Origin of the sequence: Marinobacter algicola DG893 (assembly GCF_000170835.1) — a bacterium.
Classification (GTDB): Bacteria; Pseudomonadota; Gammaproteobacteria; order Pseudomonadales; family Oleiphilaceae; genus Marinobacter; species Marinobacter algicola.
The window spans coordinates 230686-345792 of the sequence record NZ_ABCP01000001.1 but is presented as its reverse complement, the minus strand read 5'-3'; the positions used below and the strand labels follow the sequence as shown (position 1 = coordinate 345792).

The window sequence follows — 115107 nt, the reverse complement described above, 5'->3', positions numbered from 1 at the left end:
AGAACGCGGCCGGCGGTCGGATTGTGACCGCACCGACCAACGGTGCCGCCGGTATTATCCCTGCGGTGCTGCATTATTACTGGGAGTTCTGCCCCCAGGCTGACGAAGACGGCATTGTCCGCTTTATGCTGACAGCCGCGGCGATTGGCGTATTGTTCAAGGAAAATGCGTCCATTTCAGGGGCGGAAGTGGGCTGCCAGGGCGAAGTGGGATCGGCCTGTGCGATGGCCGCTGCCGGGCTGGCTGCAGCGACGGGTGGCTCACCGGAACAGGTTGAGAACGCGGCCGAAATCGGTATGGAACACCATTTGGGGATGACCTGTGACCCCATTGGTGGGTTGGTGCAGATTCCCTGTATTGAGCGCAATGCCATGGCATCGGTAAAAGCCATCGACGCGGCCATCATGGCCTTGCGGGGAGACGGCAAGCATTTTGTGTCCCTCGACAAGGTGCTGCACACCATGCGCGAAACCGGCCGCGATATGCTGGACAAGTATAAGGAAACCTCAAGAGGCGGGCTGGCGGTCAACATCATCGAGTGCTGACCGCCAGTGTTGGCTGAGCGATGGCGTTCAGGATTTGACCCGCTCGTTGTCCGGATCAAACAGCGCCCGGTAGCCGACGGCTTCGATACGGATGGGGTAGTGCTCCTGGAAGTATTCCAGGGTCAGTTCCCGGCCCTCCTGGGCATACTCCACGGGAATGTACCCCAGCAGGATGATCTTGCCCACCGACGGCCCCCACACCACGCTGGTGTTGTAGGAGCGGCGGCCGCGACTGTCCACCAGCACTTCTCCGGTTTGCGGATCGAGGATCGGCCACTGGCCAACCGGGTAGCGCAATACCCCGTTGGCGTCCCGATGTTCCGTCAGGGTCATGGTGCACAGGTACGCGGCCTGTTGTGACCAGCTTCGTTGTTCCAGGTAGGCAGCCTTGCCGTGGAAGTCGGCCTCCTTGACCTTGGGCCGCTGGAGCCCGGCTTCGTATAGGTTGTACTCTGTTTCGAGGTCTACGTTCTGCAGGCGCAGGCTCTTCTCCAGGCGGCGGGTATTTGCATAGGTCTCGATGCCAACCGGCGTAACGCCAGCTTCATACAGCAGGTCCCAGATCCGCAGGCCATAGCTGAACGGGAAATAGAGCTCCCAGCCCTGTTCGCCCACATAGGATATCCGGAATGCCCACACCGGTACGCCCTGGATATTCAGTTCCCGGGCGGTGGCAAATGGGAAATTCTCTGCCGACAGTTCGTCCGGGTTGGTGACGAACTGCGCCAGCGTTTCCCGCGCCTTCGGTCCCCAGAGCCCCAGGGTGGCCAGGTCATCGGTGCGGTCCTGCAGGCGGATATTATCCAGGCCTTTCTCCCGGGCTATGCGCTTGATCCAGCAATGATCCCGATGGCCGGTATCGCCGCCGCAGACCACCCGGTAATCGTTGTCGCCCCGCCGGATAATGGTCAGGTCGGAGCGAATGCCGCCACGGGCATCAAGGAAATGGGTGTAGACACCCTTGCCGTGGGGAATGGTGCCGCCGACCTTGGCGACGGACAGATACTCCAGCAGAGTTTCGGCGTCGTCACCGGAGATGTCGAAAATAGCGAAGTGAGACAGATTGATCATGCCCACCGATTCGCTCATTTCCAGTTGCTCGGCGTTGGACACTTCCCAGAAATGCCGGGCGTCCCATTCATGTTCCCGTACCGGAATGCGGTCGCGGTATTTCGACAGCAAAGTGGACTCGTTGGCGGCGTAGCCGTGGGCACGCTCCCAACCGGCGGCTTCCATGAAGTAGGCACCCAGCTCTACCTCTCGCAGATAGAAGGGGCTGGTTCGCATCCTGCGACCGGTCATGTAGGGCTCGCGGGGATGAACCGCCGGGGTGTAGATCTTCTTAGCGGTTTCATAGCAGCGGTTGTAAACGTAGTCCGCGGTTTTCTGCAGCGGATAGTGGCGGGCTATGTCGATGCTATGGGGGTCCATTTCCGGAGAGCCATGGGTCATCCAGTCCGCCAGAACTTTGCCCGCACCGGGGCCATCCTTGACCCAGACTGCTTCACAGAACCAGAGGTTACGCACTTCCGGGGATTCCCCCATCAGTGATCCACCGTCGGGTGTCACCGACAGCAGGCCGTTGAAAGAGTGCTTTTCCTCCCAACCCAATTCGCCGAGGATCGGCGTCATTTCGATGGCTTTTTCGTAGGCGTCCATAACCTGATCCAGCGTCAGGTCCCGCATGGAGGGCGACATCCGTGCCTCGCCGGGCTCGGCAATAGCGCCGGGGTAGACCAGCCTGGGGTCTTCTGCTTCGTAGTAGCCCCATTCAATGCGCCCGCCTTCGGTGGTGGTGGGGTCGCCCGTGTCACGCACGTAGGCGGAGTTGCCCTGGTCGCGGAACAAGGGGTAGACAATCTGCTTGCCGGTGCCGGCCAGTTCCTCGTAGGGGCCGAAGAACAGCAGCGGGTGTTCCAGTGGCATCAGCGGCAGGGGCGAGTTGGCGGTATTGGCCATCAGAGGCCCCCAGATGCCCATGGACAGCACCACGTACTCGGTTTCGATGTAGCCCTTGTGGGTTTCAACGCCCCGTACCTGGCCGTCCTGCACATCAATGCGGATGGCCGGTGTGTAGGCAAAGGCCTGCAACTTCCCGGTAGCGACCGCCTCCTCAACCAGATCACCTGCAACACTCTGGGAGCGTGGCACCACCAGCCCGGCGTCCGGGTCCCACATAGCGCCCTGGATACAGTCTTCGTTCAGCAGGGGAAACAGTTCTTTGGCCTGTTTCGGTGAAATCATGCTGACGTTGGTGCCGAAGGCCTTGCCGGAACCGACCTTGCGGCGGAGTTCGTCCATGCGCTCGTCGTCATCAATGCGAGCCACTTCCATGCCGCCGCATTTCACATAGTTGCCGCGCTTTTCATAGAACGCCTGGCTGTACTTGGTGGTATAGATATTCAGCTTGTCGTGTGAGGTGGTGAAGCAGAAGTCCGAGGCATGGGAGGTAGAGCCGATGTCCGAGGGAATGGCGGACTTTTCCAGCCCGACGATGTCATCCCAGCCCTGTTCGATCAGGTGGTGGGCGACCGATGAGCCAACGATACCGCCCTGGCCAATGATGACGACTTTTGCACGTTTCGGTAGTTGTGCCATCTCGATCCCCCTTTAACCCACAATGGCAGCCGCGTGAGCGGCCTTGATTCAATGTGGCCCGGATCGGTCATGGGTGGTAAATCCAATACGACACGAAGTCGTCCAAAAACGGCAGGGATGTTCGAGTAGCGTTCAGACCAGTTCGCAGGCCTCCGTAATCACCCGGTTCCGGCCAGCGGCCTTGGCGCGGTAGAGCATGGCGTCGGCCCGGCTGATGGCATCCTCGATGCCCTGTCCAGGCAGGTACTCGGCAATACCGACGGTGGCGGTCACGGAGACACCCGCGATGGGTGCCCTTTCAATGGCGCGGCGGCAGCGTTGTGCGGCGTGGCGGGCGCTGCGAAGGTCCACGCCCGGTGTGGCGACGAGGAATTCGTCTCCGCCCCAGCGAGCGGCGAGGTCCACTTCACGAACGGTTTTGGAAAGGATAGCGGCAAATTCGCGAATCACCGCATCACCAACTTCGTGGCCGTAGTCATCGTTGATGCTCTTGAATTCGTCAATATCAATCAGAATGATGGTCAGAGGGCGCTGGTATCGGTCTGCCTGGGCGGCTTCGGCAGACAGGAAACGGTCAGCACCCCGGCGGTTTGCCAGGCCGCATAGCGGATCTGTGTTCGCCCAGTGGTGCAGGGTCTCGGCTCGCGCAAAGGCACTCCAGGAGCGTTCACGCAGCAGCGTTCCGGCGCTGGTAAGCACCAACAGAACGGTGAGGAACAGGTGGATGCGCAGCAGGTATACCCAGTTTTGACAGTGATCACCTGCTGCCAGGAAGCATTGAGAGACTTCCTGAGTGGTCAGCGCGCCCGAAAACAGCAAGGTCGCGAAACCTGTCACCATGCCGCCCCGAAAACCAAGCGCAATAAAACCGCCAACGATCATGATACCCACTGCCCAGTAGTGCCCGCCCGTGAGCAAAAGAAGGTGTTCGCCGAGCGGGTCGCCAACCGCAAAATGCCACGCGAGGCGGCTGAGTATCATCGTCCCGACCACGGCGACGAGCGTGATTTCCATGGTTCGGAGCTGCAAGGATCGGCGCCAGAATGCAAAGCCAAGAGCGGTGATAATGACGGAGAAAACAGGGTAGGCGATGGTAATGAACGAGTCGCTTTGTTCCCGGAAAGCCCAACTGAGCATCATGATAGCCACGGTCAGGGCCAGTACGACAAAATAGGTGCGCCGCCGGTAGGCTTCAAGGCGATTAAGTTCTATTTTGACGGCTTGGAGATGATTTCCGGGTGCTGGGTCCATAGCGTTTGTAATTCCATTTATTGCGGACGCGTTTGGGGCGTCCACGTAGCCACAGAAAATTGTAGGTATTTGCTACAGATATTATCTTGCATTCCGTGTGTGAGTCCACGTTTGCCAATCGATGTTGTCTGGCGGGATCATGGAAGCCTGGCATTTTGTTAGAGAAGACAGTCGTCATGGGCAACGTTTATCAGATTCTCGCCGATACCGTCCTGACCATTCATGTGCTGGTGGTGGCCTTCGTTCTGTTCGGGTTGGTCCTGGTGCTGGCAGGTAACGGCCTGGGGTGGCGCTGGGTGAACAATGTGTGGTTCCGACTGGCTCACCTGGGCGCGATTGCCGTCGTGGTTGCAGAGGCCTGGCTTGGCATTGTCTGCCCGTTGACCACACTGGAAATATGGCTAAGGTCAAAGGCTGGCGTTGATGGCTACGCCGGCAGCTTTGTCGAGCATTGGCTGCAGCAGATTCTCTATTACGATGCTCCTGCATGGGTGTTTATTGCCGCCTATACGGTATTTGGGCTTCTGGTCGTCGCTACCTGGTGGTGGTTTCCGCCTCGCTCGCGCAGATAGGCGCCATTCTCTCTTTTTCCAAGGAGATTTTTATCGTGGAGCTATCGTCTCCCGAAAGCTGGACCCTACTTCAGGGTAGTCTCGTGTTTTGTGTGTGTGCCGCTATTATCGCACTGGCTGGCACGCGTATCACACGGATTGTGGATCAACTCGCTGACCGCACTGGAATAGGTGAGGCCGCGGCGGGTGCGGTGCTTCTGGGGGCGTCGACGTCCCTCGGCGGATCAGTGCTGTCGGTGACTGCAGCGTGGCATGGTAACGCGGAACTGGCCGTGAGCAACGCTTTGGGTGGCATTGCTGTCCAGACGTTTTTCCTCGCGGTGGCGGACATGGTTTATCGTCGCGCCAATCTCGAGCATGCGGCCGCGTCGGTCCCGAACATGATGCAGAACGGCTTGCTGATCTGCCTGCTGGCATTGATCCTGTTCGCGCCCCACCTGCCGGACGTGACGTTCTTCGGTGTTCATCCGGTCACGCCGGCTCTGCTGGGTGCTTACATCTTCGGAATTTACCTGGTGAGGGACGCATCGGAATCGCCCATGTGGCGGCCATCAATAACCAGGGAAACATGGGAAGACGAGCCGGATGATGTAACCGCCATGCCGCCGCTGCTACGGCTTTGGACTGAATTCCTGGCGCTGATGCTGGTACTCGGCATTGCAGGTTGGATGCTGGAGCCAGCGGCGACGGTGATTGCTGACAGGGCTAACCTGAGTCAGACGATTGTTGGCGTGATGTTGACGGCGATCAGTACGTCGATTCCTGAGCTGGTGACGTCCATAGCCGCGGTTCGCCGAGGCGCGCTGACCTTGGCCGTAAGCGGTATTATTGGCGGCAACGCGTTCGACACGCTGTTTACTGCAGCCTCCGATATCGCCTACCGGGACGGGTCGATCTACCATGCCATGCCGGAGGATTCGGTATTCTGGGCGGCGCTCACCCTCTTGATGTCCGGCGTGCTGATGATGGGATTGATTCGCCGTGAGCGCCACGGTATAGGTCAGATAGGTACAGAAAGCGTGGGTATCATGGTTCTCTATCTGCTGGGCGTGGTGCTGCTACTGACGGGCTAATCAAACCGTCTTGCCTGGCTGAAACGATCCCGCCAGTAGTATCCGTTGAGGGACGAGTGGGTAACGCCGATGGAGGTCGAGGAATGAATGAAGCTGTCGCCACCCATGTAGATGCCGGCATGCTGGTCCTTGCCTTTGATACGGAAGAACACCAGGTCGCCGGCCCGCAGTTGGTCACGCCCGACTACGTCACCGGATGCCAGCATCTGGGAGGTTGTACGGGGTAGCTGGCGGCCGAGAGCTTCATCGAAGGCAGTGGCGATGAAACCAGAGCAATCGAAGCCATTGGCTGACGTGCCGCCATAGCGATAGGGCGTGCCTTCGTAACGCTCGAATACCTGCCATAACCGATCCGCTGTTGCCGCATCCTCCGGTGTGGCGCTGTGAGAGGATTGCCAGGTGGTGACACTCGCTGGAGGCAGGCTCTGATTGCTGGCGCAGCCCACCAGACCGAGGGCCATCAGGATTGCGAGCATCGGAAGCATTGGGCGCCGATTCATGGAAAAACCTCTGATCGTTCTACATGGGCCTACTCTAAAAGGCCTGATGTCGGTTTGTCAGGTTAAAGTTTGCTTCGATTTGTTTTCTGCAGAGGCCACTTGACGGCTCAAGGACATTTCGCGAACTATGCCTTTAGGCTTCCAGCTTCCGAGGTTTCTATGAGTCCTCCCTTTTCGGACACGACACAGCGCCTGTACGTAAGAAACGCCACCCTTGGCGATATACCGGGAATCATTACCCTGAGTCGTCGTGTGTACGCGGGTACAGGGATGTACGGCTACACCGCTGGCCCCCTGACCGGGCAGATCAACACCTTCCCGGAAGGCCAGTTTGTCGCCATGTTGGGTGACCGTGTGGTGGGGTATTGCGCCACGTTTCGCATTGGGGAAGACGTTGCGCTGGCGCCTCACGACTGGACAGAAATCACCGGCAACGGTTATGCCTCGCGCCATGACCCGGAAGGGGAGTGGCTGTATGGCATGGAGGTGTGTGTAGACCCCGACTGCCGTGGCTACCGCATTGGTGAGCGTCTGTACAACGAACGTAAAACGCTTTGCCAGGCGCTGGCGTTGCAGGGAGTCGTGTTCGCGGGAAGATTACCGACGCTGGCCAAGCGCCTGAAGAAGTTTGAATCGGTGGAAGAGTACGTGGAGGCGGTGAAATCGAAAAAGCAACGGGACCCGGTGCTGTCGTTCCAGTTACACAACGGTTTTGAAATCCACGGCATTATTCCGCATTACCTGGATGCTGACCACGCGTCCCTGGGCTACGGTATTCACCTGACCTGGCGGAATCCCAAGGTGGCCCGCAACGGCGATAACGGCAAACGCAAGCGATACGGTCGGCGAGTGCCGGACACCGTTCGGATCGGCACCGTACAGTACCAGCAGCGCCGGGTGGCATCGTTTGAGGAGTTCAGCGACATTGTCCGCTACTTTGTGGATGTGGTGTCCACCTACAAAGGTGATTTCGTCGTGTTCCCAGAGTTGTTCACGCTGCAGTTGCTGTCCATTGAAAGCCGTGACGGCACCCCTGCGGAAGCCATCGAAGCGGTGACGGAGTACGCCGAACCCTTCCGCAACCTGATGCGGGACCTGGCCCTGAGGCACAACATCAACATTGTTGGTGGCTCCACGCCGGTCAAGGAAGAGGACGGCCGGGTTCGCAATGTTGCCTATGTCTTCCTGAGGGACGGTCAGGTGTTCTCGCAGCCCAAGATTCACCCCACGCCGAACGAAGCCTATTGGTGGAATATCACCGGTGGCAGCCGTGTTACTGCCATTGAAACCGACTGCGGGCCCATAGGTGTGCTGGTTTGCTACGACGCGGAGTTTCCCGAGCTGACGCGTCACCTGGTGGACCAGGGCATCCAGATCCTGTTCGTGCCTTTCTGTACCGATGAGCGCCAGAGCTATCTGAGGGTACGGTATTGCTGTCAGGCCCGTGCTGTGGAAAACCAGCTGTTCGTGATCATGTCTGGCAATGTCGGCAACCTGCCCAAAGTGCCCAACATGGAGTTGCAGTACGGCCAGAGTTGCATCCTGACACCCTGTGATTTTCCCTTTGCCCGTGATGGCATCGCTGCGGATACCACGCCGAATGTGGAGACCGTCGCCTTTGCCGATCTACGGCCCGAAACACTGCTTACCGCCCGCAACAGCGGCACCGTGAAGAACCTCAAGGATCGCCGCCACGACCTGTACACGGTGAACTGGCGCGGACACTAACTCATTGATGGCTGCTTTCATGACATTACGCCGATGCCTGCTGTTGCTTCTGAGCCTGATTGTCATGTTGTCGATGGCGGGTGGCTTGTATGCCCTTGTCGCGTGGGAGACCTGGCGGAAGGCAAACGGCATCAGCAACCTTGAATGGCAATGGGGTGACGTCTCGCTGGCGGGCCTGCGGCTGGACCGTTTGTCTGCGACCCAGAACCGGGAAGGGCAGCGCTATCACATGGTGGGGAAACAACTGTCGCAGGCCTGGAGCTGGCACTGGTATGGCCCCATGCCCGAGGCCATTGTGATCGATCAACTGGCACTGACTCTGCCGCAAGGTGTCCATGCCGAGGGTGATCTGACCATCTCAAGTCCTCTGGAACCCGATAAACGGCAGCTCACCACCAACGACATGAAGATCGAAGGGCGCTTGCCCGAACGGAGCATTGCTGGCTGGACCATGAGTGAAGGCCGGATAAACCTGACGGTCAGCGGTAAAGCCAGCGAGCGGTCTGCAACACTGACTCTCGGCGAACAAAGCCGTGTCGAGTTCGACGATATTGCCGCGCCCGGCGAGGATTCCCGGTTAGATGACCTGGTGTTCAACCTGGCCGGTGTGACTCTGCTCGGGGACTATCAGCTGGCCCCCATGGCACTGGACCGGCTTGCGGTCGAGGGTCCGTTTGAGGCGGCCGTCGCCACCATTCACAACGCCCAGTTGATTCCCCAGCCCTGGCGTTTCGATGGGCAACTGGACGGCACCCTTACCGAACTGAAGATCGACGGAAGGCTATCGTCGGACGCCGGCGCCATTGCCGATACGCACATGAACTATCCGTTCGAGGGCGTACCGGCGCTTGAGGTGAGCATGAATGCTGAGGGCACGAGTGGCGGTCGCGCGCTGGCGGATACGTTCACCGCCTGGCCAGCGGCGATGGAGGTGAGTGACGGTCGCGTAGAGGCGGCCCTGAGTGCGCGCTTTCCATTCCAGGGCATCCGCGTTCAGGGGGACATTGATTTCGATAACGTTGGTGGATTGTACGCCCGGACGGCCTGGACCGGTCTCGACGGCAGGGTGAATCTGAGCCTGGACAATGACGACGTAAATGTTCGGACATCCGATCTGACACTGGATACCCTCAATCCAGGCATCGCCTTGCGCGATGTGCGGGTTGCCGGCTTCTATCGCGCGCGCCGGAGTCAGGTTGCCAACGGTACCCTGGTTCTGGACCGGGCCTCATCCGAGCTTCTGGGCGGCGAGGTTCGGGTTACACCTGGAGAATGGCAACTCGCTGACATGCCGCTGCGGGTTCCCCTTGAACTCAGCGGCATTGAGCTGGCGCAGCTGATGCAGGTATACCCCGCCGAGGGGTTGGCGGGCAGCGGTTTGCTTCAGGGTGCTATTCCGGTGCGGATTGGTCCGGAGGGTGTGAGCATCGATTCCGGGCAGGTCCAGGCGGTGGCCCCTGGCGGAACGCTGAAACTGCCTGCCGATCGATTGAAGGGGATGGCCCAGGGTAACCAGGCGATGACATTGGTGGTCCAGGCCATGGAAAACTTTCACTACTCGGTTCTTAATAGCACGATAGACTACGCTCAGGATGGTACCCTCACGCTGGGATTGCGGTTGGAAGGCAGCAGCCCTGAGGTAAGGGATGGTCATCCCATTGTCCTCAACATCAATCTGGAAGAGGACATTCCGGCGTTACTGACCAGCCTGCAACTGAGTGGCCGGGTCAATGACGCCGTGACAGAAAAAGTGCGCAACCTGATACGGGAGCGGGAAGCGCAACGCCAATCCACCGGGGCGGGAAACAATCAGGAGTAAGGCATATGGTCGCATTTGGGCCGGGCGGTTTGTCCGGAAAACGTGGTTACACGCTGGTGCTGCTCGCACTGGCCCTGGGTATGGCAGCCTGCACGCCTACGGTCAGGATGGAGGCGCCCAAAGAGCCCATCACCGTGAACCTGAACGTCAAGATCCAGCATGAAATCTACGTGAAGGTGGATGAAGAGGTGGATGAACTCTTCGGCGAGAAGGGGTTGTTCTGATGGTCAATTCTGAATCCAGGGAGTCACTCATGAAACGGTTTTCCAAACTCGGTGCGTTTATCCTCGTACTTTGCCTCGCCATACCGGCTGCGGCCATGGGGCTGCAGGAGGCCAAAAGCCAGCTGGATACCGCCAAACAGCAAGGACTGGTAGGGGAAACCCCAACGGGGTATCTGGACGTGGTCAAGGCAAGCGGAAACGCCCAGGGAATTGTCGACGCCATCAACCAGGCTCGTCGGGCTGAATACGCCCGCATTGCGGAGAAACACGATATTCCCGTCACCCAGGTGGAAACGGTGGCCGGCCAGAAAGCACTGGAAAAAACACCATCGGGGCAGTACATCCTGAAGGATGGCCAGTGGGTTAAAAAATAGATGGGCCGATTCCAGGAAATCGGTACAGCGACGATTCCCGGCAACGGGACCCGGTTGCGACTGCTGCAACGCAATGATGAGTTCTCTATCAAGATTGCCGGTACTACCGGCGAGCTGATGAACAGCCGCTTGCATGGCTCGGAGGATGCGCTGGCCACGCTCGCCTGCGAGCGCATAGTTGGCGTGCCTGGGCCCCGGGTATTGATCGGTGGGCTGGGCATGGGGTTCACGCTGGCAGCGGCGTTGTCGGCTCTGGCAGAGGACGCCAGGGTAACCGTGGCGGAGCTGGTGCCGGAGGTCGAGGAATGGAACCGGGGGCCGTTGGGCGCAGCCGCTGGATATCCACTGAACGATGCTCGCGCCAGTGTTCACGTGGGCGATGTGGCAGAGTTGCTGAGAGAAGGCGACGGCAACTGGGATGCCATCCTGCTGGATGTGGACAACGGCCCGGAAGGACTCACCCGCAAGGAGAATAACTGGATCTACTCTCCGGACGGTATCGCAGCCGCCCAGAAGTCCCTGAGCCCCGACGGCATACTGGCCTATTGGTCCGCCGGCCCGGAGCACGCATTCACCGAAAGACTGCGCCGCGCAGGCTTTTCCGTAGAGCCGGTGACGGTCAGGGCTCTGCGCCCGGGCAAGGGCGCGCGCCACGTAATCTGGCTAGCCTGGTAGAGCGAGCCCTCAGAGCGTCTTATTGCCGGATGGTCATTCGAAATACAGGTATGTGTGTTGTATGTTCATGGATAGGGGGGCAATGCCTCACAGCAAAAGCCCCATCCATTCGCTGCAAGGCTCAGGAGGTATTGTCATGAAACCCTCAATGAGTTTGACCGGTGAGCACGAAGGCCACAAAGTGGCTGCCGTTTTCGAGACAGCGTCGGACGCCAACGGAACGGCAAAAGCATTGTGCAACGAGACATGCCTGACCAATGATCAGGTATCCGTGCTGAGCCCCGCCGACCGCCGCCAGGGAAAAGAACTCGAACCTGAGGACCAGGGCATCTGGCAGACACTTGTTCGTTCCCATGTGGGCCTGAGTGTCGGCGGTGCTGTATCGGGTTTTATCGTCTATATGATACTGAATGCCCTTGGCATTGGTTTTATCTCGCAGAATACGGTGGTCTCGGGGTCCGCGCTCACCGCGCTTGGTTTGATGCTCGGGCTATTGGTTGCGGGGGGCATCACTATCCGCCCGGACCACACACCCTATCTGATGAAGGCACAGTCCGCTTTGCGCAAGGGCCAGTATGTATTGGCCGTTCACGCGGAAAACACGCAGCAACTTCAGCAAGCGAAGTCGCTTCTGCGCGCCCGGAATGTTAAAACAGTGCAAACTCTATGATGTAGCTGACCGGGAATCTGTTTATGGAAGATCTGAAGCGCTCGCGGGTAACCATTGTTGCCGTCAGCGCCGTTGTGCTGTTTTTTCTCACCAACTATCTGGCGCGCTTCCTGTTCGGGCTGACAGGCGTGGTGGTTTCCGTGGTGATCGCGGCACTGATTGCGGCCTACATCGGCTGGTCAGTGGTCCGGGTATTGAAACGGGTGCCGACTGGTGAAGAGCGCGGGCGCGTGCTGTGGGCCTACGGCGGCTTTCTCGGCGCGTTGTTCGTTGCCTGGGGTGCCTATGTGGGCCTGTCTGCCGGGCTGGATTCCTCGGGAGTACTGTTCCTGCTTAGCCATTACCTGCCGTACCCGGCGCTGGCTCACCTGATGTTGTCAGATCGTGTGGCAAGTCGGTTTGTGGAGAAAGTAGGTTAGTCGTCGCCGGCCTCGGCATCCCTCAGGCGTTCCAGGCGTTCGCGCTCTTCCTCTTTCGCGGCATCAATAACCGCCATCAGTTCGTCCACATCCGCGCTTTCCGTGTCGTGCTCGAAACACCCGGTCAGCCGGCTGTCGGGGTGCAGGTCGCCGGACTCATAGAGCGCCCAGATTTCCTTGCCATAATCCGTGTTCAACAGTTCAGGGGCGAAGCGTCCAAAATAGCGGCGCATGTTGTCCACGTCCCGTTCCAGCATTCTTTCGGCGCTGTTGTTGCCAGAAGCATTAACCGCCTGCGGCAGGTCGATGATGACTGGGCCCGTGGCATCGACCAGTACATTGAACTCTGACAGATCGCCATGGATCAGGCCGGCACTGAGCATGCGCACCACGTCAGCAATGACTTTGCTGTGATAATCCCGGGCCTGCTCCGGCGTGAGTGTGACATCGTCCAACCGGGGCGCGGCTTTGCCGTCTTCGTCGGCAATCATCTCCATCAACAACACGCCATCCACGAATCCGAACGGTTCCGGTACGCGCACGTCGGCACCTGCCAGACGATAAAGGGCGTCCACCTCGGCATTGAGCCAGGCGTCTTCCTGTTCCTTTTGGCCGTAGCGGGTTTTCTTGCCCATGGCGCGGGCGCGACGGCTGTTACGAACCTTGCGGCCTTCCTGGTATTGGACGGCCTGTTTGAAGCTGCGTTTCTGAGCTTCCTTATACACCTTGGCACAGCGAACACTGTCACCGCAGCGCACCACGAACACCTGGGCCTCCTTGCCGCTCATCAACTGGTAGAGAACTTCGTCCACCATGCCGTCATCGACAAGGGGCTGTAATCGTTTGGGTATCTTCATAGATCCTTTCGGTCGGCTGGTTGGGCCTGGCGGGTCATCGTATGTCGACCGGCGTGTATGGGGGGCATCTTACCTGAAATTGGTAAAAGACCCCTCATATTCGCGGATTTAGTGCGCGGCTTCGCTGGGGGGCTTCTGGTCCATGTTCCTGGCGAGGATCTTGTCAGCATCCAGGGAGGCGATGGGCACCCGGGTATCGCGGGGAATATCGCCGCTGAGCTGCAGGGCGAGGTACCGCATGGCACACACCCTTAGAAACGAGGTGAAGTTGCCCAGATCGTGCCCGGCGTCAATGGATTCGTGATAAAGCCTGGTGATCATCTGGGGCAGGTTCATGCCGTCCCGGGCCGCGATTTCTGTGAGTGCGTTCCAGAACGCGTTCTCCATGCGAATACTGGTGACCATGCCGTCGATGCGCAGGGAATGGGTGCGGCTGATCCAGAGTTCGGAATCCGCGTGGACGAAGAGTTTACACATGGTGTGATCCTCGTGAATCCGGGGCTGCATTGGCAGCCCCGTTTCCGTCACTTGTCCAGCAGTTTGAAAAACTGTGCCAGCCACTGCGGATGCGCTGGCCATGCCGGTGCTGTCACCAGATTACCATCGGTGACTGCAGCGTCAACGTCGATGGCGGCGAAGCGGCCTCCAGCCAGTTCCACTTCCGGTTGGCACGCCGGGTAGGCCGAGCATTCACGGCCTTCGAGCACGCCGGCCGCGGCCAGCAGCTGCGCGCCGTGACAAATGGCAGCCACCGGTTTTTCGGTTTCAAAGAAGTGGCGGACCAGTTTCTTGACGTCGTCGTTCAGGCGTAGGTATTCCGGGGCGCGACCACCGGGTACGACAAGCGCGTCATAATCCGCGGGGTTGAGTCCGGCGAAATCGGCGTTCAGGGCGAAACGATGGCCCGGCTTTTCGGTGTAGGTCTGGTCGCCTTCGAAGTCGTGGATGGCCGTGGCCACGGTGTCTCCTGACTTTTTGTCAGGGCAGACCGCGTGCACCGTGTGGCCAACGGCCTGAAGTGTCTGAAAGGGCACCATGGTTTCGTAGTCCTCGGTGAAATCACCGGTGATCATCAGTATTTTTTTACCGCTCATACCCGTCTCCTTGTGCTTGTTGGTGGTAGCCTGACTACAGTATCAGCGGGCGAATCGCAGCGGGTATTAGGGGAATACTACAGTGTTATGTTATAACACAATGTTGTGCTGACCTTTCCATTCAACGACACGGGCGATCTATGACGTCACCAATACCCACCAATCTTGTGCTCGGCTTTCTGGGCGTGGGAAAAACCACCGCCATACTGGACCTGCTGAAGAAAAAGCCGGAAGGAGAAGTTTGGGCGGTTCTGGTGAATGAATTTGGCGAAGTGGGTATTGATGGCGCCTTGCTAGAAACCGAAGGCACTTTCGTGCGGGAGGTGCCAGGAGGCTGCATGTGTTGCGTGGCCGGATTACCGATGCAAATCGGACTCAACCAGTTGATTCACAAAGCCCAGCCAGACCGATTGCTGATTGAACCAACGGGCCTTGGGCATCCCTCCCAGATTATTGAAACCCTGACGGGCGAGCATTATCAGGATGTGCTTCAACTGGGCCCTGTGCTTTGCCTGGTCGACCCTAGAAGGCTTGAGGAGCAGAAAGTTCTGGAAAACGTACAGTTCCAGGATCAGGTGGCGGCCGCTGATATTGTTGTCGCCAATAAAACGGACCTTTGCACACCGGAGCAGGTCGCCCGGTTTGATCATTGGGTGGCCGAGCTGCAGCCGGAAAAGACGGCCGTTTTCCACACCCGGCAAGGCCGGCTGGACATTGGCTGGCTCGATGGGGAGACTGCGCTCTCCGAGGTCAGTACGCCCCACGCGCACCATCACCATGACTCTTCGGAAGCTGCGCCGATTCCCGATATCCAGGACGAACCGTGGCAGCGGGTCAGCAACCGGGGGCAGGGGCATTTCAGCGTGGGATGGCGTGTCCATCCAGACACGGTCTTTTCAGAAACCGCTCTGCTGGCATTGTCGCTCGATAGCCGTTTTGTACGGTTCAAGGCAGTGGCTCGAACCAGTGATGGCTGGCGGACGATCAATATGGCGGACGGCGCGCTGTCGGTGTCCGAGTGCGAGCCACGAGAACTGTCCCGTATCGAGGTCATTAGCGAGCAAAGCCTGGACGTTGACGAGCTGGATGGCAGCTTGCGTGAATCCATCGAAAAAACGGAACCGTCATGCTGAAAATTTCCAATGCGGTGGAACTGGGGGACTGGGAGATCGAGCTCACCCAGATCCGGGCCCAGGGCGCCGGTGGCCAGAACGTCAACAAAGTGGCCTCCGCCGTTCACCTGCGCTTCGATGTCCTCAATTCCAGCTTGCCACCGTTTTATAAAGAACGGCTGATGCGGCTGTCCGACCAGCGCATCAGCAAGGAAGGTGTCGTTGTCATCAAGGCTCAGAAATTTCGCACCCTGGAGCTGAACAAAGAAGATGCCCTTGAGCGCCTGAAAGCACTGATTCAGGAAGCGGTAAAGCAGCAGAAAGCCCGCCGGCCGACACGCCCCACCAAGGGATCGCAGCGCCGGCGCGTGGACAAAAAGACCCAGAAAGGTAAAACCAAGGCACTGCGGGGTAAGGTTTCTCTCTAGCCCTGCCCATTGACTACTCGTCCACAACCGTTTCAAATCCGCCATAAATGAGGCGCTTCCCGTCGAAGGGCATGGGATTTACATCCGCCTGGATACGGGGGTCCTCCATGACTTTCGGCATGCCCTTGTTCCGTGCCTCGCGGGAGGGCCAGACAATCCATGAGAACACAACCGTCTCGTCCGGCTTGCACTTCACGGCCATGGGGAACGATGTGACTTCGCCCTCGGGTACATCGTCACCCCAGCATTCCACCAGTTTCAGGGCGCCGTGATCCTTGAACACCACGGCCGCATCGCTGGCGTGTTTGATGTATTGCTCTTTGTTGGCGGTGGGGACCGCCGCTACAAATCCGTCGACATACGTCATGTTGAATCTCCTGGTATCAGTCCTTGGGAGGAAGTTCGCGCGCGGGCCTGACTTCAATGCTGCCAAAGCGCGCAGGGGGGATACGGCTCGCGAGTTGCAGAGCCTCGTTCAGGTCGTTGGCATCCAGCAGGTAGAAGCCCGCCAGTTGTTCCTTGGTTTCGGCAAACGGGCCGTCTGAAATCAGCACCTCGTCGTCCCTGACTCTCACCGTTGTAGCCGTGTCGATAGGCTGCAGAGGTTGGCCTGTTACAAACTTGCCCTGACTGGTGAGCTTCTCCACGCCGGCAATACACTCCTGGTTGAGGTCATGCCACTCCTGTTCAGTCATGTTGTTGATGATGCTTTCCTGGTAGTACACCAGAGCCACGTACTTCATGTGAATCTCCCTTTTTGCGTGTGGTTATCTGTATGTCGTCCGGAGGGTGGATGAATCGACAGCCCGGGGAAAATTTTTTATCACGCGCCGTCGAGAGCCGTCAGCCGCCGGCTCAGGTAGCGTTGTTCCGGCCCCTGCTGTGTGAGGGTCAATGCTCTCTGATAAGCCGTGCGGGCGCCTGCGAGATCGCCCGAACGGCGAAAGAGATCGGCACGGGCGGCGTGATAGAGGTAGTAACTCTGAATGGCTTTGTGGCCGGCCAACTGGTCGAGCAGCTTCAGGCCTTCCTCCGGTGTGTCTCGCATGGCCACAGCCACAGCGTGGTTCAGGGCAATAACCGGTGAAGGCTGACGTTGATAGAGAGCCTGGTATAGCCTGGCGATACGGGCCCAGTCGGTATCCAATGCGGTGGCGGCCTTGGCGTGGGTAGCCGCGATGGAAGCCTGGAGGGTGTAGGGTGCTGCTGGTGTCAGTTCCAGGGCTCGATCGAGCCAGGTCAGCCCGGAGCGAATCTGCTCCTGATCCCAAAGGGACCGGTTCTGGTCCTCCAGGGTTACCAGTTCGCCATTCGCATCCTGTCGAGCATGCCGCCGTGAATCTTGCAGGAGCAACAGCGCCAACAGGCCGAAGACTTCCCCATCCGGCAGCAGTTCGGCCAGTAGCCTGGCCAGACGGATGGCCTCGCCGGCGAGACTGATGTTGACGATGGTGTTGCCTTCGCTGGAGGAATACCCCTCGTTGAAAATCAGGTAGACGACTTTCAGGACGCTCTGCAGGCGCTGAGGGAGCTCCTTTCGTTCCGGAACTTCGTAGGGAATATTTGCTTCGCGTATCTTGCGCTTGGCACGGACAATTCGTTGCGCTGTGGTGGTGGGTTTCTGCAACAGGGCGCTGGCGACCTGCTCGGTGGTCAGGCTGCATATCTCGCGCAACGTCAGTGCCAGTTGCGCCTCAATGGCAAGGCTTGGGTGGCAACAGGTGAAAATCAGCCGCAGAAGGTCGTCATCAATTTGGTCGGTGTTTGGCTCCGGGGTGTAGAGCTCGTTCTCGGCGACGTGGGAAAGGTTATCCCTGGCGGTCTGTCGCCGGCGAATGTGGTCAATGCCGCGTCGATGGCCGGTTTTGATCAGCCAGGCCGCAGGATTATCGGGAATGCCCTGTCCAGGCCACTGTTTCACGGCAGCGGCGAAGGCCTCCTGCATGGACTCCTCGGCCAGGTCAAAGTCGCCAAGCAGACGAATAAGTGTGGCCTGCACTCGACGTGACTCGGTTTGGTAAATCGTGTCGATACGGCTGGCTATGGTCATGGTCGCTACACCTGGTCCCTTGCGGCGATTTTCTGATTGTTTTGATAACAATAATCATTGTTTTATCGTGTAATCAAGTGAATGCGATGCAACAAATGGAGAGGGCTATGACTGAATCAGAAGATCGGCTTCGCGTGTTTTATGATGGCGCCTGTCCAAGCTGTGTGAGGGATCGCAAACTCTATGAACGGCTGGCGGGCAAAACCGGAGACGCTGTTGAGTGGGTCGATATCACCGGCCGCGACGACGAGTTGAAACAGCTGGGTATTGACCCGGTTGCAGCGCTTCAGGAACTGCATGTTGAAGATGGCCGGGGTAACATTCATCGGGAACTGGATGCCTACATTTTGCTGATGTCGCGGGTGTGGCTGCTGAAGCCACTGGCCTGGCTGGTTGGCTTGCCGGTGATTCGCCCTGCACTCGCAAAGCTTTATCACCGCTGGGTGGGTGAGCGGCTGGAGAGAACCGGTCGACTGCCAAAATAACCCCGCGGGAATCGACGAATGTCGTGAAGCAGGCTAGGGTTTAATCAAGACATTCCTGGAAGTGACTGGAGCCAGCCAATGCAAATAGCGTATCGCGCCCGAGATCTGGCCGAAGCACATATCGTCGCCGGCCTCCTGCAGTCCAGAGGTATAGAGTGTCATGTTGGCGGTCATTATCTGCAAGGCGCCATGGGTGAGATCGGTGCCGCAGGATTTACCAATGTCCATGTCGAGGATGAAGATTACGTTCTGGCTCGTACCCTAGTCTCTGAATACGAATCGGCAAATGCCCCCGAGAGTGCTTCTGCCCATGGAGAGGATCGGGCCAACCGTTACGCCACCTGGTTTCTGTTATTTCTGGCGGTCGTGATGGTGGTGCTCTTTGGCGCTTTGTGACGATTGGCCAAGGGTAGGGGGGGCTCCCCGGGCATGCGCCCGGAGAGTGATTCCAAGTGTCAGTGCCCGTAAACCCGCATGGAGGTGTTACGGATAGCAAGGTCATCCAATCCCACCGATCCGATGGACGTGCCTCCCACCAGCACCTGGCCGATGGACATATCGGCTTCAAAGGTGTTGATATCGATAGCCAGGCTGTCGGTGCCCGCGGCATTGGCATCCTTGTAGATGTCCATATCCACCAGTGTGAACAGTGGCAACAGTGAGGGGTTGTCGGGGTCGTAACCAGCGCCGGTAATCCGCATGTCACGAATCCCCACTGCCATAAAGGGCACATCCAGTTCCAGCTCGTCGATGGCAAACCGGGTGGTCAGGTTGAGGGTGTCCGTGTCGGTATCCACGGTCGCCTGGGCCTGGAGTATAAGACCTTCCGCAGAGAAGTTGTCCGCCAGCAACGTGCTTTCGCCGCCATTGCCCCGTAGCTCCCAGGCGCCGGTGCGCACGGCAAAGTCCACAGGGCGCGCGGTGATCGGGAATACATTGATAATGGCATCGCCATCGTCAGCGACATCCAGTTCAATCTTGATGTTGTCGATCAGATCCGTGCTGCTGGTGCCGAAAATGGCATCGCGCCCGGAGGTGAATTCCTCGAACATGTCGATGCGATCCGCACCGCCAATGAAGATGTCGCTGATACCCAGCGTGCCTTCATCGGTGTAGGTGAACTCGTCCATGGTGACCTGGGTTTCGAGTTCAATGGTAACGCCGGCCTGGCCGGTAATCTGGCCCATGTCGGCGTCGTGCAGTGGTTTGAGTTCGGCGTACCCGCTCAGGGGCAGGCCCGCGATGGCTAACACTAACGCTGATTGCTTCAGGCTTTTCATTGTTATCATCCTTCCTGGTGTTGTTATGGTGGTTTGCCGGCATCCGAAGGTGCGGCTACCGGCAAACCGGGAGGCCTCTGGGAGCCTCCCTTACTTCCCTCAGAGGTTCGGGGTCAATGTCAGATCAATGCCATTGTCCGGCCCAGCGAGGAACTGGTTGAGAACGTCGGTCAGCGGACCACAGTTCTGCAGGGGTGGCAGTGTGTAGTTGCCAGTTACGTCACCGCCCTCGGACAGCGAGAAGTTGGTGCCTTCCACCGAGGCCAGCTCGATGTTGACCGGATCCGCCGTGCGGCAGTCCTTGCCACCACCCACCGGAATCTTCAGGCCGAACAGGCGTACGGTTACCTTTGGTACCTCCACGTACAGCGAGGAATTGGCCGTGAGGTTGCCATTGATCAGCGTGCCGGTGGTGATGTCCGCTTGCTCGAATGTCACTTTTGCATTGGCGGTCAGACTCTTGAACAGCAGGGGAATCTTGAACTGACCCTGGGTGGGATCAAGCGCAAGGTCTGCTTCGAACATGCCCGTTGCGAGTTCAAGCTGGGTGGCGATGCTGCCAGACAGCGGCAGTGAGCTGCCGGAGGCGTTGATGTCGGTTTGCCCTTCCAGGTCCAGGAGTACTTCAAGCACGTCGTTGCTGCCATCGTTGCCCTGACCACTCAGGGCCACAGTTACGTCTGGCATTTCCGGGTCGTCAGAGGCAATGTTGAGTGTCGCACTGCGCCCACCGGCGGCCGAAGGCATGAAGCTGATTTCAACGGTACAGCTTCCATCCTGTGCCACCGTTGTACAGTCGTTGGTCTGGGTGAAATCGCTGCTGTTGGTGCCGGCGATCTCGATGGCGTTGATCGTCAGCGATGCGGTGCCTTCGTTGGCAATAGTGATCTGTGCGGTGGCTGTTTCACCCAGCATCACGGAACCAAAGCTGACGTCAGCGGGCGTAACGCTGATTTCTGGCACGGGCGCGAGCACGCTGTTGCCCGTTAGCGGCACGTCGACCACAGGGTTTTCGGCGTCGCCGGACTCAATGCTCAGAGTAGCGCTCTGGTCACCCTCGCCGTCGGGGATATAGGTGACATTCACGTCGCAGCTCTCACCGGCAGCAACGGTGGTACAGCTGTTGGTCTGGGTGAACGCTGCTGCATCCGCTCCGCCAAGGCTGATGTTGTTGATACCAAGTTCGGCCTGGCCTGTGTTGGAGATGGTAACCACCTCTTCCGCAGTCGTGCCGGCCTGTACGTTGCCGAAGTCGATATTTTCCGGGCTGACGGCGATACGAGGTTCAAACTGCTCGTCGGGAACCACCTGAACGGTCTGCAGAATGTTGTCCTGGCCGGCATTCTGAACGCACTCGGAGGTGAATTCGCCGATGGGCGCAGGCGCAATATCGCCGTTCTCAACACGGGCGATCATGTCGAGTGTAAGGCCGCCGATGCTAATGACCGCCTCACCAACATCATCCTCGGTGAAAGTGATGGCCGGGGAGGTGCCTTGAGCCGGAACGGTAAATTCGCCGGTCTCATCGGGAATGGGCGACTGGGGAATGGTCAGCGGTACCGTCAGATCAATCTCACGGCTCGGCGTGACAACAATGGTTTCATTGGTAGCGGTGCCTTCAATGGTGGCGGAACCCACCAGCTTGAGGCCCAACCTCGAATCTTCATTCACCGTTGTCAGGGCGTCCACCGTGAATTCTGGTGTGGGCTGCCCTACCGTTGCCTGGCTGGGTACATCAGCACTGATCTGCGCTCGAATGGGCTGTTCGCCAATCAACGGGAACGGGCAGGTGAATTCCAGTTCCAGTGACACCGGTTCGGCAAAGGCATTGCCGCCACCGGTCATCAGCGCCGCGGCTGCTATCGCAGTACCGAGCGTGCGGACGCTTGTGTTGGGATTCCTGAGTTTCATGAGTTCGTCCTCTAGGGTTTCAATCTTTGTTGTATGGGTATGCAGAAATCACCGATGAGGACTGCTGTATCGGTCTTGCAATGTGTCCCTTTATGACTGCGTGGGGGGTTCTATCCTCACGCAGTGCCATTAGGCCGTTGCCGAGAGGTTCGGGTCATTGCTAAGGCCGGCAAGGTTTTTGTTCAAAGCGGAGAGAGCGCCGGGGAAATTCCGTTTTCGTGACGCCCTTCAAAAACTGACTCTTATCAGGGGAATGGGTATTCGAATAAATGGCTATTTTCGGTCGCGGGCCTGGCGGCGAACATCGCCGGGCGTCTGGCCCGTCCAGGAGCGGTAGGCTTTGGTGAAGCCGGCCTGATCGCTGAACCCCAGCTTTTCGGCAATAGAGTCGAGTGGGATAGCTGTGTCAGTGAGATACAACGTGGCAAAGTTCTGGCGTATCTCGTTTCTGAGCGTCCTGAATGAGGTGCCTGCGGTCGACAGATGCTGTCGCAGGGTGCGGGGGCTCATGTCGAGCCGACGGGCAAGATTGTCCATGGCGCAGGGGCGGCCTGGCTGGCTCATGATCATTTCCCGCACCTGCATGACGGTTTCATCGGCCTGTTCCGACGGCTCACGCTCTCGCGAGCGGGCGTTGGCCAGGATGAATTCCAGGCCGGTATCGTCGTTGCGAATGGGGCGGCCGGACAAAGGCATGGTGACCTGGTTCGCGGGGGCGTTGAAGCGAAACTCACAGTCGGTAGCGATGCTGCGCCACTGCTCCGGCTCCAGTGAGGAGTCGAAATCGAACTCGAAACAGAAGTGCTTGCACACCTGGGAGGAAATCCGATGGATGCTGCCCATATAGATTTTGGTGAGGCAGGGGCGCAGGTCACCAAGACCCCAATTGTCGATCAGTTGTATCCGGAAGGTGGAACCGGTTGAGCTGAGGTCCATGTCCATCAGCGGCAGGCCTACGCGCAAGTACTGTACAATCATGCTGATCAGTCGGCGGGGGTTTTCCTGGCCGAGCACGGCGAAGCCAAGTAGTCCATGAGCCGGAAGGTCCAGTTGCTGGCCGAACTGGAAGGCGGCCCGCTCATCACCCATCAGCCACTCCGCCTTACCCAACAGTTGCCGGACCTGCCCCATGGAGAGGCTCGCATCGGGATCGTCCAGCATGTCGCTGGAGATGTCGGTATCTCCAAGGATGGCGTGGCGCCGAACGCCCTTGCGCTCCATAAACCGAATAAACTGTCGGGCGTAGCGCGCCGAGATCAGCGGCACTTCGAGTGCCATCGGGCTGGACGTTTCCACCGTTCGTTCCATGAGAGGTAGCCTTGTTTAAGAGGAACTGCCGCGTTCAGCGCACAGTTGTTTACTCTGTCTTGGCCCAGTATAGGCAGGGTTGTCCGGGTTGATTTTGCTCACCGGTCACGGTTCTGGTGTGATGGCCGGAAATGACAATGAAACATTCGTTAGATTTTGCAGGAGATCTCCCATTGAAAGTGCCCTGTCCGGTGTGTGAAACACGCTCACTGGTGCCGTTTCAGACCATCAAAGACATACCGTACTATCGTTGTGAAACCTGTGAGGCGACGGTCATGGACTCGTCTTGCTGGTTGGACGAGCGCCGGGAACGGGAGATTTACAACCTCCACGACAATCATCCGGAAGATGAGGGCTACCGACAGTTTCTTTCGAAGCTGACCAGCCCGTTACTCGAGCGACTGGAGACGGGTGTGCGCGGCCTGGATTTTGGCTGTGGCCCCGGCCCGGCGCTGGCCGGGATGCTGCGGGAAGCAGGGATGGACATGGTGCTCTATGATCCCTTCTTTCATCCGGACACGTCTGTTCTGGAACACCAGTATGATTTCGTATCCTGCACGGAGGTGGTGGAACACCTTCATCGCCCGGCGGATACGTTTCGTCAGTTGAACAGGCTGATGAAACCGGGTGGCTGGTTGGGCGTGATGACCTGCTTCCAGACAGACGACCGACGATTTGCCAGCTGGCATTACCGGCGGGACCCAACCCACGTTGTGTTTTATCGGGAGTTCACCATGGCCTGGTTGGCCCGGAGGCATGGGTGGCACCTGGAGATTCCGGCCAAGGACGTCGCGTTGTTCCAGAAGATTCAGTGAATCGGGGTGGGGCAGTCCAATACAGGACACTCGACGGGACGGGGTCGATCGCTGTCGTTCTGGATGTTTCCGTCGAAACGCTCTGGATCAATGGCACTGGCACAGCTGGCTGCTTTTCTGGATGCTGTGGCGCAGCCTTGGGTAGCCAGTGCGTGGGCAAGGTTGTTCCAGCCGGCGGCCAGGTTCGGGAATTTGGTGGTCAGTCTCAGGAAATGTTGCGCGGCCAGGTCCACCTGGCCCTGTTGCCAGGCAATATTTCCCTGTCCTATGATGGCCGCTGGTTGGTCCGGCCAGGCCTGTTCGGCCGTTCGATAGGCTTTAGTGGCGGCGATGGTCCTGCCGGTGGTTTCCAGGTCGTTGGCGGATGTCAGAAAGCGAAGAGGCTGCGCTGTCGCCGGCAGTTGGTCGGGTGGCAGGATGACCGTGGCCCAGTTGTCTGCACGGTTCCATGTGGCCATGAACACCTTCAGTGCCTGCTCGTGCCGCTCCTGGGTACCGGTATGAAGAATGATGGTGCGGTCGTCGGCGTCGTAACCGATCACCACGGCGAAATGCCATTGTGGCCACCAGTCGAATCGCAAGTTCTGCATCACCAGCACCGGGTGGCCAGAGGCTATCTCCTCCAACAAGCTCTTGAGCGAACCGTCCAGCGGGTAGACTAGTAAGCCATGGGATCGGGCGGCAGACACCATTTCAATTTTCAGGCTGCCCTGGCGTGCCGGCAGGTATACCAGTTCCTTCAGGACGGTGGGGTTGGTGTTCAGCCCCTGGCTGTTGAGCATCATGGCGAGGGACGCGGGGCCGCACTGGTACAGCTCCTGAGCATGGAACGGAACATGATCCAGCACTTTCCGCTGATCAGCACCGGCCGTTTTCAGGGCGGGGGTATCGGGCCATTGAGCTCGGCTGGCGCAGCCCGCCAGAATCGCTGCCAGTAAAAGACTGACAACGACTCGCAGCAGGTGCAACTGGGTAGGACTGATCACGGAGCTATTGCGCTACCGGATACAGTTGATGAACGGGAAGATATTGGTCGCGCACAGCATGTCGGTGATGATGAACACCAGAAGGAACAGAACAATGATCCCGACAACGCCCTCACCAACGGGAGCCTCTGCCAGTTGTTGCTCAAAGGATGACAATTCCTCCGGCGTCAGGTTCTGGATGCGCTGTTCAACCTGTTCCTGACTGACGCCCATTTCTGCCAGCTTTTCCTTTACTTCATCCCGCTCAAGCATGTTGAGCAGTGACTGGCGGTCCAGGTCGGTGCGTTGCTCGGTCAGCAGCTCATCGGTTCCAACCATTCCCGCTGAGGCGGAGGATGCCCAAACGGAGCCGAAAGCCATCATGATGGCCATGACAAACGATACGTACCGCAGATGGTTTCTCAGGGTTTGCATTACACTCTCCTGTTATTTTCGTTCAAGAAGCGGTCTTTCCGGTTGCTGCCTGCGATATAGCCGACTGCTACACCCGACATTCAAGCTGACCTAATAGTAGCACGCGTTTTCGGGGTTTCAGGTTCCTTATGGCGAAGGACGCCTAAAATGTGGACAGTCCCGTGGCCTCCATCAATCTGTATTGCCAATACCGTATCCTGGATTCATCGGCCCAGGCATTGTAGGGCAGGCTCATTACCGGTGTTTCACCCGGGCCGTGCTCCCATTGCTCACTGAAGAAGCCAGTCGCTTTGCGCACGATCTCAGAGTGTACGTCGGAGCGCACGAGCACGCTGGTTTCAAGGTTCAGGTCGTCGAGGTTGCGGCGGGTGAAATTGGCCGAGCCGAGCAGCAGTTGAGCGTTGCCTTGGGTGTCGCGCCTGATCAGTAATTTACTGTGGCACTGTTCACCTTCGGTGTTACACCAACGTACCGTGATGCCGGCGCCATTGAGCTCCATGGCCGCCTGTCGGTTCGGTATGCCGCTTTTTTCCATGCCGAAGGCATCGTTGTTGGCGTCCAGTAGTATCCGAACTTCGACACCGCGATCGTGGGCTTTTTTCAGTTCCTTCAGCAACGTTCGGTGTGACAGGTAGAACATGGCGAGGTCCAGTCTATCGCCCTTCTTTGCAGTGCTAATGAGGTCGCTGGCGGTTGTCCGTATGGCCGATTCTGTGACGACCTGGATGGTACCGACCGAGCCGATGCCGGCCGCGGCTTGAGGCAAGCTGCTGATCATTTCGTCCACCACCTCGGTGTCTGCACCGGACATGGCCAGGACGGCACGCTCACTGAGCAGCAAATCGGCCACGGCTGGCCCTCCGAATCGCAGGCCTATGTTGCTGTGCCGGCTGCTCCCATCGTGTGGATTGGCAGAGGTCACCAGGGCGTGAAAGCCTTCAGCGTTGTCGGTGATCAATACTTTCCGGTGATTGGCCTTGAAGTTGGGGAGTGCCAGGTAGCTGCGCAGGGTAACCGGCTGCTCACCGAGTGCGTTCGGTAGCCAGCCACCGGTCGCCGAGTTGCCCATCCACTGACAACAGAAGCGCCACAAGCCGGACCAGGTGGGGTTGCTGTCACGAAGGCGCTCCAATCTGGTTTCTATTACCGGAATGCCTGCCTGCCTGAGTTGCTTGAAATAGGGCGAAACCGTACCGCCGTACACAGTGTTTATGGGGTCGGAAATAACGACAACACGCAGATCCGGGTTCGTCTTCTTTTGCTTGAGCAAGGCGTCGGTCAGTTCCTGTGCCAATGGCCGCTGCCGGCTGCCTTCCTCGCGGGTGCCGTTGAAGAGAAACATGTCCACCAGAACGAAACGGCGGGCTCCCGAAATCATATTGAGGGCCTCGTCGAAAATTTCCTGGTCCAGCCGTGGTTCCTCGTTGCCGAAATGCAGGGTTCTGTCGGTGAGTAGCCTGGCATCGGTCAAAGGATGGGCCTTGCCCTCGTAACCTATCCCGGGTGGCAGGGGCTTCAATGTGTGGTAAAAACCGGTTGTTATGACGGTCAGAATAACCAAACCGATCAGTAACTTCACTGTCATCGTCGTACTTCCTGACGGAAAGGGTCCAAAGACGAAACTATACTGCACCGGAACCTGTGTCGTCCTTACACCCTTGTCATCCTGGGGTAATAATGGTCGCGACGTGATCCTGGTCCCAGGTAAACAAACACTTACAAAAAACGTCCTTCTTGAACTATCGCTGCCGGCGTTCACTTTCTAAACTTGCTGGATCAATCATTTACGATAACGATTCCTGTGAATTCACTGGCTTTTATTGGTTCCCGTCTGTTCAGTCTGCGCCTGCTCATTGTTGTGCTGGCATTGGCTTGTGTGTTTGTGGGTGACGCGTTGCCACTGCTTGGGTGGTTGGATCGGGTGCTGTTCAGCGCTCTTGGCAACCCTGAAGGTATTGGGGATGCGGTTCGGGTTGTGGACATGACACCGGACGCCTTCGCAACGGCGCTGCAGGCGCGGGGTCTCGTGGAGCCTGAGTGGTCTGCGCTGACGATTCGCGCCGGGTTGATGGCGTCGACACTTATCCTGGTGCTCGCCGTTCCAAGAATGGGCGGTGCGGTCGCGCTGCCGGTGCTGTTGCTGATTGCCGGGGCGCTGGTGGTTCTGCAAGCGGCGTTCATGTTCTATCAGAGCGCCTGGTTGCCATTGGGGGAAGTGGTCACCCTGCTGTTGGTTGGTTACGTCATCATGCTGTTCTGGTTGCAACCGAGGCGGGATATTGTCGCATTGTCGGAGAATGTCCGCGTAGCCCGCACCCGTCTTGGTCGCCTTTTGCTGCAACAGGGGCAGTCCGATGAGGCGCTGGAGGTGTTGGCTGAATGCCCACCCACCGAAGACACCCTGGCACTGCAATACGACATAGCCATTCAGCAGGAGCGCAAACGGCAGTACGACCGCGCTTCAGCCACCTACCAGCAGATTCTTCAGCAGAAGCGAAAGTACCGGGACGCGGGAAAACGCCTGGCGGCACTCGGTAGCCTGACCACCGAGGCGACCGTTGTTTCTCCCGGTGGTTTTGACAATACGCGAACTCTGGTCATGCCCGAACAGAGCGTCAGCCGTCCCACCCTGGGCCGCTACGAAATCGAGCGTGAGATAGGGCGTGGTGCCATGGGTGTGGTCTATCTCGGAAAGGACCCCAAGATAGCCCGTACCGTGGCGATCAAGACCCTCAGTTACCAGGCTTTTGAGGACAACGAGCTGAGGGACCTGAAATCACGTTTCTTTCGGGAAGCCGAGGCGGCGGGCCGCCTCAGCCATCCGGCAATTGTCACTGTGTATGATGTCGGGGAAGAGGCCGACCTTGCGTTTATCGCCATGGATTACGCCAAGGGCAGGCCGCTCAGTGAGTTTGGCAAGCCGGGGCGGTTGCTGCCGCTGACGAAGGTGCTGGATATCATCGCCCGGGTGGCGGATGCCCTCGATTACGCGCATCGCCAGAAGATCATCCATCGCGATATCAAGCCGGGTAACATCATTTTCAATCCGGACAACGGTGAGATCAAGATTACTGATTTCGGCATAGCCAAGATCTCGGACGATTCCCGGACACGCACCGGCAGTGTCATGGGAAGCCCACTGTATATGTCACCGGAGCAGCTCAAGGGGCAGAAAGTGACTGGCGCCACCGATACCTACAGTCTGGGAATCACGCTGTACAAACTGGTGTGCGGGGAGACACCCTATCAGGGTGACACCCTGGCCAACCTGACCTACCAGATTCTGAACAAGCGCCCGCGGAGTGTCCGCGAGTTCAACCCGGAACTCCCCAGCGGTGTTGTCCGTCTAATTAACAAAGCCATACAACGGGAGCCTGACAAGCGCTTCCTGAGTGCCGCTACCATGGCAGAAGCGTTGCGAAGACAGGCGAGCCGTGAGGCAAGGGAGGAAGCATCCTGATGAACCCCCAGGTGGCTGGCATAACGGATGTAGGTGCGTTGCGTAAAGCCAATCAGGACGCTATTGATTGGCGGGTCAGTGAGGATAATCGGCAGGTGCTGCTTGTGGTTGCCGATGGCATGGGCGGTTACCACGGCGGGGAAGTGGCCAGCCGCATAGCCGTGGATACGGTGATGGAAGTGCTGGTGCCCTGGTTGTCGCCGGATGAGGGAATGCCGGAGGAGCCGGACGACGCCATACAGTTTGCGATCAACCTGGCCAGCGAGCGAATTGCCGATCGAAGGGCTACCGATGCGGACCTCGCCAAAATGGGGACCACGCTGGTCATGGCCTGGGTGATTGACGGTGAGGCTCACGTTGCCCACCTGGGGGATTCCCGCTGCTATCTCGTTCAAGGGCAAGAGCTCGCATGCCAGACCCGCGACGACACCGTGGTACAGAACATGCTGGATGATGGCAGCATCCGCCCTGATGACGTGCCCCACGTACCTTTCCGTAATGTGCTGACACGGGCGCTTGGCGCCTCCGCGGCCATTGCCAGCTTTCGCCGTGTACGGATGGTGGCTGGAGATTCCCTGTTGTTATGTTCCGATGGCCTTACGGGCGCTTTGCCGGAGGACCAATGGCTGTCGCTGATGTCTGCGTGTGAAACGCCCGACGATAAGGTCCGGGCGTTGGTGGATGCGAGCCTGGATAACGAGGCGGCCGACAATGTATCCGTTGTACTGTTGATTCTTAATTAATGGAGGAGGCCTGTATGGCGTCACTTTCCCAACTGGTGGACAACGTTGTGGTGACCACTTTTGAGCTGGATCAGCCGGAGATTCATGTCGGCAGGCGTGGCGATAACGATATCCGCATCGACGAGATTTCAGTCAGCGGCCATCATGCGTTGATCGAGGCAGTGCCCAATGCCTATCTGGAAGGTACGGTGGACTATTACATCACCGACCAGAACAGCACCAACGGGACGTTTGTGAACGAACTGCGGATTGACCGACGCCAGCGCCTGAACAGTAACGACCTGGTTCGCATTGGCTGGAACGAATTCCGCTTCATTGACGAAGAGGAAAATGCGCTGGAGAAAACTGCCTACATACTGGACTAGTGGTCTGTAGGGTCTTTCGGCTGGCCGTTCAGAACCAGTTGGGAGAACCGACCGAGCAGGGACGTGGCATTCGGCGCGTCGAGCACGTTCTCGATCAATGCCTTGGCATCCAGCCCTTCCTTTTCCAAGTCGGGTGCCTGCACCTTGAGATAGGCGCGCATCACCTCTGCTGAGAATTCCGGGTGGAACTGTATACCCCAGGCACAGCGCCCCACACGAAAGGCCTGGTGCGGTTCGAAATCGTTTCGGCCCAGGAGAACGGCGTTCTCCGGTAGCCGGAGAACGGACTGCCGATGCGTCAATTGCGCCGGGAATGTTTGGGGCAATCCCTCAAACAAAGGATCATCCATTGCAGCGTCAAGCAACTCTACCTGATGGGTGCCGGTTTCCCGGCCACGTGGATGGTAGCCAGCTTCACCACCCAGAGCGTGGGCCAGCAGCTGATGGCCATAACAGACACCCAGAACTGGCACCTCCTCCGCCACAGCCTCAGCCAGCCACGCGCCAGTGTTCTCACTCCAGGGCGCCCGGTCGCTGACCATGGCCGGTGATCCCGTCACCACGATCCCGTCCCAATCCCCGGGTTTGCCCGGCAGATCGTCAACCGTGACATCGACCACGTGAAGGTCGAGCTCCGGAGCCAGCCTGGCCAAAAACCAGCTATCGAAATCCCCAAATGACTCCAGAAGGGACGGGTAGGTATTACCTGTTTTGAGTATGACGACCCTGGCCAAGGTGTTGCTCCCGTCAGTCTGCGATAACTGCGTTGTGGTAGACGTTCTGGACATCGTCGAGGTCGTTCAGCATGTCCATGAACTTCTCGAACAGCTCGATGTCGTCGCCTTCGACAGTGGTGGTGGTCTGGGGCAGGAACTGGATCTCGTCCACTTCAAACTCCAGGCCTTCAAACGCTTCCTGCAGTGCCTGTCGCGCCTTGGCGTATTCGGTGTGGGGCGCGAATACAGTAATCATACCCTCTTCGTGCTCAATGTCGGTGACATCCACATCCGCCATCATCAGTGCTTCCAGGGCCGCTTCCTCGTCGTCGCCCTTGAAACCCAGAATGGCGCAGTGATCGAACATATGGCTGACGCTGCCCTGGGTGCCGATCTTGCATTTGGTTTTGGTGAACGCCAGGCGCACGTCACCGAAGGTACGGTTAGGATTGTCGGTCAGGCAATCCACGATGGCCATGCAGTTGCCAGGGCCGAAACCTTCATAGCGGGCAGGGGAAAAATCCTCACCAGCGCCACCTCGAGCTTTCTCGATGGCCTTCTCAATGACGTGCGCGGGTACCTGATCTTTCTTGGCACGGTCGATCAGGCCACGCAGGCTGAGGTTGGCATCCGGGTCCGGGCCGCCGGACTTGGCGCATACATAGATTTCGCGGCCGTACTTGCTGTAGACCTTGGTTTTGGCGGCGGCCGTTTTGGCCATGGAGTCTTTGCGATTCTGATAGGCTCTGCCCATTACGCTGCCTCAATTTCATTTTTAAAAGTGCGGATTTTACTCGACTAGACAGGCTGGCGACAGCCTTATTTGCAAGCTCGCCAATGGTCCGGCCATGGTACCAAAGTGCCAGGATTCCAGAACTTTTCGGTCAGGTACTGTCGAGGGGCTGCGTGTTAGGGTCGAGACACTGTCAATGTTACCGAACGCGGAGATTGCCATGAGATCAGCCCGAACATCGCTCATTGCTGCCGTGAGTCTGCTGCTTTTCACCGGAGCGCCGACGGTCGGAAACAGCGCCGAGCCGGATCAGCAGATGGACGTGGCCCGCGAAATGATCAAGGTTCTGGAAGCCTATGCCGTCTACAAAATGGGACAGTACGACTTGGCGTTCGAGCGCTATCAGGCACTTGCCGAAGCGGGCAGTCAGCAGGGTATGTACAATCTGGCCAATATGTACGCTGCCGGGCAAGGTACGGCACAGAGCAACTCTAAGGCGTTCAAGTGGTATCTGAGGGCAGCGGAAGCTGGCGACAAGCTTAGCATGTACGAAGTGGCAAAGGCCTACGAAGCGGGTACAGGGACCCAGGCAGACCCACAACTTGCCAGCCATTGGCGGGAGCGCGCTGCAACCGCAGATTGATCGTTACTTCCCTGCCAAATACTCCCCATCAATGCATTCTATTGCTGTTCAGGCCAACTTGGGCACCCGGCGAATGCCCTTGCGGATGCCCTGGTCGAGCGCGGAGCTGACCAGTTTGCCGGTAAAGGGCACGATGTCGTCAAAGGAAATGGTGTACTGGACGCGAGTTCTACCGTTGGCGGCATCGTCGAAGCGGATACGGCCGAGATGGTTGCGGATGGGACTCATGCTGGAAATCGTGTATTCAATGAGTACCCCGGGCTCGAAGGTAATGACGGTCTCTTCGAGGCCGATGGGGCCGATGCCGATCTTGCGGATGGAGCCAAGGCCGTTGGGGTCAGCCTGGTCGCTGTCGCGAATGCGCTTCACCGGTGCTCCCAGCAACTTCCCGAAGCGCTCATGATCCGCAAACACTGCAAACACCCGATTGCGCGGCACATCAAAGGTTTCATCAATTTCAATCTTGTAGTTCGCCATGTATGAACTCTTCAGAGACTGTTTTCAACAGGGTATCCGGTTATGTGTTACAAAAAAAGTGACGTGCTGGCAATGACCAGGCGTTGGCCCAAAAGGGCTGAATGGTAGCCGAGCGACAGGTACACTGAGGCTCGTGGTTATCAGGTATCATACCCCCAAATACAGCCCGACAAGGTGCATGGACTCGCATGGATAACGATAACGAACAACCCGCACGCTCAGATCTCGCGACACCACTGAATGGCCTCTTTGCCCTCGGGATACTCTATACCCTCTATGTCGCCCACCAGATCGTGTTGCCCATTGTCCTGGCGGTTTTGACCAGCCTGTTGCTGTTTCCCCTTGTTAAAAAAGCCTATGACAAAGCCGGGATTCCAAGGGCGCTCAGTTCCTTGGTGTTGATGATTGTGGTGATCGCTGGTCTGGCGGGGGTCGGGGCCGCCGTTGCAACTCCGGCCCTGGAGTGGGCGCAGCAGGCACCGCAGGGAATCTCCCGACTGCTCATGGGTGAGAGCGGCATTAAAAACCAGATTGACAAGGTCAACGAATCGGCAAAGAAAGTGGAAGAGTCCATGGACGAACTGTCCAAGGACGAGAAGACCACAACCAACACCGTCGTACTGAAAACCGACTCGTGGCGCAACCAGCTATTGACCAAGGCCCGTAACGGTGCGGCCGGCCTTGCACTTGCGCTGGCCTTGACCTATTTCCTGCTGGTGGGTGGTGACCGCATCATCCTCAACTTCGTACGGCAGCTCCCCAAGCGACAGCGCCGCAACGTGCTCCAGATTGCCCGCGATTCCCAGCAGCAGATCGCCCAGTATCTGGCGGTACTCAGCCTCAGCAACCTGCTGGTCGGTATCACCACCGGGCTTATCTGCTGGGCAGTGGGGCTTCCGGACCCAGCCGTGTGGGGGCTCGTCGCCGGACTGGCCAGGTTCATCCCCTATCTGGGGGTCATCCTGACCATCATCCTGCTTGCGGTTGTGTCCGCCACCAGCCTCGACACACTCTGGACAATGGCCATCGCACCGCTTGGCTACCTGGCACTGACCTCCACCGTCGGTTTTTTCATCGAACCCTGGATCCATGGCTTCCGAATGGCCATCAACCCCGTGGTCATCTTTGTGTCCATCTTCTTCTGGGGCTGGTTGTGGGGCCCGGTGGGTGTGCTGCTGGCGGTCCCGCTGATGACCATCATTCAGGTGGTCCTCAAGCAGATCCCGAAACTGCAGCCGATCTACAGGGTTATTGCGCGGTAAAAGCTGTCAGGGGGCCCTGACACAGGTATGAATCTGGCCTATCCTGACCTGATATCCAGCAAAGCAGGAGCAGAACGCCCATGATCCCGAAGACCATGAAAGCCATGCTGCTCACCGGCCACGGTGGCGTCGAGAAACTGGAATACACCACAGACGTGCCCACCCCCACCCCGGGAACGGGAGAGGTGCTGGTCCAGGTCACTGCTACCGCCAAGAACAACACCGACCGCAAAGCCCGGGAGGGCCTGTACCCCACCAAGGATAAGGGCGACGTAACCTCCTTCCAGATGGGAGGCTCAGCCACGCTGACGTTCCCAAGAGTTCAAGGCGCGGACGTTGTTGGGCGTGTTGTCGCTGTAGGGCAGGGAGTGGACGAAACACGGATAGGCCAGCGGGGCCTGCTTGACTTCAATCTGTACGCCGACGACCGTCGGGATATCAACCTGACCCCGGACTACTACGGCCATGGCGCCGATGGTGGTTTCGCGGAATATATCGCCGTGCCTTCCGACCAGTTCCACCATGTCGAGAATGCCGATCTGGCCGATGCCGAACTCGCCGCCATGGGCATGTGCTCCTACCAGACGGCTTTGCACATGCTCACATCCGCACGGGTAAAAGCAGGTGAGCACATTCTCGTGACTGGTGCCAGTGGTGGCGTTGGCACCGCCCTTATCCAGCTTTGCCGCATCATGGGGGCGATTCCCTATGCGCTGAGCCAGCGTGACAAAGCAGACCCGTTGCTCAAGCTGGGTGCCGAAGCCGTGCTGGACCGTTCCGAGATGGATAACTTCACGGATAAGGTTCGGTCCGTCACGGGTGGTCGGCCGATAGACGCTGTGATGGACCTGGCCGGTGGCGAGATGACCGATCAGTTTATCGACACCATGATCTTCGACATGAAAAGCCGCCGGGATTATCCAAGGCTCAGCATCGCCGGCGCCAGCGCCGGGAACGTCAGCGAAATCATGTGGACCCGGATTTATCTGTATCAGGTGCAGGTGTTCGGCGTGTCACACGGCACCCGTGAAGAAGCGGAACAACTGGTGGCCTGGATTCGCAGTGGTCAGTTGAAGCCGGTACTTCACGCCGCTTTCAGGCTTTCAGAGTTACACGAAGCCGAACGCTACTTCGTCAATCGCAACAGCAACTACCTGGGCAAAATCGTAATCGTCCCGGATACCCAATGGGCCGAGCATGGCGCCCCGTTTGCCTTGGAGAAGTCCTGATGCGTCCTGAACTCAAACTGCAACTGATGGACACCCACGCCGGCGGCGATGTCAGCCGGATTGTGACTGGCGGGATCTGCCCGCTTCCTGGGGACACCGTGCGCGCCCAGATGGAATACCTGCGGGACAAGGCGGATGGGCTTCGCACGTTACTACTGGAAGAGCCCTACGGTATTCCGGAAATGTCCGTGGACCTGCTGGTGCCCGCCACGGACCCCGAAGCAGTCGCCGGTTATATCATCATGGAAGTAATGGGATACCCGATCTACTCGGGCTCCAACACCATCTGCACTGCCACAGCCGTTCTGGAGAGTGGCATCGTTGCCAAGCGAGAAGGGTGGCAGAGCTTTGCTCTGGAAGCACCTGCGGGCCTGGTCCACATCGACGCCCTTGTAAGGGATGGGGTTGTGGAAGCCATTACCTGTGGCGGGCTGCCCAGTTACATCGACACCTACCAGGCCAGCATTCACGTGCCCTCGATCGGCGATATAACCTACAGCGTGGCCTACAGCGGTGGTTTTTACGCCCTGGTGGACGCGACAAGTCTGGGGTTTTCCCTGACTCTGGATGAAGAGCGCAAACTCAGCGAGTGTGCCTATCAGATAGTTGAGGCCATCCAGGCAGAGCGGGGCTTCTCCCACTACACGCTGGGTGATGTTGGGCCTCTGCCCTTCCTCCACTTCATGGGCCCTGTGGAACAATTGTCTGACCATTCGTATCGTTCACGGTCGGCCACCTATGTGCATCCTGGAGTCATCTGCCGCAGCACCACGGGCACGGGTACTTCAGCGCGGCTTGCGTTAATGAATTACGAGGGCAAACTCAGCCCGGGCGATCGCCTGGAAACCGTCTCGCTCCGTGAAACCGGATTTATCGGTGAGTTCACTGGCGTGCGCCAGGAAGGGAAACACCAAGTGGTCGAGAATACTATTACCGGCAAGAGCTACGTGCTTAACCGGGCGGATATCATTATTAACTGCGATGACCCGATGGTGGACTGTGGGGGGCTTACTCACATCCTTACCAGCGCACGCGTGGACGAAAACCAGCCGGGTTGATGTCGGAACCTGGCACAAACACTGCTCTGGTTATGATGTGGGCCCGTGATTGGTAAGCATCCGACAGAGTGAGCACCCAAAAGCGCACCAGAAAGGTGCGACAAGCACCAGTTTGGGGATATCCACCGTGGTGACATGGTGTTTTGTGGAATTGGCTTCAAAGTGATCAAACCTAAGCGTGGCCCCTATGATCTGCCTGATAAGCGGCAGGCAATGCCCAACAGAAAAAGGTGTCACAAGTGGAAATGATCATGATCAGCAAAGAACTGATGACTGCAAAAATCCTGGAAGCAAAAGCCACCAAGGGCGTTTCTTGGGAAGCTCTTTCCGAAGCCATTGGTCTGTCGCCGGTGTTTACAACCTCCGCCTGCCTGGGCATGAACAGCATGACCGAGGATAAGGCGTTCGCGGTGTGCGAAACCCTTGGCCTCGACAAGGTAGTTGCCGAAGCCCTGCAGGTTTGCCCGAAAAAGGCCTGGGACGGCGCCGTTCCCCAGGATCCGCTGATCTACCGTCTCTATGAGGTGGTCGGTGTGTATGGTGACACCCTGAAAGAGCTCATCCACGAAAAATTCGGTGACGGCATCATGAGCGCCATCGACTTCACCATGCACGTGGACAAGGAGGAGAACCCCAAGGGTGACCGGGTTGTGGTTACCATGAACGGTAAGTTCCTGCCTTATAAGGCTTGGTGATCGGCTTTCCCGCCGTGGTCAACTCGGCGCGGGGTGGTATCTGGGTTTTTCGCCAGAAAAAGATGTCTGAGCGAAGCGAGTTCTTTTTCAAGAAAAATACAGATATCACCCCGCAAGCCCGCCCCCCCAAAACCTGCAGGCTACGAACAGAAGGCAACTCCCAAACTTCAGGCAGTCTGAACCCGAACCCCCGAAACCTGACCAAGGGCAACCTCCGCCACAGTATGCAACTTCTCCAGTTGCGACTGGAGCATGGCAATCGGCCGGGTTCCCTCCAGGGTCAGGGTGATATCGAGATGCTCCCCGGCGGATTCCACCGCCATTGTTGCAATCCGAAACCCGCGAATACGAATCACCTGGCAAAGGCGCTCCAGGGCGGCCGCTTCCTGCGACATGCGGCAACTGATTTTGTAGTTTGGTGTTGACGGCTGGCTTTGCGGTTTCATGCAACGTGTTCCTTTTTGTTGGTGCGTCGGGTTTCGTCGATCATTTCGCGGTTGCTGGCGCCGGGTTTGACGATGGGCCAGACGTTATCCTCACGACTGATGGCCACGTGCAACAGCATCGGGCCGTTGTAGGCCAGGATGGTTTCGATGCCGCGGCGGATCTGGTCAGTGCGGTTGATATGCAACGCCGGGATGTCAAAGGCGCGAGCCATTGCAACAAAGTCCGGGTTGTCATCCAGATTGATCTGGCTTTCCCGGTTGCCATAAAACAGCTCCTGTTGCTGGCGCACCATGCCCAGGCATTGGTTGTCCATTACGATTAACTTCACCGGCAAGTTATAGCGGCGGATAGTGGCCAACTCCTGGGCGTTCATCATGAACGAGCCGTCGCCCGTTACGTTGATCACCGTGCTCTTGCGGTCGGCAAACTGGGCACCGATGGCGGCGGGCAGGCCATAGCCCATAGTGCCCAGGCCGCCGCTGGTGAGATGGTGGCGAGGGTGATCAAAGTCGTAGTGCTGGGCCACCCACATCTGGTGCTGACCAACGTCGCACGCTATAACGGTATTGTCCGGGGCAATTCGGGAGAGTTGGCGAACAAAGGCCGGGCCGGTGATCGGCGCCAGGGGTTCTTCGTTGTCGGCGGCGTGGAAGCCGCCGGTGGTGTACCAGGTTCGGCACTGTTTCTGCCAGTCTCCAATGTCCAGCGGCTTATCCTGCAAAGCGTTGGTCAATGCTTCGAGGATGCCATTCAGATCCCCGCGAATAGCCAGTTCGGTTGGGCGCAGTTTGTTGATCTCGGCGGCGTCGGCGTCAATGTGGATCATCTTTGCATTGGGCGCGAAGCCATCGAGTTTGCCGGTAGCGCGATCGTCCAGGCGGGCACCGATAACCAGCAGCAGGTCGCATTCATCCACTGCTTTATTGGCCGCCCGGGAACCGTGCATGCCCAACATGCCCAGGTTGTAAGGGTTGTGTTTTCCAGGGTTACCGATGCCTTTGAGCGTTACCACCGCTGGCAGGGAGGCGGATTCAGCAAACGTGCGAAAGCGATCTTCAGCATGGGCCAGGCTGATGCCGCCGCCGCTGTAAAGTATGGGTTTGCGGGCGGCCCGCAGCATGGTGAGAGCTTCGGTCAGGTCCGGGGAACTGACTTCCCGTGGCTCGGACCGGGGGAAGGGAGTATCGCTGACGTCAGCCAACAGCAAGTCCTTGGGAATATCAATCCACACAGGTCCCGGCCGGCCGCTTTGAGCCAGTTCCATGGCCTCTTCCATGATCGCGGGCAGGCTGTCTGCATCGTCAACCAGGTAGCTGTGTTTAACGATGCCCAACGTCATGCCCAATACGTCGGTTTCCTGGAAGGCGTCGGTACCGATCAGGCCGGAGGGCACCTGGCCGGTAATGACCAGCATGGGGATGGAATCCCGGTGAGCGTTGGCAACGCCGGTGATCAGGTTGGTGGCGCCTGGCCCGGAGGTGGCAATACATACGCCGAGCTTGCCGCTTGCGCGGGCGTAGCCGTCGGCGGCCAGGGCGCAGGCCTGCTCATGGCGGCACAGCACGTGTTCCACGCCGACATCGTCCACCAGCGCATCGTATAGCGGCATGATGCAGCCGCCCGGATACCCGAAAACCGTGCTGATGTTGTGGCGATGGAACGCGTCAAGAATGTGCTGTGCGCCGTTCATGGTCGTTATCCCTTTTTCCTGCTGCAAAAAAAAGCCCCCGGGACCTTTCGGTGCCGGGGGCTTTCGTGTGTTTGTCGAGTCTGTTTCTATCTCACTCGCATGTCCACGCAGAAGCCCCCGGACGGTACCACGACCACCAGGACTAGCTTCACAAGGACAACCACTGCGTTGAGATTCATAAAATCAGTATCTGCTCTGAATCTGTGAGAAATTTATGTGTAGAATCTACCCCACGAAAACAACCGGATGCAACCGTTTTCTGACAGTTTCTGAAACGAGTGCCTGGACTGTAAACCGACATCACCCGAATGTAACTGCGAGCGATCAATGACCAAAGCAAAACTGGGATCTATCGGATTGTCCTTTCTGGTACTGACTTTACTGGTGGTATGGATGGCAACCGGTGACGTCAAGGAAGCGCGGGACGAGGCGCCAGAGGATACACCTGAGGAGTCCGTCTCCGCGCCTTCTGTTCAGGTGGATGTCCTGAGAACCAGGCTTTACGAACCCGGGTTAATGCTGCAGGGGCAGTTGGAGCCCTGGCGAACCGTGTCAGTTGGCGCTCGGGTAGCCGGTACGGTGGAAGAGCTGATGGTGGAGCAGGGAGCCCGGGTTGAGAAAGGGGATGTCCTGCTTCGCCTTTCCGAGGATGGCCGACGTACGTCGGTGGACCAATGGCAATCCCGCATTCGCAAACTGGAGGCTGATCTGTCGGCGGCCCAGAAGCTCCGCTCCCGGAATCTCACATCCGAATCCGAAGTGTTGACCCTGCAAAGTGAGCTGTCCGCGGCCAGGGCGGAACTTGCTCAGGCACGTCTTGCCGTTGACAACCTGGAGCCACGCGCGCCTTTTGACGGCACAGTGAATCGACGGGATGTCGATCTTGGTGATCTTGTTCAGGTCGGGTCACCACTGTTGGAGCTGGTGCGCGTTGATCGGCTGAAAGCGACAGGGCAAATTCCGCAGCAGTCAGTGGGTGCCGTCGAAGAGGGGCAGGCCGTGACCATTCGCACGTTGGATGGCGACAGCCTGCAAGGCGTGGTGAATTTCGTGGCCAGTGCCGCAGACCCGGACACCCGCAGTTTCCCAGTGGAAGTGTCCATAGACAACCCGGAACGAAAGCGGGTTGCCGGCGGCAGTGCCACGTTGCGTATTGCCTTGCCAGAAGTGGAGGCGATGTTCATTTCGCCGGCCTATCTCAGTCTTGGGGATGATGGCCGGCCCGGTGTTCGCTATGTGGGTGACAATAACGAAGTGGTGTTTACCACGGTCAAACTACTAAACGTCACCACGGACGGCGCCTGGGTCACTGGGCTGCCGGATGAAATCCGGTTGATTACCCGGGGAGCGGGTTTTGTATCCATCGGGCAGCAGGTCCGCCCGGTTGATCGCGATTCGGACCGGGGCTGACCGATATGCGAACCTTGATTTTCGCCGCTCTCGACCGCAGCCGGACCACACTGCTGACACTGGCGTTCCTGATTCTGGGCGGAATTGCTGCTTTTCAGACCATTCCCAAAGAAGCGAACCCGGACATCACCATTCCCATGATCTATGTGTCAATGACACTGGAGGGAATCAGCCCGGAAGACGGTGAACGCCTGCTTATCCGGCCCATGGAGCAGGAGTTGCGCTCTCTGGAGGGCGTCAAGGAAATGCGAGGTACCGCCTCGGAGGGCCATGCCTCGGTGATGCTGGAATTTGATGCCGGGTTTGACCCGGACATTGCGCTTCAGGACGTTCGTGAAAAAGTCGACACTGCCCGCAGCAAGCTACCCCAGGAAGCTGACGAACCGCGGGTTAATGAAATTAACGTGGCCCTGTTTCCGGTCATGTCGGTTGGTCTCTCCGGGCCTCTTTCCGAACGCGAACTGGTGACTGTTGCCCGGCGTTTGCAGGACGCCATCGAAGGCATTCCGGAAGTGCTGGAAGTGGACATCGGCGGTGACAGGGAAGACCTCCTTGAGATCGTTGTCGATCCCCAGGTGCTTGAAAGCTACGGCGTCGACTTTGATCAGCTGGCGACGTTGGTCACGCGCAACAATCAACTGGTCGCTGCCGGAAGTCTGGATACCGGTGCCGGTCGCATGACCATGAAGGTTCCGGGCGTTATCGAGTCTGTGGAAGATGTCATGGCCATGCCGGTCAAGGTGGGCGGTGACACGGTTGTGACCTTTGGCGACGTGGCGATGCTGCAACGCACGTTTAAGGATCCGAGAGGGTTCGCCAGGATCAATGGCGAGCCGGCGCTGGTGCTGGAAATATCCAAGAGGACCGGCGCCAACATCATCGAAACCGTGGAAAAGGTGAAAGCGCTGATTGAAAGCGCTGGGCCGCAAATGCCCGACGAGCTCGAGGTTCGCTACATCATGGACCAGTCCGGTGAGGTTCGGGACATCCTCAGCGACCTGCTCAACAATGTGTTGACCGCCATCGTACTGGTGATCGTTCTGATCATTGCCGCCATGGGCCCCCGTTCTGCCCTGTTGGTGGGGCTCACTATTCCCGGTGCGTTCCTGACCGGTATCCTGGTGATCTGGGGCATGGGCTTCACCCTGAATATTGTGGTTCTGTTCAGCCTCATACTGGTGGCGGGAATGCTGGTGGATGGCGCCATCGTGGTGTCAGAGCTTGCTGACAGGAACCTCTCCGAGGGCCAGAGCGTGAAGACTGCTTGGGGAGAGGCAGCCAGCCGCATGGCCTGGCCCATTATTGCGTCAACTGCCACCACGCTGGCGGTTTTTATCCCGCTGTTGTTCTGGCCGGGTGTGGTCGGTGAATTCATGAGCTTTTTGCCCACCACCGTCATCATCTGTCTGACTGCCTCGTTAGCGATGGCTCTCGTGTTTTTGCCGGTCCTTGGCAGCATCAGTGGCGGCAAGCGCCGTCCCCAGGCCGCAATCAGTGGCCGCATGACGGACGTCTATCGTGGCGTTCTCGGGCGACTATTGGCAAAGCCCGGTTTTACACTTCTTGGCGTACTTGGTGTCGTTGTGGTGATCTATGCGGCTTATGGCAAGTTCAACCATGGTGTGGAGTTTTTCCCGAGCGTGGAGCCGGATTCAGCGCAGGTACATATCAGGGCCAGAGGGGATCTCTCGGTGCAGGAACGCGATGCTATCGTTCGGCAGGTCGAGCAGCGTTTACAGGGAATGCCGGAGGTGAAAGCCCTTTATGCCCGCTCAATGATCAACCCCGGAAACCAGATGGCGCCGGACGTCATCGGTGTGCTGCAGTTCCAGTTCACAGACTGGTTTGAGCGCCGACCAGCGACACAGATACTGGAAGATTTTCGCTCACTCACAGCGGACATTCCCGGCATTGAACTGGAGTTTCGCAAGCAGGAGGGCGGCCCCGCGGACGGCAAGCCCATTGAGCTTATGGTCAGCAGTATGGACGGGGACCAACTGGAACGGTATGTCGCTCTTGTTCGGGAACGGATGTCGGGCATCGATGGCTTTGTGGATGTCGAAGACGATCGCAGCCTCCCGGGCATCGAATGGCGCCTGAATGTTGACCGCTCAGCCGCTGCCCGATTTGGCTCGGACGTGCTCAGTGTTGGCAGTGCGGTGCGACTGATCACCAACGGCCTGGTGCTCGCCACCTATCGCCCTGAGGACGTGCGCGACGAAGTCGATATCGCCGTGAGAGTGCCTAATAACTGGCGCGAGCTGGACCAATTCCAGCGCCAGACAATTAACACCAGCCGCGGGCAGGTGCCACTCTCGGAGTTCGTTGAGCTGGCTCCCGGCGACAAGATTGGCAGCATTACCCGCGTGGATGGACAGCGCACCATTACGATCAAGTCCGACATAGAGCCTGGTCGCCGTGCGGACGAGCTGCTGATGACGCTGCAACAGCAAATGCCTGAAACGCCCGAGGGGGTTTCCGTGCGATTTGCTGGCGAGAATGAGGATCAGCAGCAGGCCTCTAATTTCCTCGCATCCGCGTTTCTGGTCGCGATTGCCCTGATGCTGTTGATCCTTGTGACCCAGTTCAATTCCCTCTACCAGACCATGCTCATTCTTTCGGCCATTGTGCTTTCAACGGCGGGCGTGTTATTGGGCCTACTGCTGAATGGGCAGTCGTTCGGAATAGTGATGGTAGGCATGGGCATCATTGCTCTTGCGGGCATCGTGGTGAACAACAACATCATTCTGATCGACACCTACAACCAGATGCGCCAAAGCGGTATGGCAGCATTCGACGCCGCGCTGGAAACCGGATGCCTGCGCCTGCGACCGGTGTTGCTGACCGCCATCACCACCATACTCGGGTTGATGCCAATGGTGCTGGGGGTAAATGTGGATCTCCTGACCCCCTCGCTCGGTATCGGTGCTCCGTCCACCCAGTGGTGGACCCAGCTATCCAGCGCCATTGCGGGCGGGTTGGCATTTGCAACGGTGCTCACGCTGTTGCTGACGCCGGCGTTGCTGGTTTTGGGTGACAAAATAGGGCGGAAAATAAAACCGGTTGCTGCGGATTCCTCCGGGAGTGAATAACATATCGTCCTGATCGTCAGGGCAGTGGGAAAAACTTGTCCATGAGGGCGTTGAATGGCAGAGGTTTGCTGTATAGATAACCTTGCAGATAGTCACAGCCCTGCTCGACAAGCCACTGCTCATGGGCTTTGGTTTCAACGCCCTCAGCGACGACTGATAGCCCAAGTCCCCGTGCCAGGCCAATGATCGAGAGGGTAATGGCGCAGTCGTCCTCGTCGTCTGGCAGTTGGCTGATGAAGGAACGGTCAATCTTGATCCGCGAGAAGGGCAGACTTTTGAGGCGGGAGAGTGAGGAGTAGCCGGTTCCGAAGTCGTCTATGGACAGGCTTGCACCATCGGCGACCAGCTCTTCCAGGATGCTGTTCAGTGAGCTGAAATCCCCTTGAATGGAATCCTCGGTTACCTCGAAATGCAGCGCGCTGACCGGCACGTCGTATTCATGGCAGGTTTCCCGGACCAGGCTGGGAAGTTCCGGTATCGATACCTGCTCGGCCGCCAGGTTGACGGAAATCTCTGGCAGTGTAATGCCCTGGTTGTGGGCCTGCTGCCAGTGTTCGCATACGCGGCGAAGCACGCACTCCCCCATCGCATACATCAGGCCACCGCTTCTGGCTATACCCAGGAACTCGATGGGTGACAGCCAGCCACGTTGGGGGTGTTGCCAACGTACCAGGGCTTCCAGGGATTCCAGTTTCAACTCGGCGGCGCTCAAGATGGGCTGATAGAACACTTCCAGGGTGTGGTTGCTGATGGCGGCCCGCAACTCATTTTCCAGGACAAATCGGGAACGGGCCGTGACCTGGATGCTGGAGTCAAAGAAGCAGGCTTGGTCCCGGCCTCGTTGTTTCGCGTTGTACATGGCGGCTTCGGCACCACGCAACAGCTCTTCGGTGGTTTCACAGTCTCCGGGCAAGTGGCAGATACCCAGGCTCGCGCCAACGGTGATGGAGTGACCATTGAGACGGATGGGCTTGTTGATTTCCTGTCGTATACGCGAAGCCGTCAGTTCCAGAGAGTCTCGCATGGTGTGGTTTCGAACGATGAGGGCGTACTCATCGCCCCCAATTCTGGCCAGTACGTCCTTGCCCGGAACGGAGAGCTTTTTCAGGCGGCGACCGACTTCAGCAATAACGTTGTCACCCACCTGCGGACCCAGTCCATCGTTGATGGATTTCAGGCGGTCCACATCAATCCATATCAACGCCAGGCTACCGAGCCCTCTCCGTTCTATTTTACTGGCAAGGTGGCCGATACGGTCTCGCAGGGATTCGATGTTTGATAGCCCGGTCAGTGAATCGTAACGGGTGACGTACTCGAGTGCGCGTTGCGAGTGGAGCCAGGCTTCGTGGGTATTGATCAGGCTGATGGTATCGGCAATCGCGATGACGAAGGATATTTCCGGCAAGGTCCAGTTGCGCTGGTGCGTTGATTCCAGGCAAACAACGCCACTGAGTCGAGCACCATCAAATACCGGTGCATCGAGCATTGACAGGATGTTCAAGGGTATAAGGTAGTCTGGCGCGAATGCCTGGGTACGGGGATCATTCTGGGCGTCTCGGACGGACAGCACGCGTTCGGTTTCCAGGGCCGCGAAGTACTCCGGATTGCCGGATTGATACAGGCTGGATTTGTCACCAGTGGCTGAGTCCGCAGTATGGAGCCACTCGGATTCGATGCGATCACGTTCCTCTGGAAACCGCCAGACACTGACCCGTTCGACCTCGAGCAGCCTCGCACAGAGCGCCGTCAGGTCAGCGAGTTTTTGCGGGCGTTTCTTGTCGATAAACGCTGGACTGTGGCTGAGTTCCGTCAGTGCCTTGTGAAAGGTCACGAAGGTGTCCGTATCGTGCATAGTCTCTGGCTGTCAGTTCTGGGAACGATAGTAGGTTTACGACAAAGAGTGGCGATTGGTCGTGTTTGCGCCAGCAGTTGCCATTTACCGACCTTCTCATACTGGCATCGGGCTCCGATACTGTCCACTTCGAAGTCGTATGAGTGGGACGTGGGGCGGCACGAGCGTTCGGAAATGCGGCAGTTTGTCAGGTTTTGTTGTCTGATTGAGTCATTTTAAAGGCGCCTGCGGCGGAATCCCGATTTCTGGATTATGCTGGAGGCAGAAAAGCCAACAAATATATGGTCTCTCTGGAGCCGGGAGTGTTTTTGAAAAAGAGTCTGATGCAGATTCTATTCGTTACTATGCTGTTTGCGCTGCCTGCCCTGGTTTCAGCGGGGCCGGCAGTTTGGGACGGTTATTCCAAGCGGCTTGAGCTTCCCAGGTATGTGGAGTACTGGGAGGAACCTGATGGTGCCGTTTCCCTGAATTCGGTGAGGCAGCTCCCTGAGCATGAATGGCAGCCAAACGGTAAAGACAGCGTTAGTCTGGGGTACGGCGACGAGGTTTACTGGTTCCGGGTCAATATTCGCAACCCCGGGTCTGGTACGGCGTCCCTGTTCCTGGAAATCGGGTATCCGGTGTTGGACCATGTTGAGGTCTATCTGCTCGAAGATGGCGAGCTTGTTGAGCGCCAGTTGTTGGGTGATAAGCAGCCGTTTTACCAGCGCCCAATCTATCACCGCAATTTTCTTGTCCCGTTCTCCCTCTCAGGTGACAACGAGCTCTCCATCTATCTTCGAGTGGATACCACCAGTTCCATGCAGGTGCCCCTGACCCTTTGGGATCAGGATGCGTTCTACGTGGCCGAGCAGGCCCGTAGCCTGTTCGAGGGTATTTACTACGGCATTGTACTGGTGATGATCCTGTATAACCTGTTCGTGTATATGGCGGTTGGCGAACGGAGCTTTCTGCACTATGTGGGCTATATTGCGGCCATGCCTCTGTTTCTGGCGAGCCTGCATGGTGTTGCATTCCAGTACCTCTGGCCGGAAGCCACCTGGTGGAATGACCAGGCCATCACTGTGTTCCTTAATCTGGTCGTGCTGTTTGGCGGCACCTTCAGTCTTCACTTTCTCAACGTGACTCCAGCCAACCATCCGTTTCTCAACAGGCTGACGGTGGGGATTGTCGTTATGGCCGGTGTGACGGCAATGGCGGGAATGCTGGTTCCGTATCGACTTTTGATTCTGCCGACCATCCTGCTTGCCTTCCTGGGGTGTACGACCATGCTGGTGCTCAGCATTGTGCGTTGTCTGAAAAAGGACCCCGCAGCGAGGTACTACGCGTTGGCCTGGGTGTTTATGCTCTTCGGGGGGATCGTCCTGGCATTAAGCAAGTTCACCGTGTTACCACGCAATCTGCTGACGGAGAACGCAACCCAGGTGGGCTCTGCCATAGGCGTCATTCTGTTGTCGGTAGCGCTGGCCGACCGACTCAACAGGGAAAAAAAGAGTGCTTTCGAGGCCCAGCAGCGCTTGTTGCTTGAAGAGCGAAAAGCCAGGATGGCGCAGGAAAAATCCCTTCGTATTCAACAGGAAGCCAATACCTTACTTGAACAGAGAGTGCAGGAGCGCACCCGGGATCTTGAGTCCCTCAATAATCAGTTGCGCGAGCTCAGTGCCACCGACGCGCTCACCGGACTCAAGAACCGGGGCCACTTTGATCGTACCTTCAGCTCGGCGGTGGTGAAGGCTTATCGATTCAGCCAGCCATTGTCACTGTTGCTTCTGGATATCGATCATTTCAAGAAGTTCAACGACACACATGGCCATCTGGTCGGCGACGATTGCCTGCAGATGGTGGCCAACTGTATCCGCGAATATGTCACGCGCCCGCAGGATCTGGCTGCCCGCTACGGCGGCGAAGAGTTCGTGGTTCTGTTGCCGGACACCCCGAGAGAGGGGGCCCTGAGAGTGGCCGAGAAAATCCGGAGCCGGATTGAGGAAACCGGGTTCCGGGTGTCGGATGAAGTCTTGCACCTGACGGTGAGTATCGGTTTGTGTGCCGTCTGTCCCAGCCAGGCGGATGCCACCAAAGACATCTTTAGTTGGGCCGATGAGGCTCTCTACGAGGCCAAGGGGCGTGGGCGGAATCAGGTCGTCGCCTGCGAGCCCCCGTCCGTTCAGGGAGCGGAACCTGTCATGACCTGATGGGCTGACTGTCTATCCTGGGCCAATTCATTGTTTCCTCCAGCAAGAACGCCAGTTCCAGCAGTGTCTGCTCACCCCCGTGCTTGCCCATCAGTTGAATGGAGACTGGCAGGCCCTGGCTATTCAGGCTGGCTGGCAATGAGATGGCGGGTGCGCCGGTGGCGTTGGCCAGTGGGGTAAAGCTTACGTATTGGGTCAGGCGCTCGAACAGGGTATCAAAGTCAACCGTGGGGCTCAGGTAACCGATCTCGGGCGTGGTATGACCGAGTACCGGCGTGAGAATGGCGTCGTAACTGGCCATGGCGCGGGCGTAGTCCTGATACGACCGGTGCAGGCGCCAGAGTGCCGCCGGTAATTTGTAGAACTGCCTCCGGAAGGCTTTGTCCAGCCCAAGGGTGAGCCCGTCCAGCCGTGATTTGTCAAAACTTGGATGAACCAACCGCTTGCCATTGGCGCGCACGCCGAAGGCCAGCATTCCCCAATAGAGCGCAAAATCATCAGGGAAAGATGAGGCAACGGGAACGCCTACCGGTTCCACCTTGTGGCCAAGCTTATCCAGAAGTTGTGCTGTATTTTCAACGGCTGCGCGGGTTTGACTATCCGTGGCGTGACCGTTGATAGAGTCGGTCACAAGGCCAATACGGAGTGAGCGTGTGGCGGGGCGCTCCACCTTTCCTATGGCCGGGAGTTTCGGGTTCCGGAAAAAGCGTTCCGCGCCGTAATAGAAGTTGGCGGTATCCCTGACCGTGCGCGTTACCACACCATCACTGACGATATTGATGGGGAGTGTTTTAGCCGCATCGTTATCGATCAGCCGCCCCCGTGTTGGTTTTAACCCCACCAACCCGCAACAGGCCGCCGGAATGCGGATGGAGCCGCCGCCATCGTTGGCATGTGCGATGGGGATAACACCCGCGGCAACCAGCGCTGCGGAACCTCCCGATGAAGCACCAGTGGAATATTGAAGATGCCAGGGGTTGCGAGTCGGGATGCCATGGGCGGGTTCCGTGGTGGCGTTGAAACCGAACTCAGGCAGCGTGCTTTTACCAAAACACACCAGACCCTGGGCCAGCAATTGGCGGGCGAAAGGGCTGGTTGTGCCGGCTGGGTGGGCGTCGATGGCAGCGGTGCCATGGGAGGTGGAGAACCCTTTTACCTCGGTATTGTCCTTGATTACCGTGGGTACGCCCGAAAAGATGCCTGGCGCCGTTTTTTCAGCCGAAGTTTCATGCGTGATCATGTCCTCACAGCCATCTGGGATGGGGCCGACCAAACCATGGATAAAGGGTTCGGCCAGTTGCGCCCGGGCCAGGGTGGCCTGGAGGACTTCGCCGACTGATACGTCGCCGTTGTGAATCAGTTCGGCCAGCGCGGTGGCGTCGTGCCGGCCAAGCAGGTCGTCACTGAATGTGTGAAGTGATTGCGGGTGGGGTTGCAAGTGGGAGTGCGACGGATTTTGGGCGGTCAAGGCAGATACTCCGTGTTGTTTTCGGGGTTGTATCCACTGTATATAAAACCTAAACGTGACGACATGTCATATCAGGAAATAGCACCGCTCCATACAACAGGTAAAGGTCCAGTTCTGTCCCGCTTTGGTAGGCGAGGGTGGCGGAAAAGGCCCTCGCCGAAACGTTAGTTGCGGGCTTCCTTGATCACGTCGTAGGCGTGGCTGATCTCACGGGTGCGCTCTTCCGCCATTTCCCGCATGCTTTCAGGCAGGCCTCGCCCCGCCAGTTTGTCCGGATGATTTTCGCTCATCAGTTTGCGGTAGGCTTTCTTGATCTCGGCGTCGCTGGCGGAAGACGACACCCCGAGAACCTTGTACGCATCATCGATCTGGCTGGCGGACGATGCCTGGCCAGACGCACCGGCTTGGCCAGCGTGAGCGCCTCTCAACATGGCTTCCAGCTGGTCTACCTGAGCCTCGGGAAGCCCCAGCCCCCGGGCGATGCGCACCAGCATTTCGTGTTCGGCCGGGTGCACCACACCATCGGCGGCAACGGCAGACACCTGTACCTGAAGGAACATCTGCAGCAATGCTGGCTGGCGGCCACTCACCCGTAGGAAGTGCTGAAGTTCCGCATCCAGGTCGAAGTCATTGGCTTTGCCGCGGTTAAAGGCGGCCTTGGCGCGCTCACGGTGTTCGCCGGAGAGGCGAAAGCGGTCGAACAGGCGTTCCGCCACTTCGATTTCGTCTCGAGTGACGACGCCATCGGCTTTGCACAGGGCGCCCATGACCGCAAACACGGATTCGAGGAAGTCCGTCTGCACGTTGCGCAATTTTTGCCACAGACGACTTTTGATGTATCGGGTCAATAGTACGCCTGCCACAGCGCCAATCAATAGGCCGGGAAAGCGGCCAAACAGGTAGCCGATCAAACCGCCGATAAACAGGCCGAACATGTCAGTGTCCTTTTCAAGTGTTTAAAACTGCGCAAAGTATACGGGTTTCGGCGGAGAATTCGAAAACAACCCGCCGCGATGGAGGAATGTTCATGTCAGAAAGCGTTCCTCATTCACGGTATCAATTTGCTCCGGGCGCAGGTGTTGCTCCGCGTATCGGCGGTAAATGCCGGATCGGACGAACAACTGGAACACCGCCCGGTCGATGTGTCCGTCATTCACCATTCTCTGCATGATGGCCAGGGATTCGGTCAGTGTCTTGCCCTCCTTGTAGGGGCGGTCTACGGCGGTCAGCGCCTCGAAAATATCCGCCACCGCCATGATCCGCTCGGGAATGCCCATGTTGTCTGCATTCAGCCGGCAAGGGTAACCCTGTCCATCCATGCGTTCATGGTGGGTGCCTGCCAGGTGGGGCACGTTCGCCAGCCTGTCTGGTAGGGGCAGGGCGTCCAGCATGCAGATGGTCTGCACGATGTGATCGTTGATCCGGAAGCGTTCCTCGGGGGTCAGGGTTCCTTTTGCCACGGTCAGGTTGTGGAGCTCACCCTGATTGACGGCATGCTCTGGAAGTGTCATGTCGAATCCCCACCGGTTTCGTGGGTCGTCTTTGGTAACGGGTGGTTTGTGCTCACCCCAGGAGCGGAGGTGAGAGGGCTTGTCTGCTATCAGAGGTTCGGTCGCAGGTAAAGCCTGCTCCGGCGTGTCAGTCAGCACTTGTCTTTCGTCGCCGGACAATCCCAACCTGTCACTGAAATGACGTACCCAGGTGCGTTGGCCGATCTGTCGGATGTGCTCTATATCGTCCTCCGACATGAATTCGCCGCCAGTGTTGGCGTTGGCGACGGCACGAAAGGCTTCCTGGAGCTCTTCCTGTTCCAGGTCCCGGTCGGTTTCGGCCTGTCGGGAACTCTCGCCAGCCAGTTGTCTTTTCAGGCATCGGATTTCGGTGTCCCGGTGCAGAACTTCAAAGCGGGTGCGAATTTCATGGATGCGGTTGTAGATCGTTTCCAGTTTGACCGCCTTGTCCACCACATGCTCGGGGCTGGTGATCTTTCCGCAGTCGTGAAGCCATGCTGCCAGGTGGAATTCGTAGCGTTCGTCGTCGTTCATGGTGAAGTGGGCAAAGGGTTCTGCGGAGCTTTGGATGGCTTCATCCACCATCATCTGGGCGAGTTTGGGTACGCGGTCGCAGTGGCCACCCGTATACGGTGACTTGGCGTCAATGGCGTTGGCAACCAGGCGAATGATGCCTTCGAGCAGCGCCTGCTGGCTTTCAATCAGTTCACGGGTTTCGATGGCGACGGCGGCGGAGCGGCAATCTCACGACGAATACGATCAGGTCATCGCTCAGATGGGTGTGCTCACCATGTTCCATTTCGATAACCAGGGCTCCAATCAGCTGTTTACGACGGTTCCTGAGAATGGCGAACACCGGGTGGCCGGAAAGGGCGTGGCGAAGCGCCCTTATCACTTCGTTGTCGTCGTCCGAGGCGTTGACGCCAGAGATGGTTTCCGGCGGCTGCATGCCGCGGTCCACGGATAGCGAGAGCTCACCATTCTGTCGGTTCATCAGGTAGATAGCGCCCCGGGTCTGTCCGAGAATGTGAACGATCTGTTCGAGGATATCCGTCAGAAGACTATCCAGGTCCTGGCCCCGGTTGAGCGCGGTGGCAATGCTCTGAAAGCTGCGAATGGTGCTGGCCATATCGTCCAGGGCAACACTGAGCTGACGGGCTTCGCGAATATGGGAGTCAACGGAAATGGGTGTGTCGAAGCGAAACCGGGAGAGTGCGCCCACTCGGTGTGTCAGCAATTCCAGCGGCCTGCCCACGCGACGGCCCAGGAACCAGCCGATGACCAGCAACAAAAATGCGATGGCGCTTGCCAGTATGGTCTGCCGGGTTAGAGCCGCCCAGACATCAGCCAATAGTTCGTTGGCGGGAATGGCCACGGCGATTTTCAGGTTCTCCTGGTCCAGGGACTCAAGGGGCTCGGTCATGCCGTACCAGTCCCGGCTTTCGGTGGTAAAGCGATTGACCAATTCACTGGTGGTTTGCTTGCTATCGAGTTCCAGGACAGCGTTGATGGCTCCGTCATTCAGCGCTTGTGGCTTTGATGTGTTGGAAACTGCCACATTGGCGGTGGCCTCAGGCCCTGTGTAGGCCAGGCGGGAGCCCTCGGCGTTGACAATGGCAATGCGGGTACCGGGCGTTTGCCGCAACTCGGCTAGCTGTGCGCTCAGGTCGGTGACCGTTACATCGATGCCAAACACGGTATTGCCGTCCAGGCCCTTCGCAAGGGACTGTCGTCGGGAAAGGGTCAGGCCGGTTTCACCGGTGGTAAAGAAGGCATAGGGTGCGGTCAGTTCGGTGTTGCCGGAGGCGTTGGCGAGCTTGTACCAGCCACGGCTTCGCGGATCAAAGCGGTAGTCGGAAGGCGTGCGGCGCTGAAGGAGGGTACGGCTCGCATCGTAGAAGTGCCACACGGGTTGCGGCTTGCCGTCCGCGGTTCGAGTGATGGATTGAAGCAGGTAGTGGGCGTCGGCAGGGGCTTCGGAAAACTGCATGGCACCGGAGCTGTGTATTTTCCGCAGCAGGAAGAAATCGCCGTTGGTATACCCGGCATAAACGGCACTGACGATGTCGCTGCTGTCGAGAATGTCGGCGACGACCGGCAGCCTGACCAAGCGTTGTTTTAATGTATCGGCGATGGCCAGAGGGTCGTGGCTGAGGACCGCGAGAGCGGTTGACGGCGGGCCGGTAATGGCACGGATGCGGTCGTCCACACTGACGGCAAGCTGGCGGGCCGTGGCACTGGCGGCGGTTATCTTGGCGTTCTCCATACCGCGAAAGCTTTGCCCGACCAGTACAATGGTGAGCACCAGCATGCCGAGGGTAATCGCGGAGGCAATCAGGAAAGCAAGCGACACCTGCGCTGACTGGCGATTTTGACGCATGGTTCTTCCTTAAACGGTGGTCTGGCGTATCAGGGCGCAGGGTACTGCACTGACCTAAGGGTAGACGTTAAACTCAAGGTTTTCCTGATCATACGGTGAACGCGTAATGACCATGGATTTGTTCGAGTCATCTTCATCAGAGCCCTGGGTCGAGCCGCTCTGCGAGGGAGCGGTTGTCCTTCGCCGTTTCGCCTGCGCCGACGCCAGCGAATTGCTGGAGGTGATTGAAGGCCTGGCGGAACAGGCGCCGTTTCGGCAAATGCAGACGCCGGGCGGCCACACTATGTCGGTGGCCATGACCTGTTGCGGCGAGTGGGGCTGGGTGACGGATACGCGGGGCTATCGTTATCAGCGAACCGATCCGCTTTCCGGGGAGCCTTGGCCGTTAATGCCGACAATGTTTCGGTCTCTGGCGGTTATGGCGGCAAGCGCTGCAGGGTATTCGAAGTTCGAGCCGGACGCCTGTCTGGTAAACCGCTATGCGCCCGGCGCCAAAATGGGTCTCCATCAGGACAAAGATGAGGACGATTTCGACCAGCCGATTGTTTCGGTGTCTTTGGGCACACCGGCGATGTTCCAGTTTGGAGGTGCCCGGCGCAGTGACCGGCCACAGCGTGTGCCTCTGGAGAATGGCGATGTCGTGGTCTGGGGAGGTCCGGCGCGGCTCCGCTACCATGGCGTGTTGACGCTCAAGCAGGCACAGCATTCGTTGACGGGTGACAGCCGTTACAATCTGACGTTTCGCCGTGCGCGGTAACGGTGGGTTATGGCCCCCTCAAGCGTGGTGGTCAAACGCTGTAGCAGCTCTCCACTGTGACGCCAGAAGTGCCAATAGAGAGGCACTTTCAGTTCTTGCCCCGGAGCAAGGTTGATCAGGCTCCCATTGTCCAGCCAATGACTGGCCTGGATCTGCGGAATCATACCGTAGCCCATGCCGGCCCTGGCAAGCTGGACGAACCCTTCGGAAGAGGGGCATAGGTGGTAAGGGAATCGGCCATGGTAACCGCAGCCGGCCATGAATCGGTGCTGTAGCTGGTCATTGGGGCCAAACACAATGGCCGGAGAGGTTGCAAAAGCCTCCGGCGTAATGCCATCCGGAAAAAAGTGCCGGACGTACTGCGGGGTCGCCAACGGCATGTAGGTCATTTCCCCGAGTGCCACGCAACGCCCTCCAGCGATGGGCTGGCTGCTACTGCACAGACAGGCGGCTACATCGCCATCGCGCATTCGCTTCAGGCCCACATCCTGGTCCTCAATAACCAGGTCCAGCAATAAACCCGCCCGGCTGCAGAACTCCCCAACCACAGCGGCCCACCAGGTGGCCAGGCTGTCGGCGTTGATGGCGATACGCAGGCGCGTAGTGTCCTCGGCCAGGGCGGGTATGGTTTTTCGAAGGTCTCGTTCCAGCAACTGTACCTGCTGGAAGTGGTTCAGCAGTTTGTTACCTGCCGGCGTTGCCTGCAGGTCCGGGTACCGGACCAGAACGGGCTGCCCCAAACGCACTTCAAGTGATTTTATGCGTTGTGATACAGCGGACTGGGTGAGGCCGAGTATCTCCCCGGCACGCTCAAACCCACCATTTTCGATCACCGCGGCAAGGGCCTGGAGAAGCTTGTAGTCCAGCATAAGAAATTTTCATGGGATATAAGGTTTATGATTTTTAAGTATAGCGATTAGCCCTTAAGCTTCCAGCACATTCGGAGGGAAACATGCTGACAAGTTATCTGACAGGGCTGCTGGTGTGCGGCGGAATCATCATTGCGATCGGTGCTCAGAACGCCTACATCCTGGGGCAGGCGATACGCCGGGAACACCACTGGTATTGTGCGGGCATCTGCATGACGGCGGATATCCTGCTGTTCACGGCCGGCATGTTTGGTGTCAATGCGGCGCTGATGGCGGTGCCCGAGGCATTGGATGTCATGCGCTGGCTGGGCGTGGCCTTCCTCAGTTGGCTGGCGTTGCTGGCTTTCGCCCGTGCTGCGAAAGGGCGCGATGCCCTGGATGCCAGGAAAGCGGACGTTTCGAGCCTGCGGACCGTGGTGTTGACCACTCTGGCGGTAACGTTGCTGAACCCGCAAGTGTATCTGGATACCTTGTTGCTGATTCCCGCCATCGGCGCGCAACAGGCCAGTCCCCTGGTGTTCGTGGCGGGCGCCAGCAGTGCGTCAGTCATGTGGTTCTGTCTGCTGGCGTTCGGCGGGGCGGCGCTTTCTCCCTGGCTGTCGAGCCCCATGTCCTGGCGGTTCATTGATGGCGCCATTGGTTCCATGATGGCGATTATTGCCTTTCATCTCGCCAGCAACGGCCTGTCCGGGCCTGTGGCGTAAACGGGGTCCGGTCTCCGGGCCCGCCGGTTACTTTTCCAGCACCGTTCTGGTATGCTTCGCCGCCTTTAATTCGCAGCTTATGAACGTACCTTAATGAACGTCTCCACGACCGTTACGACGATCACTCCGCCCTAGCGTCCTGCGCTCCCAGGTTAATGCCCTGATTGAACTCCGGTAGTCACCCCGAGATGACTACAACCGGTTCTTACGTCCCGAATTTGCCCTCTCTGACTGGATACCAACGATATGGTGAACAAGCTTAAAGCCGACTGGCTTTCCAATATACGCGGCGATTTGCTTGCCGGCATTGTGGTGGCTCTGGCGCTGATTCCCGAAGCCATCGCTTTTTCCATTATCGCCGGTGTAGACCCGAAAGTGGGGCTGTATGCCTCATTCTGTATTGCTGTGGTGATAGCCTTCGTGGGCGGCCGCCCTGGTATGATCTCTGCCGCGACAGGGGCCATGGCGCTGTTGATGGTGACTCTGGTCAAGGAACATGGTCTGGAATACCTGCTGGCGGCCACGCTGCTGACCGGGCTGCTGCAGATCGGTGCTGGCTATCTGAAACTCGGCGGCCTGATGCGCTTTGTGTCCCGTTCCGTGGTAACCGGGTTTGTGAATGCCCTGGCTATCCTGATATTCATGGCGCAGTTGCCAGAGCTCACCAATGTCACCTGGCACGTTTATGCCATGACCGCCGCCGGGCTGGGGATCATTTACCTGTTTCCACTGGTGCCCGTGGTTGGTCGCATACTGCCATCTCCGCTAATCTGTATCGTCTCGTTGACCATTGTCGCGATGGTCTACAACATCGATATCCGCACGGTCGGTGATATGGGGCAACTGCCGGATACGCTTCCGATTTTCCTGTGGCCTGATGTGCCGCTGAATCTTGAAACCCTGATGATCATTCTGCCTTACTCCGTTGGCCTCGCCATTGTTGGCCTTCTGGAATCCATGATGACCGCCACCATTGTTGACGACCTCACGGATACCACCAGTGACCGTAACCGGGAGTGCAAAGGGCAGGGCGTTGCCAATATCGGCTCTGGGCTGCTGGGTGGCATGGCCGGCTGCGCGATGATTGGCCAGTCCATTATCAACATCAAGTCCGGCGGCCGAACGCGGCTGTCCACACTGACAGCGGGTGTATTCCTGCTGGTTCTCGTGCTGGTGCTGGACCAGTGGCTGGTACAGATTCCCATGGCGGCCCTCGTGGCGGTGATGATCATGGTGTCCATCGGTACCTTCAGTTGGGCGTCGATCAAAAACCTGAAAGATCATCCCCTGTCCACCAACATTGTGATGGTCGTGACCGTTATTGTCGTCGTCGCCACGCACAACCTGGCCTTCGGCGTGCTGGCGGGTGTCCTTCTGGCGGCCCTGTTCTTCGCCAACAAGGTGGGCCATTACATGCTGGTGACGTCCGAGTTTGATGAAGCGACCGATACCCGAACCTACAATGTTGTCGGCCAGGTGTTCTTCAGTTCCTCGGAAAAATTTACGGAATCCTTTGATTTCAAGGAAGCAGTGGATAATGTGGTGATTGACCTGACGCGGGCGCACTTCTGGGACATTACCGCAGTGGGCGCGCTGGACAAGGCTGTTATCAAGTTCCGTCGCGAAGGCGCGGAGGTGGAGATCATCGGGCTGAATGAAGCCAGCGCCACCATTGTTGACCGCTTTGGAGTGCACGACAAACCCGAGGCCGTTGACCAGTTGATGGCGCACTGATATGACACAAGCCAAGGAATTCAAAGACGTAACCGGTCAGAATAACAACCACAAGGATCACCAAGGCGAGGTTGAAATGCTACGAGTAGTTGCCTGTATCGACGGCTCCCGGGCTGCACCGGCGGTGTGTGATTACGCTGCCTGGGCCAGCAAGCACATGGAAACCCCGATGACTCTGCTGCACGTTCTCGACGAGGAACGCTATCCAACAGAGCCTGACCTGGCAGGTAGCATTGGCTTGGGAAGCCGTGAACAGCTGATGGATGAGCTTGCCGAGCTTGACCGCAAACGTTCCAAGCTGGCCCTGGAACACGGCCATCACATGCTCGATGAGGCAGAGCGCCGGGTGAAGGAACAGGGAACTGGCGACGTAATCAAGCGCCAGCGCCATGGAGACCTAACAGAATCGCTGCTGGCCCTGGAAAGCCAGACGCGTTTGCTGGTAATGGGACTGCACGGCGAGAGCAGCTCAGACCGTGACATTCACGTGGGTAGCCAGCTGGAAACCGTGATTCGCAGTGTCCACCGCCCGATTCTTCTGGTTCCGGACGAGTACGAGCAGCCAAAGAGCGCCATGCTGGCTTTTGACGGCAGCGCCACGGCGTTCAAGGGCGTGGAACTTCTGGCGGGTAGCCCGGTACTGAAAGAAATGCCGATTCATCTGGTGATGATTGGAGCGGACACCAATGACCGTTGGGAACAGCTCAAGAAAGCAGAGAAGATGCTGGGTGACCTTGGCTCCGACATCACCCTGGCCATCCGCGCCGGGGATGTAGAGCCAACACTCCATGCCTATCAGGAAGAACACGATATCGACATCCTGGTGATGGGGGCTTATGGTCATTCACGAATTCGGCAGTTCCTGGTAGGAAGCACCACGACCACGATGCTGAAGACTGCGAAAAAACCGCTGGTGATCCTGCGCTAATGCTAAACCAGGCTAGGCTGATGTCGGCACGCCACTGTTTACTGGTGCTGCTGGTGCTGCTGACAGGCTGCGCCGGCAGTTTGCCGCCGGCCACTCATTCCGGAGCTGAAACCGCCGTGCTGACTGATGACAGCTTCCTTTCCAGCCAGTCCCGGCAACGGTTGGCCGAGGCGAATGGTCAATCCGGTTACTACCTGCTGGATTCCGGCCAAGACGCCTTCCTGTACCGAGCCGCGATGATTGAAGCGGCTGAACACCGTATTGATGCCCAGTACTACATCTGGAACCGTGATGATTCCGGGTTGCATCTGGCTGGCCGACTGCTGATGGCAGCAGACCGTGGTGTGCAGGTTCGGCTGCTGCTGGATGACTTTAACGCCGAAGGGATCGGCGAGTTGTTCGCTTCCCTCGATACCCATCCGAATATTCATATTCGCATCTTCAACCCTGCCAGAAACCGCAGTGGCTGGGGCCGATGGGTATCGTTTCTGATGGATTTCCAACGCATCAACCGTCGGATGCACAACAAGACATTTGTGGTGGACGGGGCCGCTGGCATTGTCGGTGGCCGCAACATCGGTGATGAATATTTCGGCTTCGACGAGAGCCGCTATTTCAGGGACCGCGATGTCCTTGCCTTGGGGCCGGTGGTTGAGGGCATGGCGGATAATTTTCAGGCCTACTGGAGCAGCCGCTGGGCATACCCCGCTTCCGATCTATACGCCTCCGCGCCTGCTGACACCGAGTTAGCCGAGACGATGGAGGGGCTTCGGCAACAGGTCATCGCACAACCTCGGCTTCCCGTCTCTGCGCCCACAGGGGCGGAGCAGGGTAGGTCTGAGCTGGCAAAGGCGTTTAACCGGATGACGATAGCTCCGGGAGAATTGGTGTTTGACCCTCCTCCCGAAAACATGGACGCGCCCTCAGAGACGCCTAAACGAAGCGCCCTGGCATTGCAACGCCTGGCGCAGACAGCAACCCGGGAAATCCTGATCGAGTCCGCCTACCTCATCCTTGCCAAGGAGCAGTTGCAGGCGCTGGGTGCGAACGAGCGTCCGCAACTGGAGGTTGCCGCGCTGACGAACTCACTCGCTTCCAACGATCTCGTCACCAATCATGCGGGTTATGCCCGCTGGCGCCCCTACATGCTGGAGCAGGGCATAAACATCTACGAACTCAAGCCCAATGCCGAGGCCTGCCGGCAATGGCTGAGTGAGGATGCGTTCTGCGCTACGGGAGAGGTCAGCCTGCACTCCAAGTCTGTGGTTTTTGATCGCAGCACTCTGGTGGTGGGTTCGTTCAACGTGAACCTCCGCTCCATTTACCTCAACGGTGAAACCGTGTTGGTTATCCACAGTGCCGAGCTGGCAGAGCGTGTGGCGGCAGATATACGGCTGACCATGGCGCCCGGCAATAGCTGGGAGGTGGCCCTGGAAGAGGACGGAGATCTCCAGTGGCGCAGCGGTGAGGCGGAGTTTACCAGCGAGCCGACCGTGGATTGGTGGCGCCGGGCGAAGTCCGGGTTTTTGTCGTGGTTGCCTATTGAGAAATATCTATAGTCTGGAGTGCGCCCAGCGCATCAAGCGTCATTACCCGAAGCCACACCCGACGCCCACGCCCACTGAAAATTATGCCCACCGAGATGGCCGGTCACGTCTACTACTTCGCCAATAAAGTACAGGTCAGGCCTGTCCAGAACCGCCATGGTTTTGGAGGATAGCTGGCGAGTGTCCACGCCGCCCAAGGTTACTTCGGCCGTTCGATAGCCTTCGGTGCCGGCGGGCTTGATGGTCCATTGGTCCAGGGTTCGGGCCGCCTGCTCTATATCGCTGTTCTTGTAGCCTTGCAGCGGGCCGGCCCAGCCGTGAAGGTCGTTCAGGGCCTGGGCGAAGCGTTTGGGCAGGTGTTGCGCAAGGTACTGAGCAATCGTGGATTGAGGCCGTGATTTTCGCAGGTCGTGCAAGTCCTTTTCTATCGTTGTTGCGGGCAGCATGTTGATGTTCAGGCTGTCGCCTGGACGCCAGAAACTGGAGATCTGCAGCATCGAAGGGCCACTGAGCCCGCGGTGGGTGACCAGCATCGGCTCGCGGAAATGTTCGTTGTTACAGTTTACGTCCACAGGGCAACTGACGCCGGACAGGGGCGCTAACTGTTCCTTCAGTTCCGGGTGCAGGGTGAACGGAACCAGCCCTGCACGGGTTGGAAGTACGGAAAGCCCAAACTGTCGTGCGATGTCGTAACCAAACCCGGTCGCGCCCATGGTGGGGATGGACAATCCACCGCAGGCGATGACCAGGGATTCGCAAGTCAGGGTGCCGCTGCTGGTTTGGAGCTGATAGCCGTGATCGTCACCACTGATGGTTTTAACACTGGTTTTAAGCCGCACTTCTGCGCCTGCCCATTCGCATTCGGTGAGCAGCATATTGAGTATCTCCTTGCTGCTGTCCTTGCAGAATAGCTGCCCAGCGGCCTTTTCCTCGTGCTCAATTCCGTGACGCTCTACCAGGTCCAGGAAGTGCTGGGGTGTATAGCGTTTGAGGGCGGAGATGCAGTAATGGGGGTTGTCCGACAGGAAGTTCGCCGGGGTGCTGTTGAGGTTGGTGAAATTGCAACGGCCACCGCCGGACATGAGAATTTTTTTGCCGGGTTTGTTAGCGTGGTCGATAACCAGAACGCGGCGGCCACGGTAGCCCGCTGTTGCTGCGCACATCAGGCCAGCGGCGCCGGCGCCTATGATGATGACGTCGTAGTTTTGGGGGATCACAAAAACATCCCTGTTTTTGACGATCCCTGAATGCCCTCAACCCGTTCCTTGCCAAACATCTTTGCTGTCCGCCCCGTGTTTATTAATTGGGCGCAGTATACATTTTTGCGAAGATGTTAGGGCAGCTGTACGTTCCCTTCCATATAGAACGCCGCCTGGCCGGCGATGGCGACTCGGTCGCCCTTAAGTTCACACCTCAGAACACCACCCCTGTCGGATATCTGGATAGCCAATAGGTGGTTCTTTCCGAGCTTTTCGGCCCAATAGGGCACCAGAACGCTGTGGATGGAGCCGGTAACCGGGTCCTCGTCGATACCGCCGCCGGGGGCGAAGTAGCGGCTGACAAAGTCGCAGTCGCTACCCGGTGCCGTAAGAATGACCCCCAGGCTGCCGAGCTGCTTCAGCTTGCGGATGTCCGGTTGTGCGGCTTTTACTGCGGCTTCATCTTTCAGAATGACCATGTAGTTGGTGTCGCTGGGGACGAAAAACGACGTCTCCGGGGCGCCATCCAAGGCATCCAGAATCAGGTTGGGCGTTGGGCACTCTTCGAACGCCAGGTTCGGGAAATCCAGTTCCAGCCAGCCGTCGTCTGTCTGCTTTACGCCCAAGGGGCCACTTTTGGACTGGAGGAGTATCTGATTCTTTTCCCAGCCCAGTTTGTTGAAAAGAACCCAGGCGCTGGCGAGGGTAGCGTGGCCACAGAGTGGTACTTCGATGCCGGGAGTGAACCAGCGGATGTGGAAGTCTTCTTCTGTATCGTCGGGAAGGGCAACCAGAAAGGCCGTTTCCGAGAGGTTATTTTCCAGCGCCAGTTTCTGCATGGTGTCGTCTGGCAGCCATTCTTCAAGCGGCATGACAGCCGCGGGGTTGCCGCCAAAAACGTCGTTGGAGAAAGCGTCGACCTGGTAAATCGGTAGTGTTTTCATTCCCTTTCCTTTCGCGAAATTCGATGAGTGTTGACCGGAATCGCCATTCTCCGTTTGTGGAGACAACCATAACAGATTCAGATATCGTTATTTTGGACCGGTACAGGCGTTTTTGTTCGACATCTGTGCTGGTGAGAATCTGTTTGATCTGTACTGCAGTCATTCCGGATTGATCTGGCAGGATGAAGTAATGGGCATTCTCTATAATCAGGTAGCAGACCAGTTACACGCATTGATTCGCGACGGGGTTTATCGCGAAGGGGAGCGGCTGCCCGGTGTTCGGGCGCTCAGCCGACAGTTTGGGGTGAGCGTGTCCACGGTGCTGCAAGCCCACCAGACGCTGGAGGCCCGAGGCTACCTGGAAGCGCGGGAGCGCAGTGGCTATTTTGTGCATCTGCCCCGGCGAGATACGCCAGAACCGGTGATGCAGAAGCACAAGGCCAAGCCGGTGCCGGTGAGTGCCCGCGATATGGCGCTTGATCTCTGTGCCGATGAAGAGAAACGCATGGTGCCTTTGGCGGCCGCCGTGCCACATCCCGATTTCCTGCCGGTGCGGCAGATCCAGCATGCCACTCTCTGGGCCGCGCGGCGCGGGCTGGAAACGTTGGATTATGCCTTTCCCGGCAAGATTGAATACCGCCGTCAGGTGGCTCAGCGAATGGCCGCGTTGGGGATTATTACCACGCCCGACGACATTCTTGCCACCAACGGCGCCCAGGAAGCAATAATTCTTGCCCTGCAGGCAGTTACTTCGCCCGGGGATATCGTGGTTGTCGAGTCACCATCATTCCCGGGTATTCTCCAGGCGCTGGATGTGGTCGGGCTTCGGGTGATTGAAGTGCCCACCCATCCTGCAGAGGGGTTGAGCCTTGAGGGCCTGGAGCTGGCACTGGAACAGTGGCCGGTGAAGGCTTGCGTAGTGGTTCCCAATCATAGCAATCCCATGGGAGCGACGATGTCCGACCTTCGCAAGCAGCAAATGGTGCGGATGTTGGAAGTGGCGGGCGTGCCGTTGATTGAGGACGACATCTACGGTGATCTGTACTATGGCGTCGACCGCCCCAGGCCGGCGAAAGTGTTCGACCGCACCGGCAACGTGATTTACTGCAACTCGTTCTCCAAGACCATCTCGCCTGGCTTGCGTCTGGGATGGATGATGCCCGGAAAATATCTGGCCGAAGCACGGCAGCAGAAGTATTTCAGCAACCTGGGTACGGCAAGTGTGCCACAGATTGCCGTGGCGCATTTCCTGGAGCAGGGCGGGTACGATCGTTATCTGCGTTCTGCCCGGCAACGCTATCGCGAGGCCACCGACCGTATGCGTGCGGCTGTAGGGCGTTCGTTCCCTGAAGGTACGGCCGTCAGCCGCCCCCAGGGTGGTTTCGTCTTGTGGGTGCAGCTTCCGGGCACAGTGTCAGGCACTGAGGTGTTTCGCCGGGCGCGGGAGGAGAATATCAACGTGGCCCCGGGCCTGATGTTCTCCACCACCGACAAGTACGATAATTGTCTGCGGCTGAACGGCGCCAATCCCTGGAGTGAGCGGGTTGAACAGGCCGTTGGCCGGCTTGGCGCCATTGCAACCGCTGTTGCCGCTGAATCCCGAGACTGACTCGGATCTATTTTTTGCGCAGGTTCGTTGGGTCCAGCAGACCGATGGCAACCGCAATACCTGTGACGTCCGGTACGCGTTCCACGCCCAGCCGTTTCATTACACGGGCCCTGTACAGGTCAATCGTCTTGATGCCAATATCCAGTTGTTCCGCTATTTCCCTGCTGGTGTAGCCTTGTGCGAGTGGTATGAATACATCCTTTTCCCGGCGGGTGAGTGAAGTGATCAGGGCGTCGGTGTGTTGATCTCCTCGTTGCTGCCTGCTTGTTTTCTGGTGTTCCTGCAGCGCCTGCTGGATGCTGTCGAGCAGCAACTGTTCGTTAAATGGTTTCTCGATGAAATCGAAAGCACCGGACTTAAAAGCGCGGACTACGATGGGCACATCCGCATGGCCTGAAACGAAGATAATAGGCAACTGCGAGCCTCGTTTCTGCAATTCCTCCTGGACGTTCAGGCCTCCCAGTCCGGGCATGCGTATGTCGAGGACCACACAGCCGGTTTCCTCCGGGTTCACGGCGTTAAGGAACTGGCGGCCATCGGCGTAAGGCCGCACCTGTAAACCAACGGATTCCAGTAGCCACTGGGTGGATTCCAGCATGCCGGCATCGTCGTCTACTACATAAACGGTATGGGGGAATTCACTCATCCTGATCTGTCTCCCTTAGGTTGCCGGATTCACTGTCAGTGCAAAGAGGGGGAGGGAAGCGGCATATCAGTGTCAGGCCGCCACCTTCGGCCGGTTGTGCGTCCAGAAAGCCGCCATACCCCTCAATAATGGAGCGGCTCATGGAAAGCCCAAGGCCAAGTCCTTGAGGTTTGCTGGTATAGAAAGGCGTGAACATGTGTCGCATGCCTTCCTCGTCAAGGCCCGCTCCGTGGTCAGTCACCTTGATCAGGGTCTCCTGTATCGGTGTTACGCAGGTTTCAATCTTAATGTGAGATGGGGCGCTGTTATCCTGCCGGGCTTCGGTATTGGCGTCGATACCGTTGCGAATCAGGTTGATCAACACCTGCTCGAGTAAGACCGGGTCGGCAGTGAGTACAGGGTTGAGCGGCGTTAGGTTCTCCTGGATGACGACGTTATGCTTGTCGGCATCCCATTGGCACAGTCGCTTGACGTTGGTTACCGCATCATTGATGTTAACCGGCGCGGTGCGTTGCTGCCCCTTGCGTAGAAAGGCCCGCAGTCGCTTGATGACTTCCGAAGCGCGGTTGGCATGATGGGTTATTCGCTGCAAACCATCGTCCACCCGCTCAAGGCATTCCGGGTTCTCCTGAGCCAGTTTCAGATAGCGCTGGCTTGCACTGGCAAAGTTAACGATAGACGCCAGTGGCTGGTTCATCTCGTGGGCGATACTGGATGCCAGTTCGCCCAGTGTCGCCAGGCGAGCAGTATGGGCGAGTTCTTCAGCCAGGCGGCGGTTGTTTTCTTCTGATTTTACCCTTGCGGTAATGTCTCGCGAGACGCTGACGACTTCGATCACTGCTCCGGTGTAGGTTTCCCTGATCGCCCGGCTGGCAATTTCAAACCATCGCCTGCTGCCATCCCTGTGAGTGATCTCAATGGTCATGGTGGCGTAGCCTTCGTCCCGAAGCCGGTTACGGGCTTCTTCCACTTCGGCGCTGAAGGCATTGCTTCGGAACACCTCTTCAAGAGGTTTCCCCCTCAGCTCCTCAGGCCAGTACCCCAACAGCCTCCAGGATGCCGGCGTGGCATCAATGAACCGGCCGTCCGGTGCATGTCGGGAGATAAGGTCTGTGGTGTTTTCGGTAATCAACCGGTAAAGCCGGCTGGATCGGGTTGCCTCATCCAGTTTCCGGATGTTGTCGGTGACGTCCCGTCCCCGAGCCAGAACCTGGCGAGAGTCCTGGTCGGGGATGAAAGTCCATGACAGGGTGGCCGAATGCTGACGACTCTCCACGCCTTCAATAGCACGCCCCTGGGTAAGGCAGGCATTGATCAGAGCTGAGAAATTGACTGGTAGCAGTCTGATCGGGTTGTCGGTTCCGGTCTCTGCACTCAGATCTTTCGCTGCCTGATTCAGGTCTAGCAGCTGGCCGTCGGAATCGAGTATGAGCCCCGCTTCAGGGTCGGAACTTGGGAGTTGGAAGGTTGTAATAGTGCTTCCCTGGTTATTTTTCATTTTAATATGGTATATATACTATAATACATTGGTGTAATTTCTAGTATTGTTGCTATAAAATAGTATCTCGATACCAGATATTGTAGCCCTTTCAGTGGATTTCTTTAATACACCATAAGAATAATGACGCTTACAGGACCATAACAATGACATCAATTTTTGATCAGGGCCTCGAGCCAGTCGGCGCCAATCACTCTGTCCTTTCCCCCATCGACTTTATTGAGCGCACCGCCAGTGTGTACCCGGACTATCCGGCAGTCATACACGGAGCCATTCGCTATACCTGGGGACAGACTTATGAACGGTGTCGCCGACTGGCCTCTGCGCTTTCCAGCAGGGGCATCGGCCGTGGCGACACGGTGGCGGCGATGCTGCCCAATATTCCGGCGATGGTGGAGTGTCACTTTGGCGTTCCGATGATTGGGGCGGTGCTCAACACTCTTAACGTGCGACTGGATGCAGAGGCCATTGCTTTTATGCTGGAGCACGCTGAGGCCAAAGTGGTGGTGGCGGATCGAGAGTTCGGTGGTGTGGTTCGCGATGCAGTCAGTCGTCTGGACTCAAAGCCATTGGTCATTGACGTTGACGACCCCGAATACGGTGAGGGTATCCAGATGAGCGATCTGGATTACGAAGCGTTCCTTCAGGAAGGCGACCCGGAGTTCCAGTGGAACCTGCCCGAAAACGAATGGGATGCAATTTCACTGAACTATACATCAGGCACCACCGGCAACCCGAAAGGTGTGGTTTACCACCATCGTGGCGCTTATCTGAACAGTCTTGGCAATCAGGCCGTGTGGTCAATGGGCCAGCACCCCGTCTACCTGTGGACGCTTCCCATGTTCCACTGCAACGGCTGGTGTTTTCCCTGGACCGTTACAGCGATGGCAGGCACCCATGTGTGCCTGAGGCGGGTGGATCCGGAGAAAATCCTTCAGCTGATTCGCGATCATCAGGTTACTCACATGTGCGGTGCGCCAATTGTGCTCAATGCGCTGTTGAATGTGCCAGAGTCTGCAAAAGCCGGAATTGATCACGAGGTGAAGGCGATGACAGCCGGTGCAGCTCCTCCTGCACAGGTTATCGGTGCCATTGAGGAAATGGGGATTGCTATTACCCATGTATACGGTCTCACCGAGGTATACGGCCCGGTGACAGTGTGTGCGTGGAAAGCCGAGTGGGATGAGAAAACGCTGGATGAGCGGGCCACGATCAAAGCACGCCAGGGCGTTCGTTATCACACGCTGGCAGGCACGATGGTGGGTGATCCCAGCACCATGGAGCCGGTACCCAATGACGGTAAGACCATTGGCGAGATCTTCCTGCGCGGTAACACCGTAATGAAGGGCTATCTGAAGAACCCCAAGGCCACTGAGGAAGCCTTCCGCGGCGGTTGGTTCCACACCGGCGATCTCGCTGTATGGCACGAGGACGGTTATATGGAGATCAAGGATCGTCTGAAGGACATCATCATTTCGGGTGGCGAGAATATTTCCACCATCGAGGTGGAAGACACTCTGTATCGCCATCCGGCGGTATTGGAGGCAGCGGTGGTTGCGCGGCCAGACGCCAAATGGGGCGAGACCCCTTGTGCGTTTATCACCCTGAAGCCGGAAGCCAGCGAAGTGAGCGAGGAGGATCTGATCGACTTCTGCCGTGAGCGATTGGCTCGCTTCAAGGTGCCCAAGACGATCGTATTTACTGACCTGCCAAAAACCTCAACCGGCAAGATCCAGAAATTCGTGCTGCGAGACCAGGCAAAAGAACTGGATTGATCTGGTGCTGTTATAGCCCGGCGACCGGGTCTGGAAACCGTTAACCAAAAAAACAACATCAGGTGTGGATGATTCCGCACCAGGAGACTTTCTAATGCAAGTTTACCACCGTAGAAACGGGGAAGAGCAGCCATACTGGCCGGCTGGTCCCTTCAAGATTCGACTGCCGTTTGTTCACTACCGTTGGGAGTTTGCCGAAATGGTGCAAGCGCTGATCATGTTCGTGGTCAGCCTTGCGATGATTCCGCTTCTGGAGAAATACCTCGGTGTGCCCTACGACGTTGCGCTTGCCTACGTGGTGATCTGCGGCATCGGTTTCATGTTGCCAGCGTTACTCGGTGTTCCACTGATACCGGGCTGGATCACTCCGGGCATCCCTGTAGTGCTGCTCTTCCTGGGTGACTACGAGCCGGGACCGGAAGCAATTCAGGCGTTGTTTGCGCTGCAGTTCCTGGTGTTCATTATTTTCCTGGTGCTGGGGGTTACCCGTTTGGGTAGCAAGCTGGTGGAGCTGATTCCCCGTTCCATGAAAGGCGGCATTATTATTGGTGCCGGTATTGCTGCGCTGATGGGAGAGATTGAAGCCGGTGGACGGCTTGCGGAAACCCCTATCTCCCTGATAGTGGGTGGTCTGGTTTGCCTGTACCTGATGTTTTCGGTGTCCTTCAAAGGCTTCGTCGACACCAGCCATCTTGCCCGTAAAATCGCGAACTACGGCATGGTTCCGGGGATGGTTGTTGCCATTCTGGTGGGCTTTGCCACCGGTGAGTATGCCGTTCCAAATGTGGAGTGGGGAATCACCAAGCCGGCGTTTGACGAGCTCTGGAACTACTTGCCGTTTACGGTTGGATTTCCGGATGCCGAAGTGTTCATGTATGCGATTCCGACAGCAGTGATTGCCTATGTCATTGCCTTTGGCGATATCGTGGTTGGGCAGTCATTGATGAATCGGGTAGACCACCTGCGAAAGGATGAGGATATCGACAACAGCATTGACCGGGCCCACCTGGTGACGGCCATTCGTAACGGTGGTCACGCATTCTTTGCGCCTTATCCTGGTCTTGCCGGCCCCATCTGGACTGCGGTTACCGCTACCATGGCTGAGCGCTATAAATACGGCCGCAACGCGATGGATTCTATCTACAGCGGCGGCGGTACGTTCTGGATCACTGGCTTCATCGCGTTATTTGTTCTGCCGTTGGTAAGCTTTTTTCAGCCGGTATTGCCGATTGCGTTGTCCCTGACCCTGCTACTGACCGGTTACATCTGCCTGATGGTTGGCCTTGAACAACTGGAGAACAACACCGAGCGCGGTATCGCCGGCACCATGGGCGTGGTTCTGGCGGTTTACGGTGCGGGCTGGGGCCTGGCCACTGGAGCGGTTCTGTATTTCCTGATTGAGCGAACCAAACTGCTCGGATTCACAGCCGACCCGGAAGCGCCGGGCGTTAAAGCCGCGGAAGAGCATTAAACCGACGGCCTCTAGGCAGTTTCACAGCACTATACCCTTATGTGTCCTTGGAGGCATTGGCTTAGCCATGCCTCCTTTTTTGTTTTTTGACAACCTGTCATTTCGTGACAATCTGTCCAATTTTTTGGGTTGCCACCTTCCTTCCGTGTTGAATTCGGGTTTAAACTGAAGTCTCTGATCAATTTTCGTACTCGGCATTGCCGCTGTACGGTGAATGCCGCTCAATAATCACAATAAACCGGAGGCAGTCATGACCATCAGTTCCACGCCCGAAGGCGTATCGGTTGCACCCCGACACCTTCATTTCGACATTGCCGACGACCTGAAAACCCTGTGGCACGGCAATGACGCCTTCCGCACGGCGTTCTTCAATGCGCTATCGCTCCAGTTCCCCGACGGTGAGCAGCAGTTCATCAATGCCGTTCGTCTTTACCGGGATAAGGTGGACGACCCCAAACTGAAGGAAGAGATTCGCGGCTTCATCGGCCAGGAAGCGTTGCATAGCCGGGAGCATAAACACTACAACGAAGCGTTGAAGGCTCGTGGATACAACATTGATGCCATTGATGAGCGATTCCGCCGGCACATGGCATGGGTGAGCAACCTGCCGCCCAGTCGGCAGCTGGCCGGAACTTGCGGAGCCGAGCATTATACGGCGGTGTTGGCGAATGCCATTCTCCGTCATCCGGAATGGATGGAAGGGGCCACACCGGACATGGAAAAGCTGTGGCGCTGGCACGCCATCGAGGAGACGGAGCACAAGTCGGTGGCTTTCGACGTCTACCGACACTGCGTTGGCAATGAACGCCTGCGCCGGATCGTGTTCCTGTTTGTGACCTGGAATTTCTTCAAGTACACCTTCCTGAACACCTGCAGCCTGCTGAAAACCGACGGCAAGTTATGGAACCTGGGTACCTGGATTGGCGGTATTAACTTTCTATGGGGTAAACCGGGGGTATTGCGCAAGTGCATGCCGGACTTCCTGGCCTATTTCCGCGAGGGATTTCATCCATGGCAACAGGATAACCGTGAACTGATCGAGAAAAATCTCAATGAACTTGAACTGAAGCCATCCGCTCGCTAGCAGGGTGCTGAAATATTGACCGCTTTGTGTAAGACTGGGCGCTGCCAAAAACAATGACAATAAAGGGAAGCAACCGGTTGGAATAGCTTCCCATAGCTGGAGGCCCCATGCGCGTTGGTCTTATCGTTGATTCCGCCTGCGATCTGCCCTATGAGTTCAGTCGCAAGCATGACCTGTTTGTTCTGCCAGTCACTGCCGTTATCGATGGCCAGACCTACATCGACGAGCATGACCCGGTCAGGACCCAGGAATTCTACCAGAGCGGCCTGTTGCAGAAGGGCCACCACGCCGAAACCCACGCCTTCTCCGCCGAACAGATCCACGACCTGTTCATGGAAAAAATTGTCACGGAATTTGACGTTGCCATCTGCGAAACGGTCACCCGATCCCGCAGTCTGATTTTCCAGAACGCCACGGAAGCCATGAACAGTGTGATGGGGCACTATCATGAGGCGCGCCAGGCCGCCGGGCGAGAGGGCAAGTTCTCCATGCGGGTGATCGACAGCAAACAGATCTTTGCCGGTCAGGGGCTGCTGGCGGCTCACACCCTTCGCCTGATTGAGCAGAAGCTTTCGAAAAACGCCTTACGCAACGAAGTCGACACGTTTACCGACAAAATATACACCTGCGTGATTCCTCGCGATCTGCACTATATCCGCGAACGGGCCCGTCGACGTGGCGACAAGAGTGTGTCGGCCCTTGTGGCGTTTCTCGGCAAGGCTCTGAACATTACCCCGGTCATTTTTGGTCAGGGCGCTGAAGGGCAACCCGCTGCCAAAACCCGGAGTTTCGACGTGGCCGTGGAAAAAGTGATGAATTACGCCACCGCGAGGGTAGAGGCAGGCCTGTTGACGCCCTATGTCAGCCTTTCCTGCGGACTGACCTGGACAGAAATAGAGGATCTTCCTGGTTTGAACCGCCTGCGTGACGCCTGCGAGAAAAATGATGTTGAGCTGTTGCTCTCCCAGATGGGCATTACCAGCAGCATCTATATCGGCCCCGGCAGCCTTTGTCTGGCACTTGCGGCAGAACCCCACGAATTCAGCGATTTCCAGTAGCCGGGGCTATCGGACATCCAGGTAGCACCTCTCACTTCTTGGCCCACTCGTACACCAAAGGCTGTATCTTCGGCAAACGCAGCCGGTCGGGCTTCGTGTTAGCCTCATGTCGTTCTCAATTCAGAAGCCTACTTCCAGACAGCACCGGACCCCGATTATGACCAAAGGTAAAACGGATCTCGCCAATGCGTTGCTCGAGCAACACGTAAAACACGAACTGGCTTCCCTGAAAGGGGCCAAGTTGCGGCGTTTTCTCGAAACCGAAGTGGATGAACTGTTTGACTATGCCGAGTCCATCACTTTGAACCGTCTGACCTCAACGGAACAGGTTATGGGCGTGATCCAGCGCATTGTGATCAACATGGAACTGGATGCCGGCATCCCGGAACTGGCGGCCGAAATGGCCACGGAGGTATTGAACGCGCCGGTCCAGCGTACGTCCCGGTTACGGGATATTATCACCCGGGAGCAGGCCACCGGGTTCCTCGAAGAGGCCCTTGAACTACGTCAGCAGCGCGAGCGGGTGATCAGCGAGATCATGGCTCACCCGGTCTATCAGGAACTGGTTTCCAACGTGGTGTATCAGGGCGTGGTGAACTACCTCTACGAGGACAACCTGATTACCAAGAGTGTTCCCGGTGTCGGCTCGATGATGAAGTTTGGCAAGCGCATGGCCAACAGGGCGGTTCCGGGCCTGGATGAGACCTTTGAGCGCCGTTTCAAGGCCTGGTTGTCCGACAGCCTGCCGGGGTTGATCAGCCGGAGTGAACAGTTCCTGAACAAGGCGCTGAGCGACGATGAGCTGCGCGACAGTGTGATGGCCGTATGGGTGTCGCTGGAAGACCGCACCATCGAAGAGTTGCACGAGGGGCTGGGGGACATACAGCTTCAGGAGTTTGTGGTTTTGGGGTACGAGTTCTGGCTGCAGTTCCGACAGACGGCGTATTTTGAGGGATGTGCCAGGGCGGTGGTGGAGCACCTGTTCACCCTGTATGGCGACAAGCCCGTGATCGAGCTATTGGCCGCCGTTGGCGTCGATCGCGATGTGGTCATGGCAGAGGTGGATGCCTACGCACTTCCTGTGATAGACGTGCTGCGGGAGGAGGGGTATCTTGAAGCCTTTATCCGTCGTCGTCTTGCGCCATTCTATAAGTCGGCCGCGGCGAAAAAACTTTTGCTGCAGGAGAACTGAGCACTCCTGCGTTCGCGTGGGATGTTTGGCAATGCTGGTACCAACGGAGCTGTTCTGGGCCTATCTGGTGGCTATCTCGTTACTGACCGTCACGCCTGGGGTAGATACCCTGCTGGTGATGCGGAACGCCGGGCGCGGTGGATTGAGTCACGGTTTGCGGGACGGCTGTGTCACCAGTGTGGGCATCTGCTGTGGGTTGTTTATTCACGCCACCCTGTCAGCTCTGGGTATTTCGGTGCTGCTGGTTGAGACGGCCTGGGCGTTTACCGCCGTCAAATGGGCAGGTGCCTGCTACCTGATATGGCTGGGGCTGAGTTCGCTGCGCCAGGCTATGGCCCGCACGCCCGCAAACGCCGATGGGGCGTCGATGTCCAGCGCCGAGCCCGCATTGGTGAAGCCGGTATCAACCTGGGTGGCGTTTCGTGAAGGCCTGCTGTCCAACGTGCTGAACCCGAAAACGGCGCTGTTCTATATGGCGTTGCTCCCCCAGTTTATTGATCCTGCCGGGAACGCATTCCAGCAATCGCTGTTCCTTGCGGCGGTTCATTTTGTGCTGGCGATGGCCTGGCAATGTGGGCTGGCGCTGGTGGTGGTCAAATCACGAAGGCTTGGCGTGGGGCAGGGCGTAAAGCGCACGCTGAACGCGCTGACTGGTGGTTTCTTCGTCGCTATCGGGGCCAAACTGGCGACACAGTGAAGTGGTGAGGTATAAAAAAGGGGAGCCGAGGCTCCCCTTTTTTGGTGGTAATCCGCTGAAAGCAGCGATTACTTTTCGAGGTACTGCAGTTTGTCTGGCTTGCCGTCCCACTCTTCGGCCTCTGGCAGCGGGTCTTTCTTCTCGGTGATATTCGGCCACTTGCCAGCAAGGTCGGCGTTGAGTTCCACAAACTGGACCTGATCCGCAGGCAACTCGTCTTCCGAGAAAATGGCCTCAGCAGGGCATTCCGGCTCACACAGGGCACAATCGATGCACTCGTCGGGATCGATCACCAGAAAGTTCGGGCCTTCGTAGAAGCAGTCAACCGGGCATACTTCCACGCAGTCCGTGTATTTGCACTTGATGCAGTTATCAGTAACGACAAACGTCATAGTCAGTTTCCTGGTCCAGTAGTCAATCTCATCAGTGTAATAATAATTGCGCGATATTGTATTGAGCGGCCTGCCCTGTCGCAAGCGCTGAGGCGCACTATCGTTATTACACAGATCAATTCTGTCGCTGGGTTCCGCTATTTTCCCAACAGTTCTTTCAATTCGTACAGTCGGTTAAGGGCGTCCCGCGGAGTCAGCCCGTCCACATCCAGGTCAGCAAGGCATTCTTCCACTTTGCTGGGCTCCAGGCTGGCGAACATATCTGCCTGCATGACGGGCTCGCTGACACGGGCGGAACGCTTCTGTTTCTCAAGCTCAGCCGGCGCCATGGCGGTTTCGTCGGCAGACGGCCTGGCCGGCGCAGCACCGCCCTCAAGGTGAGACAACTGCGCCTTGGCGTTGCGAATCACGTCCTGGGGCACGCCTGCAAGCTTCGCGACCTGCAAACCATAGCTCTGGCTGGCCGGGCCGTCATGAACGTTGTGCAGGAACACGATGGTGTCGTCGTGCTCCGTGGCAGTCAGGTGAACGTTGACGGCGTGCTCAAGATCGTCGGCCAGTTGCGTGAGCTCGAAATAGTGAGTGGCAAACAGGGTGTAGCAGCGAATGTGTTTGGCCAGGTGTTCCGCTGTCGCCCACGCCAGGGACAGGCCGTCGAAGGTGCTGGTGCCGCGACCCACCTCGTCCATCAGCACCAGGCTGTATTCCGTGGCGTTGTGGAGGATATTGGCGGTCTCAGTCATTTCCACCATAAAGGTTGAGCGGCCGCCGGCGATGTCGTCTGACGACCCCATGCGGGTGAAAATCCGATCCAGTGGCCCGATGACCACGCGATTGGCGGGCACATAGCTTCCGGTGTAAGCCAGCAGGGCAATCAGTGCTGCCTGCCGCATGTACGTGGACTTACCGCCCATGTTGGGGCCGGTGATCACCAGCATGCGCCGTTGCTGGTCCATCAGCAGATCATTGGGCACGTAGGGATCGCTCAGCAGCTGTTCCACCACCGGGTGGCGGCCTTCTTCGATATCGAAGCCGGGCGTGTCGCTGAATTCCGGGGCATTGAAGCGCAGGCTGGTGGCCCGCTCGGCAAAGTTGCTGAGCACATCCAGCTCAGCCAGGGCCTGGGCAGCGTCCTGCAGGGGTGCCAGTTCGGCGGCGACGGTTTCCAATACCTCGTCGTAAAGTGCTTTCTCCCGTGCCAGCGAGCGGCTCTTGGCACTTAGCGCCTTGTCTTCGAATTCTTTCAGTTCCGGGGTGATAAAGCGTTCGGCGTTTTTCAGGGTCTGGCGACGGATGTAATCCACCGGTGCCTGCCCTGACTGGGCGCGGGTGATTTCGATGTAGTAGCCGTGTACCCGGTTATACCCCACTTTCAGCGTGCTGATCCCGGTGCGCTCGCGCTCACGGGTTTCGACGTCCAGCAGGAACTGTCCTGCGTTCTCGCTGATGTTTCGCAGCTCGTCCAGTTCGTCGTCAAAACCTTCGCGGATAACACCGCCATCCCGGATAACCACCGGCGGGTTGTCGATGATGGCCCGCTCCAGCAAGTCGGACAATTCGGGGTACTCGCTGATGATTGTGGCGAGTTTGACGACATGGTGGGAACTGACCGGTGTCAGTGCCCTCTGTAAATCCGGCAGACTTAGAAAGGCATCTCGCAGCCGCGCCAGATCCCTTGGGCGTGCTGAGCGCAGCGCTACACGGGCCAGAATCCGTTCGATATCACCGATGCTTTTCAGCAGGTCGTGAACCGGCTCGTAGTGAAAACCGTCCAGAAGCGCTGACACCGCCTGCTGGCGTTGTTCCACCACGGTGATGTCCCGCAAGGGACGGTTAAGCCATCGTCTTAATTGGCGTCCTCCCATGGCGGTCGCTGTCCGGTCCATCACCCAGGCCAGGGTGTGCTGGGTGCCACCCATCAGGTTGGTGTCAATCTCCAGGTTACGGCGACTGGTGGCGTCCAGGATGACCGCTTCCTCGCGACGTTCGCGGCTGAGTTTGCGAATGTGGGGCAGGGCGGTGCGCTGGGTTTCTTTGGCGTACTGCAACAGGCAACCGGCGGCGCAGATGGCAAGCGTGAGGTCTTCGCAGCCAAAGCCGGTCAGATCACGGACCTGCAGCTGCTGGGTAATCACCCGGCGGGCGGTGTCGGACTCAAACAGCCACGGGCCCTGGCGACGGATACCGGTATAGCCGTCCAGCACGTCCTGATAGGGGAAGTCCTCACTGATCAGGATCTCCGCTGGTCGCAGACGCTGGAGTTCCCCCTGCAGGCCCTCGAGATCGTCCAGTTCAGACACGGTAAACCGTCCGCTGGAGATGTCGAGGGAGGCGAAACCGAATTGCTCCCGGTGGCTGAAGATGGCGACCAGAAGGTTGTCCCGGCGGTCTTCCAGGAACGCGTCGTCGCTCAGCGTGCCCGGTGTCACAATGCGCACCACCTTGCGCTCCACCGGCCCCTTGCTGGTCGCCGGGTCGCCAATCTGTTCGCAAATGGCGATGGATTGACCAGCACGAACCAGACGTGCAATGTAGCCTTCAGCGGAATGATACGGAATGCCCGCCATGGGAATCGGATTGCCCCCTGACTGCCCCCGGGCCGTCAGGGTGATATCCATCAGCTCGGCGGCTTTCTTGGCATCCTCGTAGAACAGCTCGTAAAAGTCCCCCATGCGGTAGAACACCAGTTCATTGGGGTGTTCGCCCTTGATTTTGAGGTATTGCCTCATCATCGGGGTGTGGTGGGACAGATCGGTCTGGGCTGCTGACATGAACGGTTCCGGATCCATTGGCTTTATGTGAAGGCAGGGATTGTAAGAAAATAACCGCCATGATGAAACGAAGGAGATCAATATGCCACTGACTGACGAGGCATTGGCGGAAGCGGGCACGCAATTGGCTGATGTACTGAAGCAACGCGAGCTCACGATTGCCACCGCCGAAAGCTGCACTGGCGGCTGGGTTGCGAAGGTGTTGACGGATCGCGCGGGCTCTTCTTCCTACGTTCTGGCGGGACTTGTGACCTACAGCAACGATGCAAAAAGGGGGCTGCTGGGTGTAACCGAGCTATCCCTCGGCGAGCACGGCGCCGTCAGCGAACCGGTGGTGCGGGAAATGGTTGCTGGTGCCCTGGCGACCACGGGTGCGGATGTGGCTGTTGCGATCAGTGGCGTGGCTGGCCCTGGCGGCGGCAGTGACGACAAGCCGGTAGGCACGGTGTGGTTTGCCTGGGGGCGTTCTGCGACTGACACCGAAGCGGTGGTTGAACAGTTCCAGGGCGACCGTGATCAGGTTCGGCGCCAGGCGGTTCTTTATGTGTTACAGGGAGTTAGGGGCTTTCTGGAAAAGGCTTGAAACGGAGGGGTTGGTCTTGACTCCGTGTTGTGTTTTAATACTGTTCAAATATACAGGAGTCCGGTTTTTCCGGGGTCCGCAGTCCATGATTTTGGCCGCCGGGCTCCCGTCCCGATAACGGCATTGGCGACAGAGGGTTTGCAACGATGGAAGACAACCGCAAGAAAGCACTGGGTGCAGCACTGAGCCAGATCGAACGGCAGTTCGGCAAGGGCGCCGTCATGAAAATGGGCGATCAGCCCAGGGAAGCGATCCCTGCGGTATCCACCGGTTCCCTTGGCCTGGACGTGGCGCTGGGAATAGGCGGACTGCCTTACGGTCGTATCTGTGAGATCTATGGCCCGGAAAGCTCCGGTAAAACCACGCTGACCCTGCAGGTGATTGCGGAAGCCCAGAAAGCTGGCAAAACCTGTGCGTTCGTCGACGCCGAGCATGCCCTGGACCCGGTCTATGCCGAAAAACTGGGTGTGAATGTGGATGAACTCCTGGTATCCCAGCCGGACACCGGTGAGCAGGCGCTGGAAATTTCTGACATGCTGGTGCGCTCCAACGCCGTTGACGTCATCATTGTGGACTCCGTGGCAGCGCTGACACCCAAGGCCGAAATTGAAGGCGAGATGGGCGACAGCCATGTTGGATTGCAGGCCCGCTTGATGTCCCAGGCGCTGCGTAAGCTGACCGGCAATGTAAAGCACGCGAATTGCCTGCTGATCTTCATCAACCAGATCCGCATGAAGATTGGCGTAATGTTCGGCAGCCCCGAAACCACCACCGGCGGCAACGCCCTGAAGTTCTACTCATCCGTTCGCCTCGACATTCGCCGTATTGGTGCTGTTAAAGATGGCGATGAGGTGGTGGGCAACGAAACCCGCGTGAAAGTGGTCAAGAACAAGGTTTCTCCACCGTTCAAGCAGGCCGAGTTCCAGATTATGTACGGCAAGGGCATCTATCACATGGCCGAAGTGCTCGATATGGGCGTGAAGGAAGGCTTCGTGGACAAGTCCGGCGCCTGGTACGCCTACAAGGGCGACAAGATTGGCCAGGGCAAGGCCAATGCCTGCAAGTTTCTCGAAGAGAACCTGGAGATTGCCAACGAAATTGAAGCCGCTGTGCGCGACAAGCTGATGCCCAAGCCGGCCAAGAAAGAAGCAGCCGAAGTTGAAGAGGCAACTGCAGACGCGAATGGTGAGCTTCTTTAAGCTCTGTGGTTAGTTCCCGCTCTATCGGGGAGGTGGTATGGATGCGAAGAAAAAGTTGCTGGTTGTCGCCCATGCACCCTCCCGGAATACCCTCAAGCTCCGGGAAGCGGTAGAGCAGGGCGCAAAGCACGAAGACATTGAGAATGTCGAGGTCACGGTGCTCCCTCCGCTGGAAGCCGGCCCGGAAGATGTTCTGGCTTGCGATGCCATTATCCTTGGTACCACTGAAAACCTCGGTTACATGAGTGGTGCTTTGAAGGATTTCTTTGACCGCAGTTATTACCCCTGCCTTGAGAAAACCCAGGGTTTGCCCTTCACCTTCTATATCCGCGCGGGCCTCGACGGCACCGGCACCCATCGTGCCATCAATTCCATCACCACGGGGCTGCGTTGGCGGTTGGTGCAGGAGCCGTTGCTCTGTCATGGCGAATATAAGGACGAATTCGAGGAACAGTGCCGGGAACTGGGGCTTTATATGGCCGCTAGCCTGGATGCAGGGTTGTTCTAGGGAGGTTTAGCTGGCGTAGCGGTTGTATAGGCCTTCAATGCGGGAAAGGGCATTGTCCACGGTTCGTGAATACCCCTTTTTGTCGAAACAGTAACTGAACTGGATGCTTACCCGGTAACCGGTCTGGTAAGGCTGGCAACTGATCACCCGGGCAGCGACGCGGGATTCGCGGATGTACTTGCCATGAAAGTCCATATAAAGACGGGCGCCAGACTCCACTGGCCTTGGGCAAAGCACCGCCATGCCATAGCGATTCAGGTCCAGGCAAGTGACTGCGGTTGAATTCTTCCCTCGACCAAAGAAGCCGCGCTCCTGCAGTTGTACCTTCAGGCACATGGCAGGGTAGCGATCCTTGATTCTGCGGTCTGCGGAATCACTCATCATACGTTGGCATCCGTTGCGTATCTTGTGATTGTTATTGGCCCGTTCTTCCACCGGGACGTTGAAGTCTAGTGCCCGGGAGGGTGACTGAAAAATGACCAATCCGAGAACTGTGATCGGGTTATCAAAACGGGGCTGCAGTGTGCCGATAGAAAAATCATGCCCCTAATGACATGGCAATCAGGCCTGGGTGCTGACCAGTCGCCCTCTGCGGTCCTCGGTGGGCGCGGCCTTGCCGGTTTTAGGGTTCAGTAATCGCGGGCTGCGCCTGGACCGTTTCTTGCGGCGGTCTGGCCCCTCAAAGGCCACCTGCGCGCGGCGCCGGTCGGGCTGTACGCGTCGGTCGCCCTGCGGTTTCTCCGGCGACGGTGACGCCTGTTGCGGTTGCGGTGCGGTAAACGGATTGCGTTTTCGCAGTGACTCCAGCACCGTCAGCGGTTGCGACTGATTCCGATAAATATCCATTGAGTGAGTGTCCTGCCCTGAGGTTGAGGCCTCTGTCATTATGCCCGATTGATCAATTTATCGACAAGTTGGGCTAAATCTTTAGCGAGAGCGCGACAGGGCCGGCCCCAGATTCTACAATGAGCGGCCAACACCAAAATGCTTTCATACCGTTACAGGACCGAACCTTGAAGTCACTGTCCCTGAACCAGCTCTACAAAGCCTGTGTTTTAAAAGATCTACCGTTCAAGACCACGCGACAGCTCGAGCCCCTGGCGGAAATTGTTGGCCAGAATCGGGCGCAGGCGGCGGTGCGTTTTGCACTGGCCATGCCCCATGGCGGTTACAACGTCTATGCCGTGGGCCGCAACGGCTTAGGCAAGCGCACGATGATGCTCCGTTATCTGGAGCATCACGTAGACACCGAGCACCAGAGCCACGACTGGTGTTATGTCGCTAACTTCGAGGAGCCGCGAATTCCCCGGGTCCTTCAGTTGCCGGCCGGTAAAGGCACCGAGCTCAAACAGGATATGGAAAAGCTGATGGGGCGTCTGATGAAGATGATCCCCCAGACGTTCGACAGCGACAGTTTCCTTGAACGGGCTGAACAGCTGAAGAATGGGTACGCCAAGAAGCAGGAAGACGAGCTGGAGAAGGTGGCAGCTCAGGCCAGGCGAAAGAAGGTCAGCCTGAATATTACGACGCCCGGTGGCTATCGACTGGTGGCGATGAATGGCGAGGAGCCCCATACCGCTGAATCCTTCCAGGCACTGACCGAAGCGCAACGGGACAAGTTTGAAAACGACATCAACAAACTTGAGAAGAAGCTGCGTCAGGCACTGCGCAAACTGGCGGATTGGGAGCAGGAATACGCCGAAAGCCAGCAGGCGCTCAACGAGGAGACTCTGGAAAGCATCTCCGGCCACCAGATTGACGAGTTGATCGAGAAGTACGGGGATCTGCCGGACGTGGTTTCGTATTTCGAGGAAGTGCGCAAGGACCTTTCAGAGAGCCTGGAAATCTTTCTGGAAGATAATGAAGAGCAGGCGGCCATCGCCTATGCGTCGCTGGACAAGAAAATGCCCCGGCGCTATCTGGTTAATGTGCTGGTGCACCAGAAAACCGATGAAGTGCCGGTCGTGGTTGAGGACAATCCCACCTACCACAACCTGTTTGGCTACGTGGAAAGCGTCACCTTCAAGGGCTCGGTGTTTACGGACTTCTCGCTCATACGCCCCGGCAGTATTCACCGCGCAAACGGGGGCTACCTGCTGATGGATGCGATCAAGGTTCTTGAGCAACCCTTTGTCTGGGATGGGCTGAAGCGTGCACTGCGTTCCAAGTCCATCCAGATCAACTCCCTGGAACGGGAACTGACCCTGTCAGGCACCATTTCATTGGAGCCGGAGGCGATTCCGCTGGACGTAAAAATTGTGCTGTTCGGCGATCGGGAAACCTGGATGCTGTTGCAGGAATACGATCCTGAGTTCGCTGAGCTGTTCCGGGTTACGGCAGACTTCGAAAACGAGATGATGCGTACGGATGAGAGCCAGCTCTTGTACGCCAAGTTCATCGCCAGCCTGGTAAACGAGAAGAAGCTGCTGCATTGCAGTAACAAAGCCGTGGCCCGTGTGATTGAACACAGTTCGCGCATGGCGGAACACCAGGATCGGCTGTCGCTGCATGCGGCTGATATCGCCAATCTTCTGAGAGAGTCCGACTACTGGGCGCGGCAGGCGGGGGCAAAGCTGATCCAGAACTCCCATGTGGATCAGGCGTTGGAGAGCGCCCGGTATCGCAGCAGCCGTATCCGTGATCAGTTTTACGACTCTATCCGCGATGGCACCACGCTGGTGTCCACCACGGGCACCTGCGTTGGACAAGTGAATGCCTTGTCAGTGCTTTCTACCGGCGGATTCGAATTTGGTTTGTCCAATCGCATCACCGCGACCTGCTATTATGGAGATGGCGGTGTGATGGATATCGAGCGGGACGTCAAGCTTGGCGGTAATATTCATTCCAAAGGGGTGATGATTCTCAGTTCCTGGCTGTCCTCCCATTTCGCGGTTACCGATCCCATGCACCTGTCAGCCAGCCTGACCTTCGAGCAGAACTACGGAGAAGTGGATGGCGACAGTGCCTCGCTGGCGGAATTGTGTGCCCTGGTATCTGCGTTGTCGGAGCTGCCGGTGAGGCAGGATCTGGCGATCACCGGGTCGGTGAACCAGTTTGGAGAGGTTCAGCCCATTGGTGGCGTGAATGAGAAGGTCGAGGGCTTTTTCAGCACTTGCAGGCTGACCGGGGAACTTACTGGCACCCAGGGGGTAATAGTGCCCTCCACCAATGTCCAGAACCTGATGCTTGAGCAGGAGGTTATCCAGGCCGTTCGCAATGGACAGTTTGCCGTGCATGCGGTTAGCAGTGCCGAGGAAGCGATTACGTTGTTGCTTGGCAAGCCGGCCGGCAAGGCAGATGACAAAGGCAGGTACCCCAAGCAGAGCGTTTTTGGCATTATCCAGCAACGTCTGGAAAAAATGCGCGAGCATGAACGTCAGGAGCATGCCCGGGACGACCACAAAGATCCGTCGATTCACTGAGAGCCACGGCGGTCATAGAAAGGAGAGACAAGGCACATGACTGATACCCAGCAAACGGTCTACGTAGTTGAGGACGATGAGGCGGTTCGTGATTCTCTGGAACTGCTGCTGAAATCCGATGGCAAGCCGGTCAAAACCTATGACAATGCCAACGCATTCCTCAAGGATTACTCCGAAAAAATGGCCGGCTGTATCGTACTGGATATCCGCATGCCGGGCATGGATGGTATGGAGCTCCAGAAGAAGCTGAATGAAAAGCACTCCATCCTGCCAATTATCTTTGTCACCGGGCACGGCGATGTCCCCATGGCCGTGGATGCGATGAAAGAGGGGGCTGTCGATTTCATCCAGAAGCCCTATCGTGAAGAGGCTCTGCTCCAGAAAATTGAGGCCGCCTTGGAGCAGGACAAGGAACAGCGCAAAACCCTCGGTGAGAAACAGGAAATCCTGCGCCGCGTGAAAAGCCTGACGCCCCGGGAGCATGAAATCATGGACCGGATGATTGCAGGGCAGGCGAACAAGGTCATTGCCATTGAATTGGAGATCAGCCAGCGTACGGTGGAAATTCATCGCTCACGAGTGATGCACAAAATGGGTACTCATTCACTGGCACACCTGGTCCGTATGGTTCTGTCCGTAAAGGACCTTATCGACGCGCGCTGATTTGGCCGGCATCATGCATTCATCATCGTAACCGGCCGCACTTCTATGACAGATGCTGTCCTTGAGACAACAGACGTAACGGTTCTGCTCGTTGACGACAACCCGCAGAACCTCAAGGTTCTCTATGAGACCCTGAAAGACAAGGGTTATCGCCTGCTCATTGCCAACGATGGTGAAAAGGCTCTGGACCTTGCCCATCGCCATCAGCCGGAAGTGATCCTTCTCGACATCATGATGCCGGAACTCGACGGTTATCAGGTGTGTGAACGCCTCAAGTCGCATCCGGTGACGTCAGACAGTGCGGTGGTGTTTCTCTCAGCGCTGGATGACCTGCAAGCGAAAGTCCGGGGGTTCTCTCTCGGAGGTGCCGACTACATCTCCAAGCCTTTCCAGGCCCAGGAGGTGATTGCCCGGGTGAAAACCCACGCCAGGGTAATCCGCCTTGAGCGGGCGCTTCAGGCCCGTAACCGCCAGCTTGAAAACGATCAGGCGCGCATACTCAATTCCATTAGCGAAGGTATTTATGGCCTCGACGCCAGAGGCACCATCGTGTTCGCCAATCCGGCGGCGGCGCTGATTATGCGCAAGCCGGTTGAAGAACTGATTGGCGAGGGTTTTTTCGATCTTCATTTCCGCACTGCCGGCCACGGATGTGAGTCGCTCCCGATTTACGCCACCTGTACCAAGGGAGTCGCTGAGAATCAGCGCAATATCGAAATGTTACGCGCCGATGGTTCACCGTTTCCGGTGGAGTATCGTGCGACACCGAAACTGGATGGTGATGAGCTGCATGGCGCAGTGGTGGTCTTCCGCGACATCACGGCTGAGCTTGAAAGTGAACGCGCACTGGACGACGCCCGGCACATGGTCCAGGAGCAGCGTGAGCAACTGGCCCACTTCTCCCGCCTGACCACCATGGGGGAGATGGCGGCCGGTGTGGCGCATGAGGTTAACCAGCCACTGACGGCCATAACCAACTATGCCCGCGTTGCCAAGCGTGTGTTGGCCAAGGAGGCGCCGGACCATGAGTTGCTTGAGGAAACGCTGGAGAAGATCGAAGCCCAGTCACACCGGGCCAGTGAGGTAATCCGACGTATCCGGCGGTTTATGAAAAAGCCGGCTGCCGGAAAGGATGTGTTGTCTATTGCGGCGCTGTTGGAAGATACCCGCCAGTTCGCAGAAGTGGATATCCGCAACAATGAGGGCGGTGTGGAGATTTCCGTGGCCGATGATGTGCCGGATGTCATAGCGGACCCGATTCAGGTGCAACAGGTTGCCTTGAATCTGATTCGTAACGCTTTGGAATCCACTCGCAGCGCCCAGTCGGAAAAGCCGGTGGAGGTAACCGTGGTAATGTCAGGCACCGGTTGCGTCCGTGTTGCAGTAACCGACCATGGCGTTGGTCTGCAGGACGATGCGGAAGAAAAGCTGTTCCTGCCGTTTTACACCACCAAGGAAGAAGGCATGGGGATTGGTTTGCCCATGTGTCGATCCCTGATCCAGGCCCAGGGTGGTGATATCGGGTTTGAGCGGCCCGGGCACGGTGGTGCGTGTTTCTTCTTCACCTTGCCGGTCGCCGGGGCCGTGGGCTCGCCCTGTACGTCCACCGCCGACTCCGGAGAGCCGACAGAATAGGCTTCCCCTCAACGATCCCAGCGTATCTCACCACTCAGGTGCGGGGCGTTTCCGGACGCGTTCAGTAACTGATAGTCCCAGCCGTCTTGCCCTGCCTGCCAGTTGAGTTGTGCGGTTCCCGGCAGAAACAGCGGTTTCTTGAACTGGCAGGAGACGGATATCGCGTCCGGGCGCCAACCGCTTTGCTGTTCCAGCAGTACCAGCACTCGGGCCTTGCTCCACATGCCGTGGGCAATTGCCCGGGGGAAACCGAAGGCCTTTGCGGTCAGCGCGTGAAGGTGTATCGGATTTCTGTCACCGGACACCCCCGCGTATTGCCGGCCAATGGATTCCGCGGCACTGATGTCGGTAGTCTCCGGGTAGTGGGGCAGTTCGGGCGGTTTGCCGCCTGAGGCCTTTTTGCTTTTATCCGGCTGACGGAAAAGGTTAGTGCTCGTCTCCTCCCACACCAGCTTTCCTGCGGACCAGGCTTCAGTGACCAAATCGAACTCCAGGCCCCTCGATGTGTTGTTCTGACCGTCCAGCCGTGCGGTGATGTCCAGTGTTTCACCGGTGCCGATAGCACGGTGCTGCGTGATGGTGTTGCGAAGGTGGACAAGCCCGAGCAGAGGCAGCGGGAAAGCCTTTTCGGTCAGCAGTTTCAGGTGCAACGGAAACGCAAGAATATGGGGCCAGGTGATGGGCACGGTAGCCTGTGTATCGAAACCACATACCCTCCGGTAGCGTTTCAGGTTATCGTTGGCCGTACTGACGCCAATTAATCGGGCGGACAGACCCGGGATCCGGAGGTCGTCGCCGGATGGCTTGGTTTTCGGGATTAAGGCCTTGCTGTATAGCGACCATAGGCCGGGCGGGTGACTGTGGTAGATTGAAGTATCGGTCATATTACTATCTCTCCTGGTACACCTGTGCGTCTCTGGCCTGATATGCTCTAATGTAAGACTAAGGTCTCAGAGTCTGGCAAACCCGGCCAGTATGAGCATTGACCTGGCTTGCCAGCAAGGTTGTCCGGCCGGCCAAGCCGATTGATAAACAACTATAAAGCGGGATTTTATGCAGGAACTTCGCGATGCGGGTGTGATGTTGCGCCTGATTTATCAGGCCATGAAACGCAAAGGGATTGATACCGATGCCATTTTTGCCCGGCTGGGAGTGGATGAAGACTATGTCTACACTGAGCAGCTAAGAACGCCTCACAGTGCCCAGTTGTATTTCTGGCAAGTGGTTGAGGATGTGTCGGGTGACACCGACGCAGGCCTCCATCTGGGTCAGTTGTTACCGGCTTACAAAGGGCAGGTTCTGGAATACCTGTTTCTTAGCAGCCCCACCTTTGGTGAGGGGCTGCGGCGGGCTCAGAACTATCAGCGCCTGTTGAGTGATGCTGCCAATACCGACTTCTTCATTGAGGGCGACGAGGCCTGCATGGTGCTGGATGCAGCTTCCAGCGAAGTCAGCCGTCTGCGGCACTTCAACGAATGTTTCGTGCAGGGCCTGATTACTTTTTTCAGATCGATCACCGATGACCGATTCTACCCGTCGCGCATCGAGTTTGAGCATCAGCGTGAACAAGGCCGGGAGCATGTGATCGACGTGCTCGGCTGCGATGTCATATTTGGTGCCAAGGAAAACCGGCTGTATTTCCCAGCCACGATGCTGTCTCACGCTTCGCCCCATGCGGAACCGGAGTTGCTGGACCTCCATGAGCGGTTTGCCAGTGAGCAGGTGGCCCGTCTTGAGAAGAAAGACATCGTTGGACAGGTCGAGCGAATCGTTGCGGAACTGCTGGACAGCGGAGAGGTCACTCTGGACGCCGTAGCCGAGCGTCTTGGCATTAAACCCCGAACCCTGCGTACCCGCCTGACCGAAGCCGAAACCAGCTTCAACCAGGTGTTGGCGGATTTCCGTTATCGCCTGGCGCGGCAGTTGCTGGCAACCACCGACGAATCCATTGACGAAATCGTTTATCTCACCGGCTTCTCGGAACCCAGCACTTTCTACCGGGCGTTCAAGCGTTGGTCGAGCATGACGCCTATCGAATACCGAAAGACCGCACAGGGAAAGGATGCCATGGTTGATGCCATGTAGGAGCCACCCGAAAACCGAAGTTTTTTCATGAAAAACGTTGACATGCAGGGCGGCCTCTTTATAATGCGCCCTCGTTGTCACCGAGCAGTCACACCCTTGATTGCGCCCGAGGTGGCGGCTCACGCGGAGCGGTAGTTCAGCTGGTTAGAATACCGGCCTGTCACGCCGGGGGTCGCGGGTTCGAGTCCCGTCCGCTCCGCCATTTTCCCTTCTTTGATTCCCTCTTTTTGTTGTCATTTTTGGTTCATCTCTGTGTAACATTTCCCATGGTATCGTTTTCCCGTTTGAAACATGGGAGACGAACAATGTCCGATTACGAAGAAGAACTGATGGATTGTCAGTTTGAAGACTACGATGACGATGATGCACTGGACGACGCCACTGAGTTGTAGTGATGCCTCCAGGTATTTCAGAAAATACCCTTTGCAGCCTGCTCCGCCAGGTACTGTTTTCGATGTTCCCCCGGGCTGGTGTTGAACCAGCGACGCCACGCCTTATGAAACGCGGCCGGATTGGCAAAGCCCAGTAACCACGAAATTTCCGACAGCGACACCCGTGTTTCCCGTATGTACTCGACAGCCAGTTCTTTGCGGGTGTCGTCCACCAGTTCCCTGAAACCGGTGTTTTCCTCTGCCAGTTGTCTTTGGAGTGTCCAGGGCGCGACGCCGAGCTTATGGGCGACGGCCATCAGCGTAGGAGTGCCACCCTGTAGCAGGGGAGGGAGTTGGTCTTTCACCCGGTCGGCCATGCTCCACCCGGCACGAATACGTGACAGTTCCAACGCGCATTGTCCTGACAGGGACTCGAACATGGCGGCCTGAGCCTGTAGCGAAGCAGCTTCCACTATTCCCGGGGCCAGTCTGAGACTGTTGCTTTCGGCACCGAACCTCACCGGGCATCCAAACCACTGTTCAAACACCTCGTCGTAACCCTGGGAAGGGTACTCAATGCTGATCCGTTCAACGACCCGGTCGTGACCAGTAATGTCCCTCAGGAATTGAACCCAGGCGGCAAGGACCGAATCCACCACGAAAAAATTAAACACGTTATAGGGTTTGATGGAGTAAAAATGCGCTTCACGCCCCTGGCTCACTGTCCAGGGAGCTCCCCTGCTGTTGCGGCTGGTGAGTAGGGAATATTGAATCAGGGTGCTGATGGCTTCGCCAGCTGTGGCGGCGGATTGGGCGGCAAGCCCTGCGATACCAGCGTCCACGGGGCGCGAGAGCTGGCCCATCGTCAGACCGAACGCAGGGTTGCCGGTGAGGGCGATGGCTGCCTGCCCCATTCTCATGAATCGGGGAATGCTGATCCGTGCCGCCGGCGCTCCCAGTGCCTGTTCGTCCAGCCCGAACCGGTCCAGCAGGTCGGTGGGGGCTCGGCCTTCGGCCCGAAGTGCGCGGGTCATGACGGCAACATACAGCACGCTGATATCGCCGAGGGGATTCTTGTGTCTGGTGTTGGGTTTCATAGTGCCATTATTGTCCGACAAGTTGTTTCAGGATATCAAATTGTTGTTTCGGGATATTGTTTGGGAAGGGCTGGGTGGCTAATTTATAGCCCATATTACGGCATCGCCGATCCAATAAGAGGAGAGACATCATGACCGAATCGACACCGGGCGTTAAACGTTACCCCCATTTGCTGGAGCCGTTGGATCTCGGGTTCACGCGTCTTCGTAATCGCACACTGATGGGGTCCATGCACACCGGCCTGGAAGAGGCAAAAAACGGCTTTGATCGGCTTGCTGCTTTCTATGCCGAGCGTGCCCGTGGCGGTGCGGGTTTGATCGTGACCGGTGGTATCTCCCCCAATGTGGAAGGTGCTGTATTCCAGCATGCGGCCAAGATGAACACCCGGGAAGAAGCGGACAAACACCGGGTGATCACCCGCGCCGTGCATGAGGCCGACGGTAAGATCTGTATGCAGATTCTCCATGCCGGTCGCTACGCTTATCATCCGGAGTTGGTGGCTCCATCGGCGATTCAGGCGCCCATTAACCCGCTGAAGCCGAGAGAGCTGGACGAAGCGGGTATCGAAAAGCAGATTGAGGATTACGTCAACTGTGCGGCGCTGGCGCGGGAAGCCGGGTACGACGGCGTGGAGATCATGGGTTCTGAAGGTTACTTCATCAACCAGTTCATCGTGGCCCATACCAACCATCGCACTGACCAGTGGGGTGGCAGCTACGAGAACCGCATTCGACTGCCGATCGAGATTGTTCGCCGGGTTCGCGAGCGCGTGGGCAGCGATTTCATCCTGATATACCGTTTGTCGATGCTGGATCTTATCGAAAATGGCAGTACATGGGATGAAGTAGTGCAACTGGCGAAAGAAATTGAGAAAGCCGGCGCAACCATTATCAACACCGGCATCGGCTGGCACGAGGCTCGCGTGCCGACCATTGCTACCTCTGTGCCTCGTGGCGCGTTCACCAAGGTAACAGCTCGCCTGAAAGATGAGGTCAGCATTCCGCTGGTGACCACCAACCGCATCAACATGCCGGATGTTGCAGAGAAGATCCTCTCGGAGGGCGATGCGGATATGGTGTCAATGGCACGTCCGTTCCTGGCGGATGCGGACCTTGTTCTGAAGGCCGCCGAAGACCGCGCCGACGAAATCAACACCTGCATCGGTTGCAACCAGGCCTGCCTGGATCATACCTTCAGCGGCAAGCTGACCTCCTGTCTGGTCAACCCCCGTGCCTGTCACGAAACTGAATTGACCTACGTAAAAACCGCCGAACCCAAAACGATCGCAGTGGTCGGAGCCGGCCCTGCCGGCCTGGCGTTTGCCACGGTTGCGTCGGAGCGTGGTCACAAAGTAACGCTGTTTGACGCAGGTAGCGAAGTGGGTGGCCAGTTCAATGTGGCCAAGCGAATACCGGGCAAGGAGGAGTTCTACGAAACCCTGCGTTATTTCCGGGTCATGCTGGACAAGCACGGGGTGGACGTACGCCTGAATACCCGTGTGGATGTGGATGCCCTCAAGGCTGGTGGATACGACCATGTGGTGCTGGCCAGTGGCGTCAGCCCTCGCACGCCGGAAATTGAGGGAGTGGATCACCCCAGTGTCATCGGTTACCTGGATGCGCTGCTGGGGCGCAAGCCCGTAGGGCAGAAAGTGGCGGTGATTGGTGCCGGTGGTATCGGTTTTGACGTCTCGGAATTCATCGTCCACAAGGGCACCTCGGCGGCGCTGGACCCCGAGCACTTCATGCGTGAGTGGGGAGTGGACCTGAGCGTTGGTCATCGTGGCGGTATTCAGGGCATGGAGCCGGAGGTGCCGGAACCGGCCCGCGAGGTATACCTGTTGCAGCGCAAAGCGTCGAAAGTCGGTAAAGATCTGGGCAAGACCACAGGCTGGATCCACCGCACTTCGCTAAAAAATCGTCAGGTGCAGATGGTTCCGGGCGTAAGCTATCGCAAGATTGATGATGATGGGCTGCACATAACCGTGACCCCGAAAGGTGCCGAGCAGGGAGAGGATCAAGTGTTGCCAGTCGATACCATTGTGATCTGTGCCGGCCAGGAGCCTTTGCGGGAGTTGCAGAGTGGTCTTGAAGCCGCTGGAATGACGGTACACCTGATCGGTGGCGCAGACGTGGCCGCGGAACTGGATGCCAAGCGCGCGATCAATCAGGGCAGCCGTCTGGCAGCGGAGCTCTGAGCTCCACGGACGCGACGGCTCTGATCACAAAACGTTGCAGTTTTACTCTACCTTCAGGGTTTTGACCCGCTAGACTATTATCCGGAAGTCTGTCAGTTTGAGGCCGGCCTCGCGCACTGCGTAGGGCCGGTTTCTGGTGTCTGACGAAAAAACGGAACACTTTTGGGGTGTTTGTCGTGTAGCGGTCGGGTTTTCGGAGAGTGGGGAGCTAGCAATGGGGTCTGCCGACCAGGCAAACGATGGTTATTCGGCGGTGTTTTTCATGGACGGCAGCGACGTGTCGCGCCAGATGCGTGCGTCGGAATTTGGGGCCTTTCTTGATGGCTACGTAGGACTGTCCGATCTGGCAGATACCGATGTAAAGGCCGTTTATGTATTGCTGGGCAGCGACCTCCTGGTTCATTCGCTGGTTTTTTTCCGAATCTATTTTGATGAGGAAGGCAGGGCTGACAGCCATTGGAACGTGCCCGTAGAAAAATTGGCCCGCAAAGGTGCCAAGGGCCCGGATATGGGGGCTGGTCCGATTCGATTGGTGTGTCGCAGTCAATGCCCGAAATCTGCCAGTGCCGAGGATTTCTGGGATCCGGATATGACCCCGGGAAGCAACCATTTCCAGGCCATCCGGCGCGCCGTGGATGCGAACACACTGAGGTTCCGCAAGGTGGAACCTACGCCGGAAGAGGATATTCCTGTGTTGGGTGCCGAGTCCCGTTCCCAGGAAGAGCCTGAGGTTTCCGCAGACCGCGTTCGGCTTGCCCGCGTTATCCGGGAACAGCGGCTTCGCATCAAAACCCTGCAAAGTGTTCATCGCGATGCATTGTCTGATCTGCAGCGTGAGAACCGCCATGAGATGCAGGCCCTGCGTAATGAAACCGCCGAGCTCCAGCAGAAGTATGAGCGCCAGAAACTCAGTAACGAGCAGTTGAAAAAACGCCTTGCTGAGCGCAATGAGCAATACCTGATGATGCAGGAGCAGATCGCCAATGGTGAGGCCCGTAATGAGCGCGAGGGTGCCACGGCGGATGCCGAGGTAGTGTTGCTGCGGGAGCAGTTGGAGCGCCGTCAGCGCGAACTGGAACTGAGGGACGAAAAGATCGTGGTGCTGGAGCAGGAAAACTATGACTTGCGACACCAGCCGCCAACCGAAAATTCAGTCATGGATCACCTGCAAAACCATTCGGTCTTCCTGGTGGCCTACCACGCCGGGGTAGGGCATATCACCCTGCCTTACGATGATATTGAGAGCTATTTCCGCAACCCTGTGGCCTATGCTGCTGAACGTTGCGGGCTCAATGAGCCCGCCTATCGGCAATGGCTTGACCATTATGAACACCCGGTCTGCCATCATAAACATACCAACGGCAAAGCCTGCGGTGAGCCCGTCATGCGCGTCAGTCAGCCGGCTGAGTTTCGGGCGGATGTGGATGATCGCTGCGAACAGCATCGGCCGAAGGGCTCCAGCTAACCCTCTCCAGTGATTTCCTTCGGGATCTTTTTTCAGAATCGGGCGGTATTTCGTTACTATGGGGGCTGATATGCCCCTGGGTGATGAATCAGTTCCGCCCCGGCCCAACCCAGACACCCACAGGAAGCTACATGGATCAATTCAGAAACATTGGCGTGATTGGCCGCATGGGCAGCGTAAAGGTGGTCGAATCGCTGCGTCAGCTCAAGCAGTATCTGGTGAGCAACAATTATCACGTGATCATTGAGGAAGATACAGCCAGCATGCTGCCTGGTCATGGTCTTCAGGTGGCGAGCAAGAAGCTGCTGGGGGAAATTTGTGATCTGGTTATTGTGGTGGGTGGTGATGGCAGTCTGCTGGGCGCTGCCCGGGAACTGGCCAAATCCAAGATTCCTCTGCTCGGTGTGAACCGTGGCCGTCTTGGTTTTCTGACCGATATTTCTCCGTCTGACCTGGAGGAGCGGCTGGGCAAGGTCCTGCAGGGGAAATACATCGAAGAGACACGTTTCCTGCTGGACGGGCACGTGGAGCGCAATGGCCAGCCACTGGGCTTTGGAACCGCCTTGAATGACGTGGTGCTGCATCCCGGCAAATCGACCCGGATGATCGGGTTCGACCTCTACATCGACGGACATTTCGTATACAGCCAACGCTCGGACGGGCTTATCGTGGCTACGCCGACTGGCTCGACCGCCTATTCGTTATCGGCGGGCGGGCCGATCATGCATCCGAAACTCGATGCCGTCGTGCTGGTGCCCATGTTTCCGCACACGTTGAGCAGTCGCCCGATCGTGGTGGACGGCAAGAGTGAGATCAAGCTGGTGATTGGTGAAACCAACGAAACTTATCCGCAGATCAGTTTCGACGGACAGATGAACATTGCCTGTGCCCCCGGCGACATCATTCGAATCACCAAGAAACCCTTCAAGATTCGCCTGATTCACCCCGCGGATCATAATTTTTACGCCACATGCCGGGACAAGCTGGGCTGGGCCAGTGAGATTGCAGCGAGCTAACAACATGCCAGGACAGGAAAGATCCGCGAGCCGCGGCTACGACATTATCGGCGATATTCACGGATGCGCTCATACCCTGGTGCGGTTACTGGACCAGATGGGCTACCGCAAGGTTAACGGCGTCTATGAGCACCCCCGGCGCCAGGCCATATTCATTGGTGACATCATTGACCGCGGACCTCGTATCCGTGAGGCGCTGCATCTGGTCAGGGACATGGTCGAGCACGGTTCTGCTCGCATCGTGATGGGAAATCACGAGTATAACGCCCTGGGCTACTGCACCCGTGCCCGCCCTGGCAGCGGCAAGACGTTCCTGCGGGAGCATAATGCCCGTCACGACCGGCTGATCCGCGAAACCCTCGAGCAGTTCGAGCATTATCCCCACGAATGGAACGAATTCCTGGAGTGGTTCTACACCATCCCCCTGTTTATTGATGAGCCCGATTTCCGGGCAGTGCATGCGTGTTGGGACAGCGACCTTATCACCAAATTCAAGGAAAGCCAGGGTGGCGCCTGTATCGATGATGAGTTCCTTCATGCGTCGGCAGCGATCGAGTCCTTCGCGGGCCAGGTCATGGATACCCTGCTGCGCGGTACTGATCTTCGATTGCCGCCGGGCGTGAAAATTACTGGCAAGGACGGCTACGTCCGGGAGTTTTTCCGCACCAAGTTCTGGGCCGACAACCCGATAACCTATGCTGACGTGGTGTTCCAGCCCGACCCCTTGCCGGAGGACGTCGCCCGCCGTGAGCTGACGGAAGCTGAGCGCAGCCAACTGATCAGCTACCCTGCGTCAGCACCGCCGGTGTTTGTGGGCCATTACTGGATGGAAGGTGAGCCGGCGCCACTGAAACACAATGTGGCCTGCATCGATTTCAGTGCGGTCAAGTACGGCAAGCTAGTGGCCTATCGCCTGGATGGCGAGCGTACCCTGTCTCGGGACAAGTTCGTTTGGGTGGATGTGGAGCGGCCGGAGCAGCCGGACTATCCCACCAGCGAAGACAGCGTGGCGAGGTAACCTGTGTATCGTGTGAAACAGATTGACACCGACATAAACCTGGCGGGTTTCAGTCGTTGGCTAAAAGAGCAGGGGGTGGAGCACCGGATCACCGAGGAAGGTGGCTCACAGGTGCTTTGGCTCGAGAATCCCGAGCATACGGAGCCGGTGTTACAGGCTCTTGAGCGCTTTCTGAAGGAGCCCGACGTGCAGGACGCTGTCAATACGACTGCGCAATCGCCAGTGTTCGTCGGGGGGCGTTGGCAGCCGTCGCCACGCCACGCGCCGTTGGTACTTGCCATGATTGCCCTGGCCGTATTGATGGCTTGGGTGACGGCCATGGGACAGAATCAGCTATCCACCCTGTTGATGTTCGTTGATCCGCGTTTCTATGATGTGGGTACCATGGCGGACCGAATCCAGGCGTTGTCTTCGACCTTGGCTGGGGGGCAGGTCTGGCGCCTGATCACGCCGGATTTCCTGCATTTCAGCTGGACCCATATCATCTTTAATTCCGTCATGTTGTGGTTCCTGGGCAGTCAGGTTGAGTGGTTCGATGGCCGTGCGCGGTTACTTGCCTTGTTTGTGGTGACCAGCCTGCTGTCCAACGGATTGCAGTACATCGTGAGTGGGCCTCTGTTTGGCGGTCTGTCTGGCGTTGTATACGGCATTCTGGGTTATTGCTGGCTGAGCCAGCGGCGCGTGCCCCGTTTCCAGTTCCCGCCTGCACTGGTGACGTTTGCCGTGGCCTGGATGGTAATTGGCTTTACGCCATTTACCGAAATGGTGGGGTTGGGGCAGATGGCAAATGAAGCCCACCTGGGAGGCTTTGTGGCTGGCCTTGCCCTGGCGGCCATTTTGCCGGTACCAAAAAAAGCCCCGCGAAACCGCGGGGCATGAAAAGAGCGTATAGCTCCTGATGAGAGAGACCAAATAACACGACCTTCGTCATTTGGTGAGTTAATGATAATCATTATCGTTTATTGCTGTCAACGGGTTTCCTCAGATTTTTTTGCGAGCAAATGATTGGAGAACGAAATGACCTACGAAGAGCTGATCAAGCGGCTGGATCCGGCTGTTTATCAGAGCCTCAAACGCGCCCTTGAGCTGGGCAAATGGCCGGATGGTCGTAAACTGAGTGACGAGCAGCGGTCGATCTGCATGGAGGCCGTTATTTATTACGAAGACCACCACAACACTCCGATGGAAGAGCGGGTCGGTTACCTTGACCGCGGTGAAAAGGCGGGGACTGCCTGTGATCCCAGTGTGTCGCGTACGGCAGGCAAATCGTCAAACGGTGCGGCCGGCTCAGATCAGTATTTTGAGGTGAAGTCTTGACCGCATTGGTTGACGTGACCGGTCGCCTGCGCAAGATGCCTGTCGAGGCCGGTGATCCGGTCAGCTATACCATACGGGTGGGCGATACCCTCATACCCCTTAACGAGATGGTGGGGTACCCGTTGCAGCTTGATTATGATGGCGTGATACGCTGTATCAACTGCAACCGCAAGACCAACAAAAGTTTCAGCCAGGGTTACTGCTATCCCTGTTTCCGCAAGCTGGCCGCCTGCGACAGTTGCATCATGAGCCCGGAAAAGTGCCACTTCCATGAGGGCACCTGCCGTGAGCCGGAATGGGGAGAGGCCCACTGCATGATTGAGCATGTGGTGTACCTGGCCAATTCGTCCGGTCTCAAGGTGGGCATAACCCGTGGCTCCCAGGTGCCAACCCGCTGGATCGACCAGGGTGCCGTCGATGCCATCCCGATGGTCAGGGTGGCTACCCGCCAGCTAGCGGGTTTTGTGGAAGTTGCCTGCAAGAAGTACGTCGCGGACCGAACCAACTGGCGGGCGATGCTTAAAGGCGATGTGCCAGAGCTGGATCTGGTTGAAGAGCGTCGCCGCATGCTGGAGCTCGTCGCCGACAATTTGTCGGAATTGCGTGCCGCCCACGGTGAGAACAGCATCCGGGCTGTCGATGAAGACGGGTTGGCTCTGAGCTACCCGGTCGAGGTATGGCCCCGGAAGGTAAAAACCCATAATCTGGACAAGTCGCCCTCGGCGGACGGTGTGCTCCAGGGGATCAAGGGCCAATACCTGATCCTGGATACCGGTGTCATCAATATTCGTAAATACACCGGTTATGAAGTCCGCTTCCGGGTCTTTCCAAACCATTGAGCCCGGCCCAACGAATTCTGGAGAAAGTGAATGCGTACCAGCCAGCCACAGACCATTTTCCTCAAGGATTACCGTGTGCCCGCCTTTCTGGTGGACCATGTGGATCTGCGTTTTGAACTGTTTGAAGATGGAGCCAGGGTTCACTGTACCCTGGCCATGCGTCGGAACCCCGACAGCGATTCCTCTGACAAAAGCCTTGAGCTTGACGGCGACAGCCTGACCACACTTGAGTCGGTGAGTCTGGATGGCAATCCGTTGGAGGGCAGCGCCTACGAAGACCGTGACGATAAACTCACCCTTCATGAAGTGCCCGATCAGTTTAATCTGGGGATCGTGACCTGGATTGAACCCCAGAACAACACGCGCCTGGAAGGCCTTTACAAATCGTCCGGCATGTTCTGTACCCAGTGTGAAGCCGAAGGCTTCCGCTGTATTACCTACTTCCCTGACCGCCCTGATGTGATGGCCCGTTTTCGCACCCGCGTTGAGGCGGATAAAACCCGCTATCCCATCCTGCTGTCCAACGGCAACGATGTTGAAAAAGGCGATCTGGCCGACGGCAGGCATTTTGTCACCTGGGAAGACCCCTTCCCGAAGCCTTGCTACCTGTTTGCCCTGGTAGCGGGTGATCTCGTGGAGAAACGAGACAGCTTCAAGACAATGTCCGCCCGTGACATCGACCTGCGCATGTACGTTGAGCCACGCAATGCCGAGAAGTGTGACCACGCCATGGACTCGCTGAAACGCGCCATGCGCTGGGACGAGGAGGTGTACGGCCGCGAGTACGATCTGGATATTTTCATGATCGTCGCGGTGGACGACTTCAACATGGGTGCCATGGAGAACAAGGGGCTGAACATCTTCAACTCTTCCTGTGTATTGGCAAGCCAGGAAACCGCGACGGATATGGCATTCCAGCGCATCGAGTCCATCGTGGCCCACGAGTACTTCCACAACTGGTCTGGTAACCGCGTGACCTGTCGCGACTGGTTCCAGCTCAGCCTGAAAGAAGGCTTCACGGTGTTTCGGGATTCCTGTTTTTCTGCCGATGTGGGGTCGCCCACCGTCAAGCGGATTGAGGATGCGACCATGCTTCGCACCGCTCAGTTCGCCGAGGATGCGGGGCCAATGGCGCACCCGGTTCGTCCGGAATCCTATATGGAGATCACGAACTTCTACACGCTGACCATCTACGAGAAAGGTTCGGAAGTGGTAGGCATGATCCACACGCTGCTGGGAGCCGACCTGTTCCGCAAGGGCAGTGATCTGTACTTTGAGCGGCATGACGGTCAGGCGGTGACAACAGACGATTTTGTCCGCGCCATGGAGGATGCCAGTGGACGTGACCTGTCGCAGTTCCGTCTCTGGTACGAGCAGTCTGGTACGCCGGAGTTGACGGTGCGGGATGAGTTTGATGATGCTGCCGGCATCTATCGCCTGACCATCGACCAGTCGATCCCGGATACGCCGGGCCAGACTAATAAGAAGCCGCAGCACATTCCGTTTGCCATCGGACTGCTGAGTGCCGATGGCCAGCCGTTGCCACTGAAGCTGACTGCAGATGATGCCGAGGCGCCAATGGACTGTGTCCTGGAGTTGACCGACGCCAGTCATACCTTCGAATTCCACGGTTTGTCGGAGCGGCCTGTGCCTTCATTGTTGCGGGGGTTCTCGGCACCGGTGCGGGTTTTCTACCCGTGGACGCGGGAGCAGCTCACCTTCCTGATGAGCCATGACCCGGACGGTTTCAATCGCTGGGACGCGGGACAGCGCCTGGCGGTGGACGTTATTAACTCCCTGGTATCCTCCACAGGTGAGAACGTGGACGCCGGACTGGTTGAGGCCTATCGCAGCCTGTTGGCGGATTCATCCCTGGATCAGGCGCTGGTTGCCAAAATGCTGCAACTGCCATCCGAAGCCTATCTGATCGAACTGGCTGATCAGCCTAACGTGCCGGCCATCCACAGGGCCCGTGAACGCGTGCTTGAGCATCTGGCGAGATCGCTAAGAGACGAGCTTCTGGCCTGCTATCATCGCAACACCCTGAGCGGTCCCTACGAGGTGACGCCGGAGGCCGTGGCGCGTCGAAGCTTGCGGAATACTGCGCTGGCCTGGCTCCTGCACGTAGATGATGAAGAAGGCCGGACGCTGGCGATAAGCCAGTTTAACGAGTCCGATAACATGACGGATCGCATGGGTGCCCTTCGTGCACTGGTGAATTCCGGTTACGAAAAAGAGCAGGAGCAGGCGCTTGCAGACTTCTATCGCCAGTGGAAGGACGATCCACAGGTGGTTGAACAATGGTTCGCGGTGCAGTCGGGCAGTAGTCGTACCGGAGGTCTGCGCAAAATCCATGAACTGATGGAGCACTCGGCGTTTGACTGGAAGAACCCCAACAAGATCCGCTCGGTGATCGGGGTATTTGCCGGCCAGAATCTCCCTGCCTTTCACGCAGAGGATGGAGCAGGTTATCAATTCCTGGCAGAGCAGGTACGGAAGCTGGATGACAGTAATCCACAGATTGCGGCCAGGCTGGTATCCCCGCTGACCCGCTGGCGCAAATTCGCGCCGGTTCACGGCGACCAGATGAAATCGGCGCTGGAGACCATTCGCGACAAGTCCGGATTGTCGCGGGACGTCTATGAGGTGGTCCACAAGAGCCTTGCCGGTCAGTAGGGAAGAGGATTGCTGGGGTATCCGCCTGCCGCAACGCGGGGCCTGTCACAGGCGGATACAAAATCGCACTTTCGGTCGATAGACAATATCGGCCAATCGGCTACTCTGTCAGGAGCCGATATTCCATGACAACACAATAAGAAAAGCCTTCCACAGGGCTTTCAGACAGGTTTAAGGTTAAAAAATGACATACAAGAACAATGTGATTTTGGGCAGTCTGTTTGCTCTTTCGGTTTTTGCCATGCCAGCCAGTTCCGCCGTTTCCAGTAGTGAAGCCGCTCGACTGGGGCAGGATCTTACCCCGTTTGGTTCCGTGAAAGCCGGTAACGAAGCAGGCACCATTCCAGCGTGGACGGGTGGCCTCACAGAAGCTCCTACCGGATATGAGGGTAGTGGTCAGCACCATATCAACCCTTTTCCGGACGATGAGGTGTTATTCACCATCAGCGCGTCCAACATGGATCAGTACGACGAGTACCTGACCGATGGCCTCCGCGCCATGCTCGACACCTACCCGACAACCTTCCGTATTCCGGTCTATAAGAGCCGGCGCACACACGCGGTGCCGGATTGGGTTGCCGAAAACACCAGGGAAAATGCCGTAGAGGCTGAGATAGTGGGTAAAGGCGAGGGCATCGATGGCGCTTTTGCCGGTTATCCGTTCCCCATCCTGCACGGTAATAATGAACAGAAAGCCTGGCAGGTCATCTGGAATCACCTGACCCGCTGGCGTGGTGTTTCGGTAACTCGTCGCTCAAGCGAAGTGGCGGTGCAGCCAGATGGCGATTATTCCCTCGTGACCTCCCAGCAGGAGGCTTTCTTCAATTACTACAACCCTGAGGGTAGTGAAAAAGAGCTGGATAACGTCATTTTCTATTATCTGTCGTTCACCCAGTCGCCACCTCGTCTCGCCGGTGGTGCCATCCTGATTCATGAAACCCTGAACCAGATTATCAATCCGCGTAATGGTTGGGGCTACAACGCCGGCCAGCGCCGTGTTCGGCGTGCACCCAATCTGGGCTATGACTCTCCCATTGCAGCTGCAGACAATCTGCGAACAGCTGATGACACGGATATCTTTAACGGTGCTCTGGACCGCTACAATTGGGAATACGAGGGCATGCGGGAGATTTACGTTCCCTATAACAACTATCGCATTGGTGAACAGGGTACGCCTTATTCCGAAATCCTCGGCATCTCTCACCTGAATCCGGATCTCACCCGCTGGGAACTCCATCGGGTACACGTTGTGGAAGCGACCCTGAAGGACGGTGAGCGCCATATCTACGGCAAACGTCGCTTCTATGTGGACGCCGATAGCTGGAATACCTTGTTGCTGGACCAGTACGATGGCCGCGGCGAGCTCTGGCGCGTGACCATGGGCCTGGCGAAAAATTATTATGAACTGCCGGGCGTGTGGACGGTGCTGGATGTGTACCATGACCTCCAGGCCCGTCGTTATCACGTGCTGGGTCTGGATACCGAAGAGGGTTCCACCCGGAAGTTTACGAACGACGTGCCCAACCGGCGGTATTTCTCGCCGGCCTCCCTGCGTCGCAGGAGCGTGCGTTAACGTCACGACTCGTTGTTGGAACATGGTTTTCGCCAGAGACGGATGGCGACGGATATACCGGTGGTCGGAAGACCACCGGTATATTCATAGTATTGGCCGGTGCGACCGGCAAAATCAGAGTGACACAGTTCAACACAACATATAGGCAATCTGAATGGCTACAAGGTTGATGTGCAAGACTCTGGGAGCGGCCTGTCTTGGACTATCCATGGCATTGTCCGCGCCCACGGTGTTTGCGCTTGCAGATATCATCGAAACCCCATCCCGGCCCACCACGCTTGCGCCAGCGCATCTGCTTAATGATGTCGACACGGCGGGCGATCGAATCGTGGCAGCCGGTGTGCGTGGTCATATTATTTTTTCCGATGATGGCGGTGAAACCTGGGTGCAGGGTGAGGTTCCGGTATCCGTCACATTGACCGGAGTGGACTTTGGCACCGAACAGCATGGCTGGGCCGTAGGGCACAGTGGTGTGGTTCTCCATTCAGACGATGCGGGCGAAAACTGGGACCTCCAGCTCACTGGTGTCCGGGCTGCTGAATTGGCGATTGAAAGTCGCCAGGAGCAGATCGATGACATGGAGCAAAAACTGGAAGAAGCCCCAGAGGAAGAGAAAGACGAGCTCGATTGGGCATTGGGCGATCTGTACTTCTCGCTGGAAAACCTGCAGGCGGATCTTGAGATCGGCCCCGTGAATCCGTTTCTGGATGTCTGGTTTGAAAATGACAAGCACGGTTTCGTGGTTGGTGCCTATGGTATGTTCCTGCGCACAACGGACGGCGGAAAGACCTGGAAAGACTGGGCGCCGAAGCTTGAGAACCCCAGCAGCTTTCACCTGAACAGCATCGGCCGGATCACCGGCGGTGGGTTGGTGATCGTCGGTGAGGCGGGGCAGATTTTCGTGTCCGTCGACGGTGGTGAAAGCTGGGAGAAACGTGAGAGCCCTTATGAAGGTTCTCTATTCGGAGCCATAGGAACCGGCAATGTGAATGAAATACTCGCATTCGGTTTGCGTGGGAATATCTTCTTTTCGTCCGACCTGGGCAGAAGCTGGAAAGTCGTACCCAGTGAGTCGGATGCAACCCTCAATGATGGCACGGTGTCCGAAGACGGTCGTATCACGTTGGTTGGCAATGGTGGTGCTGTGCTAATGAGCACCAACGGTGGAGATACCTTCCGTCCGTACTTCCGGGATGATCGTGAAGGGGTGATGGATGTTGTCCCTGTATCGGGAACCAATCTACTGATAGTGGGCGAGGGTGGCGTTAAGCACACTGACGCTCGCGGCAAGAACCTTCAATAACGCCCTGATGCGGCACCAACAGATAGAAAATTAGAGGGGCTTTGAATGTCGAACCCGAAGCATGACAAGGGCGAGCATTACCTGACTACACCGAAGGCAGAACCGTTCCTGGAGCGGCTGATCTTCAACAATCGGGCCATTATCCTGATTGCGTTCTTCTTCCTGACGCTGTTTCTTGGCTACAACGCGGTCAAGATTGAGCCGGATGCCAGTTTCGAGCGGATGATTCCGCTTGAGCATCCCTACATCGTCAATATGCTCGAGCACCGGGACGATCTGGAGAACCTGGGTAACTTTGTGCGTATCGCCGTGGAAGTGGAAGAGGGCGATATCTTCACAGCCGAGTACATGGAAACCCTGAAGCAGATCACCGACGAGGTGTTCTATCTTAACGGGGTGGACCGTTCCGGATTGAAATCCCTCTGGACCTCCAACGTTCGTTGGGTTGAGGTGACGGAGCAAGGGTTCCAGGGTGGCACCGTGATCCCGGACGGCTACGATGGTTCCCGGGCCAGCCTTGAACAGCTACGCCAGAACGTACTTCGTTCGAACGAAGTAGGGCGCCTGATTTCCGACAACTTCCGTTCTACCATCGTGTACGCGCCGCTTTATGAGAACAACCCGGAGACTGGCGAACCGCTGGACTATGGTGAGTTCTCGCGTCAGTTGGAAGAAAAGATCCGGGACAAGTACGAGGCGCAGAATCCGAGCATCGAAATTCACATTGTCGGTTTTGCCAAGAAAGTAGGCGACCTCATCGAGGGTATTGGCTCCATCGCGTGGTTCGCGGGCATTACCATTATCCTGACGACCCTGTTGCTGTTCGGGTACTCCCGTTGTATTACCGGCACACTGGTTCCGGTGTTTACGTCTATCATTGCGGTGTTCCTGCAGTTGGGTACATTGAGGCTGTTGGGGTATGGCCTGGATCCATACTCGGTGCTGGTCCCGTTCCTGGTATTTGCCATCGGCATCAGTCACGGCGTTCAGATTGTGAATGCCATGGCGGTGGAAGCGGCGAAAGGATTTGATTCCGTTACTGCGGCCCGCCTTGCGTTCCGGGCGCTCTATATCCCTGGCATGCTGGCTCTGATCTCAGACGCCTTCGGCTTCCTTACGCTGTTCTTTATTGAAATTGACGTGATCCGGGATCTGGCCGTTGCGGCCGGTATTGGTGTGGCGTTCGTCATCCTGACCAATCTGGTCTTGCACGTACTGATCATGTCGTACCTCGGCATTTCCAAGGGCGGTGTTCGTCATGTGCAGAATCATGGTGAAAAGCAGGACCGCAAGTGGCGCGTGATGTCTTACTTCGCACATCCCGGTGTGGCACCGATTTCTCTGTTGATAGCGGTTATTGGCCTGGGGCTTGGGCTTTATTACAAGCAGGGCCTGAAGGTCGGTGACCTTGATCAGGGTGCGCCGGAGCTGCGGGCCGATTCCCGCTACAACAAGGACAACGCCTACATCATCAACAACTACTCGACGAGTGCCGATGTGTTGGTCGTGATGGTGAAAACCGAGGAGGAGCAGTGTACCCAGTACAATGTTCTCCGCGCCATGGACAATCTCCAGTGGGAGCTTCAGAACACTCCCGGCGTGCAGTCCTCGGCGTCTTTGGCCGATGTGTCCAAGATTGTCACCAAGGCACTGAACGAGGGTAACTGGAAGTGGTATGAGATTTCCCGCAACCAGACCATTATCAATGCCTCAATCCGGGAGGCCCCGGCAGGCCTGATCAACACCAATTGTGACCTGACACCGGTGCTTGTTTTCCTTGAGGATCACAAGGCAGAAACGCTGGAAACAGTCACCGAACGCGTTGAGGAATTTGCCAGCAACAATAATAACGACGAATACACGTTCATGCTGGCGGCGGGTAACGCAGGCGTCGAAGCAGCCACGAACGATGTCATCTCAAACGCGAAGAACATGATGCTGATCTTCGTCTACGGTGTCGTTGCGTCGTTGTGCCTGCTGACGTTCCGTTCGATCCGTGCGGTCCTGTGTATTCTGATCCCGCTGGGTCTGACGTCGATCCTGGCCGAGGCGATCATGGCGATGTCAGGCATTGGCATCAAGGTAGCGACGTTGCCGGTTATTGCCCTGGGCGTGGGTATTGGTGTCGACTACGGCATCTATATCTACAGCAAACTCGAGAAGTTCCTGCTGGAGGGCAAGACACTCCAGGAAGCATACTTCGAGACCCTGAGGTCTACTGGTAAGGCGGTCATCTTTACCGGTGTCACACTGGGTATCGGTGTGGTCACCTGGATCTTCTCGCCGATCAAGTTCCAGGCGGATATGGGACTGTTGCTGTTCTTCATGTTCATTTGGAACATGGTGGGTTCTATCTGGCTGCTGCCGGCCCTGGCGCGTTTCCTCCTGCGCCCGGATCGAATGGTTGCCAAGGCCCGCGCGAACAAATAAGATTCGCGACCGCGTGATCAAAAAAAGCCCGCTCTGCGGGCTTTTTTGTTTTTTTGCTCAAGTGGTTAGCGAGCTAACCCTTGCTTTATTTATATCGCAAAGTGGTCTATGTTTTAAGGCGAAAGTGAGGAGTGTCCGTGTCGTTACACGGGCCCAAAAAAGCAATAATGAACAGATAAGGGAAAAGTCATGGCACTGAAACAGAAATTTTCCGCACTTGCAGTTGCAGCAGCGGTCAGCCTCGGAACCGCTTCTACAGCGGTTACCGCGCAGGAGCAGAAATTTGTCACCATCGGTACCGGGGGCGTAACCGGTGTTTACTATCCGGCTGGTGGTGCGATTTGTCGCCTGGTTAACATGGATCGTAAGGAGCATGGTATTCGCTGCTCTGTCGAGAGCACCGGCGGTTCGGTCTACAACCTGAACGCGATTCGCCAGGGTGAGCTGGACCTGGCGGTAGCCCAGTCTGACTGGCAGTACCACGCCTACAACGGCACCAGCCAGTTCGAAGAAGACGGAAAGAACGAGAAGCTGCGTGCTGTATTCTCGCTGCACCCCGAGCCATTCACGGTGGTTGCCAGCAAGGGATCCGGTATCAAGACGTTTGAAGATCTCGCAGGCAAGCGGGTTTCCGTCGGTAACCCCGGTTCCGGCCAGCGCGCCACAGCGGAAGTGCTGATGGATGAAATGGGCTGGACCATGGACAAGTTCTCGCTTCCGGCCGAACTGAAGGCTGCGGAGCAATCCCAGGCTTTGTGTGACGGCAATATCGATGCGTTCTTCTACACCGTTGGTCACCCCTCCGGTGCGATCAAGGAAGCGACCACGTCCTGTGACAGTGTGATCGTCAGCGTCAATAACGAGGCCACCAAGAAGCTGGTTGCAGACAACCCTTATTACCGTGAAGCGGTGATCCCGGGTGGTATGTATCGTGGTTCTGATGACGATGTAACCACGTTTGGTGTGGCGGCAACGTTCGTCTCATCTACCGACGTATCTGAGGACGTAGTGTACGAAGTGGTCAAGGCCGTATTCGAGAACTTTGACAGCTTCAAGCGCCTGCATCCTGCGTTTGCCAACCTGAAAAAAGAAGAAATGGTATCTGACGCACTGAGTGCTCCCCTGCACCCGGGCGCAGCGAAATACTATAAAGAAGCCGGCCTGATCGACTGATCCTGTAACCGGTAAAAACGACACCGCGGGCATACCTGTCCGCGGTGTTCTGATCTCCGACCCGCTATATTCTTACAGGACCCAGCTATGACCAATAGCGAACCGAGAGCCGGGGATACCATCGACAGCAAGAGGGTTGCAGAGGTTCTCCAAACCGAAACCGGTGGAAGGGCTGCGACCGGTACGGCTGCAAAGATTCTCTTTGTTGTTCCCCTGATCTGGTCCCTCTTTCAGCTATGGATAGCATCACCGCTTCCCTACATTGTCGAGTTCGGTGTTTTTAACTCGACGGAAGCAAGATCCATTCATCTCGCCTTTGCCGCGTTCCTGGCATTTGCGGCTTACCCCATGATTCGTGGCAGGAATGTCGACCATGTACCGGTTTATGACTGGATTCTTGCCCTGGCTGCCGCTTTTGCAGCCTCTTATCTTTATCTGTTCTACGACCAGCTTGCGACGCGTCCGGGCTCGCCGATTACCCAGGACCTGATCATTGCTCTCGGTGGTCTGGTGCTGCTTCTGGAAGCGACGCGCCGAGCCCTGGGGCTTCCGCTGACTGTTGTAGCGGGTGTGTTCCTCATCTACGCGCTGGCCGGTCCGTATATGCCGGATGTGATCTCCCATAAAGGGGCCAGTCTGAGCAAGCTGTCGTCTCACATGTGGCTGGGTACGGAAGGCGTGTTTGGCGTTGCCCTCGGGGTTTCGACCAGTTTTGTCTTCCTGTTCGTGTTGTTCGGTGCGCTGCTGGAACGGGCAGGGGCGGGCAACTACTTTATCCAGGTTGCTTACGCCATGCTCGGGCACATGCGCGGCGGTCCCGCCAAGGCTGCGGTAGTCTCCAGTGGTCTGAGCGGTGTGATTTCAGGTTCGTCTATCGCCAACGTAGTGACGACAGGCACCTTTACCATCCCCCTGATGAAGCGGGTTGGCTTCCCGGCCACCAAGGCAGGTGCTGTTGAAGTCGCTGCATCCACCAATGGTCAGTTGACGCCTCCCATAATGGGCGCGGCGGCTTTCCTGATGGTTGAGTACGTGGGTATTTCCTATCTGGAAGTGATCAAGCATGCCATCCTTCCTGCGCTGATCTCCTACGTGGCTCTGATCTACATCGTTCATCTTGAGGCCTGCAAGCTCAAGATGAAGGGTATTGAGCGTCCAAATCGTCCGACACTCGCCCAGCGAATGCTGAACTGGGTTGTTATTCTGATCGGCTTGAGCGCCATCACGTTCATTGTCTATTACGGCATTGGCTGGTTGAAAGTGGTGCTTGGTGAGGCGGCAGTATGGGTTCTCGGACCGCTGTTGCTCTTCGTTTACATAGGGTTGGTCTGGTATTCCACTCGGTTCCCCGAGCTTGCAAAAGACGACCCGGAAAGCTCTATGGACACTCTCCCCGAGGTAGGTCCAACGGTTAAGACCGGGCTCTATTTTTTGTTGCCGGTGGTGGTTCTGGTGTGGTGTCTGACGGTTGAGCGATTCTCTCCTCAGTTGTCAGCGTTCTGGGCCACGGTGTTCATGATCTTCATCGTGATCACTCAGCAGCCGCTCAAGGCATTTTTTCGCGAGAAGGGCAACTTTCTGACGGAAACAAAGACAGGTTTTGTTGATCTGACGCACTCGCTGGTAACCGGTGGGAGAAATATGGTTGGCATCGGTGTGGCCACGGCCACGGCTGGCATCGTGGTCGGCACGGTGACGTTGACCGGTATCGGTCTGGTGATGACCCAGTTTGTGGAGTTTATTTCCGGCGGCAACCTGTTGCTGATGCTGGTGTTCACTGCTCTTATCAGCCTGATTCTGGGTATGGGGCTGCCAACAACCGCCAACTACATTGTGGTGTCCACGCTGATGGCTCCTGTTATCGTGACATTGGGCGCCCAGAATGGCCTGTTGGTGCCTTTGATCGCCGTGCACCTGTTCGTGTTCTACTTCGGCATACTGGCGGATGATACGCCGCCCGTGGGGTTGGCCGCCTATGCGGCGGCGGCTATCTCAGGAGCGGACCCGATACGAACGGGTGTGCAGGGTTTCACTTACGATATTCGGACAGCGATCCTGCCTTTCATGTTCATCTTCAACACCCAGTTGTTGTTGATTGGGCTGACAGGATGGGTGGATTTGCTGGTGACCATCGCAAGTGCGGTGACGGCCATGCTGGTGTTCTCGGCGGCCACCCAGGGATACTGGTTTACCAAGAGCTACAAGTGGGAGTCGGCGCTGCTGTTGCTGATCACGTTTACCTTGTTCCGCCCAGGTTACTGGTGGGACATGGTCTACCCGGCGACTCAGGATAAGCCGGGAACCGAGGTGATTGAGCATATCGAAAATGTGCCCGCAGGCGAGTCCATAGTAGTGCAGGCGTCGGGTATGTCCCTGAGCGGTGATGAGGTCTCCACCTATCTCAGTCTGGAGCTGCCCGCTGCGGAATCCCCGGAGGCCAGACTGGCGAGTGCTGGCCTGGAACTGTCGCGTCAGGATGACGCGATGGTGGTGGATTTCGTTGGCTACGGTAGCCAGGCGGAAAATGCCGGCGTCAGTTTCGGTTGGACCATCGATGCAGTACAGGTTGAGAATGAGCGCCCTCCGAAGGAGCTTATGTTCATTCCCGCGCTTATACTGCTTGGCCTTGTCGCATTCGGCCAATTGCGACGGCGCACACCCGAAGAGGCCAGCGCTTACGGCTGACCCTTTTTCCTTCGAAAGCCCGGCATTAACCTGTCGGGCTTTTTTCTGTTAAACTCCAGCGCGCAACGGTCCGCGGTTTGTATCGCGGCCAACCGTCAACAAGTGGTCTTTGGTACGGATCACCTCTGAGTCCCTAGGAGCCTACTATGCCTGTTGTTACCCTGCCGGATGGCAGTCACCGCAGTTTTGTCGAATCTGTTACCGTTCATGATGTCGCCGCAGACATCGGTGCCGGGCTTGCCAAGGCCGCCATTGCCGGCCGTGTGAATGGCAAGTTGGTTGATACCAGTTTTCCGATTGAAGAAGACGCTGAACTTGCCATTGTCACCGAGCGTGATGAAGACGGCGTCGACATTATCCGCCACTCCACGGCGCATCTCCTGGCCATGGCGGTCAAGGAACTGTTTCCTTCCGCCCAGGTGACCATTGGCCCGGTTGTGGATAACGGGTTCTATTACGATTTCAAATTCGACCGGCCGTTCACCAATGAAGACCTGAGCCGGATCGAAAAGCGTATGGAAGAACTGGCGAAGCAGGATATCCCGGTGTCCCGATCGGTTATGTCTCGTGACGAAGCCGTCCGTCTTTTTGATGAGATGGGTGAGGAATACAAGGTTCGCATCATTGAGGATATTCCCGGAGAGGAGGATCTGTCCTTCTACCGCCAGGGTGACTTTATCGATCTGTGTCGTGGCCCTCACGTGCCCAACACCGGCAAGCTCAAGGCCTTCAAGCTGACCAAGGTTGCCGGCGCCTACTGGCGCGGTGATACCAGTAACGAGCAGTTGCAGAGGGTGTATGGTACCGCCTGGGGCAACAAGAAGGACCTGAAGGCCTATCTGCATCGTCTGGAAGAGGCCGAGAAGCGCGACCACCGCAAGATCGGCAAGAAACTGAGCCTGTTCCACATGCAGGAAGAGGCCCCGGGCATGGTGTTCTGGCATCCGGACGGCTGGTCCCTGTACCAGGAGATCGAGCAGTACATGCGCGGTAAGCAGCATAAGCATGGTTACCAGGAAATCAAGACGCCGCAGGTGGTTTCCAGGGCACTTTGGGAGAAGTCCGGGCATTGGGACAAGTTCAAGGACGACATGTTCACCACGGAGTCCGAGAAGCACGATTACGCCATCAAGCCGATGAACTGTCCCTGCCATGTGCAGGTTTTCAACCAGGGCCTGAAAAGTTACAAGGACCTGCCTCTGCGTCTGGCCGAGTTCGGCTCCTGTCACCGTAACGAAGCGTCTGGTGCCTTGCACGGTTTGATGCGGGTTCGAGGGTTTACCCAGGACGACGCCCACATTTTCTGCGAAGAGGATGCCATTCAGCAGGAAGTGTCTGACTTTATCGGCATGCTCCACGAGATTTACGCGGATTTCGGGTTTACTGAGATTCTTTACAAGCTCTCAACCCGTCCTGAAAAACGGGTTGGCTCGGACGAAGTCTGGGACAAGTCGGAAGCGGCGCTGGAAGAAGCATTGAACCGGGAAGGCGTCGATTGGGAGCTTTTGCCGGGTGAGGGCGCCTTTTATGGTCCGAAAATCGAGTTTTCGCTGAAAGACTGCATCGGTCGGGTGTGGCAATGTGGTACCATTCAGGTCGATTTTTCCATGCCGGGTCGGCTGGGTGCCCAATATGTGGCAGACAACTCCGAGCGTAAGACGCCGGTAATGTTGCACCGGGCGGTTCTTGGCTCGTTCGAGCGCTTTATTGGTATTCTCATCGAGGAATACGAGGGCGCTTTCCCGACATGGCTTGCGCCAACGCAGATCGCGGTGCTGAATATTACCGACAATCAGCGGGATTATTGCCAGAATCTTGCGAAAAAGTGGGATTCCCTTGGCTATAGGGTTAATGCTGACTTGAGAAACGAGAAGATCGGCTTTAAAATCCGCGAGCATACTATTAACAAAGTTCCCTTCCTTGTTGTTATCGGCGACAAAGAAGTTGAAAACAACGCTGTTGCGGTGAGAACCCGCAAGGGTGAGGATTTGGGAACTTTATCGCTGGAAGCGTTTGAGCAGCTGATGGCTGACGAAATCAATCGCAAAGGCAGAACCAAAACGGAGATCTGATTATTAAACAGCGAGCGAATCGGGGGCGCACTCCAAAAGCGCCGATCAACGAGAACATTGACGCAACTGAAGTCCGTCTGATCGATGCCGAAGGCAATCAGGTCGGTGTCGTACCGATTGAAGATGCACTCAAGCAGGCTGAAGAAGCGTCTCTTGACCTGGTTCAGGTTACGGATTCCGATCCGATCGTCTGTAAGATAATGGACTACGGCAAGAAAATCTTCGATGAGAAGAAGGCCAAAGCGGCTGCCAAGAAAAAGCAGAAGCAGACGCAGGTCAAAGAGCTTAAGTTCCGACCAGGAACTGAAGAAGGGGATTATCAGGTCAAACTACGCAACCTGGTACGTTTCCTTGAAAACGGGGACCGCGGCAAAATCACTATCCGCTTCCGTGGGCGTGAGATGGCACACCAGGAAATTGGTATGAAGCTCATGAACAGGATCGAAGTGGATATTGAAGAGCTTGCCCAGGTAGAACAGCGGCCGAAAATGGAAGGCCGCCAGATGACCATGGTTGTGGCCCCCCGTAAAAAGAAGTGAACCTGATCCGGTGCTGATCCCCCGCGGTCGCGGGGGATTTGTCGTTCAGGGGCACATTGATATCACTTAAAAACAGAATGCGGAGTTTTAAAAATGCCCAAGATGAAAACCAAAAGCGGGGCCACCAAGCGGTTCAAGAAGACCGCGACTGGCTTCAAGCATAAGCAATCCTTCACCAGTCACATCCTGACCAAGAAGAGCCCGAAGCGTAAGCGTCAGCTTCGTGGTACCAAGCTGATTGCCAAGTCCGACGTGGCTTCAATCAAGCGTATGACGGCGTGCTGATTCAGCCGCTAATCATTTCTTTTCAGGTTTAAAGGTAGAAGGATTAACGTATGCCTCGCGTAAAACGTGGTGTGGTTGCACGCCGTCGTCATAAAAAGATTCTCAGTCAGGCCAAGGGTTATTACGGAGCGCGTAGCCGCGTCTTCCGCGTAGCCAAACAGGCGGTTATCAAGGCAGGTCAGTACGCTTACCGTGACCGTCGTAACCGTAAGCGCTCGTTCCGCGCACTGTGGATTGCCCGTATCAATGCTGGCGCCCGTGCCAACGGCCTGTCTTACAGCCGTCTGATTGCTGGCCTGAAGAAGGCCAATGTTGAGATCGACCGTAAAGTTCTGGCCGACCTGGCCATGAACGAACAGCAGGCGTTTACTGCTGTTGTTGAGAAGGCCAAAGCGTCTCTGTGATCGCTTAGCTCTTTCATCGGTTAACCGATCGATTCAGGCGTCTCCATGAGTTCATGAAGGCGCCTTCTGATAGGGGAAGGGCGCGCTCTTCCCCTATTTTTGTTTAGAGTGATTCCATTTCTGGATTGGAGCAGGGTCAATGGAAAACCTGGATCAACTCGTTCAGGACGGCCTGGCGGCGGTTGAAAGTGCCGACAGTTTGCAGGCACTGGATCAGATTCGTGTTGAATACCTTGGCAAAAAGGGTGTGATCACCCAGCAGGCGAAGACACTGGGTAAGCTGTCTGCGGAAGAACGTCCCGCCGCTGGCCAAAAGATCAACGAAGCCAAGGGGCAGGTGGAGCAGGCTATCAATGCCCGCCGTACAGACCTTGAGCGCGCCGCCATTGAGCAGAAACTCGCCAGTGAATCCATTGATGTGACGCTTCCCGGGCGAGGCCAGGACCTGGGCGGCCTGCATCCAGTTACCCGCACCCTTCAACGCATTGAGCAATTTTTCTCCCGCGCGGGCTATACCGTGGAGCAGGGGCCGGAAATCGAAGACGATTATCACAACTTCGAAGCTCTCAACATTCCCGGCCACCACCCGGCCCGTGCCATGCACGACACGTTTTACTTCAATCCCGGCACATTGCTGCGAACTCACACCTCGCCGGTTCAGATCCGCACCATGGAAGACGGCAAGCCACCGTTTCGGATGATTTGCCCCGGCCGCGTCTACCGCTGCGACTCGGATATGACCCACACTCCCATGTTTCACCAAGTGGAAGGGTTGTTGGTCGAGAAAGACGTGAGCTTTGCGGACTTGAAGAGCACCGTTGAGGAATTTCTGCGGGTATTCTTCGAACGCGACCTGGAGGTGCGATTCCGCCCATCCTATTTCCCGTTTACAGAACCGTCCGCCGAGGTGGATATCGAGTGGGGGCGCGAAGAGGATGGCAGCATCAAGTGGCTGGAAGTCATGGGCTGCGGCATGGTTCATCCCAAAGTATTCGAGCATTGCGGTATCGACGCCGAGGAATATCGTGGCTTTGCGTTTGGTCTGGGCGTCGAGCGCCTTGCCATGCTTCGTTACGGCGTGAATGACCTGCGCATGTTCTTTGAGAACGACCTCCGCTTTCTGCGGCAGTTCCGTTGAACGCTCCACCCAGGTACTCGAACTAACAGGCAACACCGCATCAGGACAAGGCAGATACCATGAAATTCAGTGAGCAGTGGCTACGTGAATGGGTTAATCCGGCGAATGATACCCAGGCATTGATGGATCAGATCACCATGGCGGGTCTGGAAGTTGACGGATTTGAGCCGGTAGCCGGCAAGTTCAGTGGCATTGTTGTGGGTGAGGTTGTGTCGGTATCCCCTCATCCCGATGCGGATAAGCTTCGGGTCTGTCAGGTCACTGATGGCGCTCAAACGGTCCAGGTGGTTTGCGGTGCGCCCAACGTGCGCGACGGCTTGAAAGTGCCTTTTGCCGTCGTCGGAGCGGTGCTGCCGGGCGACTTCAAGATCAAGAAGGCCAAACTGCGTGGGCAGCCCTCCGAAGGCATGCTGTGCTCAGAGTCAGAGCTTGGCCTTTCGGACAGTCATGACGGTCTGATGGAATTACCGGACAATGCACCGGTCGGTCAGGAGCTGAGTGAGTTTCTCAAGCTCAACGACGTCACCATCGACGTGGACCTGACACCGAATCGCAGCGATTGCCTGTCGATTAAGGGTATCGCCCGGGAAGTCGGGGTTCTCAACAGCCTTGTGGTTGAGGGCCCGGAAATTCTCCCGGTGGAAGCGATGCACTCAGAGGTGCCTGCCATCACAGTGAAAGACCCCGAAGGTTGCCCCCGTTATCTGGGGCGAATTCTGCGTAACGTCGACCTGAGCATTGAATCCCCGCTGTGGATGCAGGAAAAACTGCGTCGTTCAGGCATTCGCTCTATTGACGCTGCCGTGGACGTGACCAACTACGTGATGCTGGAGCTGGGGCAGCCGCTGCATGCGTTTGATCGAGAGGAAATTGAAGGCGGTATTGTTGTGCGCCGGGCAACGCAGGGTGAAAAGCTGGTATTGCTGGATGGTCAGGAAGTGGAACTGACTCCGGATACCCTGGTTATCGCGGATCACGCCAAGCCGATAGCGATTGCCGGTGTGATGGGGGGCGAGCATTCCGGAGTCAGTGAGCGAACCCGCGACCTGATCCTGGAAGCTGCCTATTTTGATCCGATTACTCTGGCGGGTAAGGCCCGCCACTATGGCCTTCACACGGACGCGTCACATCGGTTCGAGCGGGGCGTGGACTACGAGCTTGCCCGCGATGCCATGGAGCGTGCAACGGCACTGCTGATGTCTATTGTCGGTGGCGAGCCGGGGGATATTGTTGAGGTTGTCAGTAAGCAGGACCTGCCTGAAGACCGCACCGTGGACCTCCGGGAGACGCGTGTTGCCGACGTGTTGGGACTGGAGATTGACCGCACGACGGTAGAAGAGATCCTGACTCGACTGGGTCTTCATATTGATAAGCTGCTGAAGGATGGTTGGCGGGTACACGTGCCGAGTTTCCGCCCGGATATCAGTATCGAAGAAGATCTGATCGAGGAAATTGGACGGATATACGGTTACAACAATCTGCCGGTCACCGAGCCCACGGGCTCACTGGGCCTTCGCCCACAGGAAGAGGCCGTCCGCCCGGTATCGGCTATCCAGAACTATTTCGTGGCGTGTGGGTACCAGGAAGCGATTACCTACAGCTTTGTAGACCCGAAAGTTCAGGGCCTGGTTGACCCGGAGCGGGAAGGTATTGCGCTGGCCAACCCAATTTCGTCGGATCTGTCCGTTATGCGCACCAGCCTGTGGAGCGGACTTCTGAAAACGGTGGCCTATAACCAGAATCGGCAGCAACCGCGTATTCGCCTGTTCGAAACTGGTCTCCGGTTCATCAAAGACGGCGACCACATAGATCAGCAACCTATGCTCTCGGGCGTGGTTGCCGGCGGTCAGTTGCCTGAAAACTGGGCTAACGGTCGCAGAAGCGCCGATTTCTTTGATGTAAAAGGAGAATTGGAGGGGCTGTTCCAGCTCCTTGGTATTGAGGTGCAGTTCCTCGCCAGTCAGCATCCCGCACTACACCCAGGCCAGACGGCGGAACTGATCCGGGACGGAGAACATGTAGGCTGGCTGGGCACATTGCACCCACAAGTGCAGAAAAAACTGGAACTTAATGGCACGATTCTGATGTTTGAGCTATTCTTGAATTCGATCGTTTCTGGATATGTGCCTAATTTCAAAGATATTTCAAAATTCCCAGAAGTTCGGCGGGATTTGGCTATCATTATCGGAAGCGATGTGGGGTTTGCAGACGTCGAGCGTGTAGCAAAAAAACACGCCGGGGAGCACCTCACGGCTTTGCGTGCGTTTGATGTTTATCAAGGTGAAAGCCTGGGTGAAGGCAACCGAAGCCTTGCTCTCAGCCTGTTCTGGCAGCATCCCGAGCGCACACTAAATGAAGAAGAGGTGCATTCGCTCTTCAACGGTGTGATTGACGCACTGCGCGAAGAGTTGGGGGCAACACTGAGGAGTTAGCAGATGGCGGCTTTGACGAAAGCGGAGATGGCAGAGCGGTTGTACGAGGAGTTGGGTCTCAACAAACGTGAAGCCAAGGAAATGGTGGAAGCTTTTTTCGACGAGATCAGAGGCGCTCTCAGCCACAACGAACAGGTGAAGTTGTCGGGATTTGGTAACTTCGATCTGCGTGACAAGAAGCAGCGGCCGGGACGGAACCCGAAAACCGGTGAGGAAATTCCAATCAGTGCACGGCGCGTGGTTACGTTCCGCCCGGGACAAAAACTAAAACAGAAAGTAGAAGCGTATGCTGGAACCCAGTCATAACAACGAATTACCCACGATACCGGGTAAGCGTTATTTCACCATCGGGGAAGTTGCCGAACTTTGCGCGGTAAAAGCGCACGTGCTCAGATACTGGGAGCAGGAGTTCCCCCAGCTTTCTCCGGTCAAGCGTCGTGGCAACCGCCGCTACTATCAGCGTGCCGATGTCATTACCATCCGCCAGATCCGCAGCCTGTTGTACGATCAGGGTTACACCATCGGTGGCGCCAAGCAGAAGCTGAGCAGCCACGAGGTGAAAGACGACACCTCCCAATACAAACAGCTGATCCGGCAGATGATTACCGAACTGGAAGATGTTCTCGAAGTGCTCAATACGCCGGTGAAGTAAGGCGTTTTGAAGCTGAAAGCCGAAGGTTCGCCTTCGGCTTTTTTGTTGGTGGCAGTCGCCGAAATGAACAAATAGGTCGTATAGTGGACCGACACTCACATCGGAGAATAACAGCATGATTGGATACGTTACGATTGGCGTCAGTGATATGTCTCGAGCCAAGGCCTTTTATTCGGAACTGTTGGGGGATATCGGCGCTAAGGTTCTTCTGGATATGGGCCGCATTGCGTTTGTTGGGGAGAGTATGAAGGCGCCGATGCTTGCCGTGTGCACGCCCTACGATGGCGAACCCAATCAACCAGGTAATGGTAATATGGTTGCCATCCAGCCAGGGTCCAAGGAGGCTGTAGATGCCCACTACAAACGAGCGTTAGAGTTGGGTGCGAGCTGTGACGGCGAGCCTGGCCAGAGAATTCCTGACCAGTTCTATGGTGCTTACGTGAGAGACCTGGATGGCAACAAGCTGGCCTTCTTCCACTTTGGCTAGCCGTTGTCTGTGAAAACAACAAAGCCCGGACCTTTCGGCCCGGGCTTTGTGTAGGGAATTCTGGTCGGGACGGTAGGATTTGAACCTACGACCCCTTGCACCCCATGCAAGTGCGCTACCAAGCTGCGCTACGCCCCGAATTGCCAGTGACCAGAGAGAAACTTGAGAGAGATCTCAGTGGCTTAGCGGGAGCGAAGTCTACACCAGCCTCAAGTAAAAATAAACATCCATTCGCCAATTCTTTGGACGATTTCTATCGCAGTTTGGTTTCGCGAAGCTGACGAATAAATTCCGGCGGGTCGAAGCTGTCCGGGGTGGCGTCCGGCCAGTAGGTATCAAACACTCTTTCACCGGTT

The 115107-nt window shown here is 57.2% G+C and carries 104 protein-coding genes and 2 tRNA genes (2 of these 106 cut by a window edge); 68 read left to right on the top strand and 38 right to left on the bottom strand.

Going from position 1 to position 115107, the window contains the following annotated elements:
- Positions 1–545, top strand: partial view of an L-serine ammonia-lyase gene (locus MDG893_RS01505; RefSeq protein WP_007151940.1) — the end only. Its footprint begins 838 nt before the window's first position; the window shows 545 of its 1383 coding nt (coding positions 839–1383); its start codon lies beyond the left edge, outside the window; the stop codon is at positions 543–545.
- A 27-nt stretch (positions 546–572) separates the two neighbouring features.
- On the opposite strand, the gene MDG893_RS01500 is transcribed toward MDG893_RS01505, so the two are convergent.
- On the bottom strand, positions 573–3143 hold the full coding sequence (locus tag MDG893_RS01500) for a GcvT family protein (protein WP_007151939.1): 2571 nt from the start codon (positions 3141–3143) through the stop codon (positions 573–575).
- Between the two features lie 132 nt (positions 3144–3275).
- Positions 3276–4394: a GGDEF domain-containing protein gene (locus MDG893_RS01495; RefSeq protein WP_007151938.1), complete on the bottom strand. Its 1119-nt coding sequence runs from the start codon at positions 4392–4394 to the stop codon at positions 3276–3278.
- Positions 4395–4570: 176 nt separating this feature from the next.
- Between MDG893_RS01495 and MDG893_RS01490 the strand changes: the two genes are divergently transcribed.
- The gene (locus MDG893_RS01490) at positions 4571–4966 is read left to right on the top strand and encodes a DUF2784 domain-containing protein (protein WP_007151937.1); all 396 of its coding nucleotides are present in this window, start codon (positions 4571–4573) and stop codon (positions 4964–4966) included.
- 35 nt (positions 4967–5001) lie between these two features.
- On the top strand, positions 5002–6039 hold the full coding sequence (locus MDG893_RS01485) for a sodium:calcium antiporter (RefSeq protein WP_244264364.1): 1038 nt from the start codon (positions 5002–5004) through the stop codon (positions 6037–6039).
- On the opposite strand, the gene MDG893_RS01480 is transcribed toward MDG893_RS01485, so the two are convergent.
- Entirely contained in the window at positions 6036–6539 is a 504-nt protein-coding gene (locus tag MDG893_RS01480) for a C40 family peptidase (RefSeq protein WP_040474148.1), read from the bottom strand. The two genes, MDG893_RS01485 and MDG893_RS01480, sit on opposite strands and share 4 nt — an antisense overlap.
- A gap of 159 nt (positions 6540–6698) precedes the next feature.
- Between MDG893_RS01480 and MDG893_RS01475 the strand changes: the two genes are divergently transcribed.
- From MDG893_RS01475 to MDG893_RS01445, 7 genes are all read left to right on the top strand, one after another.
- Entirely contained in the window at positions 6699–8267 is a 1569-nt protein-coding gene (locus MDG893_RS01475; RefSeq protein WP_040474147.1) for a carbon-nitrogen hydrolase family protein, read from the top strand.
- Positions 8268–8286: 19 nt separating this feature from the next.
- Positions 8287–10086 carry an intermembrane phospholipid transport YdbH family protein gene (locus MDG893_RS01470; RefSeq protein WP_157132722.1) on the top strand — a complete coding sequence of 600 codons (1800 nt, stop codon included), beginning with the start codon at positions 8287–8289 and terminating at the stop codon, positions 10084–10086.
- 5 nt (positions 10087–10091) lie between these two features.
- Positions 10092–10310, top strand: coding sequence for a YnbE family lipoprotein (locus MDG893_RS01465; RefSeq protein ID WP_007151932.1), 219 nt, complete (start codon positions 10092–10094; stop codon positions 10308–10310).
- Between the two features lie 29 nt (positions 10311–10339).
- Positions 10340–10684 (top strand): YdbL family probable chaperone protein, encoded by a 345-nt coding sequence (locus MDG893_RS01460; RefSeq protein ID WP_040474197.1) that lies wholly within the window; start codon positions 10340–10342, stop codon positions 10682–10684.
- Positions 10685–11359: a polyamine aminopropyltransferase gene (locus MDG893_RS01455; protein ID WP_007151930.1), complete on the top strand. Its 675-nt coding sequence runs from the start codon at positions 10685–10687 to the stop codon at positions 11357–11359.
- Positions 11360–11495: 136 nt separating this feature from the next.
- Positions 11496–12029: a hypothetical protein gene (locus MDG893_RS01450; RefSeq protein WP_007151929.1), complete on the top strand. Its 534-nt coding sequence runs from the start codon at positions 11496–11498 to the stop codon at positions 12027–12029.
- Positions 12030–12052: 23 nt separating this feature from the next.
- Entirely contained in the window at positions 12053–12448 is a 396-nt protein-coding gene (locus MDG893_RS01445) for a hypothetical protein (protein WP_007151928.1), read from the top strand.
- Here MDG893_RS01445 and MDG893_RS01440 read toward each other — a convergent pair.
- The 3 genes from MDG893_RS01440 to MDG893_RS01430 all read right to left on the bottom strand — a co-directional run bounded on the left by MDG893_RS01440 (position 12445) and on the right by MDG893_RS01430 (position 14399).
- A complete protein-coding gene (locus MDG893_RS01440) occupies positions 12445–13305 on the bottom strand; it encodes a PA4780 family RIO1-like protein kinase (RefSeq protein WP_007151927.1) in 861 nt (286 codons plus the stop codon). The two genes, MDG893_RS01445 and MDG893_RS01440, sit on opposite strands and share 4 nt — an antisense overlap.
- A gap of 108 nt (positions 13306–13413) precedes the next feature.
- Positions 13414–13782 carry a ribbon-helix-helix domain-containing protein gene (locus MDG893_RS01435; RefSeq protein ID WP_040474196.1) on the bottom strand — a complete coding sequence of 123 codons (369 nt, stop codon included), beginning with the start codon at positions 13780–13782 and terminating at the stop codon, positions 13414–13416.
- A gap of 47 nt (positions 13783–13829) precedes the next feature.
- Positions 13830–14399 (bottom strand): DJ-1/PfpI family protein, encoded by a 570-nt coding sequence (locus MDG893_RS01430; RefSeq protein WP_007151925.1) that lies wholly within the window; start codon positions 14397–14399, stop codon positions 13830–13832.
- Positions 14400–14539: 140 nt separating this feature from the next.
- Between MDG893_RS01430 and MDG893_RS01425 the strand changes: the two genes are divergently transcribed.
- Together MDG893_RS01425 and arfB are read left to right on the top strand one after the other, a co-directional pair.
- Positions 14540–15532, top strand: coding sequence for a CobW family GTP-binding protein (locus MDG893_RS01425; protein ID WP_007151924.1), 993 nt, complete (start codon positions 14540–14542; stop codon positions 15530–15532).
- Positions 15526–15939: an alternative ribosome rescue aminoacyl-tRNA hydrolase ArfB gene (gene arfB / locus MDG893_RS01420; RefSeq protein ID WP_007151923.1), complete on the top strand. Its 414-nt coding sequence runs from the start codon at positions 15526–15528 to the stop codon at positions 15937–15939. The genes MDG893_RS01425 and arfB overlap by 7 nt, the downstream gene beginning before the upstream one ends.
- 13 nt (positions 15940–15952) lie before the next feature.
- On the opposite strand, the gene MDG893_RS01415 is transcribed toward arfB, so the two are convergent.
- The 3 genes from MDG893_RS01415 to MDG893_RS01405 all read right to left on the bottom strand — a co-directional run bounded on the left by MDG893_RS01415 (position 15953) and on the right by MDG893_RS01405 (position 17989).
- Positions 15953–16306, bottom strand: coding sequence for a DUF1428 domain-containing protein (locus MDG893_RS01415; RefSeq protein WP_007151922.1), 354 nt, complete (start codon positions 16304–16306; stop codon positions 15953–15955).
- Positions 16307–16322: 16 nt separating this feature from the next.
- Positions 16323–16682 carry a YciI family protein gene (locus tag MDG893_RS01410; protein ID WP_007151921.1) on the bottom strand — a complete coding sequence of 120 codons (360 nt, stop codon included), beginning with the start codon at positions 16680–16682 and terminating at the stop codon, positions 16323–16325.
- An 80-nt stretch (positions 16683–16762) separates the two neighbouring features.
- Positions 16763–17989 (bottom strand): RNA polymerase sigma factor, encoded by a 1227-nt coding sequence (locus MDG893_RS01405; RefSeq protein WP_007151920.1) that lies wholly within the window; start codon positions 17987–17989, stop codon positions 16763–16765.
- Between the two features lie 107 nt (positions 17990–18096).
- Here MDG893_RS01405 and MDG893_RS01400 point away from each other — a divergent pair, with 107 nt between their 5' ends.
- Together MDG893_RS01400 and MDG893_RS01395 are read left to right on the top strand one after the other, a co-directional pair.
- Complete coding sequence (locus MDG893_RS01400; RefSeq protein WP_007151919.1) at positions 18097–18474, top strand: thiol-disulfide oxidoreductase DCC family protein; 378 nt, start codon at positions 18097–18099, stop codon at positions 18472–18474.
- Between the two features lie 78 nt (positions 18475–18552).
- Positions 18553–18870 carry a putative signal transducing protein gene (locus MDG893_RS01395; RefSeq protein ID WP_007151917.1) on the top strand — a complete coding sequence of 106 codons (318 nt, stop codon included), beginning with the start codon at positions 18553–18555 and terminating at the stop codon, positions 18868–18870.
- 59 nt (positions 18871–18929) lie between these two features.
- On the opposite strand, the gene MDG893_RS01390 is transcribed toward MDG893_RS01395, so the two are convergent.
- The 3 genes from MDG893_RS01390 to MDG893_RS01380 all read right to left on the bottom strand — a co-directional run bounded on the left by MDG893_RS01390 (position 18930) and on the right by MDG893_RS01380 (position 22973).
- Positions 18930–19754: a DUF6160 family protein gene (locus tag MDG893_RS01390; RefSeq protein WP_007151916.1), complete on the bottom strand. Its 825-nt coding sequence runs from the start codon at positions 19752–19754 to the stop codon at positions 18930–18932.
- 99 nt (positions 19755–19853) lie between these two features.
- On the bottom strand, positions 19854–21665 hold the full coding sequence (locus MDG893_RS01385; RefSeq protein WP_007151915.1) for a choice-of-anchor D domain-containing protein: 1812 nt from the start codon (positions 21663–21665) through the stop codon (positions 19854–19856).
- Positions 21666–21938: 273 nt separating this feature from the next.
- The gene (locus MDG893_RS01380) at positions 21939–22973 is read right to left on the bottom strand and encodes an AraC family transcriptional regulator (RefSeq protein WP_007151914.1); all 1035 of its coding nucleotides are present in this window, start codon (positions 22971–22973) and stop codon (positions 21939–21941) included.
- 137 nt (positions 22974–23110) lie between these two features.
- On the opposite strand from MDG893_RS01380, the gene MDG893_RS01375 reads away from it, so the two are divergent.
- The gene (locus MDG893_RS01375) at positions 23111–23788 is read left to right on the top strand and encodes a methyltransferase domain-containing protein (RefSeq protein ID WP_040474146.1); all 678 of its coding nucleotides are present in this window, start codon (positions 23111–23113) and stop codon (positions 23786–23788) included.
- Here MDG893_RS01375 and MDG893_RS01370 read toward each other — a convergent pair.
- The 3 genes from MDG893_RS01370 to MDG893_RS01360 form a co-directional block, all read right to left on the bottom strand.
- The gene (locus MDG893_RS01370; RefSeq protein WP_007151912.1) at positions 23782–24774 is read right to left on the bottom strand and encodes a PA2778 family cysteine peptidase; all 993 of its coding nucleotides are present in this window, start codon (positions 24772–24774) and stop codon (positions 23782–23784) included. The genes MDG893_RS01375 and MDG893_RS01370 overlap by 7 nt on opposite strands.
- A 12-nt stretch (positions 24775–24786) precedes the next feature.
- Positions 24787–25188, bottom strand: coding sequence for a PA2779 family protein (locus MDG893_RS01365; protein ID WP_007151911.1), 402 nt, complete (start codon positions 25186–25188; stop codon positions 24787–24789).
- Positions 25189–25330: 142 nt separating this feature from the next.
- Entirely contained in the window at positions 25331–26773 is a 1443-nt protein-coding gene (locus MDG893_RS01360; protein WP_007151910.1) for a phospholipase D family protein, read from the bottom strand.
- Positions 26774–26989: 216 nt separating this feature from the next.
- Between MDG893_RS01360 and MDG893_RS01355 the strand changes: the two genes are divergently transcribed.
- From MDG893_RS01355 to MDG893_RS01345, 3 genes are read left to right on the top strand one after another with little or no spacing between them, the layout of a single operon-like run.
- Positions 26990–28648 (top strand): serine/threonine-protein kinase, encoded by a 1659-nt coding sequence (locus MDG893_RS01355; RefSeq protein WP_007151909.1) that lies wholly within the window; start codon positions 26990–26992, stop codon positions 28646–28648.
- A complete protein-coding gene (locus MDG893_RS01350) occupies positions 28648–29391 on the top strand; it encodes a PP2C family protein-serine/threonine phosphatase (RefSeq protein WP_007151908.1) in 744 nt (247 codons plus the stop codon). Before MDG893_RS01355 ends, MDG893_RS01350 begins: the two co-directional genes overlap by 1 nt.
- A 14-nt stretch (positions 29392–29405) precedes the next feature.
- Positions 29406–29756, top strand: a complete 351-nt coding sequence (locus MDG893_RS01345) for an FHA domain-containing protein (protein ID WP_007151907.1) — start codon at positions 29406–29408, stop codon at positions 29754–29756.
- Here the strand turns inward: MDG893_RS01345 and MDG893_RS01340 are convergent.
- On the bottom strand, positions 29753–30490 hold the full coding sequence (locus tag MDG893_RS01340; RefSeq protein ID WP_007151906.1) for a glutamine amidotransferase: 738 nt from the start codon (positions 30488–30490) through the stop codon (positions 29753–29755). The two genes, MDG893_RS01345 and MDG893_RS01340, sit on opposite strands and share 4 nt — an antisense overlap.
- 13 nt (positions 30491–30503) lie before the next feature.
- Positions 30504–31226 (bottom strand): YebC/PmpR family DNA-binding transcriptional regulator, encoded by a 723-nt coding sequence (locus MDG893_RS01335; RefSeq protein ID WP_007151905.1) that lies wholly within the window; start codon positions 31224–31226, stop codon positions 30504–30506.
- Between the two features lie 199 nt (positions 31227–31425).
- On the opposite strand from MDG893_RS01335, the gene MDG893_RS01330 reads away from it, so the two are divergent.
- On the top strand, positions 31426–31848 hold the full coding sequence (locus tag MDG893_RS01330) for a tetratricopeptide repeat protein (RefSeq protein ID WP_157132721.1): 423 nt from the start codon (positions 31426–31428) through the stop codon (positions 31846–31848).
- A 48-nt stretch (positions 31849–31896) separates the two neighbouring features.
- Here MDG893_RS01330 and MDG893_RS01325 read toward each other — a convergent pair whose 3' ends face one another.
- The gene (locus MDG893_RS01325) at positions 31897–32325 is read right to left on the bottom strand and encodes an SRPBCC family protein (protein WP_007151903.1); all 429 of its coding nucleotides are present in this window, start codon (positions 32323–32325) and stop codon (positions 31897–31899) included.
- 188 nt (positions 32326–32513) lie between these two features.
- On the opposite strand from MDG893_RS01325, the gene MDG893_RS01320 reads away from it, so the two are divergent.
- The 4 genes from MDG893_RS01320 to cynS all read left to right on the top strand — a co-directional run bounded on the left by MDG893_RS01320 (position 32514) and on the right by cynS (position 36569).
- Positions 32514–33587, top strand: coding sequence for an AI-2E family transporter (locus MDG893_RS01320; protein ID WP_007151902.1), 1074 nt, complete (start codon positions 32514–32516; stop codon positions 33585–33587).
- Between the two features lie 80 nt (positions 33588–33667).
- Positions 33668–34816 carry a zinc-binding dehydrogenase gene (locus MDG893_RS01315; protein ID WP_007151901.1) on the top strand — a complete coding sequence of 383 codons (1149 nt, stop codon included), beginning with the start codon at positions 33668–33670 and terminating at the stop codon, positions 34814–34816.
- Complete coding sequence (locus tag MDG893_RS01310) at positions 34816–35874, top strand: proline racemase family protein (RefSeq protein WP_007151900.1); 1059 nt, start codon at positions 34816–34818, stop codon at positions 35872–35874. The genes MDG893_RS01315 and MDG893_RS01310 overlap by 1 nt, the downstream gene beginning before the upstream one ends.
- 251 nt (positions 35875–36125) lie before the next feature.
- Positions 36126–36569 carry a cyanase gene (gene cynS / locus MDG893_RS01305; RefSeq protein WP_040474192.1) on the top strand — a complete coding sequence of 148 codons (444 nt, stop codon included), beginning with the start codon at positions 36126–36128 and terminating at the stop codon, positions 36567–36569.
- A gap of 167 nt (positions 36570–36736) precedes the next feature.
- Here cynS and MDG893_RS01300 read toward each other — a convergent pair whose 3' ends face one another.
- Together MDG893_RS01300 and ilvG are read right to left on the bottom strand one after the other, a co-directional pair.
- Positions 36737–37015, bottom strand: coding sequence for an ACT domain-containing protein (locus tag MDG893_RS01300; RefSeq protein ID WP_007151898.1), 279 nt, complete (start codon positions 37013–37015; stop codon positions 36737–36739).
- Entirely contained in the window at positions 37012–38706 is a 1695-nt protein-coding gene (ilvG, locus tag MDG893_RS01295) for an acetolactate synthase 2 catalytic subunit (protein ID WP_007151897.1), read from the bottom strand. Before ilvG ends, MDG893_RS01300 begins: the two co-directional genes overlap by 4 nt.
- A 327-nt stretch (positions 38707–39033) precedes the next feature.
- Here ilvG and MDG893_RS01290 point away from each other — a divergent pair, with 327 nt between their 5' ends.
- The gene (locus MDG893_RS01290; protein ID WP_007151896.1) at positions 39034–40116 is read left to right on the top strand and encodes an efflux RND transporter periplasmic adaptor subunit; all 1083 of its coding nucleotides are present in this window, start codon (positions 39034–39036) and stop codon (positions 40114–40116) included.
- Between the two features lie 5 nt (positions 40117–40121).
- Positions 40122–43208: an efflux RND transporter permease subunit gene (locus MDG893_RS01285; protein ID WP_007151895.1), complete on the top strand. Its 3087-nt coding sequence runs from the start codon at positions 40122–40124 to the stop codon at positions 43206–43208.
- A gap of 16 nt (positions 43209–43224) precedes the next feature.
- Here the strand turns inward: MDG893_RS01285 and MDG893_RS01280 are convergent, their stop codons facing one another.
- A complete protein-coding gene (locus MDG893_RS01280; RefSeq protein ID WP_244264363.1) occupies positions 43225–45039 on the bottom strand; it encodes a putative bifunctional diguanylate cyclase/phosphodiesterase in 1815 nt (604 codons plus the stop codon).
- 323 nt (positions 45040–45362) lie between these two features.
- Between MDG893_RS01280 and MDG893_RS01275 the strand changes: the two genes are divergently transcribed.
- Entirely contained in the window at positions 45363–47252 is a 1890-nt protein-coding gene (locus MDG893_RS01275) for a sensor domain-containing diguanylate cyclase (RefSeq protein ID WP_425268446.1), read from the top strand.
- Here MDG893_RS01275 and MDG893_RS01270 read toward each other — a convergent pair.
- The 4 genes from MDG893_RS01270 to MDG893_RS21120 form a co-directional block, all read right to left on the bottom strand.
- Positions 47242–48720 carry an amidase gene (locus tag MDG893_RS01270; protein ID WP_244264361.1) on the bottom strand — a complete coding sequence of 493 codons (1479 nt, stop codon included), beginning with the start codon at positions 48718–48720 and terminating at the stop codon, positions 47242–47244. The genes MDG893_RS01275 and MDG893_RS01270 overlap by 11 nt on opposite strands.
- 164 nt (positions 48721–48884) lie before the next feature.
- Positions 48885–49655, bottom strand: a complete 771-nt coding sequence (djlA, locus tag MDG893_RS01265) for a co-chaperone DjlA (protein WP_007151891.1) — start codon at positions 49653–49655, stop codon at positions 48885–48887.
- A 90-nt stretch (positions 49656–49745) separates the two neighbouring features.
- Positions 49746–50819 (bottom strand): HD-GYP domain-containing protein, encoded by a 1074-nt coding sequence (locus MDG893_RS21125; RefSeq protein WP_007151890.1) that lies wholly within the window; start codon positions 50817–50819, stop codon positions 49746–49748.
- Between the two features lie 118 nt (positions 50820–50937).
- A complete protein-coding gene (locus MDG893_RS21120) occupies positions 50938–52611 on the bottom strand; it encodes a methyl-accepting chemotaxis protein (RefSeq protein ID WP_007151889.1) in 1674 nt (557 codons plus the stop codon).
- A 106-nt stretch (positions 52612–52717) separates the two neighbouring features.
- On the opposite strand from MDG893_RS21120, the gene alkB reads away from it, so the two are divergent.
- Positions 52718–53368, top strand: coding sequence for a DNA oxidative demethylase AlkB (gene alkB / locus MDG893_RS01255; protein WP_007151888.1), 651 nt, complete (start codon positions 52718–52720; stop codon positions 53366–53368).
- Here the strand turns inward: alkB and MDG893_RS01250 are convergent.
- Positions 53338–54237, bottom strand: a complete 900-nt coding sequence (locus MDG893_RS01250) for a LysR family transcriptional regulator ArgP (RefSeq protein ID WP_007151887.1) — start codon at positions 54235–54237, stop codon at positions 53338–53340. The two genes, alkB and MDG893_RS01250, sit on opposite strands and share 31 nt — an antisense overlap.
- Positions 54238–54320: 83 nt before the next feature.
- Here MDG893_RS01250 and MDG893_RS01245 point away from each other — a divergent pair, with 83 nt between their 5' ends.
- From MDG893_RS01245 to MDG893_RS01230, 4 genes are all read left to right on the top strand, one after another.
- On the top strand, positions 54321–54941 hold the full coding sequence (locus MDG893_RS01245) for a LysE/ArgO family amino acid transporter (protein WP_007151886.1): 621 nt from the start codon (positions 54321–54323) through the stop codon (positions 54939–54941).
- Positions 54942–55187: 246 nt separating this feature from the next.
- On the top strand, positions 55188–56675 hold the full coding sequence (locus MDG893_RS01240) for a SulP family inorganic anion transporter (protein ID WP_007151885.1): 1488 nt from the start codon (positions 55188–55190) through the stop codon (positions 56673–56675).
- A 1-nt stretch (position 56676) separates the two neighbouring features.
- A complete protein-coding gene (locus MDG893_RS01235) occupies positions 56677–57603 on the top strand; it encodes a universal stress protein (RefSeq protein WP_007151884.1) in 927 nt (308 codons plus the stop codon).
- A 20-nt stretch (positions 57604–57623) separates the two neighbouring features.
- Positions 57624–59162 carry a phospholipase D family protein gene (locus MDG893_RS01230; RefSeq protein ID WP_007151883.1) on the top strand — a complete coding sequence of 513 codons (1539 nt, stop codon included), beginning with the start codon at positions 57624–57626 and terminating at the stop codon, positions 59160–59162.
- Between the two features lie 20 nt (positions 59163–59182).
- Here MDG893_RS01230 and MDG893_RS01225 read toward each other — a convergent pair whose 3' ends face one another.
- Both MDG893_RS01225 and MDG893_RS01220 read right to left on the bottom strand, forming a co-directional pair.
- Positions 59183–60364, bottom strand: a complete 1182-nt coding sequence (locus tag MDG893_RS01225) for a BaiN/RdsA family NAD(P)/FAD-dependent oxidoreductase (protein ID WP_040474190.1) — start codon at positions 60362–60364, stop codon at positions 59183–59185.
- 119 nt (positions 60365–60483) lie between these two features.
- Positions 60484–61293: a PhzF family phenazine biosynthesis protein gene (locus MDG893_RS01220; RefSeq protein WP_007151881.1), complete on the bottom strand. Its 810-nt coding sequence runs from the start codon at positions 61291–61293 to the stop codon at positions 60484–60486.
- A gap of 112 nt (positions 61294–61405) precedes the next feature.
- Here MDG893_RS01220 and MDG893_RS01215 point away from each other — a divergent pair, with 112 nt between their 5' ends.
- Complete coding sequence (locus MDG893_RS01215; protein ID WP_007151880.1) at positions 61406–62902, top strand: aminotransferase-like domain-containing protein; 1497 nt, start codon at positions 61406–61408, stop codon at positions 62900–62902.
- Between the two features lie 7 nt (positions 62903–62909).
- On the opposite strand, the gene MDG893_RS01210 is transcribed toward MDG893_RS01215, so the two are convergent.
- Both MDG893_RS01210 and MDG893_RS01205 read right to left on the bottom strand, forming a co-directional pair.
- Complete coding sequence (locus MDG893_RS01210) at positions 62910–63548, bottom strand: response regulator transcription factor (RefSeq protein ID WP_007151879.1); 639 nt, start codon at positions 63546–63548, stop codon at positions 62910–62912.
- The gene (locus MDG893_RS01205) at positions 63541–65046 is read right to left on the bottom strand and encodes a sensor histidine kinase (protein ID WP_007151878.1); all 1506 of its coding nucleotides are present in this window, start codon (positions 65044–65046) and stop codon (positions 63541–63543) included. The genes MDG893_RS01210 and MDG893_RS01205 overlap by 8 nt, the downstream gene beginning before the upstream one ends.
- A 146-nt stretch (positions 65047–65192) precedes the next feature.
- Here MDG893_RS01205 and MDG893_RS01200 point away from each other — a divergent pair, with 146 nt between their 5' ends.
- From MDG893_RS01200 to MDG893_RS01175, 6 genes are all read left to right on the top strand, one after another.
- On the top strand, positions 65193–66821 hold the full coding sequence (locus tag MDG893_RS01200; RefSeq protein ID WP_007151877.1) for an acyl-CoA synthetase: 1629 nt from the start codon (positions 65193–65195) through the stop codon (positions 66819–66821).
- A gap of 94 nt (positions 66822–66915) precedes the next feature.
- Positions 66916–68292 carry a solute carrier family 23 protein gene (locus MDG893_RS01195; protein WP_007151876.1) on the top strand — a complete coding sequence of 459 codons (1377 nt, stop codon included), beginning with the start codon at positions 66916–66918 and terminating at the stop codon, positions 68290–68292.
- Between the two features lie 250 nt (positions 68293–68542).
- Positions 68543–69376 carry a metal-dependent hydrolase gene (locus MDG893_RS01190; protein ID WP_007151875.1) on the top strand — a complete coding sequence of 278 codons (834 nt, stop codon included), beginning with the start codon at positions 68543–68545 and terminating at the stop codon, positions 69374–69376.
- Positions 69377–69483: 107 nt separating this feature from the next.
- Positions 69484–70434: a DegV family protein gene (locus tag MDG893_RS01185; RefSeq protein ID WP_007151874.1), complete on the top strand. Its 951-nt coding sequence runs from the start codon at positions 69484–69486 to the stop codon at positions 70432–70434.
- Between the two features lie 157 nt (positions 70435–70591).
- Entirely contained in the window at positions 70592–71626 is a 1035-nt protein-coding gene (locus MDG893_RS01180) for a hypothetical protein (RefSeq protein WP_007151873.1), read from the top strand.
- Between the two features lie 31 nt (positions 71627–71657).
- Positions 71658–72323 carry a LysE family translocator gene (locus tag MDG893_RS01175; protein WP_007151872.1) on the top strand — a complete coding sequence of 222 codons (666 nt, stop codon included), beginning with the start codon at positions 71658–71660 and terminating at the stop codon, positions 72321–72323.
- Positions 72324–72391: 68 nt separating this feature from the next.
- Here the strand turns inward: MDG893_RS01175 and fdxA are convergent, their stop codons facing one another.
- Together fdxA and mutS are read right to left on the bottom strand one after the other, a co-directional pair.
- The gene (fdxA, locus tag MDG893_RS01170; protein WP_007151871.1) at positions 72392–72715 is read right to left on the bottom strand and encodes a ferredoxin FdxA; all 324 of its coding nucleotides are present in this window, start codon (positions 72713–72715) and stop codon (positions 72392–72394) included.
- A gap of 137 nt (positions 72716–72852) precedes the next feature.
- Positions 72853–75486, bottom strand: a complete 2634-nt coding sequence (gene mutS / locus MDG893_RS01165) for a DNA mismatch repair protein MutS (RefSeq protein WP_007151870.1) — start codon at positions 75484–75486, stop codon at positions 72853–72855.
- 82 nt (positions 75487–75568) lie between these two features.
- Here mutS and MDG893_RS01160 point away from each other — a divergent pair, with 82 nt between their 5' ends.
- The 3 genes from MDG893_RS01160 to MDG893_RS01150 all read left to right on the top strand — a co-directional run bounded on the left by MDG893_RS01160 (position 75569) and on the right by MDG893_RS01150 (position 77776).
- Positions 75569–76069: a CinA family protein gene (locus MDG893_RS01160; RefSeq protein WP_007151869.1), complete on the top strand. Its 501-nt coding sequence runs from the start codon at positions 75569–75571 to the stop codon at positions 76067–76069.
- A gap of 146 nt (positions 76070–76215) precedes the next feature.
- The gene (gene recA / locus MDG893_RS01155) at positions 76216–77268 is read left to right on the top strand and encodes a recombinase RecA (RefSeq protein ID WP_007151868.1); all 1053 of its coding nucleotides are present in this window, start codon (positions 76216–76218) and stop codon (positions 77266–77268) included.
- 37 nt (positions 77269–77305) lie between these two features.
- The gene (locus MDG893_RS01150) at positions 77306–77776 is read left to right on the top strand and encodes a flavodoxin family protein (protein WP_007151867.1); all 471 of its coding nucleotides are present in this window, start codon (positions 77306–77308) and stop codon (positions 77774–77776) included.
- Between the two features lie 6 nt (positions 77777–77782).
- Here the strand turns inward: MDG893_RS01150 and MDG893_RS01145 are convergent, their stop codons facing one another.
- Both MDG893_RS01145 and MDG893_RS01140 read right to left on the bottom strand, forming a co-directional pair.
- On the bottom strand, positions 77783–78160 hold the full coding sequence (locus MDG893_RS01145) for a PilZ domain-containing protein (RefSeq protein WP_007151866.1): 378 nt from the start codon (positions 78158–78160) through the stop codon (positions 77783–77785).
- 177 nt (positions 78161–78337) lie between these two features.
- Positions 78338–78622 (bottom strand): hypothetical protein, encoded by a 285-nt coding sequence (locus MDG893_RS01140; RefSeq protein WP_007151865.1) that lies wholly within the window; start codon positions 78620–78622, stop codon positions 78338–78340.
- 167 nt (positions 78623–78789) lie between these two features.
- On the opposite strand from MDG893_RS01140, the gene MDG893_RS01135 reads away from it, so the two are divergent.
- Genes MDG893_RS01135 through MDG893_RS01125 form a run of 3 tightly spaced genes read left to right on the top strand, consistent with a single transcriptional unit; the run spans position 78790 to position 83496 of the window.
- Positions 78790–81198: a Lon protease family protein gene (locus MDG893_RS01135; RefSeq protein ID WP_040474188.1), complete on the top strand. Its 2409-nt coding sequence runs from the start codon at positions 78790–78792 to the stop codon at positions 81196–81198.
- Between the two features lie 36 nt (positions 81199–81234).
- Positions 81235–81861, top strand: coding sequence for a response regulator FixJ (gene fixJ / locus MDG893_RS01130; RefSeq protein ID WP_007151863.1), 627 nt, complete (start codon positions 81235–81237; stop codon positions 81859–81861).
- A gap of 45 nt (positions 81862–81906) precedes the next feature.
- A complete protein-coding gene (locus tag MDG893_RS01125) occupies positions 81907–83496 on the top strand; it encodes an ATP-binding response regulator (protein WP_007151862.1) in 1590 nt (529 codons plus the stop codon).
- An 8-nt stretch (positions 83497–83504) separates the two neighbouring features.
- Here MDG893_RS01125 and MDG893_RS01120 read toward each other — a convergent pair whose 3' ends face one another.
- Positions 83505–84380 carry a MaoC family dehydratase gene (locus MDG893_RS01120; RefSeq protein ID WP_007151861.1) on the bottom strand — a complete coding sequence of 292 codons (876 nt, stop codon included), beginning with the start codon at positions 84378–84380 and terminating at the stop codon, positions 83505–83507.
- Between the two features lie 169 nt (positions 84381–84549).
- On the opposite strand from MDG893_RS01120, the gene MDG893_RS01115 reads away from it, so the two are divergent.
- Both MDG893_RS01115 and MDG893_RS01110 read left to right on the top strand, forming a co-directional pair.
- Positions 84550–85581, top strand: coding sequence for an AraC family transcriptional regulator (locus tag MDG893_RS01115; protein WP_007151860.1), 1032 nt, complete (start codon positions 84550–84552; stop codon positions 85579–85581).
- A 125-nt stretch (positions 85582–85706) separates the two neighbouring features.
- A tRNA-Asp gene (locus tag MDG893_RS01110) sits at positions 85707–85783 on the top strand.
- Between the two features lie 207 nt (positions 85784–85990).
- On the opposite strand, the gene MDG893_RS01105 is transcribed toward MDG893_RS01110, so the two are convergent.
- The gene (locus MDG893_RS01105) at positions 85991–87049 is read right to left on the bottom strand and encodes an AraC family transcriptional regulator (RefSeq protein WP_007151858.1); all 1059 of its coding nucleotides are present in this window, start codon (positions 87047–87049) and stop codon (positions 85991–85993) included.
- 131 nt (positions 87050–87180) lie between these two features.
- On the opposite strand from MDG893_RS01105, the gene MDG893_RS01100 reads away from it, so the two are divergent.
- The 22 genes from MDG893_RS01100 (at position 87181) to MDG893_RS00995 (ending at position 114751) form a co-directional block, all read left to right on the top strand.
- Positions 87181–89247, top strand: coding sequence for an oxidoreductase (locus MDG893_RS01100; RefSeq protein WP_007151857.1), 2067 nt, complete (start codon positions 87181–87183; stop codon positions 89245–89247).
- Positions 89248–89461: 214 nt separating this feature from the next.
- Entirely contained in the window at positions 89462–90712 is a 1251-nt protein-coding gene (locus MDG893_RS01095; RefSeq protein ID WP_007151856.1) for a hypothetical protein, read from the top strand.
- Between the two features lie 131 nt (positions 90713–90843).
- Positions 90844–91728: an NAD(+) kinase gene (locus tag MDG893_RS01090; RefSeq protein ID WP_007151855.1), complete on the top strand. Its 885-nt coding sequence runs from the start codon at positions 90844–90846 to the stop codon at positions 91726–91728.
- A gap of 4 nt (positions 91729–91732) precedes the next feature.
- On the top strand, positions 91733–92746 hold the full coding sequence (locus MDG893_RS01085; protein WP_007151854.1) for a metallophosphoesterase: 1014 nt from the start codon (positions 91733–91735) through the stop codon (positions 92744–92746).
- 3 nt (positions 92747–92749) lie between these two features.
- Positions 92750–93625 carry a rhomboid family intramembrane serine protease gene (locus MDG893_RS01080; protein WP_007151853.1) on the top strand — a complete coding sequence of 292 codons (876 nt, stop codon included), beginning with the start codon at positions 92750–92752 and terminating at the stop codon, positions 93623–93625.
- Between the two features lie 138 nt (positions 93626–93763).
- Entirely contained in the window at positions 93764–94063 is a 300-nt protein-coding gene (locus MDG893_RS01075; protein WP_007151852.1) for a YeaC family protein, read from the top strand.
- On the top strand, positions 94060–94902 hold the full coding sequence (locus tag MDG893_RS01070) for a DUF2797 domain-containing protein (RefSeq protein ID WP_007151851.1): 843 nt from the start codon (positions 94060–94062) through the stop codon (positions 94900–94902). The genes MDG893_RS01075 and MDG893_RS01070 overlap by 4 nt, the downstream gene beginning before the upstream one ends.
- 30 nt (positions 94903–94932) lie before the next feature.
- Positions 94933–97578 carry an aminopeptidase N gene (gene pepN / locus MDG893_RS01065; protein ID WP_007151850.1) on the top strand — a complete coding sequence of 882 codons (2646 nt, stop codon included), beginning with the start codon at positions 94933–94935 and terminating at the stop codon, positions 97576–97578.
- Between the two features lie 184 nt (positions 97579–97762).
- Positions 97763–99151, top strand: a complete 1389-nt coding sequence (locus MDG893_RS01060; RefSeq protein ID WP_007151849.1) for a DUF1329 domain-containing protein — start codon at positions 97763–97765, stop codon at positions 99149–99151.
- 154 nt (positions 99152–99305) lie between these two features.
- Positions 99306–100454 (top strand): YCF48-related protein, encoded by a 1149-nt coding sequence (locus tag MDG893_RS01055; protein WP_244264360.1) that lies wholly within the window; start codon positions 99306–99308, stop codon positions 100452–100454.
- 45 nt (positions 100455–100499) lie between these two features.
- Positions 100500–102884, top strand: a complete 2385-nt coding sequence (locus tag MDG893_RS01050) for an efflux RND transporter permease subunit (RefSeq protein WP_007151847.1) — start codon at positions 100500–100502, stop codon at positions 102882–102884.
- 189 nt (positions 102885–103073) lie between these two features.
- A complete protein-coding gene (locus tag MDG893_RS01045; protein ID WP_007151846.1) occupies positions 103074–104057 on the top strand; it encodes a TAXI family TRAP transporter solute-binding subunit in 984 nt (327 codons plus the stop codon).
- Positions 104058–104144: 87 nt separating this feature from the next.
- Positions 104145–106742, top strand: a complete 2598-nt coding sequence (locus MDG893_RS01040; protein WP_007151845.1) for a TRAP transporter permease — start codon at positions 104145–104147, stop codon at positions 106740–106742.
- Between the two features lie 146 nt (positions 106743–106888).
- A complete protein-coding gene (gene thrS, locus MDG893_RS01035; RefSeq protein WP_007151844.1) occupies positions 106889–108814 on the top strand; it encodes a threonine--tRNA ligase in 1926 nt (641 codons plus the stop codon).
- Complete coding sequence (gene infC, locus MDG893_RS20570) at positions 108811–109353, top strand: translation initiation factor IF-3 (protein ID WP_075195579.1); 543 nt, start codon at positions 108811–108813, stop codon at positions 109351–109353. The genes thrS and infC overlap by 4 nt, the downstream gene beginning before the upstream one ends.
- A 93-nt stretch (positions 109354–109446) precedes the next feature.
- Positions 109447–109638, top strand: coding sequence for a 50S ribosomal protein L35 (gene rpmI / locus MDG893_RS01025; RefSeq protein ID WP_007151842.1), 192 nt, complete (start codon positions 109447–109449; stop codon positions 109636–109638).
- 50 nt (positions 109639–109688) lie between these two features.
- Positions 109689–110042 carry a 50S ribosomal protein L20 gene (gene rplT, locus MDG893_RS01020; protein ID WP_007151841.1) on the top strand — a complete coding sequence of 118 codons (354 nt, stop codon included), beginning with the start codon at positions 109689–109691 and terminating at the stop codon, positions 110040–110042.
- Positions 110043–110181: 139 nt separating this feature from the next.
- Positions 110182–111180, top strand: coding sequence for a phenylalanine--tRNA ligase subunit alpha (pheS, locus tag MDG893_RS01015; RefSeq protein WP_007151840.1), 999 nt, complete (start codon positions 110182–110184; stop codon positions 111178–111180).
- A gap of 59 nt (positions 111181–111239) precedes the next feature.
- Complete coding sequence (gene pheT / locus MDG893_RS01010; RefSeq protein WP_007151839.1) at positions 111240–113612, top strand: phenylalanine--tRNA ligase subunit beta; 2373 nt, start codon at positions 111240–111242, stop codon at positions 113610–113612.
- Positions 113613–113615: 3 nt separating this feature from the next.
- On the top strand, positions 113616–113918 hold the full coding sequence (gene ihfA, locus MDG893_RS01005; RefSeq protein ID WP_007151838.1) for an integration host factor subunit alpha: 303 nt from the start codon (positions 113616–113618) through the stop codon (positions 113916–113918).
- Positions 113899–114264, top strand: coding sequence for a MerR family transcriptional regulator (locus MDG893_RS01000; protein WP_007151837.1), 366 nt, complete (start codon positions 113899–113901; stop codon positions 114262–114264). Before ihfA ends, MDG893_RS01000 begins: the two co-directional genes overlap by 20 nt.
- A gap of 115 nt (positions 114265–114379) precedes the next feature.
- Positions 114380–114751, top strand: coding sequence for a VOC family protein (locus tag MDG893_RS00995; RefSeq protein ID WP_007151836.1), 372 nt, complete (start codon positions 114380–114382; stop codon positions 114749–114751).
- A 61-nt stretch (positions 114752–114812) separates the two neighbouring features.
- Here the strand turns inward: MDG893_RS00995 and MDG893_RS00990 are convergent.
- Positions 114813–114889, bottom strand: a tRNA-Pro gene (locus MDG893_RS00990).
- A 115-nt stretch (positions 114890–115004) separates the two neighbouring features.
- Positions 115005–115107, bottom strand: the end of a protein-coding gene (locus tag MDG893_RS00985) for an FMN-binding glutamate synthase family protein (protein ID WP_007151835.1). It continues 1544 nt past the right edge of the window; 103 of the gene's 1647 nt are visible here — the last part of the coding sequence; the start codon falls outside the window, past its right edge; its stop codon occupies positions 115005–115007.

Bases quoted from the DNA above. Each gene is read 5' to 3' on its own strand.
- cynS (WP_040474192.1), top strand. From the start codon at position 36,126: ATGATCAGCAAAGAACTGATGACTGCAAAAATCCTGGAAGCAAAAGCC.
- recA (WP_007151868.1), top strand. From the start codon at position 76,216: ATGGAAGACAACCGCAAGAAAGCACTGGGTGCAGCACTGAGCCAGATC.
- MDG893_RS01235 (WP_007151884.1), top strand. From the start codon at position 56,677: ATGACACAAGCCAAGGAATTCAAAGACGTAACCGGTCAGAATAACAAC.
- MDG893_RS01365 (WP_007151911.1), bottom strand. From the start codon at position 25,188: ATGCAAACCCTGAGAAACCATCTGCGGTACGTATCGTTTGTCATGGCC.
- MDG893_RS01375 (WP_040474146.1), top strand. From the start codon at position 23,111: ATGAAACATTCGTTAGATTTTGCAGGAGATCTCCCATTGAAAGTGCCC.
- MDG893_RS01425 (WP_007151924.1), top strand. From the start codon at position 14,540: ATGACGTCACCAATACCCACCAATCTTGTGCTCGGCTTTCTGGGCGTG.
- MDG893_RS01345 (WP_007151907.1), top strand. From the start codon at position 29,406: ATGGCGTCACTTTCCCAACTGGTGGACAACGTTGTGGTGACCACTTTT.
- MDG893_RS01100 (WP_007151857.1), top strand. From the start codon at position 87,181: ATGACCGAATCGACACCGGGCGTTAAACGTTACCCCCATTTGCTGGAG.
- ihfA (WP_007151838.1), top strand. From the start codon at position 113,616: ATGGCGGCTTTGACGAAAGCGGAGATGGCAGAGCGGTTGTACGAGGAG.
- MDG893_RS01075 (WP_007151852.1), top strand. From the start codon at position 93,764: ATGACCTACGAAGAGCTGATCAAGCGGCTGGATCCGGCTGTTTATCAG.
- MDG893_RS01450 (WP_007151929.1), top strand. From the start codon at position 11,496: ATGAAACCCTCAATGAGTTTGACCGGTGAGCACGAAGGCCACAAAGTG.
- MDG893_RS01055 (WP_244264360.1), top strand. From the start codon at position 99,306: ATGGCTACAAGGTTGATGTGCAAGACTCTGGGAGCGGCCTGTCTTGGA.
- pheT (WP_007151839.1), top strand. From the start codon at position 111,240: ATGAAATTCAGTGAGCAGTGGCTACGTGAATGGGTTAATCCGGCGAAT.
- MDG893_RS01045 (WP_007151846.1), top strand. From the start codon at position 103,074: ATGGCACTGAAACAGAAATTTTCCGCACTTGCAGTTGCAGCAGCGGTC.
- thrS (WP_007151844.1), top strand. From the start codon at position 106,889: ATGCCTGTTGTTACCCTGCCGGATGGCAGTCACCGCAGTTTTGTCGAA.
- MDG893_RS01245 (WP_007151886.1), top strand. From the start codon at position 54,321: ATGCTGACAAGTTATCTGACAGGGCTGCTGGTGTGCGGCGGAATCATC.
- MDG893_RS01115 (WP_007151860.1), top strand. From the start codon at position 84,550: ATGCAGGAACTTCGCGATGCGGGTGTGATGTTGCGCCTGATTTATCAG.
- MDG893_RS01410 (WP_007151921.1), bottom strand. From the start codon at position 16,682: ATGAAGTACGTGGCTCTGGTGTACTACCAGGAAAGCATCATCAACAAC.
- MDG893_RS01500 (WP_007151939.1), bottom strand. From the start codon at position 3,143: ATGGCACAACTACCGAAACGTGCAAAAGTCGTCATCATTGGCCAGGGC.
- MDG893_RS01445 (WP_007151928.1), top strand. From the start codon at position 12,053: ATGGAAGATCTGAAGCGCTCGCGGGTAACCATTGTTGCCGTCAGCGCC.
- MDG893_RS01395 (WP_007151917.1), top strand. From the start codon at position 18,553: ATGCAAATAGCGTATCGCGCCCGAGATCTGGCCGAAGCACATATCGTC.
- MDG893_RS01385 (WP_007151915.1), bottom strand. From the start codon at position 21,665: ATGAAACTCAGGAATCCCAACACAAGCGTCCGCACGCTCGGTACTGCG.
- MDG893_RS01210 (WP_007151879.1), bottom strand. From the start codon at position 63,548: ATGAGTGAATTCCCCCATACCGTTTATGTAGTAGACGACGATGCCGGC.
- MDG893_RS01205 (WP_007151878.1), bottom strand. From the start codon at position 65,046: ATGAAAAATAACCAGGGAAGCACTATTACAACCTTCCAACTCCCAAGT.
- MDG893_RS01145 (WP_007151866.1), bottom strand. From the start codon at position 78,160: ATGATGAGTGATTCCGCAGACCGCAGAATCAAGGATCGCTACCCTGCC.
- rplT (WP_007151841.1), top strand. From the start codon at position 109,689: ATGCCTCGCGTAAAACGTGGTGTGGTTGCACGCCGTCGTCATAAAAAG.
- MDG893_RS01360 (WP_007151910.1), bottom strand. From the start codon at position 26,773: ATGACAGTGAAGTTACTGATCGGTTTGGTTATTCTGACCGTCATAACA.
- MDG893_RS01175 (WP_007151872.1), top strand. From the start codon at position 71,658: ATGCTGGTACCAACGGAGCTGTTCTGGGCCTATCTGGTGGCTATCTCG.
- djlA (WP_007151891.1), bottom strand. From the start codon at position 49,655: ATGTTCGGCCTGTTTATCGGCGGTTTGATCGGCTACCTGTTTGGCCGC.
- MDG893_RS21125 (WP_007151890.1), bottom strand. From the start codon at position 50,819: ATGATGGTGGATGAAGCCATCCAAAGCTCCGCAGAACCCTTTGCCCAC.
- MDG893_RS01250 (WP_007151887.1), bottom strand. From the start codon at position 54,237: ATGCTGGACTACAAGCTTCTCCAGGCCCTTGCCGCGGTGATCGAAAAT.
- MDG893_RS01480 (WP_040474148.1), bottom strand. From the start codon at position 6,539: ATGAATCGGCGCCCAATGCTTCCGATGCTCGCAATCCTGATGGCCCTC.
- MDG893_RS01330 (WP_157132721.1), top strand. From the start codon at position 31,426: ATGAGATCAGCCCGAACATCGCTCATTGCTGCCGTGAGTCTGCTGCTT.
- MDG893_RS01150 (WP_007151867.1), top strand. From the start codon at position 77,306: ATGGATGCGAAGAAAAAGTTGCTGGTTGTCGCCCATGCACCCTCCCGG.
- fdxA (WP_007151871.1), bottom strand. From the start codon at position 72,715: ATGACGTTTGTCGTTACTGATAACTGCATCAAGTGCAAATACACGGAC.
- MDG893_RS01470 (WP_157132722.1), top strand. From the start codon at position 8,287: ATGACATTACGCCGATGCCTGCTGTTGCTTCTGAGCCTGATTGTCATG.
- MDG893_RS01405 (WP_007151920.1), bottom strand. From the start codon at position 17,989: ATGACCATAGCCAGCCGTATCGACACGATTTACCAAACCGAGTCACGT.
- MDG893_RS01440 (WP_007151927.1), bottom strand. From the start codon at position 13,305: ATGAAGATACCCAAACGATTACAGCCCCTTGTCGATGACGGCATGGTG.
- MDG893_RS01220 (WP_007151881.1), bottom strand. From the start codon at position 61,293: ATGAAAACACTACCGATTTACCAGGTCGACGCTTTCTCCAACGACGTT.
- alkB (WP_007151888.1), top strand. From the start codon at position 52,718: ATGACCATGGATTTGTTCGAGTCATCTTCATCAGAGCCCTGGGTCGAG.
- rpmI (WP_007151842.1), top strand. From the start codon at position 109,447: ATGCCCAAGATGAAAACCAAAAGCGGGGCCACCAAGCGGTTCAAGAAG.
- MDG893_RS01000 (WP_007151837.1), top strand. From the start codon at position 113,899: ATGCTGGAACCCAGTCATAACAACGAATTACCCACGATACCGGGTAAG.
- ilvG (WP_007151897.1), bottom strand. From the start codon at position 38,706: ATGAACGGCGCACAGCACATTCTTGACGCGTTCCATCGCCACAACATC.
- MDG893_RS01415 (WP_007151922.1), bottom strand. From the start codon at position 16,306: ATGACGTATGTCGACGGATTTGTAGCGGCGGTCCCCACCGCCAACAAA.
- MDG893_RS01285 (WP_007151895.1), top strand. From the start codon at position 40,122: ATGCGAACCTTGATTTTCGCCGCTCTCGACCGCAGCCGGACCACACTG.
- MDG893_RS21120 (WP_007151889.1), bottom strand. From the start codon at position 52,611: ATGCGTCAAAATCGCCAGTCAGCGCAGGTGTCGCTTGCTTTCCTGATT.
- MDG893_RS01320 (WP_007151902.1), top strand. From the start codon at position 32,514: ATGGATAACGATAACGAACAACCCGCACGCTCAGATCTCGCGACACCA.
- MDG893_RS01090 (WP_007151855.1), top strand. From the start codon at position 90,844: ATGGATCAATTCAGAAACATTGGCGTGATTGGCCGCATGGGCAGCGTA.
- MDG893_RS01465 (WP_007151932.1), top strand. From the start codon at position 10,092: ATGGTCGCATTTGGGCCGGGCGGTTTGTCCGGAAAACGTGGTTACACG.
- MDG893_RS01300 (WP_007151898.1), bottom strand. From the start codon at position 37,015: ATGAAACCGCAAAGCCAGCCGTCAACACCAAACTACAAAATCAGTTGC.
- MDG893_RS01310 (WP_007151900.1), top strand. From the start codon at position 34,816: ATGCGTCCTGAACTCAAACTGCAACTGATGGACACCCACGCCGGCGGC.
- MDG893_RS01120 (WP_007151861.1), bottom strand. From the start codon at position 84,380: ATGACCGATACTTCAATCTACCACAGTCACCCGCCCGGCCTATGGTCG.
- MDG893_RS01105 (WP_007151858.1), bottom strand. From the start codon at position 87,049: ATGAAACCCAACACCAGACACAAGAATCCCCTCGGCGATATCAGCGTG.
- MDG893_RS01040 (WP_007151845.1), top strand. From the start codon at position 104,145: ATGACCAATAGCGAACCGAGAGCCGGGGATACCATCGACAGCAAGAGG.
- MDG893_RS01185 (WP_007151874.1), top strand. From the start codon at position 69,484: ATGCGCGTTGGTCTTATCGTTGATTCCGCCTGCGATCTGCCCTATGAG.
- pheS (WP_007151840.1), top strand. From the start codon at position 110,182: ATGGAAAACCTGGATCAACTCGTTCAGGACGGCCTGGCGGCGGTTGAA.
- MDG893_RS01050 (WP_007151847.1), top strand. From the start codon at position 100,500: ATGTCGAACCCGAAGCATGACAAGGGCGAGCATTACCTGACTACACCG.
- MDG893_RS01095 (WP_007151856.1), top strand. From the start codon at position 89,462: ATGGGGTCTGCCGACCAGGCAAACGATGGTTATTCGGCGGTGTTTTTC.
- mutS (WP_007151870.1), bottom strand. From the start codon at position 75,486: ATGTCAGCAGCCCAGACCGATCTGTCCCACCACACCCCGATGATGAGG.
- MDG893_RS01455 (WP_007151930.1), top strand. From the start codon at position 10,685: ATGGGCCGATTCCAGGAAATCGGTACAGCGACGATTCCCGGCAACGGG.
- MDG893_RS01435 (WP_040474196.1), bottom strand. From the start codon at position 13,782: ATGTGTAAACTCTTCGTCCACGCGGATTCCGAACTCTGGATCAGCCGC.
- MDG893_RS01400 (WP_007151919.1), top strand. From the start codon at position 18,097: ATGACTGAATCAGAAGATCGGCTTCGCGTGTTTTATGATGGCGCCTGT.
- MDG893_RS01200 (WP_007151877.1), top strand. From the start codon at position 65,193: ATGACATCAATTTTTGATCAGGGCCTCGAGCCAGTCGGCGCCAATCAC.
- MDG893_RS01290 (WP_007151896.1), top strand. From the start codon at position 39,034: ATGACCAAAGCAAAACTGGGATCTATCGGATTGTCCTTTCTGGTACTG.
- MDG893_RS01125 (WP_007151862.1), top strand. From the start codon at position 81,907: ATGACAGATGCTGTCCTTGAGACAACAGACGTAACGGTTCTGCTCGTT.
- pepN (WP_007151850.1), top strand. From the start codon at position 94,933: ATGCGTACCAGCCAGCCACAGACCATTTTCCTCAAGGATTACCGTGTG.
- MDG893_RS01350 (WP_007151908.1), top strand. From the start codon at position 28,648: ATGAACCCCCAGGTGGCTGGCATAACGGATGTAGGTGCGTTGCGTAAA.
- MDG893_RS01240 (WP_007151885.1), top strand. From the start codon at position 55,188: ATGGTGAACAAGCTTAAAGCCGACTGGCTTTCCAATATACGCGGCGAT.
- MDG893_RS01430 (WP_007151925.1), bottom strand. From the start codon at position 14,399: ATGAGCGGTAAAAAAATACTGATGATCACCGGTGATTTCACCGAGGAC.
- MDG893_RS01085 (WP_007151854.1), top strand. From the start codon at position 91,733: ATGCCAGGACAGGAAAGATCCGCGAGCCGCGGCTACGACATTATCGGC.
- MDG893_RS01390 (WP_007151916.1), bottom strand. From the start codon at position 19,754: ATGAAAAGCCTGAAGCAATCAGCGTTAGTGTTAGCCATCGCGGGCCTG.
- MDG893_RS01315 (WP_007151901.1), top strand. From the start codon at position 33,668: ATGATCCCGAAGACCATGAAAGCCATGCTGCTCACCGGCCACGGTGGC.
- MDG893_RS01160 (WP_007151869.1), top strand. From the start codon at position 75,569: ATGCCACTGACTGACGAGGCATTGGCGGAAGCGGGCACGCAATTGGCT.
- MDG893_RS01230 (WP_007151883.1), top strand. From the start codon at position 57,624: ATGTCGGCACGCCACTGTTTACTGGTGCTGCTGGTGCTGCTGACAGGC.
- MDG893_RS01495 (WP_007151938.1), bottom strand. From the start codon at position 4,394: ATGGACCCAGCACCCGGAAATCATCTCCAAGCCGTCAAAATAGAACTT.
- MDG893_RS01060 (WP_007151849.1), top strand. From the start codon at position 97,763: ATGACATACAAGAACAATGTGATTTTGGGCAGTCTGTTTGCTCTTTCG.
- MDG893_RS01380 (WP_007151914.1), bottom strand. From the start codon at position 22,973: ATGGAACGAACGGTGGAAACGTCCAGCCCGATGGCACTCGAAGTGCCG.
- MDG893_RS01180 (WP_007151873.1), top strand. From the start codon at position 70,592: ATGACCAAAGGTAAAACGGATCTCGCCAATGCGTTGCTCGAGCAACAC.
- MDG893_RS01195 (WP_007151876.1), top strand. From the start codon at position 66,916: ATGCAAGTTTACCACCGTAGAAACGGGGAAGAGCAGCCATACTGGCCG.
- MDG893_RS01335 (WP_007151905.1), bottom strand. From the start codon at position 31,226: ATGGGCAGAGCCTATCAGAATCGCAAAGACTCCATGGCCAAAACGGCC.
- MDG893_RS01490 (WP_007151937.1), top strand. From the start codon at position 4,571: ATGGGCAACGTTTATCAGATTCTCGCCGATACCGTCCTGACCATTCAT.
- MDG893_RS01140 (WP_007151865.1), bottom strand. From the start codon at position 78,622: ATGGATATTTATCGGAATCAGTCGCAACCGCTGACGGTGCTGGAGTCA.
- MDG893_RS00995 (WP_007151836.1), top strand. From the start codon at position 114,380: ATGATTGGATACGTTACGATTGGCGTCAGTGATATGTCTCGAGCCAAG.
- MDG893_RS01190 (WP_007151875.1), top strand. From the start codon at position 68,543: ATGACCATCAGTTCCACGCCCGAAGGCGTATCGGTTGCACCCCGACAC.
- fixJ (WP_007151863.1), top strand. From the start codon at position 81,235: ATGACTGATACCCAGCAAACGGTCTACGTAGTTGAGGACGATGAGGCG.
- MDG893_RS01325 (WP_007151903.1), bottom strand. From the start codon at position 32,325: ATGGCGAACTACAAGATTGAAATTGATGAAACCTTTGATGTGCCGCGC.
- MDG893_RS01475 (WP_040474147.1), top strand. From the start codon at position 6,699: ATGAGTCCTCCCTTTTCGGACACGACACAGCGCCTGTACGTAAGAAAC.
- MDG893_RS01460 (WP_040474197.1), top strand. From the start codon at position 10,340: ATGAAACGGTTTTCCAAACTCGGTGCGTTTATCCTCGTACTTTGCCTC.
- arfB (WP_007151923.1), top strand. From the start codon at position 15,526: ATGCTGAAAATTTCCAATGCGGTGGAACTGGGGGACTGGGAGATCGAG.